Source organism: Geodermatophilus sp. URMC 62 (genome assembly GCF_052931475.1).
This window is the reverse complement of record NZ_JBRFHY010000001.1, coordinates 2796270-2909221: the sequence shown is the minus strand read 5'-3', so window position 1 is coordinate 2909221 and position 112952 is coordinate 2796270. Positions and strand designations below refer to the sequence as shown.

Genomic DNA, 112952 nt, shown 5'->3' with positions numbered 1-112952 from the left:
CAGCATGCGCACCGAGACGTTGCCGACCAGCTCCTGGTCGAGGCGGTTCTTGATCAGCCGGGCGGTGAGCTTCTTGCCCGAACGGCCGGAGAGCGGCGCGGTGTTGATGCCGATGGTGATCGAGATCGACGGCTCGTCGACGGTCAGCGGCGGCAGCGGGCGCGGGTCGTTCGGGTCGGCGAGGGTGTCGCCGATCATGATGTCCTCGATGCCGGCGATGGCGACCAGGTCGCCGGGGCCGGCGCTGTCGGCCGGCGTTCGGCTGAGGCCCTCGGTGACCAGCAGCTCGGTGATCTTCACCCGCGCGATCGAGCCGTCGGTCTTGCACCAGGCGACCTGCTGGCCGTTCTTCATCGTGCCGGAGTGGATGCGCAGCAGCGCCAGCCGGCCGAGGTAGGGCGAGGCGTCGAGGTTGGTGACCTGCGCACGCAGCGGCTCCTCGGCGTCGTAGGTCGGCGCCGGGATGGTGTCCAGCAGCGTCTTCACCAGCGGGCCGAGGTCGGGGCTGTCGGGGCTGGTGCCGTCGGCCGGCCGGGTGAGCGAGGCCTGCCCGGTCTTGCCGTTGCTGTAGACGATCGGGAACTCGAGCGCGTCGGTGTCCAGGCCGTTGTCCTCGAGCAGCTCCATGAACAGCTCGTAGGTCTCGTCGACGACCTCGGCGATGCGCGCGTCGGAGCGGTCGGTCTTGTTGACCACGAGGATGACCGGCATCCCCTTGCCCAGCGCCTTGCGCAGCACGAAGCGGGTCTGCGGCAGCGGGCCCTCGGAGGCGTCGACGAGCAGGACGACGCCGTCGACCATCGACAGCCCGCGCTCGACCTCGCCGCCGAAGTCGGCGTGGCCGGGGGTGTCGACGATGTTGACCGTCACCGGGTTGCCGTCCTCGTCGGCCAGCCGGATGGCGGTGTTCTTCGCGAGGATGGTGATGCCGCGCTCACGCTCGAGGTCCATCGAGTCCATGACGCGGTCCTGCGTGGAGTCGTTGTCCGTCCCCTCGCCCTTGGCGCGCCCGAGGGCGCCCGCCTGGCGGAGGAGGGCGTCGACCAGGGTGGTCTTGCCGTGGTCGACGTGGGCGATGATCGCCACGTTGCGCAGGTCGTCGCGGGTGGGCATGCGGGAGGGCACCTCGGGGAGTTCGGGGACGCCGCGGCAGTGCGCGCACGCGGCATCACGAGTAACGGCCGCCGGCCCGGCGACCTTCCCATGCTAGGCGCTCAGCGGCTCCTCCCCCGCCGCGACGGAGACCCGACCACCCGTGACAGCGGCGATCCGTGAGCAGGCTCACGGGCCCGGGCCGGCCGCCGGGGTGGTCAGCGGGTGAGTTCCCCGGGCCGCGGCCGGTCGGCCACCGCGTAGCTCACGCCGGCGGCGGCCAGCGTCACCAGGCCCACCGCCAGCCAGGCCGACAGGCCGACGCCGAGGGCGAGCACGTGCGCGAGGACGAACGCGCCGACGTAGAGGGCGCCCAGCCCGAGCGCGACCGCCCAGCCGCGACGCTGCACCCACAGCCAGCCCGCGCCCAGCCCGCCGGCGAGGAACACCGCACCGCCCAGGGCGCGGATGCCGGTGCCCTGCGCGACGCCGAAGCCGGCCGCCAGCCCGACGGCGACGAGGGCGGCGGAGGACAGCCGGGTGCGGGCACGGGTCAGCGTGGACGTCGTCATGCCCCCAGTGTCCCCGGATCCGCGCGGGCCCTGCGAGGGTGCGGCGGTGACCGCCACCCGCCTCCGGGAACCCGCCGACGCCCCGGTGCTGCTGGAGATCACCCGTGCGGACCGGGAGTTCCTCGCGCCGTGGGAGCCGCAGGGGCACAGGTGGTCGGGTGGATCGCCCTGAGCACCGTCGCCCGCGGGGCGTTCCCGTCGTGCCGCCTCGGCTACTGGGTCCGCTCGGCCGCCGACGGCCGCGGCCGGGCGAGCGCCGCCGTCCGGGAGATGGTGGCGACGGCGTTCGGCGAGCTCGGCCCGCACCGGGTCGAGGCGGCCACCCTCGTGCACGACGCCGCCTCGCGGCGGGTGCTCGAGCGCACCGGGTCCACCCGGTTCGGCCCGGCGCCGGGCTGTCCGCGCATCGCCGGCCGCCGGCAGGACCACGTGCTGTTCCCGCTGCTCGGCCTGGCGGCGCCGTAGCGGTTCCTCGTCAGCAGGTCGCGGCGAACTCCCGCAGCCGCGCGAGGAAGCGCTCGGGCGCCACGAGGTGCAGGTGGTGGCCCAGGGGACGGCCCCGCTCGTCGGTCCAGACCTCGAGGGTCGCGGTGGGCACCCGGTCGGCCAGCCAGGCGGCGTACTCCGGTCCCGGGTCGCGGCCGTGGAGCGCGAGCACAGGCACGGTCATCCCCGCGGCGATGTCCTCGGCGAGCGCGGTCAGCGACTCCGGCGTCCCCTCGAGGTGGAGCGCCCAGGTCGCCAGGACGACGTCCTGCCGGAACCGGCGGCGCGAGGCGAGGGCGGCCGCCGTCTCGTCGTCCATGGCGCCGCGGCCCCACTCGAACACCGCCGCCATGACGGCGTCGAAGCCGATCTGCTCGACCATCGCGACGGCCGTCCGCACGCTCTCCCGCATGCGGGCGAGGGTCAGCGGCAGGTCCACGAGGACGAGCCCGCGGGTGCGGTGCCGCCCGGCGTGGACGCAGGTGACCAGCCCGCCCAGGCTGTGCCCCACCACCAGCGGGAGACCCTGCAGCCCGGTCGCGGCCCAGGCGGCCTGGACGTCGTCGGCCATGTCCGCGAGCCCGTAGCCGTCGCCGTCGGGTGAGTCGCCGTGGCCCCGCAGGTCCACGCGGACGACGGTGGCGGACCCGGCCAGCGTCGGGACCAGTGGATCCCAGAACGACCGGTCCTCGGCGAGGCCGTGCACGAGGAGCAAGGGCGGCCCCTGCCCCTCGACGGTCGTGGCCAGGGGGATGCTCACCCCCGACAGCCTGACCGCACGCCCCCGGACGCGACAGGGCCCCGGACGCGGTGCGCGTCCGGGGCCCTGGGTCGGCCCCCTGCAGGGTCCCGCCGCGAGCGTGCGAGCGGTGGGGGGCAGGGGGTCCTTCCTCAGGCGGTGCGGAGCACGGCCTCGATCTCGAGCTCGACGTCGATCTTGTCGCCGACGACCACGCCGCCGCCGTCCATCGGCATGTCGATGTCGACGCCGTAGGCCTTGCGGGAGATGGAGGTCTTGGCGCTGAAGCCGGCGCGGGTGCCGCCGTAGGCGTCCGGGCCGAAGCCGTTGAGCTCGAGGGCCAGGGTGACCGGCTTGGTGATGCCCTTGATGGTCAGGTCGCCCTCGACGGTCCAGTCGTCACCGTCGGCCACGACGCCGGTGGAGCGGAAGGTCATCACGGTGTGGTTGCCGACGTCGAAGAAGTCCGCCGAGCGGATGTGCGCGTCGCGCTGCTCCTGGCGGGTGTCGATCGAGTCCATGTCGATGGTCGCGGTGACCGACGACTGCGCCGGGTCCGCGGCGGTGACGATCTCGCCGGAGAAGCGCGTGAAGTAGCCGCGGACCTTGCTGACCATCATGTGCCGGACGGAGAAGCCGACGGTCGAGTGGGCGGCGTCGATGTCCCAGGTGCCGGCGAGGTAGCCGGGGATCTGGACGGCGGTGCTGCTGGTCATGGGGACTCCAGGTGGTTGAGCGTTTGACCTTCTGCGCACACAGCTTAGTTGAGGGCTCATCTATTCCGCTAGTACCCTGGGGACATGACGACGGAGGTGTCGCCCGCCGGCGGCGCGGGCCTGTCCGCCGGCGGGACGCGCTGGCTCGACGCCGAGGAGCAGCGGGCCTGGCGGGCCTGGCTCTACAGCACCCAGCTGCTGCACGACCGGCTCGAGCGCGAGCTCACCCGGGCGACCGGCATCCCGCACGCCTACTACGAGATCCTCGTCCAGCTGTCGGAGACGCCGGGCCGGCAGATGCGGATGAGCGAGCTCGCCGACCGCTGCCTGTCCTCCCGCAGCCGGCTCTCCCACGCCGTCTCGCGGCTCGAGGAGCGGGGCTGGGTGCGCCGGCAGGAGTGCGCCGAGGACGGCCGCGGCCTGCTCGCCGTCCTCACCGACGACGGGTTCACCGCGCTGGAGGCCGCCGCGCCGGTGCACGTCGAGGGGGTGCGCACCCACCTGTTCGACCAGCTCTCCCCCGAGCAGGTCGCCGCGGTGCGCGACATCGGCGAGACGCTGCTGCGCCACCTCGACCCCGACTGAGGGACGCCCGTGGCACCAGCGGTGGTAGTCCTCTGCCATGCGCACCACCATCGACGGCGCCGGGCGGCTCGTCGTCCCCGAGGCGCTGCGCGACGCCCTGGGGTTGCGGGCCGGCGACGAGGTCTCCGTCCGGGTCAGGGACGGGCGGCTGGAGATCGAGCCGGCACCGGTGGCCATGCGACTGGAGATCTCCGACGGTGGTGCCCGCGCCGTGCCCGAGGCGGACCTGCCCCCGCTCACCGCCGAGCAGGTGCGCGAGGCGCTCGAGCACACCCGTCGGTGACCGCCGCCGACACGAGCGTCCTGGTCGCCGCCTGCGCGTCCTGGCACGAGTCCCACGCCGTGGCCCGGGAGGTCCTGCCCGACGTCCGGCTGGTGGCGCACTGCCTGGTCGAGACCTGCTCGGTGCCCACCCGGCTCCCCCCGCCGCACCGGGTCCGGCCGGACCTCGCGGCGGAGTTCCTGCAGCACGTCGCCACCGGGACGCCGCTGACCCTCCCGGCCGGGGAGGTCGGCCGCCTGATGCACCTGCTGGCCAGCCAGGGGATCTCCGGCGGCGCGGCCCACGACGCCCTCATCGCCGTGACCGCACGGCACCACGGAGCCGAACTCGTCTCGCTGGACGCCCGGGCGGCAGCGACGTACCGGTCCGTCGGCGCGGCGCACCGGCTGCTCGGCTGAGCCGACCCTGCCGCGTCAGGGCGCCACGTCGTCCGGGGGGTGCGGCCAGTGCGGCACACCGGCGACCTCGCCGTCGCCGAGCGGGGCGGTGAACTCCGGCGCCCGCTTGCCGAGGAAGGCGGCCACGCCCTCGGCGACGTCCGGGCCGGCATAGAGCTCGAGCAGCGCCCGCGTCTCCAGCCGGTGGGCGTCCCACGGCGAGGCCGCGCCGAGCATCGACCACAGCATCTGCCGGGCGGCGGCGACGGCGACCCCCGAGGTGTTGTCGGCGATCTCGCGGGCCAGCGCGTACGCGGTGGGCAGCAGCTCGGCGTCGGGCACCACCCGCGACACCAGCCGCCCGCGCAGCGCCTCGGCGGCGTCGAACACCCGCCCGGTGGCCACCCACTCCACCGCCTGGCTGATGCCGACCACCCGCGGCAGGAACCACGAGGACGCGGCCTCCGGCACGATGCCGCGACGGGTGAAGACGAACCCGAAGCGGGCCGACTCCGCGGCGATCCGCACGTCCATCGGCAGGGTCATCGTCGCGCCGATGCCGACCGCCGGGCCGTTGACCGCGGCGATCACCGGCTTGCGCAGTGCGGCGAAGGGCAGTGCGGCGACGCCGCCCCAGTCCCGCGGGAGGCCGTCGATGCTGCCCCGGCCGGGGGTCCCGCCGTCGGTGGGGACCGGCCGCGCGCGGTCGGCGAAGGAGCCGGACCCCGAGCTCAGGTCGGCGCCGGCGCAGAACGCCCGGCCGGCCCCGGTGACGACGACGACCCGCACCGCGTCGTCGGCGTCGGCGGCCGCCGCGGCCCACGCGAGCTCGGCGGCCATTCCGGGAGTGCAGGCGTTCAGCTTCTCCGGCCGGTGCAGGGTGATCGTGGCGACGCCGTCGGCGACCTCGTACCGCAGCTGCTCGGGGGTCATCCCAGGGCGCCGGCGACGGCGAGCCGGGCGACGGCGTCGAGGTGCTCGGCGGCGTCACCGAGCAGCAGCCGGTCGACCTTGGCGCGGCGCCAGTACAGGTGGGCGTCGTGCTCCCAGGTGAAGCCGATCCCGCCGTGCACCTGCACCACCGTCTCGGCGGCCCGCTCGAACACCTCCGCGGCGTAGGCCTTCGCGGCGGAGGCGGCCAGCGGCAGCTCCGCGGATGCCGAGTCGGCCGCCCAGGCCGCCCACCACACCAGCGAGCGCAGCTGGTCCACGCCCACCCAGGCGTCGACGAGCATGTGCTTGACCGCCTGGTAGGAGCCGATGACCCGCCCGAACGCCTCGCGCTGCTGGGCGTAGTCGACGCCCATGAGCACCGCGCGGTCGGCCGCGCCGAGGTCCTCGGCGGCCATGACCACCGCGCCCACCGCGCGGGCGCGGGCCCACAGCTCGGCGGCGTCCTCGACCAGCACCCGCCGGGAGGTCAGCCGCACCGAGGCCAGGCCGCGGGTGGCGTCCAGCGGCCGGCCGGCCACCGCCTCGCCCTCGCCCACGACGAGCGCGCCGTCGTCGAGGCCGAGGAACAGCGTGGCGTCGGCGGCGTCGACCGACGGCGCGGAGCCAGTGACCGGCCCGTCGAGCACGGCGATCGCGGCCGAGCCGTCGGCGAGCTGCGCGGCGAGGTCGGGCGCGCCCTCCAGCAGCACCGCCGCCCGGGCCGCGGTCACCAGGGACGGCCCGGCCAGCACCGCGCCGCCCTGCTCGGCGACCACGGCCAGGTCGAGCACGCTGCCGCCCGCTCCCCCGGCCGACTCGGGCACGGTGATGCCGAGGAAGCCGATGTCGGCCAGCGCCTTGCGGCCGGGGGCGGGCGCGCCGTCGCCCTCGAGCGCCGCGCGGGCCGCGGACAGCGGCACCGAGCCGGTGTAGAACTCGCGGGCGCCGGCGGCGGCGGCGCGCTGGTCGTCGGAGAGGTCGAAGTTCACCGGCGTCCTCCCGAGAACGGAGCGGTCTTGTCGGTCCGGGGCTCGGGGGGGAGGCCCAGCACCCGCTCGCCGAGGATGTTGCGCAGCACCTGGTCGGTGCCGCCGGCGATGGCGATGCCGGGCACGTAGGCCGCCGCCTTCTGCCAGGTCTCGTCGCCGTCGGCGGTGGCCGCGTAGACCGCGTCGTCGCCGAGCAGCCGGACGCCGGCGTCGGAGACCAGCCGGGCCGCGGCGGTGCCGCCGAGCTTGCCGGCGCTGGCCTCCGGCCCGGGCACGCCGCCCTGCGAGAGCGTGGTGAACCGGCGGTAGCCGGTGTAGCGGGTGGCGAGCGAGGCCACCAGCGCGCGACCCACCGCCTGCCGGGCCAGCAGCTGGCGCTCGGGGTCGAGGGCGGGCAGCCGGTCGCGGGCGTGCGCGGCGAGGGCCTCCGCGGACTGGCCGATGTCGCTGCCGGCGCCGCCGATGGCGACCCGCTCGTTCATCAGCGTCGTCAGCGCCACCCGCCAGCCCTCGCCGGGCTCGCCGAGCCGCTCGGCGTCGGGGATGCGGACGTCGTCGAAGAACACCTCGTTGAACCCGGCGTCCCCGCTCATCTGGCGCAGCGGCCGCACGGTGACGCCGGGGGCGTGCATGTCGACGACGAACATCGTCAGCCCGGCGTGCTTGGGCCTCTCGGGGTCGGTGCGGGTGAGCAGGATGCCGAAGTCGGCGACGTGCGCGAGCGTCGTCCAGACCTTCTGGCCGTTGACCACCCAGTCCTCGCCGTCGCGGACCGCCGAGGTGCGCAGCGCCGCGAGGTCCGAGCCCGACGCCGGCTCGCTGAACAGCTGGCACCACACGTCGTCGGCGCGCAGCAGCCGGGCCAGGTAGCGGGAGCGCTGGTCGTCACTGCCGTGCGCGATGACGGTGGGCCCGCACATGCCGATGCCGATGTGGTTGATCAGCGTGGGCACCCGGGCGCGGGACAGCTCCTGGGCCACGATCGCCTGCTGCACCAGCGTGCCGCCCTGGCCGCCGTACTCCCGCGGCCAGGTGACGCCGACCAGCCCGGCGTCGGCGAGCACCCGCTGGGTGGCGCGCAGTTCGGCCTCCCGCAGCCGCGCGTCGGCCGACTCGCCCGGCCGCACGTGCAGCAGCTCGGCGTCGTGCTCCTGCAGCACGGCGCGCACCTGCGCCCGGTAGGCCGCCTCGTCGGGGGTGTCGTCGAAGTCCACGGGCAGCACCTCTCGTCGTCGGCGGGACCGCCGCAGCGTGACAGCGGTCACCCCGAACGGTCAACGGTGACTGTTGGTGGACGCGTGTCGCGCCTACCCTGCGCCGGGTGACCGCTGCCCGCGCGCGCTCGGCCCGATCGGAGGGCAGCCGGGCGCTGATCCTCGACGCCGCCGTCGCCTGCCTGGTCGAGGACGGCTACGCGGGCGCCTCCACCCTCGCCGTCCAGGCCCGGGCCGGGGTGTCGCGCGGCCGGCTGCTGCACCACTTCCCCTCGCGCGCCGAGCTGCTCGTGGCCGCCGCCGCCCACCTGTCGACGACGCTGCTGGCCGGGGTCGAGCGGCGCGCGGCGGCGCTGATGGCCGACCAGCCGCCCGGGCCCGAGCGGGTCGACCGCGCCATCGACCTGCTGTGGGCGACCTTCCACGAGCCGCCCTTCTGGGCGGCGATGGAGCTGTGGACGGCGGCGCGCACCGACCCGGGGCTGCGCACGGCGCTGCAAGTGGAGGAGCGCCGGCTGCGCGCGGCGATCCGCCGGGTGGCCGACGGGATCTGGGGCCCGGAGGTCGCCGCCGCGCCGCTGTACGCCGAGCTGTGCGAGCTGCTGTTCACCAGCATGCGCGGCGTCGCCTGCGTCTACGCCTTCGCCGACCGCCCGGCGGCCACGGACCCGCACCTGGCGCTGTGGAAGCGACTTGCCACCCGGATGCTCTTCCCCCCGGGCTGACACCGCGTCCGGTCCGGTCAGGGTTGACCGCCGCTTCGGGCGCCCAGCAGCATGACGCGGGTCACACCCCGACCGAGGAGGACCCGTGAGCGCCCCGATCCCCACCCTGCAGGGCCGTGGCATGACGGCGGCCGACCAGCTCGCCCGCTGGGCCCGCCGGACGCCGGACGCCTGGGCGCTGCGCTTCGAGGGCGGCGGGCGCACCTACGCCGAGGTCGACGAGCGGGTCACCCGGCTGGCCCGCGTCCTGGCCGACCGCGGCGTCGGCACGGGCGACCGCGTGGCGGTGCTGGGCCTGAACTCGATGGAGGTGTGGGAGGCCTACCTGGCCGGTGTGCGGCTGGGCGCCGTCGTCGTCCCGGTGAACTTCCGGCTGGTCGCCGACGAGGTCGCCTACGTGCTCGCCGACTCCGGCGCCACCGCGCTCGTCGTCGACGCCGGCCTGGCCGAGGTGGCCGGCAAGGCCCGCGAGCAGGCCCCGGGGCTGCAGACGGTGCTCACCATCGGTGGGGACCTCGAGGAGGCGGTCGCCGCGGCGTCGGCCGGGCCGCTCGACGTCGAGGTCGACGAGGGCTCCCCCGCGTTCATCATGTACACCTCGGGCACGACCGGCCGCCCCAAGGGTGCCGTGCTCACCCACCACAACCTGCTCATGCACGTGTTCAGCCAGGTCACCCACCTCGGCTGGAACCCCGACGACCGGGTGGGCGTGCCGGGTGCGCCGCTGTTCCACATCGCCGGCCTGGCCGGCGGCCTGCCGCCGCTGCTGCTCGGCGGCACCCACGTGATCCTCCGGTCCGGCGGCTTCGACCCGGTGGCCACGCTCGACCTCATCGAGCGGGAGCGCGTGAGCAGCATCTTCCTGGTGCCGGCGATGTGGGCCGCGGTGGTCGCCGTGCCCGGCATCGCCGACCGCGACCTGTCCTCGCTGCGGCGGATCTCCTGGGGCGCGGCCCCGGCGTCGACGACGCTGCTGCGGACGATGATCGACACGTTCCCGCAGGCCGAGGTGGTCACCGCGTTCGGGCAGACCGAGTGCAGCCCGGTGACCTGCTTCCTGCGCGGCGAGGACTCGGTGCGCAAGATCGGCTCGATCGGGACGCCGATGCTCAACGTCGAGGTCCGCGTGGTCGACGAGGCGATGAACGACGTGCCGCGGGGCGAGGTGGGCGAGATCGTCTACCGCAGCCCGATGGTGATGAAGGAGTACTGGAACAGGCCCGAGGCGACGGCGGAGGCCTTCGCCGGCGGCTGGTTCCACTCCGGCGACCTGGTGCGGCAGGACGAGGACGGCTACTACTACGTCGTCGACCGCAAGAAGGACATGATCATCACCGGCGGCGAGAACGTGTACTGCGCCGAGGTGGAGGACGTGCTGGCCGCGCACCCGAAGGTGGCCGAAGTCGCGCTGATCGGCGTCCCGGACGCGCGCTACGGGGAGGCGCCGCTGGCCGTCGTCGCCCCGCGGGACCTGGCCGACCCGCCGACGCCGGAGGAGCTCACCGCGTGGTGCCGGGAGCGGCTGGCCCGCTACAAGAACCCACGGGAGTACTCGATCGTCGATGCGCTGCCGCGCAACCCCAGCGGGAAGGTGCTCAAGACCCGGCTGCGCGAGGAGCACTCGGCCGGCTCCCTGGTCGCCGAACCGGTGGTGTGACCCCGGCCTCCCTGCAGGGGCCCGCCGCGAGCCTGCGAGGGGCGGGGGCAGGGAGGTCCTTTCTCAGACGCTGCAGCCGTCGGGGCCGCAGACCTCGCCGCCGCTGATCACCGGGATGAGCGGGGTGCGCTCGGCCCAGGCCCGCTCGAGCACCTGCAGCAGGTCGTCGGCCGGCTGCGCGCCGTTGACGCCGTACTTCCGGTCGACGACGAAGAACGGGACGCCGCTGATCCCCAGCGCCTGCGCCTCGGCCTCGTCGGCCCGGACCGCGCCCGCGTAGCGCTCGTCCGTCAGCGCCGCGCGCACCTCGTCGGCGTCCAGCCCCGCCTCGGCGGCGAGCCGGACGAGCGTCTCGCGGTCGCCGACCGCCTCGCCCTCGCTGAAGTACGCGGTCAGCAGCCGCTCCTCCACCGCGTCCTGCACCCCGCGCTCGGCGGCCAGGTGGATCACCTGGTGGGCGGCGAAGGTGTTCGCGCGCACCGCGCGGTCGAACCGGAAGTCCAGCCCCTCGGCTGCGGCCTGCTGGGTCATGGAGTCGGTCATCTGCTGCGCGGCCGGGACCGAGGTGCCGTACTTCTCCGCCAGTCGCTCGGCGTACTCGGTGGACGACACCGGCTCGCCGGCGGGGGCCGAGGGCGCACCCGGGTCGAGCTCGAACGCCTTCCACTCCACCTCGACGGCGTCACGGTGCGGGAAGCGGGCCAGGGCGGCCTCGAAGCGGCGCTTGCCGATGTGGCACCAGGGACAGACGACGTCGGACCAGATCTCCACCTTCACGTGCGACGCCAACGCCCCGGTGGCCGCCCGCTCTTCCCGACGGCCACGGCGCCGGGACCACGTCCGGGGCCGGATCGGGAGTCGCGGCGCCGTGGTCGCCGGGGCTCAGGCGGCCGCCTGCTCCTCGTCCAGGAACAGGTCGCGGGAGACGACACCGGTGTCGGGGTTGTCGGTGAACAGCCCGTCGATGCCGGTCTCCCAGAACGTCAGCTGCTCGTCGATGGCCCGGCCGTAGTCGTCGGGCGCCGTGCCCTCCTGCAGCTCCGTGGGCAGGAAGGTGTTCTCGTTGCGGAACGTGTAGGGGTGCACGAGCAGGTCCGCGGCGTGCGCGTCGGCCACGAAGGACGTCGGCTCCCCGAGGGTGCCGTCGGCCTCGCGCGGGATGATCTGCGCCTTCTCCGGACCCACCCCGTCGGCGTACTCCCCGACGCCGGCCAGCCCCGCGGCGGTGGACAGGTCGGCGTAGGTCCGCGGGTCACCGGCAGCCACCAGGTCGGCGGGCGCACCGGTCGCCGAGAGCAGCTGGACCAGCGGCACGTCGACCACCTGGTCGAGCTCGCGCAGGTTCGTCGTCTCGAACGACTGGATGAACACCGGCGAGCGACGCTGGTCCAGCCCCGCCTCGTCGAGCGCGGCCAGCAGCGGCTCCTCCAGCGACAGCCCGATGCCGTCGAAGTACGTCGGGTGCTTGGTCTCGATGTAGACGCCGATCTCGCGGCCCAGCTCGCGGCTGAGCTCCGCGCGCAGCTCGAGCACCTCGTCGAGCGTCGGCACCTGGTAGAGCCCGTCGTAGAGCGTGTTCTCCTCGCGGACGTCGGGCAGCCGCTCGACCGCCCGCAGGGTCCGCAGCTCGGCGAGGGTGAAGTCCTCGGTGAACCAGCCGGTCAGCTCGACGCCGTCGATCGTCTTCGTCGTCCGCCGGTCGGCGAACTCGGGGTGCTCGGCGACGTCGGTCGTCCCGGAGATCTCGTTCTCGTGGCGGGTGACCAGCACGCCGTCGGAGGTGCTCACCACGTCGGGCTCGATGTAGTCCGCGCCCATCCGGGCGGCCAGCTCGTAGGAGGCCAGCGTGTGCTCGGGCCGGTACCCCGACGCGCCCCGGTGGCCGATGACCAGCAGCTCGCCGGCGCCGGTCTCGTCGTCCACCTCCGGCGGTGGGGCGGCCGTGGCCGGGCCGGTCAGGAACAGCGGGACGGCGAGGACCGCGGCGCTCAGCACGGCGGTCCGGCGGTGGGCACGGGACATGGGTGCACTCCCCCGGGCTCGGACGGCGACCGTCGCCGCCGGCCCGGCGACCATCCCAGCCCGGCGGCGCGGACGCGAGCGGGACCGTCGCGCCCTGAAGGCCGCGGCCACCGGCGTGTCCGGGGGCCGGCGACGGGGGTGCCGCGCCGGTCGCTCACCCGGTCCACCTGCTCGACAGTGGCCTGTGAGCTGAGCCACGCTGTCCGGGACCGTTCCGGACGGAAGGACGCGCATGACCGCCACGCAGCCCGCACCCACCCCCACGGAGGGCCCGGCCGCCGCCAGCTGGCCGCCCGGGCTGCCGCGCTCGCTGGAGTACCCCCTGGTCCCGGTGGGGTCGATCCTGCGCGCGGCGGTGCGCCGCTGGGGAATGCGGACGGCGTTCGTCGACCACGACGTCGAGCTGACCTTCACCGAGCTCGGGCAGCGCGCGGCCGCCGTCGCCAACTGGCTGGCCGAGCACGGCGTCGGCCGCGGCGACGTCGTCGCGGTGCACATCCCCAACTGCCGCCAGTACCCGGCGGTCTACTACGGCGTGGTGATGGCCGGCGCCGTCTTCTCCCCCACCAACCCGCTGCTGCCCGCGGCCGACCTCGCCGCCCAGCTCACCGACGCCGGCGCGACGGTGCTCGTCACCTGGGACCAGGCCCTGCCGCTCGTCCGGACCGCGCTGGCGGCCAGCCCGGTGCGGACCGTCGTCGTCACCGGGGAGGCACACACCCTCGACTTCGCGTCCCGGCTCGAGGGCCTGGAGAGCAGCGACGTCGACCTCGCCGACCTGCTCGCCGCCGACCCGACCGACCGGCACCTCGACGCCGCCGTCGACCCCGCCGCCGACCTCGCGCACCTGGCCTACACCGGCGGCACCACCGGGGTGAGCAAGGGCGTGGAGCTGCCGCACCGCGCCGTCGTCACCAACGTGCTGCAGTCGGCGTGCTGGACGTCGGGCTCGCTGCCCGAGCTCGACGAGGCCGGCGACGTCACCGTCCGCCAGGTCCTCGGCGAGGACGAGTACCCCGTCCGCCTGGGCCAGGGCAGGCTGATCAACCTGACGCCGTGGTTCCACGCCATGGGCGCGATCGGCTACCTCAACGGCATGGTCATGGGCGGCACGACGACCGTCGTCCACATGCGGTTCGACCCGGTGACGTACGTGGCGGACGCCGTCCGCCACCGGGTGACCTCGATCGGCGGCGCGCCGCCGGTGTTCGTGGCGCTGCTGCAGGTGCCCGGCATCGAGGACGCCGACCTCTCCTCCGTGCGCGGGGTGTCCAGCGGCGCCGCGCCCCTGCCGGTGCCCCTGATCGAGCGGCTGCAGGCGCTGCTGCCCGGCGCGGTCATCGGCGAGGGCTACGGGCTGACCGAGGTCACCATGCAGGCCACCGGCAACCCCTCGTTCCGCTCGGGCACCCGCAAGGCCGGCACGGTGGGCGTGCCGGTGTTCGACACCGAGATCAGCATCCGCCCGCTCGGCGGCGGCGACCCGCTGCCCGTGGGCGAGCGCGGCGAGGTGTGCATCCGCGGGCCCCAGGTCATGCGCGGCTACGCGCACCGGCCCGAGGCCACGGCGGAGAGCATCGACGCCGACGGCTGGTTCCACACCGGCGACGTCGGCACCCTCGACGAGGACGGCTACCTGGCGATCGTCGACCGCACCAAGGACATGCTGCTCTACAAGGGCTACAACGTCTTCCCGCGCGAGCTCGAGGAGGTCCTCTTCGGCGTGCCCGGCGTGGCCGGCGCGGCGGTCGTCGGCCGGCCCGACGAGAGCGCCGGGGAGCTGCCGGTGGCCTACGTCGTCCGCAGGGCCGACGACGCCGGGACGGCGCTGACCGCCGAGTCGGTCATGGCCGCGGTCAACGACCGGGTGACGCACTACAAGCGGCTGCGCGACGTCGTCTTCATCGACGCCATCCCGGTGTCGGCGGCCGGCAAGGTGCTCAAGCGGGAGCTGGCCGCCCGCGAGCGGGCGGCCGCCGGCGCCTGACCCGATCGGGGGCGGTGGGCACCGGCCTGCCGGTGCCCACCGCCCCCGGTCGCTAGGGTCCGCGGGGTGAGCGGCGGACACACGGCGGAGGACCCGCACACCGGGGTGCAGATCGCCCACGAGGAACAGTCGCCGGTCCGCCAGGTCTGGCAGCGGGTCGTGCTCGCGGCGTTCCTCCTGGCGCTGACGGTCTTCATCGTCTGGCTCGACCGCGACTCCTACCGCGACGGCGACGAGGTCGGCATCACGCTGCTCGACGCCGTCTACTACTCCACGGTCACGCTCTCGACCACCGGGTACGGCGACATCACGCCGGTCACCGAGTCGGCCCGGCTGGTGAACATCCTGTTCATCACGCCCCTGCGCATCATGTTCCTGATCGTGCTCATCGGGACCACGCTCGAGGCGCTGACCGCGCGCTCGCGCGAGGAGTTCCGCATCCGACGCTGGAGGTCCCGCGTGCGCCAGCACGTCATCGTGTGCGGCTACGGCACCAAGGGGCGCAGCGCCGTCCGGTCGCTGCGGGCCACCGGCACCCCGCTGGAGAGCATCGTCATCGTCGACGCCGAGCAGCGGGCGATCGACGAGGCGAACTCGATCGGCCTCACCGGCATCGTGGGCGACGCCGGGCGCACCGACGTGCTGCGCCGGGCCTCGGTCGAGCGGGCGCGCGCGGTGATCGTGGCCGCCAACCGCGACGACGCCGCCGTGCTCATCACCCTCACCGTCCGCCAGCTCAACCCCAGCGTGCCGATCACCACCAGCGTCCGCGAGGAGGAGAACGCCAGCCTGCTGCGGCAGTCCGGCGCCGACACCGTCATCACCACGTCGGCGACGTCAGGGCGGCTGCTGGGCCTGTCCACCGACAGCCCGCGGGTGGTGTCCGTCGTCGAGGACCTGCTCACCGGCGGCCAGGGGCTCGACCTCTCCCAGCGCACCGTGACCTCCGGCGAGGTGGGGCTGGGCCCGCGCGACCTGCGCGACGTCGTCCTGTCGGTGACCCGGGGCGGGCGCACGCTGCGGTTCGACGACCCGCTGATCGGCACGCTGCAGAGCGAGGACGTGCTGGTGGTCGTGCGCTCGCACGGCCCCTGAGCCGCCGGGGCCGTGCGGCCGCCGCGCCTCGCGGCAGCGGTCAGACCATCAGCTCGAGTTCGGCCAGGGTGTCGGCCAGCCGGCCGTCCTGGAGCACGAGGTCGACGGCGGTGGTGTGCCAGCCGGCCACCAGGAGCAGCGGCCAGGGCTGCTCGTCGTCGGCCGAGGCGGTCGCCGCGACCAGGCCGGCCTGCGCCACGGCGCGGCACGCGATGGGGTTCATGGGTCTCTCCTGTCGTCCGTGCACGGGGGATCGGCACGGACGGCGCGGACCTGGAGCGCTGCGCCGGACCCCACCCCTCGGGAGGAGGAGGCGCGGCGGCGGTACCAGGACAGCGGCCAGTCGTCCTCGTCGGCGGCGACGACGAGCCGGGTGACGCCCTCGGCCACGAGCACCCGGCGGAGGGCCTCGAAGAGCGCATCACCGTTCCCGCGCCCGCGGGAGCCGGGGAGGACGTCGACCTCCTGCAACCGCGCCGTGCCCGGATCCCCGGGCAGCCGGAACGCCCCCGCCGCCGCGACCAGGTGCCCGCTGCCCGGCGCGAGCCACAGCCCCAGTGCGGCAACCCGCTCGCGGGTCCGGGCCACCAGCGCCCGGGCGGCGGGCTCGTCCGGGCCGAACGCCGCCTCGACGGCGACCCGCGCGTCGGCGTAACGCGCCCAGTCCGCGTCGGTGGCGCGAGGTCCAGGGCCCGGCCGGCCAGCGGCGCGGCGGCGTCCCGCACGAGCAGCACCCGGGCCGCACCGGGTGCCTCGCCGTCGGCCAGCACGGGCACGCCTGGCCGCAGCAGCCGCTCGGAGGCGACCGCGACGTCGGCCGGGCTCAGCGGCGGCCGCGCCAGGCCGGCGCCCGGGCTCAGCGGCGGCCACGCCACGCCGGCGCCAGGGACCGGGTCGTCAGCCCCGTGCCGCCCGGACGGCCTCGACCAGCGGGGTCACCGGGCGGCCGAGCAGGGCGGCGAGGTCGGCGTCCCCGGTGTCGAGCTCGCCGCGGGCGATGGAGGTGTCGATGGCGGCGACGAACCCGGCGGTGCCGGCGTCGAGGCCGGCCGCCTGCAGGGCGGCGACGAGCTGCTCGGCCGGCACGTCGCGGTAGCGGACGGTCGTGCCGGTGACCTCGCTGACGGCAGCGGCGAGGTCGGCGAGCGTGACTCCGGGACCGCCGAGCTCGCGGACGACCGTGCCCTCGTCGTCGGCGAGGAGGGCGGCGGCGGCCGCGACGGCGTAGTCGGCGCGCGGCGCGATCGACACCCGCCCCTCCCCCGCGGCGCCCAGGATCTCGCCGGTGGCCAGGTAGGTGTCGAGCTGGGACGTGTAGTTCTCGACGTACCAGCTGTTGCGGAGCACGGTGGCCGGGACGCCGGCCCCGCGCAGCGCCTCCTCGGTGCCGCGGTGCTCCTCGGCCAGCGGGTTGGTCGAGGTGTCGGCGTGGGCGATGCTCGTGTAGACGATCCGCTGCACGCCGGCCACGGCCGCCGCCTCGATCACCGCCCGGTGCTGGGCCACCCGCTGTCCGGGCTCGCTGCCGGAGATCAGCAGCAGCCGGTCGACGCCGGCCAGGGCCGGGGGCAGGGTCTCGGGACGGGAGTAGTCGCCCTCGCGGACCTGCACGCCGCGGGCCGCCAGACCGTCGGCGGCCTCGGGACGGCGGGCGACGGCGACGACGTCGCCCGCGGCGACCCCGCGCTCGAGCAGCTCCTCGACGGCGCGGCGGCCGAGGTGTCCGGTGGCGCCGGTGACGGCGTAGGTGGTCATGCGGGGGCTCCTCGGTCGGGCGGACGCTGGCGCCGGGCACCAACCGGGACGCCCGTGGAGTCATTCCGGCGGCGCCCGGACGGGTCGGCGGGCAGGCGGCTCCCGGCGGGAGTCGCCTGCCCGCGGGTCAGACGCGGGCGTCGAGGAGCTCGCCGAGGTTGCGGTCGACCTCGGCCAGGTAGGTCTGCTCGAAGCCGAAGAGCCCGAAGTGGCCGGCGATGCTCGGCAGCACCCGCAGTTCGCTGCCCGGGACGAGCGCCTGCTCGGCCGCGCAGTCGCGGACGGGGAAGAACATGTCCTCGTCGATCGGCATGACGAAGGTCTTGGCGGTGATGCGGCCCAGCGCCGCGGCGAGGTCACCGCCGGTGTGCCGGGCGACGTCGCCGTGCTGCCACTTCCAGCCCATGACCAGCAGCGCGTTGGGGTCCATGGCGCAGAACGTGGCCTGCACGAACCGCTCCTGGAACTCCTCGAACGTCGACCAGGTGACGTCGGGCAGCTCCACGCCGCGCCAGAACTCCGTCTTCCAGAACTCCGTCGACAGGCCCACGACCGCCCAGATGTCGGCGTGCCGGCGCAGCCCGTCGGCGACCTCGGTGTGCGATCGGTACTCGCCGCCGTTCCACCCGGGGTCCGACGTGACCGCGTCCATGAGCGTCTGGGTGTACAGGAAGTCGTGCGGGGTGTTCTGCGCGGTGCCGGCGATCGGGGCGGCGCGCAGCACCTGGTCGGGGTAGCGGACCGCCCACTCGTAGGTCTGCTGCGCTCCCATCGACCCGCCGACGACGAGCGCCCAGCGCTCGATGCCGAACAGCTCCGCGGCCAGCTGCTGCTGCGCGCGGACGTCGTCGCCGATGCGGACGTGCGGGAAGCGCGACATGCCGATCCCGTCATCGGTGTTGTGCGGCGAGGTCGACAGCCTGCTGCCGATCTGGTTGACCACGACGATGAACCAGCGCGTCGGGTCCAGCGCCCGGCCGGGGCCGATGTAGACCTGCTCCCAGGTGGCGTGCGTGCCGCTGAACCAGGTGGGGATGAGGACCGCGTTGTCCTTGGCCTCGTTCAGCTCGCCGTAGGTGGCGTAGGCCAGCCGCAGGTCGGGGATCCGCCCGCCCTCCTCGAGGTCGAACCCGCCCAGGGAGTGCAGCTGGTAGGCGCCCTGCACCTCGGGCGTGTAGAAGGCGTTCTCGATCACGGCGGCTCCCTCTCCTCGGGCGGGGTGACGGCCGTCACTCTGACGGACCGGCACGCACCCGGCCAGCTCAGCGGGACCTCCGGCAGGCGCCGCCGGACCGGCACCCCGACCGCTCGCACCACGCCGCACGCACGGGAGGTGACGGGCGCAGGAGCACGACCGGGGCGGTACGCGGCGGTGGCCGGGGTAGGACCGGGTTCCGGACCCGACCGAGGCAGGTGTGCAGCGGAGCAACGACAGAGCGCCGTCGACCACCCCCGCAGCGACGACACGAAGGGGCGCGACCGGCACGACGGGGACTCCACCGACGCGGTGAGCGAACTGGTGGGCACGCAGGACGCACAGGACGCGCAGGGGCAGGGCGCGGCCCCCGACGCGCCGGGCGGCTCGGTCCCGGCCACCCCGCCCGTCGGCGGCTGACCGCACGGGCCACCGGCGGCCCCGCGCGGACGGCGTCCGCGCGGGGCTCCCCCGCACCCGGTGGGCGCCAGGTGCCCGGCGGGGCTAGCGTCTGCCTCCCGTACCGACGACCTCGACCGTCGCGCGCTGCTGCGGCGGCCAGCGGAGAGGCAGGAACGACGATGTTCACCGTCACCTTCGTGCTCAACGAGAAGCCCGGCATGGACCGCGCGGAGGCGCTGCGCTACTGGCGCGAGACGCACGGCCCGATCGCCGCGAAGGTGCCGGGTGTGCGCCGCTACGTGCAGCAGCACGCCGTGGCCGCGCCCGAGGGCGAGCCGCCGTTCCTCGGGGTGGCCAGCATGTACTTCGACGACCAGGAGGCCTTCGCCGCCGCGGGGACCTCCGCGGAGTTCGCCGCCGCCATCGAGGACGTCGACAACTTCGCCGACCCGCAGCTGACGACGGCCTTCACCGAGGACGTCGTGGTCGTCGGCTGACCGCCGGTACCGCGGACGCACGAGAGCCCGGGAGGACGACGTCCTCCCGGGCTCTCGTCGGGGTGGGGTCGTCGCGCCTGGTCGGTGGCCACGTCGGAGCCGACGTGGCCACCGACGGCGTCGGCCGCTGCACCCGCGGACCCATGTCCCGAGGTCTGCTCGGCTCGACCTGCGTGCGCCCCTCCCCGAGGGACACGGACGCAGCGGCCTCCCGCCCACTGCGGCTCCCGGTCCGAACTGCGGTGACGTCCCGGTGACGGTTCCCGCGGCAACATCGCGGGGCGCGGCGCCACGGATCGGTCGGATGGCAGAGGGGGCGGTGATGACCTACGACGCCGGCCCTGGCCCCTCCGGGGACGTCCGGTGGGGCGACCTCGTCCCGGTGCGGGTGGGCGGACTGTGGCTGCAGCTGCCCGCCGCGCTCGTCCCGGGGGGCGGTAGGGCGTTCGACGGGCCGGCGGCGGTGTTCGAGGGTCCCGGTGTGACCGTCGTGGTCGACGTGGGCCCGTTCGCGGACCGGCTCGACGGGCACGCGGGCAAGCCGGCCTTCCACGAGGCGCTGGTCGACGTGGCCGGCGCACGCGGGCGCCGCGTCACCTTCCGCACCCCGGACGCCGGGACCTCCACGAGCGCACTGCACGTGGACGCCCCCCGTCCCTTCACCGTCGCCGTCATCACCGAGCCGTCGGTGCCCGATGCCGTCGCCGCAGGAGTCCTGGCGAGCGTGCAGCTCGCCTGACCGACCGAGAGGAGTCCCCGTGACCAGTTATGCCCCGGACATGCGAGAGACCATCGCCGCCCTGCCCACCGTGGGGGTGCACGACAGCGTCGGGAAGTTCGACACGGTCAAGACCTTCCTCGCCCGCTTCGGTTACATGGAGCGTGCGCCTCGAGCGAGCGAGGCCGGGGCGGACGACCTCGACGACGTCACCTCGCTGGCGCTGGCGACTTACCAGGCGCGGCACGGCCTGCCGGCGACGGGCGTCTTCGACGAGCAGACCCGGGAGATGATGAGCCGCGTCCGCTGCGGCTTCCCCGATGTCATCGGTAACGATGTCGCCTTCTCCACCACCTGCGCGTGGAACCGCGACGCGTTGACCTACGCCTTCGCCTCGGGGACCGGAGACGTCGCCGGTGACACCGAGCGCGACGCGGTGCGGAGGGCCTTCGCCACCTGGGCAGCGGCCACCCAGTTCACCTTCCGAGAGGTGGGGACGGGGGACAGCCCGGACATCCGGATCGCGTGGACCCCGGCCAACTGCGGCGACACGGACATGACCGGCGGCGTGCTCGCGCACGCGGACTACCCGCCCGGCTGCGGCTTCTACGGCAACGCGCTGCCCCGGCCGCTGCACTTCGACGACCAGGAGAACACATGGCGCGACGGTGCCGCCGCTGGCGAGTTCGATGTCGAGACCGTCGCCCTGCACGAGATCGGGCACATCCTCGGCCTCTCGCACTCCACCGTCGCCGGCTCGGTCATGTGGCCGACCATCGCCGCCAACAGCACCGTGCGGGTCCTCGCGCCCGACGACATCGAGGGCATCCGGCGGCTCTACCCGATCCGGGGTCCGGTCTTCGTCCGGCACAGCGGCCTGTGCCTGGACATCGCGGGCATCTCCACGGCCAACGGCGCGGAGGCCACCCAGTGGGAGTACTGGGGCGGGCAGAACCAGGTCTTCCGGATCGAGTGGGTCGAGGCGGGCCACTACCGGCTGATCGCCACGCACAGCGGTCGGGTGATCGACGTCAAGGGCTTCGCCACCGGGAACGGCGCGCAGATCCACCAGTGGGACTGGTGGGGCGGTGACAACCAGAAGTTCCGGCTCGACCCGGTCGGGCACGGCTACTACCGGGTGGTCGCCAAGCACAGCGGCCGAGTCCTGGACGTCAGCGGCATCTCGGCGAACAACGGCGCCCGCGTCGTCCAGTGGGACTGGTGGGGCGGTCAGAACCAGCAGTGGCGGCTCGGTCCCGCCCCGATCGTCGCCCGGCACTCCGGCAAGGCGCTCGACGTCAACGGTGGCTCGGTCGCCAACGGAGCGAAGATCATCCAGTGGCCGTACTGGGGCGGGGGGAACCAGCGGTTGCGGCTCGACCCGGTTGGTGACGGCTTCTACCGAATCGTCGTCGAGAGCTCGGGCAAGTGCCTGGACGTGGCCGGCATCTCCACGGCCAACGGCGCCCAGATCGTCCAGTGGGAGTACTGGGGCGGGGACAATCAGAAGTTCAAGCCGGAGCCCACCGGCGCCGGATACTACCGGCTGCGCGCCAAGCACAGCGGCAAGGTCCTCGACGTCTCCGGGGGCTCGACGGCGAACGGTGCACAGATCATCCAGTGGGACTGGTGGGGCGGTCAGAACCAGCAGTGGCGGCTCTAGTCGTCGTGGACTCGGCGTTGTGTCATCGCCGTCCCGGCGGCGGCGACACAACGCCGAACGGCGGATCCGTTCCTGGGTCCGGACCTCCCCCGGGTACAGCGGCGTCCTGGCGATAATCGGTGTGGAGACCGGACCACGGGGTGTACCGGGCGCTGCCCTCGGCGGCGGCCGAGGTGCCGGGCGAGCGACGTTGCACTCCCCGGTCAGCCGCCGCGCAGATGCGACGAACCGCCCTGGACCTCACGGTCCGGGGCGGTTCGTCCTCCTGCGAAGGACTCCCCACGGTCCACGAAGACCTCAGGGAGGGAGGGTGGAGGTGGCGGGAATCGAACCCGCGTCCTGCGACGCATACCCAGGGCTTCTCCGAGCGCAGTCCGCTGTGTCTCTGCTCGGCCCCACCGATCCCGCGAACAAGTCGGTGTGACGGGCCCAGTCGCTGTGCGGTGTCCCGCGCGCGCCCGCGACCGGCACGCACGGTGAGTCATCTAGCTGATGCCAGGATCCGGGCCGATGACGAACCCGGGCTGACAGACGGACCTACGCTGCGTCAGGCAGCGAGGGCCACGTCGCGCTGACTGAGGTCGGCGCTTGTGTGGTTTCCGACGCGTGGTTAACGAGCTCATCGTCGGCTTCCTCGGCTCGCTTCCCCTGGTCACCCGACCGCAGTCGAGACCATTCACCCCCTGTGCAGTTGTGCACCCATCCTAACCGGCACCACCAGCGCGTTGTTCCCCCGGCGCCCCGACCGGTCGCCACACGCACCCGCGGGCGCGGCTAGATCCAGTCGCGGCGCTTGAAGACGGCGTACAGCGTCAGGCTCACGCCCAGCATCAGCACCAGCGCGAACGGGTAGCCGAGGTGCCACGACAGCTCGGGCATGTCCTGGAAGTTCATCCCGTACACCGTGCCCACCAGCGTGGGCGCGAAGAGGATGGCCGCCCACGCGGAGATCTTCTTGACCTCCTCGCCCTGCGCGATCGAGGCCTCGGTGAGCTCGCGGATCTCCTCGTTCTGCCGCTGCGCCACCAGGGTCGCGTTGACGGTGAGGATGTCGCGCAGCTGCTGCCGGAACCCCTCCACCCGCTCGTTGACCTGGACGACGTGGTCGGCCACGTCGCGCAGGTAGCTGCGCAGCTCCTCGTCGACGCCGTACTTGTCGAACCCGGCGGTGATCGCGGCCAGGATGCCGGTCAGCGGTCGCGCGGCCCGCTGGAACTCCAGCACCTCCTGCGACAGCTCGTAGATGCGCCGGGAGACGCCGGGGTCGCCGCGGAACACCTCGGTCTCGATCTCGTCGATGTCGGTGGCCAGCCCGGCGACGACCGGTGCGTACCCGTCGACGACGGCGTCGAGGATCGCGTACAGCACCGCCTCGCTGCCCTTCTCGAGCAGGTCCGGCTCGCTCTCCAGCCGCCGCCGGACCCGCGAGAGGTCCGGCGACTCGCTGTGCCGCACGGTGATGGCGAAGTTCCGGCCGAGGAACAGGTGCAGCTCCCCGAACTCGACCTCCTCGGCCGCGTCCAGGTACCGGGCGGCCTTGAGGACGACGAACAGCGTGCTGCCGTAGCGCTCGAACTTCGGCCGCTGGTGGGCCTTGATGGCGTCCTCGACGGCGAGCTCGGGCAGGTCGTACTGCTCGGCCAGCTCCCCCAGCTCGGCCGGCTCGGGACGGTAGAGGCCCAGCCACACCAGGCGGTCGGGGTCCTCGGCCAGCCACTCGTGGCTCTCGGCCGGCGAGTCCGGCGTGGCCACCCGGCGGCCGGTCGAGTAGACGGCGTTGTCGACGACCGGCGACGGGCGCTCCTCGCGCGCCGGCTCGGCCGGCGCGACGACGACGGTGCGGGCGGTCGCCGGGCGGGGACGGCGCCCGAGGGTGGACAGGGCGCTCAGGGGCGCGAGGCGACGGTCGGCCATGACGGGCTCCGGGGGACGCTGGACGGCGAGGACTCAGCGGAGGTCCTCACCGCGCAGCCCACCGGCGCACGCGGCGACCGGGGCTCAGGCGGGGAGGACCTCGGGACTGGGACTGGGCGGTTCGCTGCGCACGCGCTCGCTCTCCCTCCCCGTCGGCGGCGGCCGGCATTCCGCGGGCCGTCGTCCATCGTGACACGCGCCGGCCCGGTGCCGCCGCACTCCCTCGGGTGAGGTGCCCCTCGGCCGGGTCGTGGTCGGCACCCGCCCTCCGGAGGGGACCGGCTCAGCCGGGGACCTCTCCCGTCGACGGCGGGACGTCCAGGGCGACGAGGAACCGCGACACCATCGCGTAGCCGCCGACCAGCACGGCGAGCTCCACGACCTGCCGGTCGTCGAGGTGCTCCCGCAGCGCGGTGAAGACGGCGTCGGGGACGGCGACGCTGCGGGTCGAGGCGTCGGTGAAGCGCAGGACGGCGGCCTGCACCGGCGACCAGACCGGCTCGGCGAGCGCGTCGTCGGCGCGCAGCACCCGCAGGTGCAGGTCGGTGAGCCCGGCGCGGCGGGCGATGGGCGCGTGCGACGTCCACTCGAACTCGGCGGCGTCGAGGACGGCGACCCGCAGCACCACCAGCTCGCGCAGGTCGTCGGGCAGCGTCGTCCCGCCGCGCAGCGCGCCGAGCAGCGCGTTCCAGCCCTCGGCCACCGGCGGGCTGTGCAGCAGCAGCCGGTCGAGGGTGGTCAGGACGCCCCGCCGGCGGGCGCGCAGCAGGTCGGCGGTCGGGCCCTCGTCCGGGGCCTCGGGCAGGCGGGTCACCGGCCGGCGAAGACCCCGGCCGGGTAGGCGCCGGCCGCCACGACCGTGCCCGACAGCTGCTTGCCCAGCTCGACCACGCGGGCGGTGCGCTCAGGACCCAGGTGCAGCCACGGGGTGGTCGAGAGCGCGTCGGTCTCGGCCTCGAGGTCGGCCCGCAGCCGCTGCCCGGCCTCGGTGAGGGTGCGGTCGGCGACCAGGCCGCGCTCGGCCAGCCGCGCCCAGCCGGCGGCCCACTCCTCGTCGGTCCACCCGCGCAGGGTCTGCGCGACCGGCTCGAGGAAGGCCCGGCCGGTGGCGACGTGGGTCTGCAGCGCCTCCATCCCCGACAGCTCGTGCCGCACGAGGACGGCGACGTGCGCGTCGCCGCGCCACTCCCGCAGCAGGGTGGCGCCGTGCCACAGCCGGCCGACCGGGTCCTCGGGCCAGGGCAGGTCGGCGTGGCCGGCGTAGAGCGGGCGGCCCTCGGCGGTGAGCACGGTGCACGCCTCGGCGAGCAGGTCGCCCAGCTCGGCGACCTCCGGTGCGGCCGCGGCCTCCTCGCCGCCGAGGAGCCGGGTCAGCGAGGCGCGCGCGGCGGCCAGCCGGGCGGTCACGACCTGCTCGGGAGAGGCCAGGGTCCACGCCCGCGGGACGTGCCGGGCCACGATCGCCGGCGAGAAGTTGGCGAAGGTCGCCGTCACCACGCCCGGGCCGACGGCGCCCATGGGCGCCGACCGGCCGGCGAAGTAGACCATCCGCCCCGGCCGCAGCCCGGCGGCGGTCAGGTGCTGCTCGGTCTCCGACACGAAGTACACGTGGTTGTGCAGCGGCTCGACGGCGCGGTGCGCGCGGCCGACGACGGCGGGGTCGAGGGACGCGGGCGGATCGGCGCTGACCATGCCGGCGACCCTAGCGAGGCGCCCTGTCGGGCCGGCGTCGCGACCGGGATGCGGTGCCCGACCGACCGTCGCCGCCACGCCGTCGCCGGTGTCGCCGCGCGCACGGGCGTTGCGGCCCGGCGGCGTCCGTCGGGAGCATGCGGGTCGCACGGGGGTCGAGCCCAGGAGGTCGAGATGCCCCGGTACCTCTTCATCGCCAACTACACACCGCAGGGGTCGAAGGCCGTGCTGGCCTCGGGCGGCACGGCCCGGCGCGCGGCCATCGAGAAGATGTGCGCCGACGCCGGCGGCCGGTTGGAGACCTTCGACTTCGCCTTCGGCACCGACGACGTCTACACGATCGTGGACCTCCCCGACGCCCGGACCGCGGCCGCGGTCGCGCTCACCGTCAACGCCAGCGCGGCGGCCCACGTCCGCACCGTCGTCCTGATGACCCCCGAGGAGGTCGACGCCGCGGGTCAGGTGCAGCCGCACTACCAGCCACCGGGCGCGTAGCCGGTCGCGCGGCCGGCCGAGCCGCACGACGAGGGCAGGACGGGTGACCCCCTGGATCGGCGTCCCCGCGCGTCCTCGTGCGGCTCGGTGCGGCCGCCGAGCCGTCGGGCGCCGGCCTCCCCGGCGAGGGCACGGGAGCGCCGGCAGCGGTGAGCCTCTCAGGCGGCCACCCCGAACAGCCGGGCGCCGTTGTGCCAGAGCACCGAGCGCAGCCAGTCGTCGCCGAGGTCGAGGCCGGCCAGCGCCGCGAGCTGCTCGGCGTAGGGGTACGGGATCGACGGGAAGTCGCTGCCGAGCAGCACCTTGTCGCGCAGCGCGGCCAGCCGCGGCCGGTCGGCGGGGTCGAAGGGCATCAGCCGCTCGGTGAAGGCGGTGGCGAACATCGTGGTGTCCAGGTGCACCCGCTCGTGCCGCTCGGCCAGGTCGAGGAACTCCCGGTACTCCGGCATGCCGAGGTGGGCGATGACCAGCTGCAGCCGCGGGTGGCGCTCGAGCAGGCCGCTCATCGGCGCCGGGCCGGTGTGCTCGCCGCGCAGCGGACCGGACCCGCAGTGGATGACCACCGGCGTCCCGGTCTCCTCCAGCCGCGCCCACACCGGCTCGAGCAGCGCGTCGCGCGGGTCGAAGGCGCCCACCTGCACGTGCACCTTGAACACCCGCACGCCGCGGTCGAGCGCCTCGGCGACGTAGTGCGGCGCCTCCGGCTCGGGGAAGAACGTGGCCGAGGACAGCACCTGCGGGTGGGCGGCGGCGAAGTCGTGCGACCAGTCGTTGAGCCAGGCGGCCATCCCCGCCTTGTGGGGATAGGGCAGCGTCGGGAAGGCCCGGACGCCGAGCCGGCCGAGGACGGCGAGCCGCTCGTCCTCGGGCAGCGGGTACTGCACGGGCCACTCGGTGCCGTAGTGGGTGTGCGCCGCCTCGAAGTACGACCACACCTTCGCCTGCACGCGCGGCGGGAGGAAGTGCACGTGCACGTCGACCAGGCCGGGCAGCCCCAGCTCGCGCCAGAACCGGGGGACGTCGGCGTCGTCGGCCGGCGGCGGGACGCTCACGAGCGCAGCGTGACGACGACCTTGCCGCGCACGTGCCCGCCGGCGACCAGGTCCTGCGCCTCGGCGGTGCGCTCCAGCGGGAACGCCTTGGCGATCGCGACGCGCAGCTGGCCGGCGTCGGCCATGCGGCCGAGCTCCTCGAGGTCGTGCCGCTCGGGGCGGACGAACACGTAGCGCCCGCCCGTGTCGTTGACCGACGGGTCGACGACGCTGGCGATCCGGGCGACGTCGCGCACCTGAGCCGGCGCGTCGGCGAGCGCGTCGCCGCCGGCGAGGTCGAGGACGGCGTCGACCGGCTCGGACAGCTGCCCGCTGATCGGCCCGGCGGAGTGGTCGAGGACCTCGGCGCCGGCGTCGCGGAGGAAGCCGTGGTTGCGCGGGCTGGCGGTACCGATGACGTGTGCGCCGAGCGCGACGGCGATCTGCACGGCGAAGAACCCGACGCCGCCGCTGGCGCGGTGGACGAGCACGCGGTCGCCCTCGCCGACGTCGAGCGCCTCGGTGAGCGCCTGGTAGGCGGTCAGCCCGGCCAGCGGCAGTGCGCCGGCCTCGGCGAAGGACAGCGACGCCGGCTTGCGCGCCACGCAGCGCTGCGGCGCGGGCACCAGCTCGGCGGCGGTCCCCCACTGGACGTCGTCACGGCGCAGGTAGCCGAACACCTCGTCACCGGGCGCGAGGTCGTGGACCGCCGGCCCGACCGCCTCGACGGTGCCGGCCAGGTCCCAGCCCGGGACGATCGGGAAGTGGTGCGGGAAGGACCCGGCCAGGTGCCCCTCGCGGATCCCGACGTCGACCGGGTTGACCCCGGCGGCGTGCGCGCGCACGAGCACCGTGTCCGGCCCCACCGGCGGCTCGGGCAGGTCCTCGCGCAGCGTCAGGACGTCGGAGCCGCCGAAGCGGTCGTACGCGATCCCCCTCACCGACGTCCCTTCACGTACCGGCCGAAGGCCTTCTGGATCTCCCGGCGCGAGTCGCGCTCGGCGAGGTCCTGCCGCTTGTCGTAGGACTTCTTGCCCTTGGCCAGCGCGAGCGTGGCCTTGACCTTGCCGTCCTTGAAGTAGATGTCGAGGGGCACGAGCGTCAGGCCGCCCTCGCGGGTCTTGCCGATCAGCTTGTCGATCTCCTCGCGGTGCATGAGCACCTTGCGCTTGCGCCGCGGGGCGTGGTTGGTCCAGGTGCCCTGCGTGTACTCGGGGATGTGCACGTGCTGCAGCCACACCTCGCCGCCGTCGACGGTGGCGAAGCCGTCGACCAATGAGGCGCGCCCGGCGCGCAGGCTCTTCACCTCGGTGCCGGTGAGCACCAGGCCGACCTCGTAGGTGTCGAGGATCGAGTAGTCGTGCCGCGCCTTCTTGTTCTGGGCGATGAGCTTGCGCCCTGTCTCACGCGGCATGTCGTCAGGTTAACCGCGGGCGCCGCGGTGCTCCTCCCGGTCGCGCGGTCAGGACGCCGCGACCTCGCGGCGGAGCTGGGCGTAGGTGGGCGCCTGCACCGGCAGGAACGCCGCCTCCCGGACCCGGCGGGCGGTGGCGCTGCCGGCGCGGTAACCGCCGGCGCCGGTGACGGCCACCTCCAGCCGGACGGCGTCCGCGGCGACCTGCAGGCCGGCCAGCCGCAGCCGGGCCAGGCCCCCGGGCCCGAGCCCGACCCGGTCGGCGGCGAGGTCCTCCACCCGCCGGCCGACGTCGTCGCGGGCGGCGACCAACTCCTCGTGCTCGGTGCGCAGGACCCCGCCCGCGTGCCGGGCGGCCGCGGCCAGGGCGGCGTCGGCCACCCCCAGGGTGAGCGACGTCTGCAGCAGCAACTTGGTCGGCCGGCACATCGCGACGAAGGAGGTGAGGTCCTCGCTGAGCACCTGGTCGGCGGACACGGCGACCCCGTCGAGGTGCAGCCCGCCGGTGCCGGTGCCGTTGAGGCCGAGCAGCCGGTGCGGCTCGGTGGGCGTGACGCCGTCGTCGGTGCGCCGGAACTGCGCGACCAGCCGGCCCTCGTCGGGCGCCTGCACGGGGACGACGACGACCGCGTCGTCGAAGAGGTTCGACGCCCAGCCGACCGTCCCGGACAGCCGCCAGCCGCTGCCGTCCGGCCGCGCCGACACGGGCAGCTCCGAGGCGCCGGTGGGGTCGGCGACCGCCGGGGCGAGCGCGGTCGCCCCGGTCACCTCCCCGCCCCGCAGCTGCCGCACCAGGCCGGCCATCGACGGCGGCGGCGGGCAGAAGCGCAGGTACTCGATCACCATCCGCTGCGACCAGACGGAGAACGCCGTGGCCAGGGACAGCGCCGCCACCTCGCGGACCAGCCGCACCGAGGCCACCAACGCCGCGGTGGGGTCGTCGTCCTCGGCGCCGAGCGCCCCGACGGCACCCAGCCGGCGCAGCGCCGGCCGCACGTCGGCCCGGCCCGCGTCCACGTCCTCCGCACCGGCCGCCGCGTGCTCGCGCACCCCGGCGACGTCGACCGTCGTCATGCCGCCCTCCCCTGTCCGCTCCGGCCCGGTACTACCCACCGCGAGCCGCGGGACGCACGGGCCTCGGGGCGCACGGGCCTCGGGGGCCGCCGCGTCAGAGCCGGACGTAGAGGCGCAGCGTCACGTAGGCGGCGACGGCGGCCAGGCCCACGCCGGCCGCGGCGATGATCGGACTGATGGTGGCGATCGCGCTCCAGTCGACCGGCGGGATGATCCCGGCCTTGATCGGCCCGGCGAGCGTCTTGTCGACGAAGAGCACCTTGGTGAGCACCAGCCCGCCGACGGCGAGCAGCGCGCCGATGAGACCGGCCAGCGCCGCCTCGAGGATGAACGGCAGCTGCGTGTACCAGCGCGAGGCCCCCACCAGACGCATGATGTTGGTCTCGTTGCGCCGGTTGAACGCCGCCAGCTGGATGGTGTTGGAGATCAGCAGCAACGCCGCCAGCGCCTGCACCACCGCGACGGCGATGGTCGCGTTGCGGGCGCCGTTGAGCAGGCTGAACAGCCGGTCGAGGAAGTCGCCCTCGTCGCGCACCTGGTCGACGCCGTTCTGCCCGTTGGGGAACGCCGCCGCGACGACCGCGTAGCGCTCGGGGTTGACCAGCTCGACGCGGAAGCTCTCCGGCAGCGCGTCCGGCGGGGTGTTCTCGACCAGCTCGGGCTGCTGGCTGAACTGCTGCCGGAAGCGCTCGTAGGCCTCCTCCTTGGACTCGTAGATGTAGCTGGCCACCTCCGGGGAGTCGGCCAGCTGCGCCTCGATGGCGCTGCGCTGCTCGTCGGTGACGTCGTCGGCCAGGAAGATGGAGACCTGCACCTTGTCGTAGTAGATCTCCTTCATGTCGGAGATCATCCCGGCGATGAGCAGGCCGGTGCCCATGAGACCGAGCGAGATGGCCGTGGTCAGGATCATCGCGACCGTCATGGTCAGGTTGCGACGCAGCCCGGTGGCCACCTCGGAGAGGACGAAGTTGACGCGCATGGGTTCCCTTGCGTGAGGTGCAGGTCGAAGAGGGGCGTTACCGGCCGACGCCGTAGACGCCGCGCGACTGGTCGCGGGTGATCTGGCCGCCGTTGAGCTCGATCACGCGGCGGCGCATCGAGTCGACGATGTGGTAGTCGTGCGTCGCCATGATCACCGTGGTGCCGGTGCGGTTGATCCGCTCCAGCAGCAGCATGATGCCCTCGCTGGTCTCCGGGTCGAGGTTGCCGGTGGGCTCGTCGGCGAGCAGGACCAGCGGCCGGTTGACGAACGCGCGGGCGATCGCGACCCGCTGCTGCTCACCACCGGAGAGCTCGTGCGGCAGCCGGTTGGCCTTGCCGTCGAGGCCGACCATCTCCAGCACCTCGGGGACGACGCGCTTGATGGTGCGGTGCGGCTTGTTGATGACCTCGAGCGCGAAGGCGACGTTCTCCGCCACGGTCCGGTTGCGCAGCAGCCGGAAGTCCTGGAAGACGCAGCCCATCGAGCGGCGCAGCTTGGGCACCTGCCACTTGCTCATGCCGTTGAGCGTCTTGCCGTTGACGACGACCGTGCCGCGCGTGGGGTCGTCCTCCTTGAGCAGCAGCCGCAGGAAGGTCGACTTGCCCGAGCCGGACGAGCCGATGAGGAAGACGAACTCGCCCTTGTCGATCTCGGTCGACACGTCATCGAGGGCCGGCCGGTTGCTGGCCGGGTAGAGCTTGGTGACGTGTTGCAATTCGATCACGAGGCGCCACGGTACCTGCCCGCGGCCGCAGGATGACCGGTTCGCCACAGACGCGCAGGCCGGGTCGCGCGGCGGCTGACCGGCCGTCACTCGCACCCCACGAGGACGCCGGCGGACGTCGTCGCCGGCCGTCAGCCGGCGGCCACGGACTCCTGCTGACGGCGCCAGCGGATGCCGGCCTCGATGAAGCCGTCGATGTCACCGTCGAGGACCGCGCCGGTGTTGCCGGTCTCCTGCTCGGTGCGCAGGTCCTTGACCATCTGGTAGGGGTGCAGGACGTAGGAGCGCATCTGGTTGCCCCAGCTGCTGCCCTCCCCGCGCAGCGCGTCCATCTCGGCCCGCTGCTCCTCCTGCCGCTTGGCCAGCAGCCGCGCCTGCAGCACGCGCATGGCCGCGGCGCGGTTCTGGATCTGGCTCTTCTCGTTCTGGCAGGAGACGACGATGCCGGTGGGCAGGTGGGTGATCCGCACCGCGGAGTCGGTGGTGTTGACGCTCTGCCCGCCGGGGCCGGAGGACCGGAAGACGTCGATGCGGATCTCGTTCTCCGGGATGTCGACGTGGTCGGTCTGCTCGACGACCGGCAGCACCTCCACCCCGGCGAACGACGTCTGCCGGCGGCCCTGGTTGTCGAACGGCGAGATGCGCACCAGCCGGTGGGTGCCCTGCTCGACCGACAGCGTGCCGTAGGCGTAGGGCTGCTTGACCGCGAAGGTGGCCGACTTGATGCCGGCCTCCTCGGCGTAGCTGATGTCGTAGACCTCGACGGGGTAGCGGTGCCGCTCGGCATAGCGCAGGTACATCCGCATGAGCATCTCGGCGAAGTCGGCCGCGTCGACGCCGCCGGCCTCCGACCGGATGGTGACCAGCGCCTCGCGCGAGTCGTACTCGCCGTTGAGCAGGGTGCGGACCTCGAGCTCGTCGATCTCCTTGCGCAGCGCGGTCAGCTCCCGCTCGGCCTCGGCGGTGACGGCCTCGTCGCTCTCCTCGGCGGCCATCTCGTGCAGCAGGCCGACGTCGTCGAGCCGGCGGCGCAGCTCCTCGACCCGGCGCAGGTCGCCCTGCAGGTAGGACAGCTTGGAGGTGAGCGCCTGGGCGGCCTCGACGTCGTTCCAGAGGTCCGGCGCGGCGGCCTGCTCCTCGAGCTCGGCGACCTCCCGGCGGAGTCGGTCGACGTCGAGGACGGCCTCGATCGACGTCAGGGTCGTGTCGAGCTCGTCCAGGACGACGGCGAAGTCAGCGGCCACGTCGATCCAGGGTAGTGCGCTCGGTGCGGGGTAGGCCCACGGCATGAGCGAACCGCGGCGCGAGCGGACCCGCGAGGAGTACGCGCGCGGTCTGCCCGACCACCACGACCCGACCGCCGGCATCCTCGGCGCCGCCCCGGCGCAGTCCGCGCTGACGCTGCGGCTGGTGCTGGCCGCCTTCGGCCTCGTCGTCTGCGTCGTCTCCGGCGTCCTGTGGCTGCGCACCGACCTGCCCACCTGGCCGGCGGTGGTGCTGTTCGTCCTCGGCGCGGTGACGCTGGTCGACCTGGTCGTGGTGGCCCGGCGCAAGCTCCGCGGCGAGCCGGGCTGAGGAAGGACCCCCTGCCCCCGGGCCGCGCGAGCTCGGCACGGGACCCTGCGGGGGGCCGCTCCAGCACGTCACCACCGTCTGAGAGGAGCACGCCTGTGCGTGCCGTCGTGTACACCGAGTACGGGGATCCCGACGTGCTGGGCGTCGGCGAGGTCGAGGAGCCGCACGCCGGGCGGGGGCAGGTCCGCGTCGCCGTGCGCGCGGCGAGCGTCAACCCGATCGACTGGAAGGTCGTGTCCGGCGCCATGTCCGGCGGGGGCAGGCCGGACGGCCCGACCGTCCCCGGCTCCGACGCCGCAGGCGTGGTCGACGAGGTCGGTGAGGGGGTCACCGGGGTGCAGGTCGGCGACCCGGTGTTCGGCCTGGGCTCGGGCACCGCCGCGGAGCGCGCCGTCCTCAGGGCGTGGGCACCCAAGCCGCCCGACGTCTCGTTCGAGACCGCCGCCGGGCTGGGCGTGGCCGGGGAGACCGCCGTCCGGGTGCTCGACCTGCTCGGCCTGGCCGAGGGCCGGACCGTCGTCGTCGACGGCGCCAGCGGCGGGGTCGGCATCGCGACCGTGCAGGTGGCCGTCAGCCGCGGTCTGCAGGTGATCGGCACGTCGAGCTCGGCCAACGCCGACTTCGTCCGCTCGCTGGGCGCGCTGCACACCCCCTACGGCGAGGGGCTCGCCGACCGGGTGCACGAGATCGCGCCCGACGGGGTCGACGGCGCGGTCGACACCGCCGGCAGGGGCTCGGTGCGCGACCTCGTCGCGCTGACCGGCGACCCCGGCAGGGTCGTCACCATCGCCGACTTCGGTGCCGCGGAGCTGGGCGTGCAGGTCACCTCCGGCGGCGGTGGTGGTGCGGCCCGGCTGGCCGAGGTGGGGGCGCTGGTGGTGCAGGGCCGCCTGCAGATGCCGGTCGAGGCGGTGTACCCGCTCGAGCAGGTGGCCGAGGCCTACCGGCGCAGCCGCGAGGGGCACGTGCGCGGCAAGCTCGTCCTCTCCGTCTGACTACGGCTCGCGGGTCTGGTCGACCACCCAGCGCAGGTAGTCGGCGTTGCCGCCGCTCACCGGCAGGGCGAGCACACAGGGGACGTCGTAGGGGTGCAGCTCGGCGGTGCGGGCGACGACCGCCGGCACCAGGGACCGGCGGGTGTGCAGGGCGACGCGGGCCTCGGGGTCGTCGTGCACCCGCCCCTCCCACCGGTACACCGACCGGATCGCGGCGAGCTGCTGGCCGCAGGCGGCCAGCCGCTCCTCGACCAGCGTCCGCGTGTACCCGGCCAGCCAGCCGGCGTCCGGACCGGTGACGACCACCTCGACCACGTCCTCGGGCTCCACGCCGGTCATCGTGCGGGTGCGTGGCGCCGTCCGCGCGGGTAGGGGCCGCCCATGAACGACGACCTGACCCTCGACATCGACGGTGACCGCTACGTGGTCCGCAAGGGCGACACCGGGCTGCAGGTGGGCCGCCGCAACGGCGACGACGTCGCCTGGCTCGACGACGTCGACCCCGGGCTGCTGACCGAGGACGCGCGCGCCGCCCTGGCCGAGGGCGACACCTCCAACGAGGCGCTGCGGCTGGCGATCGGCGGCATCGTGCAGGGCGAGGTGAAGCGCGGCGGCTGACCACCGCGGGCCGGGCCGGGCTCGCCGTGCGGTCCCCGCCGGGAGGGACCTCCGACCCCTCCGGGCCGTGTCCGGCCGTCCTAGCGTGGGCGGCGGGTGCCGAGCCGCCGGCGCCCGGCCGCCGGCCCCGTCGGCCGGTCTCCCCAGGGAGTCGCCATGAGCGCGCCCGTCGACCAACCGCACCGCCCGGCGGCAGGAGCGCCGCCGGCTCCCGAAGTGCCGGACTCCCCCGCCGCCCTGACACCCACGGCGCCCGAGCAGGAGCCCGGGCACGCCGCGGCCGACCCCGAGCGGCGCGGACTCGAGGAGCGCGGCTGGCTGCTGTTCGCCGTCGTGGTGGCGTTCCTGGTCCTCGCCTTCGCCGGCATGATCGTGCTGACCGCCCTCGGCGGGGGGACGACCTACGTCCGCTGAGGTGTCAGCCGGTGGCTCGACCCGTGCCGCGGGTGCGTCCTCCTGGAGCTCGCGGGACAGCTGCAGCCCGTGGTCCGCGCTCGCCTCGGTCGTCTCGTGGTCCGGCACGTCGAGCGCGGACCCGTCGTCCTCCCCCGCTCCCGCACCGACCGGGACCGGGCGGACCGACACGGCGGGTCCGTGCGACGTCGTGCTCTGCCCACACCTGTGGGCAGAGCACGACGGGCCGCGGCGGAGCCACCGGCCGCCGTCCGCGCCGTCCGCTCACGGCCCTCGGGGCGCTCCCCGCGTCGCAGGCCCTTCTGGCCCGGCCCGCTCGTCCCTACCCTCCGTGCGGTGGGCCCAGACCGCACCGAGGACGGCGACCTCCCGGGTCGGCCGCTCCCCGCGCGGCTCGACCCCCGCACCGGCCGTTCCCGCCGGGACGCCGCCGGGGCCGCCGGCAGCCGGACCGGACGCCGCACCGGACCGGCCGTCGTCGCCGCCCGGGCCGTGGCCGCCGTCCTGTCGCTGGTGCTGCTGGCCGGCAGCGGCTGGGGCTGGTACCTCGGGCGGGTCGCGCAGGCGACGGTCAACCGCACCGACGCCCTCCCCACCGAGGGCAACGCCGAGGCGGGCGACGTCCCCGAGGCGATGAACCTGCTGCTGGTCGGCAACGACAGCCGCGCCGACCTGAGCGACGAACAGCTCGCCGAGCTCGACGCCGGCACCGACTCCGGGATCAACACCGACACGATGATCCTGGCGCACGTCCCGGCCGACGGGTCGCAGGCCTCGTTCGTCTCGTTCCCGCGGGACTCCTACGTGGAGATCCCCGGCCACGGCAGGGACAAGCTCAACGCCGCCTACGCACACGGCTGGTCGGGGGCGCCCGACTCCGCGACCGACGAGGAGAGGCGGGCCGCGGGCGCGCAACTGCTCGTGCAGACGATCAGTCAGCTCACCGGCCTGCAGATCGACCACTACGCCGAGGTCGACCTGCTGGGCTTCTTCCAGCTCAGCAGCGTCGTCGGCGGTGTGGAGGTCAACCTCTGCGAGGCCGTCGACGACTCCGCCTACTCCGGCGCGGTCTTCCCCGCCGGGGAGCAGACGATCGAGGGCGCCGACGCGCTGCGCTTCGTGCGGCAGCGCCACGGCCTGCCCCGCGGCGACCTCGACCGGATCGTCCGCCAGCAGGTGTTCCTCGCCGGCGTGCTGCGCAAGATGCTCTCCCAGCACGTGCTGTTCGACCTGGGCACGCAGCGCCGGCTGGTCCAGGCGGCCTCCCGGTCGCTCACCGTCGACCGCGACCTCGACCTGCTCGACCTCGCCCGGCAGGTGCAGGCGGTCACCCCCGACAGCATCCGGTTCGAGACCGTGCCGATCGCCGACGCCGCCGCCGAGGACGAGCAGGGCCGCTCCATCGTGGAGCTGGCCGACGAGGACACGCTGCACGACTTCTTCGCGCACCTGTCCGCCGAGCCGGAGACACCGCCCGAGGACTCTCCTGAGGCCCCCGATGCGCCGGCGGCGCCGGACACGGTCGCGCCCTCCGAGGTGCCGGTGCAGGTCGACAACGGCTCGGGGATCTCCGGCGCGGCCGCCGCGGCCGCCGCCGACCTGGAGGACGCCGGCTTCCCGGTCCGCGGCTTCGGCAACGCCGACCGCAGCGACTACGACCGGACGACCATCCGGCACGCCCCCGGCGACGAGGCGCTGGCCGCCACGCTCGCCGCGCAGGTCCCCGGCGCCGTCGTCGAGGTGGACGACGAGGCCACCACCGGGACCGTCGACCTGGTCCTCGGCGCGGACTTCGCCGGCATCGGCCAGGCGGTGACGCCGGTGACGTCGGCCGCCGAGGGCCCGGCGGAGCCGGGGCGGACCGCCGCCGACACCGGCTGCATCAACTGAGGCGACCGGCCACGGTCAGCGGTCGACGTAGCGGTCGGTCTCGACCACGAACTGCCCGGTCGCGGTGTTGGCGTCGACGAACTCCGGCAGCAGCGGGATCCGCACGGTCACCGTCGCGCAGACCGAGAACTCCTCCCCCGGCAGCAGGCTCGGCGCGTACGCACCCGCGGCGTCGCAGCCGGCGTCCGCCGGCGCGTAGGCCACCCGCACGTCCGTGGCCTCGACCGACTGGTCCTCCACCGCCAGCTGCGCCGCCCGCTGCGCCCGCGCCAGGCCGGTGGCGACGTCGGGCGCGGTGGCCAGCGCCCGCCCGGCCTCCCGCGCGGCCGCCGTCGAGGCGAACACCCCGCGCTGCACCGCCGAGAAACCGGCCACCACGTAGACCAGCGGCACGAACACCACCAGCGCCACGAACACGAACTCCACCAGCGCCGACCCGCGCTCACCGCCGCCCAGCCGCGCCCGCAGCCACCTCACGGCGCCTCCTCCACCGCCCGGCCGGTCACCTGCAGCGGCAGCACGTCGCCCAGCCCGGCCAGCAGCGTGGGCACCGCCCCGCGGCAGCGCACGGTCACCAGCACCAGCCCGGAGCCGTCGACCTCCTCCGCGGCGGTGCACGCCAGCCCCTCGGCGGTCCGCACCGACGTCGCCCGGGCCACCACCGCCAGCGTCCGGCCGGTCGCCTCCGACGCCGGCACGTCGGCGTTGGCCGCGTACCGCGCACCCTCCTGCGCGCCGGCGGTCACCACGTTGCGCACGTGCACGTAGACGGCCACCTGCAGCACCGCCAGGAGCAGCACCACGACCAGCACCGACACCAGCACGAACTCGACGACGGCGCTCCCCCGCTCGCCGTCGTCAGGTGCGGGGGCGGAACGGCCCCGTCCCGGGTCCCACCCCGAGCGGAGCGAGGGATGGGGAGGACGGGGTCCTCCCTCAGCCGCCATTCGTGACCGACGCCAGCGCGTTGGTCACCGCCGCCACGATCGCCTCGCGGAACGGGACGAGGATGGCCAGCACCAGCGCCGCCGTCATCACCGTGATCATCACCCAGCCGGGGACGTCGCCCCGCTCGGGATCGCCGCTCCGCAGCCGGGCGGCCAGCACCGCCACGACCGTCACCAGCCAGGCCCAGGCCCGCATCCGTCGTCCTCCTCCGTGGTCCACGGCGCTCACCGCGCCAGCGAGACGATGCTGATCAGCCCCGGGAACAGGGCGAACAGGACGGTGACCGGCAGCACCAGGAAGACCACCGGCACCATCATCTGGATCTCCTTGCGGCCGCCGGCCTCCAGCAGCCGGCGCTTGCCGGCCTCCCGGACGTCGGCGGCCTGGGCCCGCAGCACCTCGGCCAGCGGGGTGCCGCGCTCGATGGCCACGAGCAGGCCGTCGACGAAGCGGGCCAGCGCGTCGACCGACGTCCGGTCGGCCACCTGCTGCAGCGCCTCGGTCAGCGGCACACCCGCCCGCGCCCGGCCCAGCGCCGAGCCGAGCTCACGGGCCAGCTCACCGCCCGAGAGCCGGGTGACCCGGGCGATCGCCGCGGTCGGGCTCTCCCCCGCCGTCACCGCCAGTGCCAGCAGCTCGGCCACCACCGGGAACTCCGCGAGCAGGAGCTCCTCCCGTCGGCGCACCTGCTGCGTCAGCCACCAGTCGCGGCCCAGCACGCCGCCGAGCACCCCGGCCAGGCACAGCAGCGCGACCGACAGCACGTTGACGCCGCCGGCCGCCAGCGACCCGACCGCGGTCAGCAGCGCCGCACCGAGCAGTCCCAGGCCGCCCCAGACGACCTGCTCGACCCGCACGTCCTCGACCGTCTGGTCACTGCCCAGGGCGTCGAGCCGGCGGCGGACGGCGGCGCGGCCGCCGAGCACCCGGTCGACCAGCCGGGCGCCGTCGGCGACCACGGGGCCGAACACGCGGCGCGCGGCGGTGAGCAGACCGGGCTCGGTCGCGGTCCCGAGCAGCCGGGACGGCGGCGGGGTGTCGTGCACGTAGGGCGCCAGCCGGTCGACCAGCCGCACCGAGCGGAACGGCGGCGCGAACGTGACGGCGAGCAGCAGCCCGGCGGCCGCGGCACCGCCCAGGAGCATCCCCAGCAGCGGAGGGCTCACTGGAGCACCCGCGCGTCCTGCGGCAGCCGGCCGATCCGCAGCATCAGCCGGTAGGCCACCAGGCAGACCGCGCCGCCGCCGAGCAGCAGGCCGGTGCCCAGCGGGGAGTCGTAGGCGGCCAGCGTCGCCGACTGGGTGGCCAGCAGCAGGAGGACGACCCACGGCGCGCCGACGGCCAGCCGCGCGGCCTGCACCACCCAGCCCTGCCGGGTCTCGAGCTCGGCACGGGCGCGGGCGTCCTCGCGCAGGAAGCCGGCCAGCGTCCGCAGCACCCGGCCGAGGTCGCTGCCGCCGACCTCCCGGGCCACCCGCAGCGTCTCCACGATGCGGTCGCCCACCGGGTCGGCGAGGTCGGTCTTGAGCCGGTCGAGGCTCTCGCCGAAGCGGCCGCTGGAGCGGTGGTCGGCGGCGAAGCGGAGGAACGGCGGCCGCAGCACCTCGGGGCCGCGGGTCCCCAGTGCCGAGAGGGCCTCGGGCAGCGACAGCCCGGCGCGGACGGCGGAGGCGAGGTTGTCGACCACCTCCGGCCACACCTCCCGCAGGTCGGCGCGGCGGCGGGCGGCCAGCCGGCGCACCTGCACGTGCGGCAGGACGAACCCGAACACGCCGAAGGCCAGGCTGACGGTGACCGTGCCGGTGGTCAGCAGGACGACGACCGTCGCCAGTGCCCCGAGGCCCACCTGCAGGGCGACCAGCTGGGCCGGGTTGATGCCGGTCAGGCCCGCCGCGGCGAGCAGCCGGGCGCGGCGTCCGGGCGGGCGCGGTCCCGTCCTCGGCTGCGGGGCCCGCGACCCGCTGCGCCACACCAGCAGCAGTCCCACCCCGAGCAGCAGCCCGAGCAGCGCGCCGGTCAGGTCCACGCCGGCGCCTCGAGGAGGGCGGCCAGGTCGAAGCCGGCGGCGGCGAAGCGCTCGGGGTGCGGCGGGAAGCCCTCGGCCCGGACCAACCGCCCGTCGCGGGTGGTGAAGACGTCGGCCAGCTCGACCACGCCGTCCTCCGCGCGGCCCGGGATCGCGACGATCTCGCGCACCCGGCGCTGCCCGGAGGGCTCGGTGGCGACGTGCACGACCAGGTCGACGCTGGCCGCGACGGTCGGGACGACGAACGCGTGGCCGATGTTGTCGCCGGCCAGCAGCGGCAGCGTGCACATCTTCACCACCGCCTCGCGGGCGCTGTTGGCGTGCAGCGTGCACATGCCGGGCAGGCCGGTACAAACTAACTGCGGTACTGTCCGGTCGTGCCTCGTGCCGTCCTCTACTGCCGCATCTCCGAGTCTGACGACGTCTCTACCTCGATCGCGGGCCAGGAGGCGGACCTACGCGAGCGAGCCGAGCGCGATGGCTGGGCCGTCGTCGAGGTGCTCAAGGACGACGGCATCTCCGGCGGCATCTCTCGCGCGAAAGCCGACCGGGCGCTGGAGATGCTCCGCACCGGCGAGGCCGACATCCTCGCCGTCTGGAAGGCGGACCGCTGGAGCCGCCAGGGGCTCCGTGCCGTCGCTGACCTCGATGACGTCCTCACCGAGCGCCCTACGACCCGCTTCGTGGCGCACATGGATGGCCTCGACTCCCATGATGCCAGCTTCGACGCCATCTTCGGGATCCTTGCCGTGATGGCCCGCATCGAGCGCAAGAACACGCGGGTGCGAGTGACAGCTTCGATTGCCCGCCTTCGCCGAGACGGCCGCTTCGCTGGGGGCAACGTGCCCTACGGCTACCGACCTGCGAACAACCCTGAGGGTTTCGGCCGGGTTCTCGTCCTACACGAGACAGAGGCCGCAGTCGTCCAGGAGGCCGCCGCGCGTGTCCTCACCGGCGAGAGCGTCTACTCCGTAGTCCGGGAGCTGAACGCCCGCGGGGTCCCGACGCGGCGCCGGACCACCTGGAGCGTCCAGGCTCTCCGGCAGGTCATCACCTCGGACGCCATCGTCGGCCGCGTGAAGCACAAGGGGAAGCTGCTCACCGGGGACGACGGCCTGCCGGTCCAGGTCTGGCCGCCCGTGCTCGACCTGGAGACATGGCACCAGATCCGCAACCTTCTCGGGGTGGGCCTGCCGACGGCGCAGCGTCCTCCGCGGCGCCGAAAGGCGCGGGCACGGCTGCTCTCCGGCATCGTCACCTGCGCCCTGTGTAGCGCCCCGCTTTATCTTCGTGCCAACGGTGCGGGGCACGCGGCCTACGGCTGCTCGGCGAAGTCCAACGGCCGCCCGTGCGACGGCGTGAGCATTTCGGCCAACGTCCTGGAGGAGTACGTCACCGAAGACTTCCTCAGCAAGTTCGGCGACTTCGAGGTCGTGGAGCAGGTCGTCGAGGAACCCTCCGAGGACCTGGCCCTCGCCGACGTCGAGCGAGCCATTCACGAGACCCTCGCCGAGATGGGCGAGGACGACGCGGACATGGTGGAACTAGGCACCCGCCTCGCTCGCCTCAAGGGACGGCGGACTGAGCTGAGCACCGCCCCGCGTGAGCGGGTGGTCCGCCTTGTGCCGACCGGCCGGACCTACTCCGAAGCGTGGGAACAGGGCACCCAGGACGACCGCCGCGAAATGCTGGCCACCTCCATCGCCGTCCTGTCTATCCGCAAGGGCACTCGGGGTCGTCGCGGCATCGACCCCTCCCGGGTCCTGCTGATCGCCAAGCCGCCGTATCCCGCAGACGGCGGGGATGCCCCGCTACGGAAGTGGGCCCCGGTCGTAACCGTCGAGGAATAACCCTAACGAGCTGGTGCGGCGCCGCGCGCGACCAGGTCCCCCGCGCAGTATCCCAGCGGCCCAGGACGCCCTGGGTGTGCCGGCTGGGGCCGGAAGTCGGGGCGGTGGCGGACGGCCGCTGAGCCGGTCGGGGCTTGCTCAATAACGGGCGAGTAACGATGCCGACCGAACTGAGCACCGATGGGCCCACTCGCCAACCTATACCAACGAGGGGGAAGAAGTTCGCCCGCAGGTGAGCAGGGCCAAGGCACTTCGACAACCTCACGGGTAGAGGGACACCAACCGCTGGCTCAAGATTTTCAAGTTCTGCCTAGACTGCGAGCACGATCATGCGCTTTCGACAACGTAATGAGGTTTTCTCACCAGGAATGAGGTCTTCTCAACCGATTTGCGCGGAAGAGCTTTGCTGAACGCTGAATGAGCAGGTCAGTGGCTGGACGACGACGTCGCTGCACAGGGGCGTGGGGTCCGGCAGAGGATGGCGTCGACCAAGAACGACCCTCATCCGCACGGACCCCACGTGATCACTTACTCTGCCACGCTCGACGTGCCCGAGGCCACCGCCGTCCTGCTCACCGACCTGCTGATCGCCGAACGCCGCCGCCGCGGCACCGGCATAGGCGCCCGCGCCGCCTCCGCCCGCGACCAGGCCATCTTGGTGCTGCGCTGGTTCCGCCAGGACGCCGACATGCCCACCCTGGCCCGCGACACCGGCGTCTCGGTCGCCACCGGCTACCGCTACCTGCACGAGGGCATCGACGTGCTCGCCGACCAAGCCCCCGACCTGCACCGAGTGCTCGAGGCCGGAAGTGCCGCCGGCTGGAGCCACGTCGTCCTCGACGGCACGCTCATCCGCACCGACCGCTGCCGGACCACCAACCCCGAGTCCGGTCACGACCTGTGGTACTCCGGCAAGCACCGCGCTCACGGCGGCAACGTGCAGGTCGTCTGCGACCCGGACGGTTTCCCGGTGGCCGTCTCCCCCGTCGAGCCGGGCTCGATGCACGACCTCGCCGCCGCCCGGGCCACCGGGTTCCTCGGTGCGCTGCACGCCGCGGCCGCGCTGCTGGGCCTGCCCGCCCTGGCCGACAAGGGCTATGACGGCGCGGGCGTCGGCATCCATACGCCGGCCAAGGGTGCCCACCTGGCACCCAGCACCGCGACCCGCAACCGACTGCTGACCCGGCTGCGCGCCGAGGGTGAGCGCGGCATCGCACTGCTCAAGAACCGGTGGAAAGCACTGCGCCGGATTCGGCTGTGCCCGCAGCGGATCGGTGCGGTCGTCGCCGCCGCACTCATCCTGACCAACGCCGAGCGACCAAACCGTTGAGAACACCTCAATCTGCACCAGCTTGAAGGGTGCGGTCGGCGCCGCTGGTCAGGGCTGCGGCGAGTCGTTGGCGACGTCGATCACGGCTGCTCGGCGCGGGTCCCGCCACGTGGCACTTGGCACCTCCGCTGGCACATGCGCCTGACCTGCAGTGATGCCTTCCCTGGCCGTCCGCGGACCGCGAATCCTGGTGAGAAAACCTCAATAAGTGGAAAGTCAAGAAACTTGTGCGGGGGCGAGCACAGTTGCCCCGCTTCGACAACCTTATCTACGCGAGGGAAGGCCAACGGCCTTGCCCAGTTCCACCACGCCAGGAAAGGAGCAGCCCCATGATGCACTCACGTATCACCGACTGTGCCCACTGCGCGGCTCCCATAGATTTGAACGGCCGTATCGGTCGTCCTCCCCGGTACTGCGATCAGTCGTGCCGCCGCGCGGGCTACGCCGCCTCCGAGCGCGACCGCCGGGAAGCACGGAAGCTCGAGATCGCCCGCCTGCGGGCGCTCATCTCCAAGTATGAGGCCGTACTCGCGGCCTGATAGACCGCCCCCAACCACCGCGTCTTTCTCCTGCGCGGTGGACGGCCTACCGGACGACCCGCCGGTAGCGGCAGGTCGTCCAGTCCCCGGTGGTGCCCACAGCACCGCCGGGGACCTCCAATCTCCTGGGGCTTGGGCGTCCCAGAGAGTGAAAGGGCCGTGGTCATCGGCCCGCGTGCGGAGGATGCGCCGCCGGTCGCCGACAGACGGCCGGTGGCGCCCCCGCGCAGATGACCTTCTACACCGTTCCGTGCTCCGTCTTTAGTTACGTAGAGCTTGGCGGGGCGGTGTCCCCATATACCTCGGCTGGTCCCCGAGGACGCGCACGGCCTTCTTTCTGACGGTCGTGGTGGCGGTTGCAGGCGGCGGCCCGGCTTCGGCCGGGTCGCCGTTCCCGCATCCCCACTCTGCGCGTCCGCAATCGACTCTCTGCACCGACACCACTGAGGCGACTGACCCTCGCCGCGACCAGAAAGTAGCGCCATGTCCGCCACTCCTATCTCTACCGTCCGCTTCGGCCAGGCCGCACGCGCCATGCGGGGCCTCGGCTGGTCCTCGGCACTGCCCCTCCCCTACGAGCAGAAGAAGTCCCCGCCGGTTGGCTACACCGGCGCGGAGGGCAGGCTCCCCACCGACGAGGACTACAACACCTGGGATGCACAGGTCGGCGACTACTACAACATCGCCGTCGTCATGCCCCCGAACGTCGTCGGCATGGACGTGGACGTCCGCGACGGCAAGCGCGGCGACCTGGTCATGGCCGAGGCCACCGAGCGGCTGGGCGACCTGCCGCCCACCTACTCGATCACCGCGCGCGGCGCGGACAGCATCTCGCGGATCTACCTCTACCGGCGCGACCGCACCGACCGGCTCCGCGGCTTCCTGGGCGGGCCAGCAGACGGCGTGGAGATCATCCAACGCACCCACCGCTACATCGTCGGCCCCGGCTCGGTCCACCCGGACGGTGGCACCTACACCGTCTACGACCCCTCCGGCCAGCCGATCGAGGGCCTTCCCGCGGTCGAGGATCTGGCCCTCTTCCCCGACGCCTGGGAGGAGGACCTGGCCCCGACCAACGTCCGGGCCACCTCCGACGAGGTTGCGACCTTCACCGCCGGGCTGGTCGGCGGCGACCACGACGAGGACACCCAGGGGCTCCTCGACGAGTTCGACCGGCGGCTCAACGACGAGGACGGCTGGGGCCGCTTCACCGACTCCGGCAGCAGCCAGGACGCGATGCTGCGGATCACGATGGACCTGGCCATCGCCGGTGCCTGCGGCGTCCCTGGGGTGGCCGCGGCGTTGGCGGCGGCCGAGGACATCTTCGTGACGTACCGCGTTAGCCGCGGCGACAGTCTCCGCGACGCCGCCGGAGCCTGGCGGCGGGCCCTGGCCGGCGCAATCGGCTACGTCCGCGAGAACGGCATCGTCCCGCTGGAGCCGTTCGAGGTTCCGGCCGACATCGCCGGTGCCCACCGGCGGCCGGCCAAGCGTCAGAAGCCGTCCCTGCGGGAACTCATCCTCCGCCGCGGTGACCTGGCCCGGCTGCCGCGGCCGGAGCCGCTGATCGAGGACACCCTGGACCTGCGGACGGTCGCGCTGCTGGCCGGTTACCACGGAACCTACAAGTCCTTTGTGGCCCTGTCCTGGACCGCCTCGGTGGCCACGGGCACGCGGTGGATGGGTCGGTCGGCCCGGCAGGGCCGCGTCCTCTACATCGTTGGCGAGGGCGCCACTGGCATCGACAACCGGTTGGCCGCTTGGGAGGAGGCCAACGGCGTCCGGATCGACGACGACGCCCTGCACACCCTCCCGGTAGCCGTCCAGCTCGCTGACCCCGCAGCTCTCCGTGAGGTGCTGGGGTACGTCGAGGAGGTGGGCTTCTCGCTCGTCGTCATCGACACCGTCGCTCGGGCCGCGGTCGGCCTGGAGGAGAACAGCTCCAAGGACATGGGCGTGTTCGTCCAGGCCGCCGACGATCTCCGCCGGGCCATGGACACCGGCACGGTGCTCCTCGTGCACCACACCGGCAAGGACAAGACCACCGTCCGCGGGTCGTCCGCCGTGGAGGCCGCGATGGACACGGTCTATACGACCGAGGGCGGCGACGGCCTGGTCAAGCTGCGTCGGACCAAGCGCAAGGACGGGCCGATGGAGGACACGCACCAGCTGCTGTTCGAGCAGGTCGGCCCCTCCGGCGTCCTGGTGTCGACCAAGCCGACCGAGGCCCCTGCCGTCGCGCTGGACAAGCGGGCTGGTGCCTACCAGGCGTTGCACGCGACGTTCGGCTACATCGGCAGCTTCACCGGCACCAAGGCCGAGGAGACGCTCCGCGACCGACTGGGCGTGGGGCGGACCGCGGCGCGGGAGCGCATCGCCGAGCTGGCCCGGGACAACTTCATCAAGGTTGAGAAGGTCGGCCGGTCGCACGTCTACCACTTACAGAACGACGACGCCGTCAAGCAGTGGGGCACCGTGGTCCTCCACACCGAGGACCGTGCGGAGAACTGTGTGGTCGACGAGCAGAAGCCTGAGCGTCCGCCGGCACCGGGGGTCATCGTCCGGGAAGACGACGGCACCACTTACGTCGTCGAGGCCAACGGCACTCGCCGCGAGGCCACCGAGGACGAGGTCGCGGAGGCCGCACGTACGGCGGTGCAGCGGCTCCTGGAGAGCTGACCGCCGGGGCTTACGAGTTACGGAACCGTCCGGGTACGTATCCGGACGAACCTGAGCGGACGAACCCCGGACGCATCTGACTGTCCGGGGTTCGTCCGGCTTGCGTCCGGCTTATCTCCGCTTAATCCGGCTTGTGTCCGGCTTGTGTCCGGGTTCCATCCGCCCTCCGGTCCAAGTCCAGGTTCGTCCGTCCGCCCACTCCCCCCTAGGGGGGCGGACGAACCGGACGGACGGACGAATCAGGCGGATGAACGAATCAACGCCGAGACCCATCTACCTCATAGCCGCCGCGACCCGGTGGCACCTCAACTCTGCAACCGCCATGGAGACCACCATGCTTATCGACTCCACCAGCGACCCCACTCCCCCTCCCGTGCTCCGCATCGTGCGGGACAACCGCGGCGTCCCCCATGTCGACGACCCGGTCACTGGCCGCCGGGAAGCCACCGAGGACGAAGTCGCGGAAGCGGCCCGCGCGGCGGTCGCGGCGGGCAAGGGCAAATCCCTAATGCCCCAGCCGCCCGCTCCGCCGGTCCGCTGGGATACCTACGGCCGCAGTTACCGCGACCGCTACGGCCGCCGCCGTTACGGCAGCACCCGGCGTTACCCCGTCGCGGTGCCGTGGGACACACCGCCGCCGTACACCCGGCTTCCCGCCGGCTACTACGCCGTCGAGCTGGACGGGTGGCTGCGGTTCTTCCGCGTCAAGCCCTCCAGGCACATCCTCGCCCAGCGCGCCGGCGAACTCCACGCCCTCGCCACCGCCGAGCAGGCCCGCGTCGCCTCCGTGATCGCTCAGGACATCCCAGGTGCTCTGGCCGCCTACGGCCGCGAGATCGGCCGCTGTGGCCGTTGCGGCTCCGAGCTGACCAACGCCGAGTCCCGCGCCCGGGGCCTTGGCCCCGACTGTGCCGCGCTGCTCGACGGTGAGGTCACCGAGTGACCACCGCCCGCCCCATTCCAACCCGCACAGGTGAGCGCTACCTCACCACCCCGAAGGAGAACCCCATGTCCGTCTTCCACCTCCCCTCCCCTTCCCACGAGCCGACCCTCGACGAGCGCATGGAGCGCCTCGCCGACACCGTCGAAACGCACGGCCAGGCCCTGCGCCGAATCGAACGCGGCATCCTGCTGCTCCTCGACGACGCGGCCACCATCCGCGCCAGGATCGACGCCGCTGCCCGCGAACGCCGCGAGGAGGAGCGGCACGAGGAGCTGCTCCAGCGCCTCACCGCGCTCGACAGGGCCGTCTTCCGCGCCGAGGACGCGGCCACCTGGGCCGGGATGAACGCCACGGAGGAGGGCAAGCAGACCCGCGCGAACGTCGAGGAGGCCGCGGAGGCGGTCCGCGGGTGGATCGCCGAGGTGCTGGACGTCGTCGATCCGCTGGACGGCGGTCCCAACGACGACGAGCACGGACCTCTCACGCTCGTTTGATCTCCCCCGGCGCGTGCTGGCGCGCCGGGGTTTTGAGCGCCCGCTGGAGGGCGGCTCTTGGATGGTCCCGAGAGCCGCCCTCCAGCGCTGTGCGGGCGCCCACTGCTCCACCCGTCACCGCGGACCATCGCGGCGACGTTCCCCCGCCGGACCATCGGCGGTCTTCCCGCGCCAGGCCATTTGGCGCACCCACACCCCCTAGATCGGAGCACCTCCCATGTCTTCCCTGTCCGCCATCCAGTTCGGCATCGATGAGAAGGCGGCCCGTGTCGTGCAGAAGCACCCGCGACTGGCCGCCATGTTGCCCGCCGAGGTCGACGAGCTGGTGACCGGTTTCCTCAGCGCCAAGGCGCTGGCCGCGGCGGTCTCGGACCTCCAGGTCGAGTCGGTGGACCTCACCGATGAGCTGGACGCCAGCCTCCGCGCCGGGGAGGTCCCGGACGCCGCCGAGCTGGTCGACCGCTACGCGACCGCGAAGCGGAAGGCTGACGAGCTGCGCGCGGTCCGCGCCGAGCTTGCGGCGCTGCCGGTCCGGTTCGTGTCCGACATCGTCCGCATGATCAACGAAGAGGTCCGCGTCATGCCCGACGTGCTGGCCGAGGAGCTGGACGAGCTGCTCGACCGCGCGGCCGAGGTCGTGGCCCAGCTCGACGGGATCGACTCCGCCGAGGCCGCGGTCGATGCCGAGAAGGCCGCCGAGTGGCGCCAGCTCAAGACCCACGCCGCGGAGCTGGCCGAGTTGAGGTCGGCGCAGATCGCGCTGGCTCGGCTGGAGGACCCGCTCAACTTGACCCCCGGGTCGGCCGGCCTCGCCCTGCTGCTGTTCGGCGGGATCGAGCGGGTCGTGCCCGACCTCGCCCGGCGCCTCACCAGCCAGGTCCGCAACGCGATCACCGGCGACGCGATCACCACGCTCCCCTTCCCGCTGTTTGATCTTGGCTCGCCGCTACACCTCCTCGCCGTGCTCAGGAACAGGAACCTGCTCCAGCCCCACGTCGCTCGCCCCGAGGAAATCGCTGAGCGACTCGCCGCGGTGCACGGCGCCTCTGAGCCTGCCGCCGTGCAGCCCGACCGCACCCGTTCCGCTCAGCTCGGCGGTGAGCACGAGGCCATGCGCGACATGTCCCGCCGTGCGCGGAACGCGACCATCGCCACGCCGAAGGTCTTGCAGCCTTGGGACTGAATCCCGCGTAACACCCCGGGGGTGCTTCTCGGCCCCGCGAAGTACCCCCGGGGGTCCTGTCCGCCGGCCATCCCGACGCCCATGCCCCCACCTGCGGGCATGGGCCCCGGGGGCAGTGAGGCCCCCACCCTTCGAGGCCCCCACCCTTCGAGGCCCCCACCCTTCGAGGCCCCCACCCTTCGAGGCCCCCACCCTTCGAGGCCCCCACCCTTCGAGGCCCCCACCCTTCGAGGCCCCCGCGTCTCACCCGCCCCGTTCGTACCCGCCCCGTGCATCTACCCGCCCGCACACGCGCGGTGGCTGGGCCTGCTGGCCTGGTGCCGGGCCTGGTGCTGGCGTGGCTGGGCCCCTGGCGTGCTGGCCGGCGGCGTGGCTGTGGCCATTCGTCAGGAGTTCCTGTTGCCAAGAGCCAAGCACATCTGCGCGGTTAACGGTTGCACTTCACCGAGCACGACAACGCGATGCGATGCGCATCAACGCGAGCACGATCGTGCACGAGGAACCACCACGGAACAGGGCTATGGCTGGGACTACCAGAAGGCCCGAGCAGAAGCCTTGCGTGGTGCAACGCATTGTGCTGTGTGCGGTCAGCCCTTCACGCCGGAGAATCCCGCAACGGGCGGACATCGTCGGGCACTCCGAAGTGGTGGCTCGCATGTTGAAGGCATCGAAGCGCAGTGTCGTCGATGTAACTATGGCTGGCGGCGCACAGGGCTCTGATTGCCCCTGCCGCTCGGCGTCTCGGGGATTTCCGCGCACCAGTCTCTATCGCCACCAGCGTCCCGCTGTCGGCCTCGGAGTTCTCGCCGGTGTCCGTGGACCTCGGACGAATCTGCGCCGCTCAGCGGCGAGCTGACGGGCCCCCTACCCCCAGGGGGACGCCTCCCGCCCGGGGGTGGCTGCCTGGGCGGTGGGGAGGGCGCTCGGAAGTCAGTCACTACCGGTGATCTCCGGTAAGACGTCGGAGAGGCGGTCGACCTCGATCTCGACGGTGAACCACTTGGTCGCCGAGGCCCGGAACCGGATGCGCGAGGCCGACAGCCGGTGCGCGAACACAAACACGAGCAGAACCAGCAGCAGCAGTCCGCTCATCGCCATCAGCCCAGCGACCACATCGACCTCCCAAACGACATGGCTCAGCCGAGCCATGAGGCTTGGGAGCTATTCGAAGCGGTCCTCGACCAACCAGGTCCCGCACTCCCGTGAAGCGGGCTAATAGTAGGCCCCCGCGGGGCCAACGTCCACCCAGGAGCAGCACCTTGCCACGACCACCCGACCCCGCCGCCCTGCGCCGCGACCGCAAGGACGACGCCGCTTGGCTGACGCTCTCGCACCGCGACCCGGACGCGGCTGTTCCTGACTTCCCGCTCGACGCACCGACGCCGCGCGAACTGCACTGGTGGGACCTTCACTGGCGGATGCCGCAGGCCACCGAGTGGGAACGCCGCGGCGAAGAGGTCACCCTCGCGTTGTTCGTCCGCGTCCTGGCTCAGGCCGAGCGCCCGAACGCGCCGGTGACCATCCACCGCCCGCTCAAGCAACTCCGCGACGAGCTAGGGCTCAGTGTCGACGGCCTTCGGCGTCGCCGGTGGTTCCTACCGGCCGACCCGGCCGCCTCCAGCGCCCGGCCAGCGTCAATCACGCCGATCAACGGCAGTGCCGGCCGCACCCGTTCATCCGCGAGGGACCGGTTTCGGCAGATCAACGCCGGCCCGGCCACCGACGACACGCCGCCCTTCTGACCGTGAAGCGCGCCGACTCCTACCGGCGGGCCAAGCAGGTCCGCGCACGTCGCTTGGCCGCGGCCGAGGCGGCTACCGCCCCGCCCGCACCGCGCCGGCCACGGCCGCCGTTGACCCCACCCGCCACACCCGACCTCACCGAGGAGACCCACGAATGACCACCATCCACGCCGCCATCGACGCCGCTGAGGCCCGCCTCGCCGAGGCCCAGGCCGATATCACCCGCCTCCGCGCCCAGCTCGCCGAGGAGCAGCCGCGCAAACCGGGCTGGGCCGACGGTGTCGCCGAAGCACGGCGTCGGCACCGTGCGAGGTTCGCGGCCACCGAGGCCGCCGGCAACGCTGCCGAGCCCCCGACCCAGGACGACGACACCGACATCACCACGGTAGCCGGTGCTCGCGCCGAAGCCCGGCGTCGGGCTGCCCGCCGTGGTGGCGGGACCGCAGCCTGAGCCGCGACGACCGGCTCTCTGGCCAGCGAGTCGCGGATGTGCAGTCCGCGAGCAACGCTGTCTAGGCGGCCAGCGCGGAACGCCGGCAGCTGGCCGCGAAGCTCGCAGCCCGGGACGCTGCCGCCGACGCCGCCCGTGCCGCTGCGCAGGAGCGCGCTGAGGCCGTCCGGGCCGCCGAGCAGGCCGCCGAACGTGAGGCCGCCATCGCCGCGCCCGCGGCGCATCTGTCACCGCGGCCGATGGTGTGGCCGCTGCACGCCGTCGGATCGCGGCCCGCCAGGCGGGTGGCTCGCGGTGACCTGCACCGACTGCGCTTTTCCCAACGACATTGGCGTCCGGTGCGCCGATTGCGCCCGCCTGCTCGCCGCCCACCGGGACGAGCTGGCCGCCGCGCTTCTGGCTTAGATCGGACCGTCCGCGGGCGACTTGCGGCTCCGGAGACAGGCTCGCCTCCGCGACTACGCCGCCCGGTGACGGTGAGCGCGGCCGTGTCCGGCTCGGCGGCCAGCGGCGGGCAAGAAGGTGCCGGTCCGCATCGACGGGGCCGGCGGCACCCATCATCTGCTCGCCTCGATGACCCGCCGTCGGATGTCCTACGCGGTCGGCTTCTCCCAGCCCAGTAACCGCCCCGCCATCCAGGCCAAGCTGTCCGCCATCCCCGACGATGTCTGGATATCGGCCTATCACGCCGACGGCCAGGCCCGCCCAGGAGCCTGGGCCGCCGAGGTGACCGGGCTGTTTAACCTCACCAGTTGGCCGCCGGGGATGCGGCTGATTGTGCGCAAGGAACGCCCGCATCCCGACGCCCAGCTGCGGGTCACCGACGTCGACGGCATGCGGATCACCGCCTTCGTCACCAACCAGGGCCGCGTCGAAGTCAGAGTTGTAGGCCCTGACCTGCGGGTATATCTAGCAGCGCGGGAGGCAAGGATGCTGAAGCGCCTCGCTGCCTCTTGATCGGTCGCGTCGAGCCAGGCCCCGAGAGGCGTTACCTCCACCAAAAGTGGTGCGGGCGCTTGCCCGGCCGGAACCCAGCGCGTTCCGCCATGTCCGCGACGCGGTGGAAGTGCTGCCCGACTCGTTCCGGCACATGGGCGTCGCTGCCGAAGGAGACCCCCGTGCCGCCCTCCTGGCTCCACCAGCTCAATACTGCGGGCTCAGGCACCGGGCTCAACGTGTTAATCTCGAGCACGCGTCCGCTTTGTGCGAGTGCACGAAAGACGGCGCGATATTCACCCTCGAAGTCGGACTCGCGGTACCTCGCGCCTGCCGGTAGGTATCGTCGGGGGTAGTCCATGTGGGCGAGCACTTGAAAGGGAACGGAACTATCGATGAGCTCGAGCAGCTCATCGAAGTAGATGGCCATGACCTCGTCGACTGCCAGGGAGTCGAACAGGTGCTCTACCGGGAGCAGCCGACCCTCGTGCGGGACGACATGGACTGAGCCGAGAACGCGCTGGAAGTCCGCCGAACCGAGCGCGCGCTCGACACTGGCCGAGAAGCGGTGGGGCTCACCCATCTCGACACCCGAGAGGATCAGAAGGTCGGGGTAGCGAGCGCGACACGCCTCGAGGCACCGCAAGTACCCAGTGATGTCGAGATCCCGGGTGTACTCCGGGTAGCACAGCGTCAGTGCTTCGGATGCAGCAGCGTCCCCTCGGGTCCAGGCAGCGAAGTCCAGGTGCTCGGTGAAGGCCACAGCCGGCAAGCCGACCTGCACGGCCCGTTGGCACGCCAGGTCCATCGACGCGGCATCTGTCGTGTCGTAGGACCACTCGGAGTGGACGTGGTTGTCGGTCATCATCATGTCGGCACCCTCAAGTTGCCCAGCCGGACTCTGCCCGGGAGTGCGCCGGTTCAACACGAGTGCCCGTGTCCCGGTGGGATGGCTGCGTTCGAACGCACCCGGGTCGCCACGGCCTGCGGGGCCGGTCCCTGCTCCGGCTCACTCAGCGCGAACTCCAAGAGGACACCAGCGTGGTCCGACGCGGTAAGCGCCTTTCCGTCGATGGAAAGGACCTGCTCCCCGTTTAAAAGCTGTGCGTCGGTCAGTGTCAGGAGTTGCGAAGCTTCGCTGTTTAGCAGGATGTGGTCGATACGCTGCGGAGGCGAGTTGTCGAAGCCGCTCCCCGCTACTAGCGCGTTGTCGGGGTGCCACGTCGTCCACTCTCCCTTGCCCACTGAGCGGTCGGAGCCGAGGATATCAGCGTAACCGAGCTCGAGCATCCGCTCGTAGTTCTCCGCGCTTGCCTCCGGGCCCGCGTTGTAGTCGCCGCAGACGAGGGCTGGACCCCCGCGACCGAGCACAGCCTGGTGGACTTGTCGGAGTTGGCGGTCGCGGAACCGGTTCGCGATTGGGGCCTCCGTACCGAAGCTCCCGCCGGAGGTTGTGTGCAGGTTCGCGACGTGCAGAGCTCGGCCAGCGAGGAGCGGCGGCTCGAGCGTGGCTATCAGGAAGCCGCGCCGTATGACAAGACGCTCGCGTGGCGGGCTGGCGGAAAACTCAGTGAAGGCCGACGCCGAAATCGGGTACCGGGAGAGGAGCAGGAGGCCATGCCCAAGGCCGACCCACGCCTTATTGTCGTGCCTGGCGACGTGGGGGTATAGGTCGCTCAGCGAGCCAAGCAGTGCGGCGACGTGCTCTCGCCGGAAGACTTCTTGCAGGCATACCACGTCGGCGCCACTCGCGCGGATCTTGTGAATGATGGCCGGCAGTCGCTCCTCCCGGTAAGGCACCTCGTTGATGGTGTAGGGCCCGATCTGTCGCACGAGAAGCGCGACGTTGAAGGTCAGAACTCGCATTGCCAACTGTCTGGTCAAGTTTGCATCCTCTGTTCCAGTGTGTTGTGGTGATGGTTTGTATGAGAGCGCTAGCGGCCGCAAATGAAGTTCGATTATGGGGCGGAGCCTGCATTCGTGCTCAGCCGCACGGTCTCGTATGTCAGGCGTTCAATCGGGACGTCCGCGTCTTCTCGGAACAGACGTATTTGGCGGGCGAGCTCGCGACGCACACGCGACACTTTCGACGAGATCTGCCCACTCGCTGCGCGCTGCAGCGGTCTGTTTCGGTAACGCACGTACTGCACGCCCTTCTGCACAAAAACCTCGAACGAGTTGGGATGATAGCCCCGACCGGTCGCGAGAACGGCAGACGGTCTGACCGTCCATTTGTAGGTAGTCTCGCCCTCGACGTAGTCGAGCCCCGCCTCGAGCCAGAGGTAGCGCGTCTGGTTCGTCCCCAGGTCGACAAGTTGGGCCTTCCGGTAGGCCCTCACCGTCCAAAAGGGTGTCCTGCCCACATTTTTTATCGACAGCGTCAGCAGGGCGGGATTCGTGTAGTCATCGCCCTCGACGTCGAGCACTATCTTCAGATTATCGGCCTGTTGGACTGCCTGGGCACGCTTGTCCCTAATGAGGAGGGCCATACCCGTGATTAGGGTGCCCGAGGTGCCGATGCTGGCCACCCAGTCAGGCACAGAGCCCCAATTCACGGTCACATCGCCACCGTACCCGTCCAGGGCCGCGTCAAAGTCGAATGTCCGGTCTGACCTGCGGAGAGGGTCGACACTGGCCTCGGTGAGGCCCCTGGGCATTCCCTGTGGCTCCTCGCCTGCAGGATCAGCACTCCGCTTCCGCCCAGGTCAGGGTGCTCCAGCGATGCGGAGTGCCGGACAACACGGTCACGTTGAACCTCTACCTCCGCGCGTCCTTGGTGGCATCTGTACACCTCAGCGGCTTGTTCGACGACTTTGACGCGGCCCTAGGTGTTGATCACGGTGACCGGGCGGTATCAGACCAGGGCCCGTGCGAAGTCGTGAATGCCCCGCTTGCCCTGCTGCTTTTCCCTTCGGTCAGGCTGCGGTGAGGACGTCGGCGGGTCGGTAGCTGAAGTCTGGGTGGGCGGTGGAGATGTTAGTAGCGCGAGGAACCAGATGATGTTGATGGCGGTGTTGCGCAGGGCGGCCATGACCTGGGTCCGTGGCCGGGTCGCACGCTGGAGGAGTCTTCCCTCTCGGTGACGTCGCGGACTCAGTGCAGAGAGTTCTCGATCGTCCAGTAGGAGTGAATCCAGCCGGCCAGCAGCCGCGGGTCGGCGTCGCGGGCCGTCCCGCACGATGAACAGGTAACGGGCCACTTCCGAGGCATGTCTGAGTATCCCCGAGGCCCCGGCGTCTTCCGCGTCGGTCCCGAGCGGGACCAGCCTTGTCGGTTACAGGACTTCGGCACCTCCGGGCACCCCCGCCGTCTCGGTCGGCAGGGCCCTCGGTGACGATGCGTGCGTGAGCCATAACAACGTCTTCGAGCCGCCCTCACCGCCTCGTGATGATCTGCTCAACCTGCTTCGCCGGATCGCGAACCACGACGACGCCCCGCAGAGCCTGCGGGCCGACGCCCACGACCACCTCCAGTACCTGGAGGCCGCGGCGTTCGGCTCCGATCCGGTCAAGGGTCAAGGGCACATGACCGGCGACCTCCCGAACGCCCGCGAGGTCGTTGAGGGGCTGCCGCGGCCTCGGCGGGCGACTGGCTGACCCGGCGGGTTCCGCGGCAAAGAACGCCCCCCAATCTCCAGGCGGAGGTCGGGGGCGTCCTACGTGAGGCCGCCAAGGCGGTCGTCCGCTCTGCTCCGTCAAAGGCCGACGCGACGCGGTGCAAGCAGCCAACTATCGCGGCCCGCTCCCCCCGACGCCGTCGAGCGTGACACGGCAGGGTTCCGTTTTCCGTGTGAGGTACATACAGTCTCTCGGGCTGCCCAAACCAAGGCTTTGCCCAGGCCTTCGATCCCAGGAGCGCACCCTGCGCAAGCACCTCGCCCGTCTCGGCGTTACCGCGACCATCGTGACTGTCGCGGTATCGATCGTCCCGTCCGCGATGGCTGCGCCAGCCGCCGACAAAGAGCTGTGCAAGTCCGGCGGCTTCGCCAGCTACGTCGACCCAACCACGGATCTGCCGTTCGCGAACCAGGGACGGTGCGTGGCACTTGTGAACGGTGGCGGTCTGCTCGTCGCCGTCGAGGAGGAGCCGCCGGTGCTGATCGCTCCGACAGCCAAGGTCACCGTCGCGGCATTCGCCAATGGCGTCTTCGACGTGGCGGTGGAAGCGCAGGGGCAGCCGAACACGACCTACGCCCTGGATCTCCAGGCTGGCGCCGTCCAGGAGACTCGCTCAGTCACCACCAGCGCCGAGGGCCTGGCCTACACCACGGTCGGTGTCGCCCCGGAGACCCTTCTGGAGGTGCGCCACAACGGAGTGGTCATCGGCTCGGTCATCACGCCGGCCGCGCCGGTTGAGGAGCCTCCGGTGGAGGAGGGCTTGAGGGCTTCCGTGGCGGCCACGCCCGCTCGCCCGGGCTACTTCACGTTCAGTGCCGCCGGGCTCTCCCCCAACGGTGGCATGCGGCTCTTGCTGACGTTCCCCGGCGGTCAGACTGTCTCCCAGCCCGGCGTTGCCGACGCTAACGGCAACTGGACGAGCAACCCGACCAGCCTTTCCTGCTCCGCCATTCCTACCTACACTGTGCAGGACTACACCACCGGCACTGCCACCCCCGTCGCCCCCGCCTTGACCCCGACCGACTGCTGACCCTCTGACCCTCGGCCTTACCCTCGTCCCTCTCAACGAGGGCAAGGCTTATGCCTGCTCGAGTGACGTTTGCGGGGACATTGGGCGGCGTGACCGAGAACCCTGCCGACGCCTACCGTGCAGCCACTGACTCCCCCTTCCGGGCCGTTGAGCCGTTACCGGGAGAGGCGTCGCAGCCTGCTCGCCTTCGCCCGCAATGTTCATCGTCGTGAAGATACCAACGACTACCGAAGTTACTCATTAGAGGCAGGCCGCTTATGAGCCCCTGAGGGGCCGACCGAAGGTTCAGATTGCCATTGGAGTCGAACGCTTATTGGCTCAGAAGAATTAGTACGACTGCACCCGCCAAGAGCGCCACTGCCGCCATCTGCGCCCAGATTCCCCACTGAAGACTTCTAGCTTTGCTATTCGTCTTCTCCTGCGAATCTCGCAATGCCACCATTGCCGCTTCCGCCAGCCTGCGATCAACGACATCGGCCGAGCTTCGCCAAACCGAGGGATCCTCAACAAGCCTGGAGAGGTCCTGCGGATCAATGCGCTTGTACTCGATGAGCCGGTTGACGAGGATGCCTTGCAGGACCGCAAATAGGAAGAAGGCCAGCGCTGCCAAGATCAGGACCAGGGGCACCAACTCCAACTCAAAGTCAGTAGCCTTAGTCACTAGTGCCGCAAAGCCGAGCAGGAGCGTCACTAGTGCCGCAGATGACGTCACAACGGCCAGTCCACGCTGCTCCACGGAGGCCTTCCTTGAAGCCTCAAAGGAGAGCTCACTCTCAATCGCGGCGGCAATATGGCTGCCAGCGCGAGCAAAGTCAGCGTCCGTCATCACTACGCTGGCCGGTCTTCCCAAGATCATCGGGTTCGTCTCTTTCGAGTGACCCAATGGGACTGGAGGCTTCTGCTTCGGGTGGCTCGATCAAATGCACTTCAACCTTCGCGATGTCCAGACCTTTGACGAGTCTCGTGGGGTCCAGAAGTTCCGTAAAGTCTTCCGCGGGGGCTGCCGGAACACCCGTTATGGCGAGGCTTGCTATCTCCATGGCCTTAACTGCGCGGCGCTTTGCCTGCATGGACAGGCTAGATGCGGAGTTCTGCCGCTCCCCCGCCTGCAGACTTCGGGAGGATCGACGCAACCAAAGATATGTGAGAGCTATCCCGGAACTGAAGCTCACGCCGACTAACGCTCGATCCCGCTTGCTGAAGCAAGGGAAGACGGTCATCGTCGACCTGCGAGTGCGCTGATTGCTCATAACGTCCCCAGGCGCTTGGCTCGGTGGATCAAGGGTAGTGCGGTCGCCCCTCGGAGCCAAGGGCTCCACACCTAGGCGGAACTACCGCTCGTATGCAGCTCCGGTAGGCCGCTGTTGAGCGCGATGAGCAGGTCGAGGCACTCCTCCTGCCGGACCTCGCCGACGACGATCCGCGAGGGCCGCATCCGCAGCGCCTCCTTGACCAGCCGACGCAGCGGGATCTCCCCGGCGCCCTCGAGGTTGGGCTGGCGGGTCTGCATCGCGACGACGTCCGGGAGGGGTACGCGGAGCTCGAAGACCTCCTCGGCGGTGACGACGCGCTCGCGTGCGGGGATCGCCGCGCACAGGCAGTTGAGCAGCGTCGTCTTGCCGGCCTGGGTGCCGCCGGAGACGAGCACGTTGAGGCCGGAGGCGACGGCGGCTTCGAGGAAGCGCGCGGCCTGCACCGTCAGCGTCCCGGTGGTCACCAGCTCGTCGAGGCTGTGCGCCTGCAGCACGAACTTGCGGATGTTGACCGCCATGTGCCGGCGGGTGATGTCGGGGATGACCACGTGCAGCCGCGATCCGTCGGGCAGCATCGCGTCGACGAACGGCGTGGACATGTCGATCCGCCGGCCGGAGGTGCGCAGCATCCGCTCCACCAGGTCGGCCAGCTGCCCGGCGCTGAGGATGGTCGTGGTCAGTTCGCTGCGGCCGCGGCGCGCCACGAACACCCGGCCGGGCTCGTTGACCCACTGCCAGGTGCCGTAGCGCTCAGGTACGTCCCGCCACGGGCACCCGGTGCGGGTGCGGAACCGGATGCCGTTGATCAGCTGCCGCAACGTCCAGCGACGAGGTCGGCCCATCCGCGACCTGCCGTGGGCAGTGCCGCCAGGATCAGCCACTGCTCATCGGTTAGGTCGTGGCGGGCACCGGCCGGTAGGGTGCCCGCCACGAGGTCTCCGTGGTGAGGGTCTTCTTGGTCGTTGATCCCTCTACCGGAGACCTCGCCTACTTTCCGGCACCAACACGCCCGCTCGGCGCGCCGAGCGACTTCTCAAACACGGCCTAGTCGAGGTGTCGGAGCCTGTCCGGGACGCCTCGGCCGGATCCGCTGGCAAGATCCCCGGCAGGGAGGAGCCGCCATGCCGACCACCGCCCCCGTCTGGGTCCTTGACGAGGATGAGGCGCTTGAACTGCTGGCCTACCTGGTCACCGCCGCCCGCACGCAAGTGGAGGAGGCGGCGGAGTACGGCCCGATGCGGCTGCTCACCGCCGCTCGCCGGCTCGCCGAACAGATCACGCCGCGCTCCTCGACAGCAACCGCCGCCTTCGTCCACGACGACCTCGACCAGGTCCCCGAGCTCGCCGTGCCCCGCACCGGACGAGAGGACTACGTCGCGCGCCTCGACGAGCTGTGTCGATCACTCGCCGCCCACCTGACCGCCCGGTGGGCACCGGACCCAGCGGGGCCGGCGTGACCGGCATCGGCGCGGACGCGGAACGCGGCGCGGCGGTGCTCGCGGCGATCCGCAGCCGCCGGGTGGTGCGTGCGATGACGGCGGAGCCGGTCGAGCGCCAAGCACTGGAGACCATCCTCGACGCCGCCCGCTGGGCACCCACCGCCGGCAACCGGCATCTGCAGCGCTTCGTCGCCACCGACGACCCCGCGACGCTGCGGGTGTTGCGCGCGGTCTCGCCGGGGATGCTTCAGCACCCGACCGCCGCCATCACCATCTGCACCGACCACGCTCTGGCGGCCAGCTACGGCTTTCCGTCGGAGGCGCCCGGCCCCCGCATCGACGTCGGCATGGCGGCGGCGACCCTGATGCTGGCCGCCCACGCGATCGGCATCGGGGCCGGACCCGTGACTTCGTTCAGTCGCGCCGCGGTTGCCGTCGCCCTCCGCCTGCCCGACCCCTGGGTCCCGGAGCTTGTCGTGTGCCTGGGCCACCCGCGGCCCGGCGGCCCGGCACCGATCGGTGGCCGGCCGCACCTGACCTGGCGCGACCTCACCACATGGGTTCCGCCCGACCGCCGCCCCGGCGCGGACGCGCCCGAGCCCCCACGGAGCAACCCATAACGGCGTCCACCGTCGAACGACAGCTGGCCGACCGACTTGCGGAGCTCAGCGGCGACAACGTGTTCGGGGCGCCGGTCGACCACAGATGGACCGGGATCAACTGGAATCAGCTGCCCACCAGCTTGATCGACTGCTCTGGGGTGACCTGCTAGCGGCGGATGCGGGAGCGGCACGCGTGGGGAATTTTTGCTGGGGCGTCGGTCGGAGCACGTGTGCGGCTTTGACAGTTATTCGGCTCAGAATCTGCTGCGCGGCGGCGTCGAGTGGAACACTGGCCGCCCGTCTCCCTCAGGGGTCGGCTTTCACGCTGGGTGGCGTCGAGCCCAGAGGGAGGGTCTCGTGATGATGCGTAGGAACAGGCACGGAATCCCAGGGGGTCAGCGCGTCCTCGCGGTGGGGTCGGTCCTGACCGCGGTTGCGCTCGGCCTGTCGACGGTGGCGGCCGCTGCACCGGCGACCCCGGTCACCACCCCCCACACGGCGTCGGCGGCAGCCATCGAGGACGTCGTGCAGAGCGCGATGGCCGGCGGTCACCTCCGCGCGGTCATCGTCAAGGTCACCCGCGGTCAGCAGGTCATCATCGAGCAGGCGTTCGGCACGTCAATGGAGGGCGTACCGGCGACCACCGACATGCACTTCCGCAACGGTGCGGTCGCCTTCGCCTACCTGGGCACCTTGCTGATGCAGTTCGTGGACGAGCACAAGGTGACCCTCGACGACACGATCGACCGTTGGATGCCGGAGTTGCCCGAGGCCGACCAGGTCACGCTGAAGATGCTGGCGAACCAGACGACGGGCTATCCCGACTACGAGACCGATCCGGCGTGGGAGGCCGCCTGGAGCGCCGACCCGTTCCACATCTGGACCGTCGAGGAGCGGCTGGCCTATGCGTTCGCCCGCCCGCTGCAGTTCGCGCCCGGATCGAACTGGAGCTACTCACACACCAACTTCATGATCCTCGGCGAGATCCTGGCCCGGATCGGCGGACAGCCGCTGGACATGCTGCTGAGCGAGAAGGTGCTCGGCCCGATGGGCCTGACTGGGACCACGCAGACCGTAACCTCGGACATCCCCAGCCCGGTCCTGCACACCTACAGCTCCGAGCGCCGGGCAGCACTCGGTATCTCGCCGACGACCTCGTTCTACGAGGAGTCGACGTTCTGGAACACCCAATGGGGCACCCCGATCGGAGCCAACCAAACGACGACGATCGACGACCTGGCCACGACCGCGGTCGCGGTCGGCACCGGCTCGCTGCTCTCGCAGTCCAGCTACGAGGCCGTGACCGCGCCGAACCTACTGGGCTTTGGCCATTCGGACCCGGTCTGCGCGCCGGTCTGCTTCACCCAGGTCGAGGGGTACAATTTCGGTCTCGGCGTGGTGCGCTCCGGCTCCTGGATCCTGCAAAACCCGCAGCTGGCGGGCTTTAGCGCGACGGAGGCGTACCTCCCCTCTGAGGGGATCGCCATCGCGGTGGCCGTCACGTATCTGCCCGCCGCGTTCGACGCGCAGGGGAACTACCCGAACGCCGCGGACAGCCTCTTCCGGTCGATCGGGGCCGTGGTGGCACCGGACGACCCGCCTCCGGTTCCGAACGGGTGACCCGGGCTGCTGGCCGGCTTCCTCGCCAGTACCGGGCTCGACCTCGGATCCTTCCGCAACGCCAACCCTTGATGATCTTTAGCACGGCATCGTGGATCGAGAGGCACACAAAGGCTCGAAATTTCCGCGCAATGGGAGGACCCTTACCGGCCACGGACCGTCGGTTGTCCAGTACTTGAGCCGAACGGAGGGCATAATGAGGTTTTCTCACCAGGATTCGCCGATCGGGGACAGGTCAGAGAGCCATCGCCGCAGGTCAGGCGCATGTGCCAGCGGAGTACCGAGTACCGCCTGGCAGGAGCACACGCCAAGGAGCCGTGATTGACTCCGCCAACGACTCCCCACAGCCCTGACCAGCGGCGACAACCACACCCTCCAACTGGGCCCGGATTCCTGGTGAGAAAACCTCACTGCGCCGGTCGCCGATTGACCGTCGATGCCCGCACCATCACCCTGCTGCATGCGGCCATCCGCGGCCCGCTCGAGCGCGGCGACTCGCGGCTAAAGACGCAACGCTCAAGCGGGTGCGCCGGGTCAGCCTCTGCCCCTGGTCCATCGGCGCGATTATCGCCGCCTCGTTTCCCTCCATCAAAGCACGGCCGTATCACATGATCACCGGACGGATCGAGCCGCTACTGGGAATGGCGCATCGGGCTTGTTACAGCGGGCTCAGTGTGACGATGCCTTCGTCATCGCAGTAGTTGAGCAGTTGGTCGAGGAAGTGGTCCTCCTCTCGAGGAGGGAAGAGGTAATCCGGAGAGTAGCAAGAGTCGATGCCTTGCTCGAGCTTGACAACCAAAGAGACATACCTCGCGTACTTGTTTCGGTGCATCAGGGACGCTCCGCCCAGCATGCCGCACTTCTGCCGTAATGGGCGCAACAGTCCGTAGTGCTCAGCGAGGCTCTTGGATGGCACAAAAGGATCCAGCCCGGTATGCAGCAGGAATACGTAGATGGCCGGAGCCGCATTATGCTCTTCGTTGTGAACCCGCTGCCACTCACCTTCAATGACGCGATGCTGTGCGAAGAAGAGAGCGACATCGACGTCCACTGTGATATCAAGTATGTTGGACGGTAGCCCATAGTGCTGAAGAAAGAACGATCTTTGGAGGGCTCGGTAGTACGGCAAGTAATACCGTGTTGTTGTCTCACCTCCGACAGACCTTCCACTTTCCCACTCGACTGCGCCCCGCCCAAGGCCGAGCAAGGCGGGAGCGTCCGTCGGCGTGGGCGTCCAATCTGAGATTCCAAGGCGGCGAGTTACAAAATGAGTCACGTGCACTAGTTCGGCGCAGAAGTCGGCGTATTGTGCCAGGTCACTGACTTTACCCTCATACCCCCTGTACAAGCTCGGCACCAGAGAAGCTCGAGCCTTGCATCGCCACGGCGTGAGTACCGCGTCGTTCGCTGGTAAGGCGGGAATCGCATACTGCCCTGGCTGGCCGCGGAACCACAGCTCGAATTCAGGGTTAGCCGTTAGCCACTCACCTAGTATCGTCAGAAGGTCAGAAAGTTCCTTGCGAGTACGGATAGTTACCTCGGGTGGCTGAGCGAGATTTGGAACAAATAGGCGGTGAAGTGCCTGCTTGCCCCGTGACGCACCTACCGAGCGCAGGAGGTCCGTCGGGTTGAGTGCCAGGTGAGGATAGGCGGCCACGTAGGCGAGAGCCTCTCTAAGGTCGAGGTCCAGCGCCTCCGGCCCGGCAGACCCAGCGAAAAGTAGCATCCCGTAGTCAAGATCCACTAGAGCGTGGATTCCAGGCTGCATTGATAGGAGGTTCGGCACCTGCGCCTGATTTAAGACGCCTGGATCAAGGGGGGCAAAGCCGGAGTAGTAGAGACGGCTGGCAAATCCTGCATCTAATTGTAGATCAAGATTAGCCTTCATCCACTCGCCGCGGTCCAGGGCTGTGGTCGGGGATATCCAAGGCCCCACTGTGCTGATGGTGGGTAAGCCCGGAGCCTCCTCTTCCAACCGTCTGATTCTGGCCATAACCGATGGCATGTCCGCGTTGCAGCCGGAGTGCTCACGGGGGAACCACAAAAGATACATATAAGCTACAAAGGCCCGCTCATTCCTGTCGAGTGATGGCCATAAGTCGTCCAATTCCATGCGAGTAACCTGATGCAGTTCCGGTTCACCCCCCCGAAGCCTCTGCAGTTTGATCGCAAAGCTCTCTTTCCCTTGGACGAATGCATCGATGATGTCAATGTCCGGCAATGGAGCGCTCGCCGAGCCTTGTCCTGACTCTGGTGTCGACGGTGAGTCAGAGTCCATTTGAAGCTCCCTCGGAGGAATTCCATACCATAATTTGCACCCATCCGCAAGCTACCGCCTGGCACGTCGTAGAGCAAGGAGAAACTATCAGCTGCACGACGACCCCTTCTGGCGCTGCTCCGGGCATAAGCCGGCTGTGGCGGTCCCAGGTTGACCGTCTGGTAGCGCGATGTGCTTGTCGCAGCCGGCCGTCCTCCTAATTAACTATTCGGCCAGTGCTCCGTAACAGAGCTGGCTTGTGTCTTGCGACGTCGTGGGTCGGTGGCCTTGGCCTTGGCGATGACGGTGTCGGGGTCCTTGGTCCAGGTGAAGGGTTCGCAGCGGTCATTCCAGGCGTCGATGAAGCGCTGGATGGCGACGATCAGGTCGGCGACGGTCGGGAAGTTGCCGCGGTGCAGTGCCGGGCGGGTGGCCCGGGCGACACGATGAAGAATGGGCGGGAATTGGTCATGACGGCGCCGCTGACGGCAGGCGTCGGTCACGCTGCGGTTAGCGCTCGATGACGGCCGCGGGGTCCGAATGTTCTGAACCTGACCGACCCCGAGCTGCCCTCCCCTCCGGGGTTCAGACCGAGGGGGAGGGGAGAGGGGTCCCCGGGTAGGGGCGTGAGGGGTGAACCACGCTCAAGAGGCGGACGATGAGGTTTCCTCACCAGGAATCCGCACCAGCTCGAAGGGTGCGGTCGGCGCCGCTGGTCGGGGCTGCGGCCAGCCGTTGGCGACGTCAATCACGGCTGCTCGGCGCGGGTCCCGCCACGTGGCACTTCCGGTGGCGCATGCGCCTGACCGGCATTGATGCCTTCCCTGGCCGTCCGCGTACGGCTGATCCTGGTGAGAAAACCTCAATGTGAATCGCGATGCTTTGGCCATCCTCCGGCAGTTCGCCAAGGGCGCCTATACGAACCGACCGACAGGTCCTAACTATGACCAGCACTGGAACGTGGCTGCAACACCTCCGGACGAGCAGGTCACGCAAACCATCCCTGCGACGGCGGTCCGGCACACCCCGTTCGGCAAAATCAAACAGCAGGTTAACTTACGAGTAGGTACAGAGGCCGTCTACGTCGACACATCTCGCGTAGAGGCGGTCGGGCCAGTCGCCCGCATAGCTGAACGAGCGCTCAAACATGCAGACCTGCTCGCTCCACAGACCGTGCCGATTTCACAGGTCGCCAACCCGACTCAACCTTTCACCGTCCCGGGTGCTGTAGGCGACTTGGAAATTCGACCGCGCCCACAGGCCTTCGTCGGCCGCCCCTCGGAACTTCCGCCTAGCGAGCAGGTTGTCAACTTGTGGCGCCTGTTGCGTGGGCGGTGAGATGCGAGTCGAACATTAACCGCAGGCGTCAGTTGGGCGGTGCAGCTTAGTGCGCCGAGTAGTCGCTTAGAACCGCCTCTCGGTCAGTGAGCCATTCCCGGTAGCGGACGGCTGACTTGTCGGGGAGGACACGCCGAGCGGGAGCAGATGACCGCAAGGAGCGCAGGACCTTGGTAGGAGGACGTCTTCTCACGGATTCAGGTTTTCTCACCAGCTTTGACTGGCTGATTGGCATTGGTGCAGGTCGCCGCACGCTTCATCAAGAGGACGCGGGCTCTCGGGGTGAAGATCGTCTCGCCAAAGGTCGATCCCCGTCTTCCCCGGGAGCCCGCCGTGCCTCATCGTGCCCGCTTGGACGTGCCCGGACCTGTCTTGCGGGCGGTCACCGGCTGGATCGCCCGGCACCGTGCACGTCTAACGATCATTAACGGCGGGAGTTCGTAGCCTGCTGACAGCCGCCACGGCGCGCGCTATGCCCGAGCCATGAGGTACGCCCAGGGTGGCGGGCTGACCGCCGAGGAGTGCGCCCGGCGGGAGCAGGTGCGGCTGGAGGCCGCGGAGTGGATCGAGGAGGGCGCCACCGACCGGGAGGTGGCCGCCCGGTTTCGGGTGACCCGGGTGTCGGCCAATCGGTGGCGCCGGGCGCTGGCCGCGGCGGCCGCTCGGCGTTGGCCTCCCAGGGCCCCGGCGGGGCCCGCTGCCGGCTCAGCCCCGCCCAACTGAATGAGCTGACCGACCTGCTGGACGTCGGCCCGGCCGTGTGGGGTTGGGCGGATCAGTGCTGGACGCTGCCGCGCATCGCCGCGGTCGTGCACGAGCGCTTCGGCGTGGACTGTACCGATCAATGCGATCCGAGCAGGACAGATCCCGCGGCGGCGCAGGTAGCGGCGGACCCGCCGGTTGTCATAGCCCTTATCGCCGTGCAGCTTCAGCGGCCGGCGCCGCGGGTGGCCCCGGCCGCCGCGGCGGATCGCCGGCATCGTGTCGAACATCGGCTCGACGAGCTTGCTGTCGTGCCGGTTGGCGCCGGTGACTAGCACGTTGAGCGGTAGTCCGTGCGCGTCGACGAGCAGGTGGTACTTGCTGCCGGCCTTGCCCCGGTCGGTGGAGTTGGGGCCGGTCAGCTCACCACCCCTTTGGCCCGGACACTGACCGATTCGAGGCACAGCCGACTGACGACCCCATCGACACCGGACATTACGCAGAGTCTGCTGGCCCTCGCGGAGTGGCACTCATCCGCCCGCGATGGTCGACTCGTCGCCGTGGCCGATGTGGGTTCGGTGCTGACCCTGATCTCCCCGCGGGCGCGGGCAGCCTGGAAAGAGCTCGTCGACGTGCTCGCCGCGGCCGGTCCGGCGCCGTGCGCGGTCGGCAATCCGGAGGCCTGGTGGCCCACCCGCGGTGAAAGCACGGACGCTGTGGTCGGCTGCCGCATGTGCCCAGCCCGGGCCCAGTGCCTGGCCTACGCAGTGGCCGCCGACGAGCCCAGCGGCATCTGGGGTGGGCTGCTACCGGGCGAGCGGCGGCAACTGACCCGGCCCCATGCTGTCGGCTGAAGCAGCGCCGGGCCTTGCCGTCTGGGGATTGGTGAGGCCTGGTGCGTGGGGTAGCAGTTGGTTCAGCCCGGGCCGGCACCGACTCGCCAGCTGTTCCAGGGTGATCGGGTCGTCGCACTCATCGCGCAGCATGAGCAGCACGTGTGCCATGGCGTCGGGCTGGGTGGGGTCGACGACGATCCGGAGTACATCGTCGCCGAGGTCGGGCAGAAGCGTGCACACCGCCGAGCCGGGCAGGTCGCGCAAGAGAAGCAGGACCTCGCCGTCACACAGCTCGAGGTCGCCACCACTAATGTTGATCATAGGCTCTTTGCCTTGGGCTAGCCCGGGGCTTTCGTGCCGGTCCGTGATGGTTTGGCCCGAGACATAGGAAGGTGCTCCGGAGCTGGGAAGATGTGGCTTGTCTAGGGTCGCAACTTCGCAGGAACCGGAGCAGCTTGCTAGTGAAAAGACTACCGGGTCCTACCCGGCCCCAACAGTGGACGGCGCTGGGTCGAGTGTCGTGCGCATGGGGCAGCACGGTCCTGCTGCGGACCGCGCAGGCGGTCGGGCTCACGACCGCGCTGACCGAGGCGTTGGCGCCGTGGCGGAAGCAGATGGCCCGGTACTACCCGGGGAAGACCGCCGCTGACCTGGCGGTGTCGCTGGCCGTCGGCGGGGATTGTCTGGCCGAGGTGGCCCAGTTGCGCGTGGCGCCGAAGGTGTTCGGGCTGGTGGCCTCGGACCCGACGGTGTCCCGGCTGATCGACACCCTGGCCGCCGACGCCCCGCCACGCTCACAGCAACCATGCTCCCGACCACGCGGTCGACGCGGCCCAACCGAGGGTGATGGACCTGGGCGCCACCCTGGTCGGCGCTCATTCGGCGGACTCAACTCGACGGGGCGCACCGTAGGAGAGGTCAAGCTGGCACCTCCGATGCGCCTTCGACAGCGTCGCTGCCCGCCGGTTCGGCGTCGAGCGCTTCGCGGTTGAAGATCATCATCTTGGCGAAGTAGATGCCGCCAGCCAAGATGAGGCCCACAACGATCAGGTTGGGAACGAAAGCATCGCCGGGTGTGACGAGTACGAACAGCGCACATGCCACCCAGATCAGCGCTGCGACGGAGACCGGCAGTTCAAAGCGTCCCAGGTTGAATCCGCCCTCCTTGCGCTCGAGCCGTTTGCGCACCACAAGGTAGAGGACCACGATCGAGCCATAAATGAGCGCAGGCAGGATCGTTGAACCGATGATTAGCTGCAGCAATGCTGCACCGGGCAGAGCGATCATCAGGACCATCCCAATGCCCAGGATCAGAATCGTCGCAAACACCGGGGTTTGGGTTCGAGGGCTGACCCGTCGCATCAATCTGCATGCCGGAAAACGCCCATCCCGCGCCATGGCGAACGCTTGCCGCGAGCACGCGGCCATCACTACCATTCCGGCACCGAAGATCGCAAAGGTGATGCCGACCAGCAGTAATCGCTCCATGACCGGTCCCAGCTGAGAGCGGATGATCGCGGCGACCGGCGAGCCACTCCTGCTTACCGCCGGGATATCCTTGATCGCGACGGTGAGCGCGATCAGGAACAACAGCCCCGCCACTCCTGCGGCGACCACTGAGGACACAATCGCGCGGGGGACACTCCGAAACGGATCCTTGGCTTCTTCGGCCAGGTTTGCTGCGGAGTCGAAGCCGACAAGCGTGGTCAGTCCCATGAGCATTCCCGCCATCAACCCGCCGCCGATCGCGAAGTAGCCGCTGGCACCCGCGTTGATCCCCTGCGAGGTCACATTCTCGATGTTTCCGCTACCCGTGAACACCACGACCGCCGCCAGCGCGATCACCAAGACCGCCACGATGCTGATCTCAACGGCCACAGCAGCGGAGGTGATCATGCCGAGCAGTCGCGTCGAGGCGATCACCAGTGTGGCCTGAACAACCAGGATCACCACCGTGATGACCCTCGCCGTATCCTCGTTCTCCTGCATCCCTACTAGTGGCATGAACGCTTGACTCGCCAGCGCGCTGTCCATCGCTACCACCGCGATCGCGAGATACCAGAACGTAAGCCACCCGAACAACCAGCCGACCTTCGGGTTGGCCAGCCGCGAGGCCCACTGGTACGAGGACCCGCTGAGCGCGATGCGGGCCGCGAACTGGGCGACCACGAGCGCGACTAAGGTCTGCCCAACGGCCGCGATGACCCAGAGCCAGATTCCGACCGGTCCCGCGGTCGTAAGTAGCTCGTCGTACGTGGCGAAGACCCCGACTGCCACTGAGATGAACGCGAACGAAATCGCGAACACCTGAAAAGACCCGAGTGTTCGCTTCAGCTCCGGCTGGGAGCCGGAATGACCTGAAATACCGTCCGCAGACGGATTGGTTCTTAAAGGATTCCCCACCTTGGGCCTCACATCACTTCGATGGCATCCCGTGCCAGGTGGTCGGAACGTCGCCGGAGCCTATCGCTACTGCTCGGCTTGGACCGGTACTCCAGCCCGCTTTTCTCGCGCGAGTGGCGCTAGGGTGGGGTGTCAGATGACGAAAAGCACTCCTGACCTGCGACGTTGCGGATTCCTGAGGTCCGAAAGGATCATTAACGGCGGGGATTGCAGGAAGAGTCCGAGGTCGAGCCCGTTGCTGGCGAAAAGGCTGGCCAGGGGTCCGGGGCGGTCCTGCATCCGCTTCAGCCCGATCTGCACCAGCCCGGTCAGCTCGGCGGTAGTGTGCTTGGTCCGGTTGGCCAGCGACCACTTCAGATGCGACCACACCGGCTGGCCGCCGGGGATGCGGCTGATCGTCCGGAAAAAACGTCCGCACCCCGGCGCGCAGCTGCGGATCACCGACATCGACGGGCTGCGCGTGACCGCGTTCGTCACCAACACCACCCGGGGCAGCTGGCCGATCTGGAGCTGCGGCACCGCCGCCGGGCACGCAGCGAGGACCGCATTCGCTGCGCGAAGGACACCGGGCTGGCCAATCTGCCGCTGCACGACTTCGCCCAGAACCACATCTGGTGCGCAATCGTCGCGCTGGCCTGCGAGCTGACCGCCTGGCTACAGACCCTCCCCCGACCGAGCGCGACGGATACCAGCGGGCCCAACGCTGGAAGCCCAAGCGGCGCCTGCGGTTGTTCTCCCCGCACGAGCCGCCCGGACCGGTCGCCGCCGCATGCTGCACCTGGCCGCGGCCGCGCCGTTCACCGCCCTCGCGCTGGCCGCGCTCGAGGCGCTGACCCGACTGACCGCGCCACCACCAGTCGCCTCCGGCTGACCATCGGCTCCTCGCCCCGACGACTCAGAACAGGCCGGCTCGTGGAACCGGCGCCCACCCCGAGCGACCGCGGGCGAACCGTCACACCCAAATGCCAGCCTCAGGCCCACGCGGGACGAGAACCCCGACGATCACCAAGGCGGTCATGGTCGTGAAAGATCCGGGTTAGCGGAGCTTGGAGAGCAGACGGCGGCGAACACAGGCTCTCCTGCGCCGACGAACCCGGTCTGCTGTCCTGGTGCTCGTCAGCCCGCTCGGCTGAACCGGCCCCGCATTGGCGGCCGCTTCCCAACCGGACTTCTGCACCCCTGCTGCTATGGATCACGGCGATGTAGCGGGACTCCGTAGAAGTGACTTGTACTACCTCGGATGCGGTGGACCACGGGCTGCAGCAACGAGCGGTAGCTTCATGATGGTGACGCGTAACTCCATCGACCAGGCCCGGGGCATCCTCATGGAGCGGTTTCAGATGACCGCCGAGCATGCCTTCGCGCTCTTGACCCGGGCCTCCCGGGAGGCCAACGTCGAACTGCGCGACCTGGCCCTGCGGCTGATCGACGCCGGCGACACCGCCGCCCGGTAGCTGCGGGGGGCCACAAGTAGGCGGCCCGACGGCCACCCTTCTGGACCGTCAGGCCTGGGCGACGTGAAGAGCTCATATTTCACGCACACCCTGCTAATTCCCCTACCCGGGGTGATCGACCTCACACGCTGTCATGGTCAGCGACTCCCACCTCGCTACGTCTTGCTACTCCATTCATGATCGACAGGACACGTCTCGGCGCTTCCCAGCGCCCGTGGCCGTGCATCGACGACCCGCTGGCCGAGCCGAGTCAGCGCACTGGCAGGTAACGGGATCACCGGTAGGTGATCAACGGGGATTGCTGGAAAGCTGACCACGGGCTTCGAGGGATGCCCCTCGACTGACATGGACCCGAACTATCGACGCGGGGGCTGCAACAGGTGTTCACTCTTCTTCTCATCATGATCGCGGCTGTTGTCCTCCTGGGGGCTGGCTTCCTGCTCGGGATGTTCTGCCTCAGCGACGAGCGTGCTCGGTTGATCGCGTTGCGCGAGGAGGTCCACCAGAAGTCCCTGACCATGCAGAAGCGGATGCACAGTCAGGGTGCGGATCTGCCGTTGGGCGATGAGTTACCGCTCAGCGGACGCCGCTCCAGCTAGAGATCATCAACGGCGGAGTTACAGAAACGATCCGAACCCCAGAAGGAGTGCGACCACGAGGGTGGGAAACGAACCGCACTGGCCCCCACGACGACGCGTACGGCGCCGAGGGGAGCGGCTGGCTGTCCTGGCCACCGAGGAGCGCAACCGGCCTGTCGTCTACGACGGGTAGGCGGCCTCGGCGGAGACCGTCAACCCGGCGTGAGGCCGACGCTGAAGCTGGTAGCGGTAGTCGCGCGGCAGACTCACCCGGGCCGCGGCGGCCTGGCAGCGCGGCGGAACGCCCTGCGTGCAGCCGCAACGACGAGGGCACGAGCGGAGCCTGACATGCCGGACTTTCAGCGCTTGCCTGAACGACTGGGCACGCAGGCTAGGAAGTGGCAGTGCCCACGCCTACACCCGATCCTCCGAGCAGGACGCGCAGGTCTCGGCGACCAGGTCCCCGGCGCAGTCCAGCGCCGCGGACAGCCGCGGAGCGGTAGTTCCCAGCTCGCCGAGGATGGCCGCGGCCCGGTGCGGGAACCGCTCGGGCGCGGTGGGCAGCCGGCCGGCCGCGGCGACGGCGCCCTTCTCGTTGATCAACCACCGTCCGGCCCGGGCGTGGATGGCGTGTGCGCACAGGCCGACGGCGCGGAAGATGCACCCGGCCACGTAGGCGGTGTCCTCGCGGCCAACGGCCTTGCGGGCGATCTCCACCGAGAAGGACGCCTCCCACAGCGTCTTGGTCACCACCGTCGTGGCCAGGGCCGGCGGGTAGCGGCCGGCGGCGTGGTGCAGACCGGTGAGCTCACCGGAGGGGTCAGCCAGGACCAGACCCAGTGCGATCTCACCGGCGTAGGCAAACTCGGGCCAGCCCAGCGGGTGCCCGATCTGGGCATGCAGCGCGAAGTGCCCGCTGCTCGCGCCCTCCCAGGACCTGCGGACGCGGTCGACGTCCCGGTAGATCCAATCGACGGGGGTGTCCCCGATGTGCAGCCAGGCGCCGCCATCGACCCACGGTCCCCACTCGCCGGGCCGGGTCACCGCTGCCTGCGGGCCGGCCACCTCGCGCGCGAGGGCGCCCAGCCCACCGACGTCCAGCGGAGGCCGGTAGTAGACCCCCAGATCGACGTCGGAGGCGGGGGTATGGGTACCGCGAGCCCGGCTGCCGCCGAGCAGGACGCCGACCACACCGTCGAGGGCAGTCAACCGGCCAGCGATGTCCCCGAGCTCCTGCTCGTCGAGCATGCCGGCAGCATGATGCATGCCACGGCGCGTGGCCGTCGCCGGCTCCTCCACTTCACCTGCCGCGACTGACCGCAGATCAGCGCGTGTACGGAGACCTCACCGTGGAAGTTACGGGCTCTACGGGCAGCCCCTGCAGCAGATCCGGCCCCGACCACGCTGCTGGTCGGCCTTGCTGACCACTACCCCGGCTCGACCTCGGACCGGCCTGCAACTCCCGCAGCAAATTTATGTAGTCCTTCGTCACTGCGTGCACTGTGGCCATTGGGAGGCGAAGGAGGGCGGCCGCAAGGGACCCTCGGACGCCCAGGCCGAGGGCGCACCTCCCCAACCGCGCGGGTGATCGTTGAGCGGGACATACCGAACCAGCAGGCCAGCACGTCGTGGGTGACCCCGTGGCGCAGATGCACCAGGGTGGCCAGCAGCCGGTCAACGAACACCTGCCGGTGCCGGGCACCGGCTCCGACCACCCGCCGGCGCGGCCGATTGGCCAGGCGTGCGTCCCGGCGCGACTGCCAGCGCGGTCCCACTTCGGCGACCAGCTCGGCCAGGACCTTTGGGGACAGTCCGGTCACCCGGCGATCGGCGACAGCGGCGGCACAGGGAGAGTGCTCGACACACCACAACCCAGCCCGTCCTGCACACAGCACGGTCAAGTCGTCAGGCTAACCATGCACGAGGTCGTAAGAAGTAGGTGGTCCGCCCCGCCGAGACCTCAGCCCGTGTGCTAGCCGCTCTTTGATGCAGACCTCCTCGACCTCGGGGTCGTCGAGGTGCCGCTGCAGCGGGCCGAAGCCGGCCACCCGGTCGAGCACGTCGCGCACGACCGCGTCGGCGTCGCCGAGCGGCGGCAGCGCACCGGTCAGCGACCGCTCGGAGTAGTCGGCGACCACGTCGCGGACCAGCACGCGCACCGGCGCGGGGTCGGTGAACGGGTCGAGCCCGCGGCGCCGGATGAGCTCGCGCACCTCGCCGTCGACGACGTCGAGCGCGCTCGTTCCAGTCGGCACCGCACCCCCGTCTCACCGCCCGACCCCGTTCGGGACGACGGGACTGTAGGGGGGCGGGAGCGCTCCGCGGGACCACCGTCAGCCGATCTGTGGATACCGCGCGCGACCACGTGCGCCGTCCACCCCATCGGATGACTCCGCGCCCCGCCCCCGTGGGCGGACGAGACACCCACCGCGACGACACCCGCACCTGTCCGCGGACGGCGATGGTCCGGGCGACCCGTGCGGTGCCCGCCGCGCCCTTGATCAGGAGGCACGGCGACGACGGGGCGGCACCGCGCCGACCGGCCCGACCACCGGGAGCACCGTCAGCACACCACGAGGAGCACCGGGGCCAGCACGGAACCGACGACGGCGCTGTCCCGCTCATCGTCGTCGGGCGCCCGACTGCAGGTCCGGAGAGTGCACGGTGGGGGTGTCCGTGGGCGCGGACGAGCCCGGCCCGTCACGGCGACTCGGTCGATCCCCAGCAGGTCTGCACGTCACCCCGTCGGTGGGGTGGACGCCTCGTTCACCTGCGTCGTAGCGGTCGCTGTGGTGGCCTGGTCGGTCGGATCCTGGGTGGCCTGCGTCGTCGGCGCAGTCGACGGCGGCTCCGGTGCCTCCGTGGTCGGCGGAGCCGTGGTGGGCACCTCCGGCGCCTGCGTGGTCGGCGGGGCGGGCGCCTCGCTGGTCGGCGGGGCGGGTACCGACGTCGTGGGTGGCGGGGGCGACGTCGTGGGTGGCGGGGGCGACGCCGTGGACGACGGCGGAGGTGCCTGCGTGGTCGTGTTCGCAGGCGGCGGGGCCGTCTGGTCGGTCGTCGGCGGCGGGGGTGCCGGCGTGGTCGTCCGGTCCGACGGCGGCTGGGTCCCCGGCGCCGTCGTCGTGGGTGGCAGCGAGGAGGGACCGGGCGGGGTGCTGACCGACGATCCCGAGGTCTGCCCGGAGGGGGAGGCGCTCGGGGTGCTCCCGGAGGTCGGGCCGGTGCCGGTCGGGTGAGCCGGAGCGGTCGTCGGCCCGGTGGGCGTCGGCGCCGTGGTCGTCGGTCCGGTGCTCGATCCCCCCGCAGGAGGGGTCGACGACGGACCGGACGTGCCCTCCACCGACAGGTCCTTGGCCGCCTCGGTCTGGGCCGGTGAGGCGGGATGGTCCTGCTCACCCAGCGTCGCCCGGGGCCGGACGACCACCGCGTCGTCGTCCGGGACTTGGTCGCCGTCCTGCACCACGAGGACGAACTCCACGACGGGCGCCGGTGCCGGTTCGATCACCGTCACGCGGTCGGGCGCGAAGCCCGGCCACGGTGCCTCGCCTGCCTCGTAGCTGGATGCGGGCTGGCCGTCCGGCGGTCCCAGGGGGTTGCCGCAGGCGCACCTCACCTGCGGTGCCCCGCGCTCGTCGACGAGCACGGCCGTCCCGGCCTGCAGGATGGACTGGACGGGAACGGCACGGCCGTCCCGGTAGTCGTGGTTCGTGACGGCAGTGTCGGTACGGAGGGTCACGGGCGTGAGCCGCTCGAGGTAGGTACGGATCTCGCCGGGTTCGATCCCCTGGGCCCTCGCCCACGCGCGTCCCGGACCGGGGTGGGTCTCGAGATACGTCGCCATCGCCACGGGATCGCAGGCGTTGCTCCCGGTACCGCCGTAGATGCCCGGGGTGTTCCCGGACACGGTTCCCCGCGGCGGCAGCACCGGGGGCTGTCCCGGGTCGGCGCTGTCGGGAGGCGGCGTGAAGGGGCCGGGACCGGGTGAGGGAGCGGGCTCGGCCCGGACGATGGCGGTGCCGGACGAGCCGACCAGGAGCACGGTCGTCACCACGGCGGTGAGAGCGAGCAGGAGGACGACCGCGCCGACCAGCAGGCCGGGAGGTGCTCCGGCACCCGCGAGTCGGCGTGGTGGCGGAGCCTCGCGCCAGGCCCTGGCGCCGCGAGCACCACGTCGGGTGCGGTCTCCCGAGTGCACACCGGGGTCGGGGAGCGGCGCCCCTGCAGGCCCGACCTCACGAGCGGCCGGTGCCGCCGGGACGTGCTCGGTCGTGTCCGCGGGGCGGGGCGGGACCGCGTGGGGCACCTCCTTCGGCGGAGGGGGTGGCAGCACGCTGGGGGCAGGTCGGGTGTCCACGGGCTCCGCGTCGGGTGGAGCCGACGGTGAGCCGTTGCGCTGGGCGCGCCGCGCCGCGGCCTTCGCCACCCAGTCGTGCTCGGCGACCACGATCCGCCGACGGCCGGACAGGACGGACTCGAGATCCGTCTCGGACCTCCAGGCGGGGTCGCAGCACGCGCGCAGCCGTTCCGCGACGCGGTCCACCTCGGGGTCCTCGAGGGCGGCGAGCTGCCTCCAGGCGGCGGTGTCGAACGGGGCGGCGAAGTCCTCCCGGCTGAAGATCAGGTTGTCCTCGTTGTAGAGCTCCCAGGGCCGTGGGCTGCGCGAGAGCGCCAGCAGCGACAGGTAGATGACCAGGGCGGGGAACGTGTCCATCCACGGTCCCCACTGGTCCCGCGTCCGCTGGTAGTTGCGGTGACCGCTCTCCTGGGGCGGCTTCTTGCCCTCGAACGAGGGGATCCACGCGCAGTCGAAGTCGACCAGCCGCAGGGTCCCGAGTTCGTCGACGAGGACGTTGCCGTGCTGGAGGTCGCCGTGCGCGAACCACGCCGTCTGCATCCGCCCGACGAGGTCGCGCCACAGCGCGGCGAGCGCTGCGATGGCCGAGAGGTTGCTGGTCTGGACGAGGTGGTCGGCGTACCGGTCGAGGGTGCGGCCCTCCACCCACTGCATCCGGATCATCGGGTACCACTGCTCGCGGATCCGGATGGCCCGGTCCACCCACTGCGCCGTCGCGACGTCGGGCCCGAGTCCGGCGTCCTGGAGGTGCCGCCCGAGCGCCGTGTACCGCCCCTTGCTCGATGCGTCCTCCCGGATGAAGAAGCGCAGCGCCTGGTCCTCGCCGGACACCTGGGCCTTGAAGACGACCGCGGTGCTCCCCGAGGCGGGCATCGGCACGCCGAGCAACGGGTGGACGGCGAACCGGGCCTCCTGCAGGTCCTCGTCGGCGAAGGAGGAGTCGGGGTGCTGGACGGCCCGCACGTAGTCGTCGGCGCTGGGGTAGTCGATCACAGGCACACCATCACGTGATCCGGGGCGGAGTCGGCGACGAGCACCCTCATCAGGGTCACGTCGTCGTTCCTCATGTCGCGGGCCGCCCTGCTGTCGGCGACGAACCGGGCGAAGGTGTCGGGGTGCCCGATGCGGGACAGGAAGCCCCAGACGCGGTCGTCCCCCTCGTGCCCACGGGCGCGGACGATCCACTCGGCGAGCGCGTCGGTGACGAGGAAGAGGTGGTCGCCCGCCTCGAGCTGGTGCTCGGCGAACCTGAGCCGCTCCGTCATCACCGGGAGGGCGGCCGGATCGGTGTGGACACCATCGGGATCGAGCCCGAAGTCACCGGCACCGAGGGGCGGGAACTGGACGAGGAGGCGGCGCCGGCGGACGTGGAAGAGGACGGCGTCGCCGAGCGCGACGGCCTTCCACGAGGGTGCGGGCCCGTCGAGGTCCCCGAGCTCGCAACCGAGCAGGGTGGCGAACGACCCCTGGGCGAACTTGCGCTCCTCGAAGATGCTGGCGAACGCGGGCGGGGCGGCTGCGACCCAGGCCTGCTGGACAGTCGCGAACCAGCGCAGCATGTCCGCGGGGGCCAGCTCCGGAGCGGCCCCGTCACGGTCGACGAACGCGGTGACGAGGTGCTCGACCCACCGGACGGAGTCGTAGGCCTCGGTGGCACCGTCGGCGACCACGAACCGGGGATCGCGGCCGGAGCGTGCGTCGCCGGGGTCTACGGCGGCGCCGTCCTCCCACTCGTGGGGAGCACTGCCGTCCTTCTCCATCCAGAAGGTCACCACCCGGGCGCTCAACACGGCCGGCCCTCAGCGTCCCGGGATCTCGGCGGCACGGGTCCCGATCTCGAGGAACTTCACCAGTGCCTCCAGATCGGCGTTGAAGCACATCGCCCGGGCACCGGACTGGACCGGTACCCCGGCAGCCTTCGCGTGGCGGACCATGGGCGCCGGCAGGACGCTGCTCATCTCGAACAGCTGCGGCCCCGGGTCGGGGAAGGCGTGTCCGCTCGTCGGGAAGAAGGCCGGGTCCCCCTCGGAGGACAGGAACACGTTGAACAGCAGGGTGGGTCCGTCGACCGTCTCGACCGTGGTCAGCCGCTCGGCCCACTCGGTGAGGTCGGCTCCGTCGTAGGGGCTGTCGGTGACCAGGCCGTCGGTGATGTTGATGACGATGGGGGGGAACGAGTCCGGGTGGGCCTCGACCCACTCGAAGACGTGTTCCCCGGCGACCGCGATCGCCTCGCACATCGGAGTCCGGTAACCGAACACCGGCTCCACCCAGATCGGCACCCTGGTGACCGCGGCCATGGTGTCCACCGACGGCTCCTCGAGGATCGCGAGCGGCGCGTTCGCCAGATCGGACAGCGGGACGATGCCCCGGCCGGTCAGCGTGCCTCCGAACGCGGACTCGACGCCCTCCCCGCCGGCCACCGGTGATGCCCCGTAGCCGAGCACGAGGACGTGGAAGTAGTCGCGGACGGCCCCGCCGACCTCCTTGGTCGACTTGATGCACAGGTCGAGCAGCAGGCGGTTGATCGCCCTGGCCGCACCGTCGGCGAGCGTCATGCCGGAGTTCCGCCACTGCGCGCCCATCGACTCGGACCGGTCGAGCAGCACGACGATGCAGCCCGGGTTCTGCCGCGAGAACGTCTGGTCGTACATCGGTGTCCTCCGGTCATGTTCCAGCGGTGCCGGGTGCACCGGTCCGCATCCCGGCCGGGGACCGACGAGGGTCCACCCGGCCTGCCGGCCACGGCTGGTCCGGTCGCCAGTCCCAGCCGACCCCACAGGTCCGGCACTGGAACCCGTATCCGGGCGGAACGGCCTGCACGTCGAGCTGGAAGCTCCCGCAGCGCGGGCACTGCGCGATGATCGACGTCTGCACGTACGTCTCCAGATCGGGCGGCGGGGCGGGCTCGGAGGCCGGAGCGGCGCCGGGTGCCTGCGCGGAGGGGCTGCCGCGCCCCCACCACTGGACGCTGGGCACCGGGAGCGCCAGGTGTGCCCGCTCGTCATCCGGCGCACGGGGCTCCGCGTCAGGGGAGCCTGCAGCTGAGCGCTCCGCGGGCGGGTGCGCCTCGGCGGGCGGCTCCCCTGCCGGATCGTCAGGAGCCAAGGCGCCCGTCTGCTGCACGTCGCCGTCTGCGAACCGCGCACGGACCACGGCCGCGGGCTGGTGCACCAGTTCCGCGTGGATCAGGAGGATGCCCGCCACCGCGATGAGCCCCAGGCCACCCAGCAGGATCGGCGCCGTGGGCAGCCACTCCGGATGGACGACGGTGACGCCTGCCGCTCCGCCGACCACGGTCGCGACCACGGTGGCAGCGGGGAGGACGACGCTGGCCGGCGGACGGCCCGAGGGAGAGGTCATCCGCTCCTCCCCGTGAGGAAGGTCAACGTCGCGGGCACGGCACGGGGATCGGACCAACCGCCCTGGCACGCCGTCCGCCCCGGAGCCAGTCCCGTGGCGGCAGCCACCAGGTCCGCCGCGCCCGGCGGGACCGTCACCTCCCACCCGTCCGGGACGGTGATGCAGAGCAAGCGGTCGACGAGCGGCTCGTCGACCGACTGGACGCGGGCCGGCGAGAGCGACGTGGGCGGGCGCACCGGCGCGAAGGTGCGCAGGTCCCCCGGGACCGTCTCCAGTACCGTCCAGAGCACGTGATCCCGCACGGCCGGGTCCGCCGCCGTGACCGAGAAGGTGGGTCTGCCGTCGGTGGCCGCCGTGAACGACGACCGCGCGACCGCGGAGGTCGGCGCCGCAGCCGGGGGCGCGGTCACCGCCAGCCTCGGGGGCCGGTCGACCAGCGCGCTGGTGCCCGCGCCGAGCAGGAAGGCCAGGACCAGGGCGTAGAGCGGGACCAGGTGGGGGTTCGCCACAGCCCGGGCGCGTGCCCGGCCACCGTCACGGGTGGCCGATCTCGCGGATGCGCTCATCTCTCAGCTCGCTGCAGAGGCGGTACAGGCGGTTGGCCAGAGTGATGCGCCTGCGGTCGATGAAGATCAACACGCACAGCCCCTCCCGGATCCAGATCGCCAGGCCGCTCTTCACGAACCGGTAGGTCAGCTTCACCACGACCGGCACGAGGAGCAGTGCGATCGGCAGGACCAGCAACGGGACGATCACCGATCCGTCCAGTTCGAGCGTGTAGTAGAGCGCAGCGGCGAAGGTGACCAGGACCCACGCCGCAGCAGGCAGATACAGCTTCAGCCGTGACGGCTGGAAGATCACGGAGCTGTTGATGTACTCCAGCGAGCCGTCCCGGTAGGTCACGGCACCGAAGAGCCCGACCGTCAGCGAGGCGACGCGCTCGGTCGTGACCGCGGCGAAGCTGTGGGTCCCGATCCCCCACATGCCCATGACGCCCATGTAGCGCGTCTCGACGATCTGCTCCCCGGGTGGGACGAACTGCGCGAAGAGGATCTCCAACGCCCGCGGGTCGTCCACCTTGGCGCGGGCCATCACGCCTTCCGCGAGCGGCGGCGACGCGGTCGTGGCGGACGGCGGTCGTCCCTGGCTCCCGCCGCCCGACCCCGAGGTGGCGACCGAGCCAGCCGTGTACCCGCCCGACGCGGAGGGAGACGCCGTGGTGGGAGGTGCCGCTGTGCGAGGGGGCGCGGTGGCGGCGCCGGAGGTGTGAGCGCCCGACGGTGGGCCGAACTGCGGCCCCGTCCCCGCAGGGGGCGTGGTGTTCCGCGACGAGGACTGTGCGCGCGCGGCGCGGCCGAAGAACTCCGCGCCGGGTCGGGAATCGGTCATGAGCTGCTCCGCAGGTTCGCCGGTCGTCGGGGCCGAGGTCAGTGCGCCCAGGGGCGGAAGGTCGGGCCCCTCCTCGTCAGGTCGTCCAGGGACACGGACCGGATCGACTCGTCCGGTTCGACGCCGGGAACGGGAACCGCGTCCGGGGCAGGGGCCGGGGCCACCGGGATGTCGAGCAGTCCCGCCACCGTGCTCGGGAGCCGACCGAGCTGGGGTCGCAGCGGGCGTGCCGTGGCCTCGAGCCACTGGATCGAGGAGAGGAAGAACTCGAGGGGCCCGGTCAGCGTCGCCGTCCGGTCGATGCGCACGGTCAGCATCGGCTTCCGCTCCCGGGACGCGAGCTCGACCTCGCGGTACACCTCCTGCGACGCGCAGGAGCGGACGGAGAAGACGACGACGAGGAGCCGACTCCGCCGGATCCCGTCGATGATCGCAGGGGCCCACTCGCTGCCGGCCGGGATGTCCCGGGGCGCGACCCAGCACCGAAGCTGCGCCGCTTCGAGCACCCGGACGATCTCCGCTGCCTGGGCCGCATCGGCACTGGCGTGGGAGATGAAGGCCACGGGTGAGGACGACGCCGACTTCTCCCACCACTTGACCCGGGGAGAGGACACCTCGACGACCTCCTACGTGTGCTGACGGTGACGACGTCACCGGTGAGTGACGGGAGAGCGACGGATCGGCACGCGTGACGTCAATGTGATGACGGCGACGCGGCTGTGACCCAGAGGCGTTGGTCCTGAGGACAGGAGCGCGTGGATCCTCGACCCGACACGGCGGTACGGGAACGGACGCCATGTGCACATCGCCTGCCCCGACTCCCCCGCGCATCAGCGCAGGCGGATCTCCGCGACGAGCTGCCCGTGGTCGGACACGACCCGATCGTGACGGTCGTCGCTGAGCTGACCGTCCACCAGGTGGTCGTCGGAGGACCGGAGGTCGACGACCTCCCCGATGCGCTGGGGGTCTCGGTCGTGGAACCCCTGGCGCACCAGGACGTGGTCCGGGTTCTGGTAGCGACCGGTGCACACGTCGCGGAGCGCCTCCTCGTGGAGGACCTCCGGGAGACCGACGACGTCGGCGTCCATCCGGTCCAGCCGGTCCGCGGCCAGGCCGGCCCTCTCGTACTCGGCCTCGGGGTACGGCTCCTCGTCCGGGGAGGAGCGCTCGCCGGGTCGGGCGAGGTCCATCAGGTCGAAGGCGGCGACCTCGACGTCCATCCTCCCGACCTCCTCACACCGTCCGGGGCTCCCACCGGCTGGCCGGCGCGGCGACGCTAGGAGGTGCTCCGTCACGCCGCCGTCACCGTCGTGTCACCGCGCCGGCCGAGATCGCACGCCGGACGACGGGGGTCCGGACGATCCGCACGGCTGCACTGCGCTGCACTGCGAGCAGGTGGCACGGCGACGTCGGGGCGGCACCGCGCCGACCGGCCCGACGACGTCGGGCTCGATCGGCGTCCGGGTCGGGAACGGATGCGGCCGCGCCCCAGTGACCGGCTGGTCAGCCACCGCCGCCGGCTGCGCTGCCCGGTCGACGTCCCGGAGCGGGCCCGACGGTCAAGCAGGCGGCGGGCCGGTGATCGCCACGCCGTAGCCGTCGAGGACCTGCCCGAGCCGCTCGACCGCTTGGGCGGGCGGGGGGCCGGGCACGGGCGGCAACTCGGCGGCGGGGTCGCTCGGCGTGCCGTCGGCGACGAAGAACTGCTCGAACCCGGCCGGCGTGACGAGCAGGAGGAACCGCGCAGTGGTGCTGCGGACGCGGTAAGCGTGCTCGCTGCCTGCCGGCAGGTGCAGCGTGTCCCCGGCCGCGACGACGGTGTGGTCGCCGTCCGACCAGCCGTCGAGCTCCCCGTCGAGCACGACGAACGTCTCACCCTCCCGGCTGTGCCGGTGCAGGGGCGTGGCCGCTCCCCGGCGCCCGACGTGCTCGATCACCGCCAGATGGCCCGCGGTGTCCCCGCCGGTGAGGCGCATGCGGAGACGCAGACCCAGGTGGTCGTAGGCGTTGCCCTCGTCGGTGCGGACGAGTCGGGTCATGGGTACCTCCTGGGTGCGGGACGATCACCGGAAGACGGCCACTGCCGCGGGCGGCAGGGTGAGCCGGACGGCGCTGCGCCCGGCCGTGGACACCACGTCGAGGACGGCCGGGACCCCCGGGTCGCTGCCGTGGCGGCGGCGGAGCGTGGAGCCGGCGGGGTGCAGGCCCGCGTCAACGGTCACCCACGCCGTCCGGGCGCCGGCGGCGTCGGTGTTGACGGCACAGAGCACCTCGCGCTCCCCCAGCAGCCGGGACCAGGCCACCACGCTTAGGACCGGACCGCCGAAGCCCGTCGGGAGGCCGAAGTCCGTCCCGTTGCCGGAGATCTCCCGGAGGTACTGGCGGCCGCGCCGCAGCGCGGGCTCCTCGCGGCGGACCCGCAGGAGCGCGGCGAGCTCGCGGTAGAGAGGCTGGTCCTCGTCGAAGACGTGCCGGTCGCGGCTCCGGAAGGCGCCGAACTCCCCGCCGAACATCGCCTCCCGGATGTACCGGTCGGGAGCGTCCCGACCGTCGCCCCGGCCGTCGAGCAGCTGCTCGCTGCCGTAGTAGACGCACGGGATGCCGAGGGTGAGGACGTTCACCGCCAGCACGGACAGCGCGAGCCGGCCCTTCTGCGGATCCGCGCAGAGCCGTGCCTTCGCGTTGCCCTTGCGGACCTGGTCGTGGTCGTCGTAGGAGGTGACCACCGTGTTGCGCAGCCAGGTGTGGCTGCCCTTGCCGATCAGCTCGCTGTTGCGGAACAGGTCGAAGTAGGCGGCGGGGGCACCGGCCCCCGTGCCCGCGTCCTCGAGCTTGCCCTGCAGGTCGGCCAGGCCGAGTGCGGCGTCCAGGCCGGTGCTCTCCATCGTCTCCACGGCGAACCCCCGGCTGCCGGTGATCTCCCCGACGAGGAGGAAGCGGTCCTTCCCGATCGACTCGGCGAACTCGTGCACCGCGGAGGTGAACCAGCGCGTCGCGCCGACGTCCATGTGCTTGACGGTGTCCACGCGGAACCCGTCGAGGTCGGCGTAGGCGATCCACCAGCAGTAGGCCCGTGTCAGCGCGGCCAGTGCCGGTGGTGCCGTGTACTGGTCTGGCGGGCCGCCGGCCTGGGTGATGTCCTTGAGCCCGGAGAAGTCACCCTCGCGGTACTCGGGGTCGTGGTCCCAGTTCGAGATCTGGCCGAGGCGCGACCAGGTCTCCGGCGGGTGGAGTTCCTCGGGGAACACCGCGCCGTCGGGCCACAGCGCCGCCGCCTCCTGCGGGCTGAACGGCCGGGTCCCGCCGGCGCCGTCCCGCCACCCCTGCACGGGGTAGGGGCGGCCGTCCCAGCGCGGCACCACGGTCCCGGGCGGGTCGTCCGGATCGGTCGACGGGTAGCGCGCCGGGTCGGACAGGTCGTAGGCGAAGACGTCGCCGGCGTGGTTGAGCACCACGTCGAGGAGCACGCGCAGTCCGGCGTCGTGCGCGGCGCGGACCAGGTCGCGGACCCCCTCGTCCGTCCCGAAGCGCGGCTCGACGGTCAGGAAGTCCTGGGTGGCGTAGCCGTGGTAGTTCGCCGTCGCCCCGGGCGGCGTCAAGGCCTGCTTGAGGACCGGACTGATCCACAGCGCGGTCACCCCCATCCGCCGGAGGTACCCGAGCTTGCTGCGGACGCCGTCCAGCGTGCCGCCCACCCACCCGGTGCCGGCGGCGCGCCACCTGGCCGCGTCAGCGTCGTCGCGCACGGCACTGCCGTCGTCGGCCGGCGTGTACCGCGGGGTCGCTCCGGGGACCGGGTCGCCGGCCAGGTCGCGGTACTGGTCCTCCTCCCCGTCGGAGAAGCGGTCGACGAGCAGGAAGTAGAGGACCTCGTCCTCCCACGCCGACGGGGAGGCCGACACCGGGGCGGGGGGCGTCAGGTCGAGGTCGGCGGCGCGGCGGCCGGGCATGGGACCTCCGGACACGAGGTGGTGCGGTGCCGGGGGGCGCCGGCCCGGGTGCACCGACCCGATGGTCGGCGGGGTCGAACGCTCCCCGGCGGCCGTCACGGTTGCGTCACCACGCCGTCACCGCGACCCGGTACGACTGCGCCAGGGGCTGTCCCAGGGGCCCACTGTCGTCGGTCCCGCCCTGAGGACGAGTGCTCCGCGGAGCAGCCGTCCGACGGGTGGGGTCCGGACCAGTCGTGCTCTGCCCACACCTGTGGGCAGAGCACGAGCGACCGGAGAGGAACTGCCGGCCGCCGCCGGCGCGGTGCGCGCACCGCTCGTCGGAGCAGGCGACGCCCCGCCGCGCTACGTCACCCGGCGCGGCGGACGGTGAGGTGCGGCGGCCGGGCCAGCGTCTGGGCCACCACGCAGTACCGCTCGGTCAGCTCCCCCAGCCGGGCCAGGGCGGCGTCGTCGGCGTCGGTGCAGCTCGCGCAGCTGAGCGGCGTCCGTGCCGGCCTCCTGGTCGTCCCGGGACCTGCGTGCTCACGACCAGCCGCCCGTCCCGCGACCGGGCCCACCCCCCCGGCCGGCCGGGGACGCCGCACGAGCGCGCGTGACGGCGCCCGCGCCGGTCGAGCGCCCACCCGATGACCCCGCGTGGGCGATCAGCGCCGCCACCAGCTCCTCCGCACCCGGGCGGGGGGCACCGGGGTCGCCCGGCGCCCCGAGCAGCTGCTCGAGCGGCGCACCGGCGGGCCCTGCCCGGTCGTCGACGAGTCCCCGGGCGACCAGGGCGGCGACCAGCGTCTCGACGTCGTCGAACACCTCCCGCCTGCCGGTGCGGGAGGCCAGCACCCACCGGTCCCCGAACACGGAGAGCCCGGCGCGGGGCCCGGCGCGGTGCCGGAGCTCCCGCAGGACGGCGGACCTCCCCCCGTGCAGGTTGAGGTGAGCGGTGGTCCTCGAGACCGCGCGGCCTCCGGGACAGCCGGCACACACGGGCGCTCCCTCCGCTGGGGCCTACGGCATCACGTCGCCGCTGTTGGGGCCCAGCGTCTGCCCGGTGTAGAGGTCGCCGCCGGGTGAGGAGGCCAGCAGCAGCGCCGTGGGCGCGACCTCGGAGGCCTGGCCGAAGCGGCCGATGGGCAGCTCGGCCTGCTTGGCGGCCTTCCACTCCTCGGACAACCCCTCGATCAGAGGCGTGACGATGGGGCCCGGGGCGATGGCGTTGACGAGGATGCCGTGCTCGGCCAGCTCCAGGGCCAGGGCCTTGGTCATGCCGATCACCCCGGCCTTGGCCGCGACGTAGTGCGTCAGGCCGGTGCCGCCCTTGATGCCCAGCTGCGAGGCGATGTTGATGATGCGCCCGCCGCCGCGCTGCACCATGTGCGGCGCCGCCCAGCGGACGGCCAGGAACACGGCCTTGAGGTCGACGGCGAGGACGCGGTCGAACGTCTCCTCGCTCATCTCCAGCAGCGGCGTCTCGTCGAGGATGCCGGCGGAGTTGACGAGGACGTCGATCCCGCCGAGCTCGTCCACGATCCGGTCCATCGCCGCCCGGACGGCCGCGCCGTCGGTGACGTCCACGGCCAGCGCCGTGGCCCGGTGACCGGAGCTCCGGCACTGCTCGGCGACGGCCGTCGCCTTCGGTTCGTCCCGGTCCAGCACGGCCACGTCGGCGCCCTCCTCGGCGAAGAGGACGGCGATGGCCGCGCCGATCCCGCCGCCACCGCCGATGACGACGGCGACCCTGCCCGTGAGTTGCCCGTCCATGTCGTCCTCTCCCGCGCTCAGCTGGGCCAGCGGACGGTCAGGCCGCCGTCGACGATCAGCTGCTGACCCGTGACGTAGGCCGAGTCGTCGCTGGTCAGGAACCGGATGGCGCGGGCGGCCTCGTCGACGTCGCCCACGCGGCCCCACGGGATGAGGGAGCCGGCGGCGTCGAGGCCCTCCCGGCCCAGCGAGTTGACCGCGTCGAGGGACTGCGGGCTCTCGATCAGTCCCGGGATGACGGTGTTGACCCGGATCTTCCGGGGTGCGAGCTCCACGGCCAGCGACCGGCACAGGCCGAGCAGGCCGGCCTTCGCGGCCGCGTAGTGGGAGTGCTCCTCCCACCCGTAGACGCCGCCGGCGATCGAGGAGGTCGCGACCATCGCCCCGCCCCGGGTCATCCGCGTGCTGCAGGAGCGGAAGACGCGCAGGACCCCGGAGAGGTCGACGGCCATCATGTCGTCCCACGCCTCGTCGGTCATGTCCGCCAGGGCCGCCCGGCGCAGGATGCCGGCCGCGGCCACCGCGATGTCGAGCCGGTCGTGCTCGTCGAGCGCGGTCTGGGCGAGTGCCTCGGTGTCGGCGAAGCTGCGCACGTCCATGGGCACGGCCGTGCAGCGCCCACCGACGGCCTCCACGGCGCGGACGGTGTCGGTCGCGTCGTGGGGGTCCGAGGGCAGGTAGCCGACCACGCTGTGCGCACCGGCCCGGGCGTAGGCGACCGCCAGGGCCCGGCCGATCCCGCTGCCGCCGCCGGAGACGACGGCGACCTTCCCCTCGAGCCCGTCGTCGCGGTTCACGCGAACACCGTCGACTTCTGGTGGGCGTCGTGGATCGTGCGGGTCCCCGCCATGCACAGCGCCGAGACGAGCAGGCCGCCGGTGCCGGTGATGATGGCGGCCACGCCGGTGTCCACGCCCGCGGTCAGCAGGATGGTGAGCAGGCCCGAGCCGGCGATGCCGCCCAGCGGCGCCATCACGTGGGCCACGTTCGCGCCCATGCCGCGCACCTGGGGCGGGAAGGACTCGCCCATGTAGAACAGCAGCGCCGCGTAGGGGCCGGTGAGGAAGAACAGCGTCATCGCGTAAAGCGGGATGATGAACGCCGCGTTGCCCGGGCCCAGCAGCATCACCAGGCTGACCAGGCCCCCGGCGATCCAGCCGAGGACCACGGTCCACTTGCGGCCCATCTTGTCGCCCAGCCACCCGTGGAAGACGTAGCCCACGAAGCCCACCGCGTTGGAGAGCACCAGGATGATGAGGGCGTTGTCGAAGGACACGTCCTTGGCCTCGACCAGGATCGTGGTGCCCAGGACGGAGAAGACCTGGATCGAGAACCAGTTGAAGAACCACGCCAGGGACAGGCAGGTCGTGTGCCGGCGCAGCTCCGGTGTGAAGACGTCCTTGACGCCGGTGGCGTGGTGGGCGGCCTCCTCCAGGTCGTGCTCGGCGGCGAGGGCGTGGGCGCCGGCGGTGTCACCGGTGGCGCGGCGCCGCCTGACCTCCTGCATGGCGGCGAAGGTCGGCGACTCGGGCAGGCGGGTCGCGAGGACCACGACGATGATCGACAGGACCGCGGCGACGACGAAGGACCAGCGCCAACCGATGAGCGGCAGGGTCAGCGCCGACAGGCCGGCGGAGACGAGCGCGCCGACCGGCCAGCCGCCCTGGACGAGTGAGTACATGAGGCCCTTGCTCTTGGCCTCCTTGTAGATCTCGTTGAGGTAGACGGCGTTGACGACCTCCTCCGACATGGAGAAGCCGGAGAAGGACCGGATGATGATCAGGCTGACGGCCCCGACCGCGGCACCGGTGAGCCCGGACGCCACCGCACCGCCGAGCATGAGCACGATCAGGGCCCGCTTGCGGCCCATCTTGTCGATGATCGTGCCCACGGCGAGGGCGATGATGAAGACGCCGATCGTGGCGTAGGTGTTGATCGCGGCGGACTCGGCGACCGACCAGCCGAACTCCTCGGCGATCACGGGCAGGAGGGTGCCGAAGAGGGTGAAGTCGTAGACGGACGCCACCCAGGCGATGAAGCAGACGACCGACACCTGCCGGATGGTGCGGGCGGTGATCTGGACGTTCCAGGGCTCGACCCGGGGGGACGTCGCGGTGGGGCGCGAAGCGGACATGGCTGTGCTCCTCTGCAGCGGCAGGTCAACCGGCCTTGCGCGGACTGCGGGCGGCGAAGTCGCGGGCGACGTCCTCCATGGAGGCGAACTCGACGCCGTCGTGGCCCTGGATGTGGTCGAGGAGGCGCTCGAGCATGAGCAGGTTCTGCGGGTGCCCGGAGACGTCGGGGTGGATGGTGATGGGGAAGACGGCGTAGTCCATCTCCCGGTGGACCCAGTCGAACTGGTCCCGCCACAGCTGCTCGATGTCGCGCGGGCTGACGAAGCCGTGGCTGTTCGGGCTGGACTTGATGAACATCATCGGCGGCAGGTCGTCGAGGTACCACGACGCCGGGATCTCGATGAGGTCGGTCTCCTCGCCGCGCACGAGCGGTTTCATCCAGTCCCGGGCGGACGCCGCCTCGTAGTCGATCTTCGTCCAGGTGTCGCCGACCCGCACGTAGTAGGGCGTGTGGTCGTCGTGCATCAGGGAGTGGTCGTAGAGGAACCCGCGCTCCAGCAGGATCTCGTTGGTGACCGCCGAGAACTCCCACCACGGCGCCACGTAGCCCACCGGCCGCTTGCCGGAGCGCCGCTCGATGAGGTCGGTGCAGTAGTCGAGGATCTCGGTCTCCTGCTGGCGGGTCATCGCGATCGGGTTCTCGTGGCTGTAGCCGTGCACCCCGATCTCGTGGCCGGCGGCGACGACCTCGTCGAACTGCTGCGGGAACGTCTCCACGGAGTGGCCGGGCCAGAACCAGGTGACCGGCATCTCCCGCCGCTGGGCGAGCTGGAGCAGGCGGGGCACACCGATCTCGCCGGCGAACAGGCCGCGGGAGATGTCGCCCGGTGAGTCCTCCCCGCCGTAGGAGCCCAGCCAGCCGCCGACGGCGTCGACGTCGATCCCGACGGAAACGTAGATCCTCTTGGGCACGGTGCCTCCTTCATGGGTGGGTGAGACGGACGTCGTCGGCGTGGGCGTCGTCGCAGTGGGCTCGGAACGCCGCGGGCAGGTCGGCGGCCGGGGTGCCGTGGGAGAGCAGGAGCGCGGCGAGGATGCGCGCCTGGAAGGGGTTGAGGTCCCCGGAGGGGACGGCTCCGGCCGCGACCAGGTCGGTGCCGCCGCCGTTGCCGTAGCGCGGGACGACCGGACCCCACGGCGTCCGGGTGCCGAGGACCACCGCGCACCCGCTCCCGACGGCCTGCGCGACGGTCTCCGCGAAGCCGGGGCCGGCGTTGCCCACACCGGTGCCGGCCAGCACGACCGCCTGGGCGCCGGACCGCACGGCGAAGTGCAGGAGGTCCGGCGTGGCGCCCGGGTACACGGTGACGACCTCCACCCGGGTGGTGTCGAACGCGGCCGTCGGCGGGGGCAGCGGCGGGTGACGCCGGGGGGTCGCCGTGACGACGAGCCGGCTGCCCACCACGTGGGCGACCTCCGCACCGCCCTGGAACGGGTTGCTGGCGGTGGTGTGCGCCTTGCGGGCGCCGCGGGCGGAGCGCACCGTCCCGTTGAAGGAGATCAGCACGCCGCTGCCGTGCAGTTCCGGCGACGCCGCGGCCAGCACCGCCTCCTCGACGTTGCGGGGACCGTCGGGCGCCGGGCTGTCGGCCGGCTGCTGGGCCCCGGTGAACACCACGGTCTTCGGCGAGCGGTGCACCAGGTCCAGCAGGAACGCCGTCTCCTCCAGGGTGTCGGTGCCGTGGGTGACCACCACGCCGTCGACGTCCGGGTCCAGCAGCGCCTCCTGCGCCGCCTCGGCGATCAGCCGCAGGTCGCCGAGGCCGAGCCGGTAGCTGTTGGTCCTGAGGACGTCCCTGGCCGAGACCCGCAGCTGCCCGTACTCGCCGGAGGCCAGGTCGGACGCCGCGTCGGTGGCCACGGACCCGGCGTCCCCGCTGCCGCGCGACGCGATGGTCCCGCCCGTGCCGAGCAGTTGGACGTGCGCCACGTCCGCCTCCTCCCCGTCGAGCGGTCCGCCCCGAGTGGCGAAAGACCCTTCGGCGGACGAATGCCGCACAATGCATTTGCGAAAGGTGTGCACGTGCAGGTTGGGCGGTCGCACTTTCGTGCGCAACACGGAAAGGAGAAATGACCCTGCGTCACAGTCCTGGAACGGGGAGGAATGGCGATCGTGGCCACCGCACGCGAGTCGCCGCGGCCGGTGACGGAGCCGATCGGCTCCCGCCGGGACCTGGTCCGGGACGAGCCGCAGGTCGCGGGCGACCGGGATGTCCCGCCGAGTGGTGGCTGCCACGGGAGCCTGCTTTCATGACAACCCCGTCACGGGGCGACGACGCGGCCACTGCCCCGTGGACGACGCTGCCGGCCTCGCGACGACGGCCCGTTCCTCCCCGTCGGGCCCTCTCCCGAGATGAGGAGACGATGATCCCCAGCATCAACTCCGACATCGGCGAGTCGTTCGGTATCCACTCCTTCGGGAACGACGAGCGCCTGCTGCCGCTGATCGACACCGCCAACGTGGCCTGCGGGTTCCACGCCGGCGACCCGGTCGGCATCCACGAGGTCGTCGCGCGAGCGGGAGCGGCCGGGGTCTCCGTGGGGGCGCACCCCGGGCTGCCCGACCCGGTCGGGTTCGGCCGCCGGGAGATGAAGCTCCTCCCGGAGGAGGTCCGGGACATCGTCCTGTACCAGGTCGGGGCGCTGTCGGGCTTCCTCGCCGCCGAGGGGCTCGTCCTGGACCACGTCAAGCCGCACGGCTCGCTCTACGGCATGGTGGCCCGCGACGAGCAGCTCATGGACGCCGTGTGCGACGTCGCGGTCCAGTACGGCGTCCCGGTCTACGGGATGGCCGGGACCGCCCACGAGACGGTCGCCGAGCGCCGCGGCGTGGACTTCGTCTCCGAGTTCTACGTGGACCTGGGGTACCGCGCCGACGGGTCCCTGATCATCCTGCGCCGGCCGTCGGCGACCCCGCCGGAGGTCGCCGCCGCGCGGGCGCGCCTGGCTCTGTCGGAGGGGGTCGCCGAGGCCGACACCGGCGAGCGCGTCCCCGTCCGCGTGCAGAGCATCTGCGTGCACTCCGACACCCCGAACGCCGTGGACGTGGCCACCTCGGTGCGCCAGGTCCTCGACAGCACGACCACCGGCCCCACCGCGAGCGAGAGGACCCGATGATGGCCGAGCACACGGTCCTGTCCCCCCTGCCAGGGGTCTTCTACCGCAGTCCGTCACCCGCCGAGCCGCCGTTCGTGGAGATCGGGTCCGCGGTCACCGCCGACCAGACGATCGGACTGGTCGAGATCATGAAGCAGTTCGCCGAGGTCAAGGCCGGGGTGGACGGGAGCCTCACCGGCTTCACCGTGGAGAACCAGGCGACGGTCGGCCCCGGGGATCCGATCGCGACCATCGACGCGGGCTGACCGGTGCGCAAGCTCCTCGTCGCCAACCGCGGCGAGATCGCCATCCGGGTCATCCGGGCCGCCCGGGAGCTGGGCATCCCCACCGTCGCGGTCTGCAGCGAGCCCGACGTGGAGGCCCTGCACGCCCGCGCCGCCGACGAGAAGGTGGTGATCGGACCGGCCGCGGCGGCGCGGAGCTACCTGGACGTCGACGCCGTCCTGGGCGCCGCGGCGGAGGTGGGCGCGGACGCCGTCCACCCGGGCTACGGCTTCCTCTCCGAGCGGGCCGAGTTCGCCGAGCGCCTCGAGCAGGCCGGGATCACCTTCGTCGGGCCGTCGGCCGAGGCGATCCGCCTCATGGGGGACAAGGCGCTGGCCCGCTCCACGGCCGCCTCCGCCGGGGTCCCGACCGTGCCCGGCTCCGACGGCGCGGTCGCGGACGTGGCCGACGCCCTCGACGTCGCGGCCGGGATCGGCTACCCGGTCGCGGTCAAGGCCGCCGCCGGTGGCGGCGGCCGGGGGATCCGGATCGTGGGGACGCCGGAGGAGCTCCGGTCGGCGGTGCCGACGGCCCAGGCCGAGGCCACCGCGGCCTTCGGGCACGGCGAGGTCTACCTCGAGCGGTTCGTCGAGCACGCGCACCATGTGGAGGTGCAGGTGTTCGGCGACGGCTCCCGGTTCCTGCACCTGGGTGAGCGCGAGTGCTCGCTGCAGCGCCGCAGGCAGAAGATCCTCGAGGAGGCCCCCTCACCGAGCATCTCCGAGGCGGTGCGGGAGGCGATGACCGCCGCGGCGGTCCGGCTCGCCGCCGAGGTCTCCTACCGCGGCGCCGGCACCGTGGAGTTCCTCTACGACCCGGACCACTCCGACTTCTTCTTCATCGAGATGAACACCCGCATCCAGGTCGAGCACCCGATCACCGAGATGGTCACCGGCCGCGACCTGGTGCGCGAGCAGCTCCGCGTCGCGGCCGGGGACCCGCTGTCCTTCACGCAGGAGGACGTGGAGTTCCGCGGGCACTCCATCGAGATGCGGCTGAACGCCGAGGACCCCGCGCTGCAGTTCCTGCCGAGTCCGGGAGCGCTCGAGGTGATGCGGATGCCGGCGGGCCCGTTCGTGCGCGTCGACTCCGGCTACGAGCAGGGCACCGCGGTCAGCCCCTACTACGACTCGCTGCTGGCCAAGGTCGTCGTCTGGGACGAGGACCGTCCGCGGGCGCTCGCGCGCGCCCGCAGGGCGCTCGACGAGGTGCACGTCGTCGGGGTGCAGACGACCGCACCGTTCCTGCGCCGGGTCCTCGACCTCCCGGAGGTGGTCGAGGGCCGCTACCACTCCACCTTCCTGGAGGCCTGGATGGCCGACGGCGCTCCGACCCGGGGGACGGCATGAGCGCGACCGACGCGTCCGATGCCACGACCGCGAGCCGCTACTCGTGGGGCGGCGACGAGCACCTCGTCGTGCAGGTGTCGGAGGAGATGAGCCTCGAGGCCAACTCCACCGTGGTGGCGGTGACCGACCTCCTGCGGCAGCGCCGGCTCGACGGGGTCATCGACATCTGCCCGGCGAACGCCTCCTTCCTCATCCGGTTCGACCCCGACGTCCTGGCTCCGGCCGACCTCGAGGCCGCGGTCCGCGGGGCGGAGGCGGAGGTGGCGGACGCGCCGTCCCTGACGCTGGAGACGCGGGTCGTAGAGGTGCCGGTCTGGTACGCCGACCCCTGGACCACCGAGACCGGTGGGCGGTTCCGCGACCGGCACCAGCGGCCCCAGGGCACCGACCTGGAGTTCGCCGCGGCGGAGAACGGGCTGTCCTCGGTGCAGGAGTTCATCGACCGGCACTCGGGCGCCCCGTGGATCACCTCGATGGTCGGGTTCGTCGCCGGCCTGCCGTTCCTGTTCCAGATGGTGTCGCGGGACCGGCAGCTGCAGGTGCCCAAGTACCTCCGGCCCCGGACCGACACGCCACCGCTCACCGTGGGGCACGGCGGGTGCTTCGCCTGCATCTACTCCGTCCGCGGCGCCGGGGGCTACCAGATGTTCGGTGTCACGCCGGCGCCGATCTTCGACCCCGCCCAGACGCTGCCGGACTTCGCCGACTTCATGGTGTTCTTCCGCCCCGGCGACATCGTGAAGTTCCGGCCGGTCGACGAGGACGAGTACCACCGGATCCGCGAGGAGGTGTCGGCCGGCCGCTTCCGGTTCCGGCAGCAACCCTTCCGCTTCAGCCTCGACGAGTTCCACGCCGACCCCGACGCGTACAACCGCACGGTCCTGGAGGTCCTCGATGGCGATTGAGGTCGTCGCGCCCGGCCTGGGCTGCACCGTGCAGGACCAGGGCCGACTCGGCCACTACGACGTCGGGATCCCGCCGTCCGGGGCCCTCGACCTGTTCTCCGCGCTCGCCGCCAACCTCCTGGTGGGCAACGACGAGGGGGCGGGCGTCCTCGAGGCGGCGTACATGGGACCGCAGCTGCGCTTCACGGCCCCGGCCGTCGTCGCCGTCACCGGCGCCACCATGCCGGTCACGGTCGGCGGGCAGCCGGTGCCCCAGTGGGAGTCCGTCGACGTCGCGGCCGGTGACCTCCTGGAGTTCGGGATCCTGCAGCAGGGGGCCCGGGTCTACGTCGCCGTCGCCGGTGGCGTCGACGTGCCCGTGGTCCTCGGCAGCCGGTCGACCTACGCGCTCGGCGGCTTCGGCGGCTTCGCCGGGCGCGCGGTGCAGGCGGGGGACGTGCTGCAGGTGGGGGCGGGGTCCGGCCGCGCCGGTCGGCAGGTCCCCGAGCACCTGCGCCCCGCGCTGGCCCGGGACCAGGAGCTGCGCACGGTGCTGGGTCTCTACGACCACCGGCTGACCGACCGGGGCCTGGCCACGCTCCTGGAGACGACCTGGACGCTGACGCCGGTGGCCGACCGCATCGGCTTCCGCTACAGCGGTGGCGAGCTGGAGTGGCGACCGCGGGAGCAGCCCTTCGGGGCGGGGTCGGACCCGTCGAACATCGTGGACGCCGGGTACCCGCTGGGGTCCATCCAGGTACCGGGCGGCGTGGAACCGATCATCCTGCACCGCGACGCCGTCTCGGGCGGCGGTTACGCCATGGTCGGCACGGTGGTCAGCGCCGACCTCGACACGGTCGCCCAGTCCTCCCCCGGGACGCGGACCCGGTTCCGTCCGGTGTCGCTCGCCGAGGCGCTGGAGGCGCGCGCCGACCGCCGTCGGAGGGTGGAGGACCTGCGGGCCGCACTGGGATGAGCGACGGCCGACGCGACCGTCGGCCGCCCACCCCTCACCGCCCCGCCCTCCGACACGGCCCGCTGGCTGACCGGACCGGACCGGGCGCTGGACCCGGAGCGGTACTTCATCGTCGTGCCCAGCCACTTCGGCGCCGCGGTGTCGTCCTCGCCCAGCAACACCCCGCCGCCCTTCGACAGGGGGCGGTTCCCGCATGTCACCACCTACGACAACGTCGTGGCCCAGCACCGCCTGCTGACCGAGCGGTTCGGGGTGGAGCGTGTCCGCCTGGTGAGCAGCTGGTCCATGGGGGCCTGCCAGACCTACGCCTGGGGCGCCCTGCACCCGGAGATGGTCACCGCGATCGCCCCGATCTCCGGGTCGGCGCGGACGGCCAACTTCAACAAGGTCTTCCTCGCCGGCAACATCCGCGCGGTCACCTCGGACCCGGACTGGAACGACGGCTTCTACGGCGACAAGCTGCCGATCCGGGGCGTCAAGGCCATGGCCGCTCTCTACGCCGGGTGGGGCTTCTCCGAGGCGTTCTACCGCCAGGAGGTGTTCCGCTCGTTCGGCGCCAGCACGGTGGAGGAGTTCATCGACTACTTCTGGGACGCCTTCTTCATCAAGTGCGACGCCAACGACCTCCTCGCGCAGATGTGGACGTGGTGGCACAACGACCTGGGCGACCACCCGACCTTCGGCGGCGACTTCGAGGCCGCGCTGGGTGCCATCCGCGCCCGGACGATCATCCTCAACGCCGAGACCGACTCGTACTCCCTCCGGTGGACAGCGGGTACGAGGCACGCCACATCCCCGGAGCGGAGTCCCGCCCCATCCCGACGATCTGGGGACACCTGGCCCCGTTCAACCCGGAGGACCAGCAGTTCATCGACGCCGCGCTCCGGGAGCTGCTCGAGGACTGACGCCGGCCCGGCCCCGCACGCCGGGCCGGGCGGGGTGGGGTCCGTGCGCCGTCGTGCTCTGCCCACACCCGTGGGCAGAGCACGACCGACCGTGGACGGCCTGTCGGCCGCCGTCCGCGCGGTCTGCTCGGGGCCGCGGGCCCCGGCGACTCCTCCTCCCCACCGGTCACGGCCGCCGGGTCGTGGCCTCGGGGTTGACGAACAGACCGGGCAGCAGCATGTGGATGGCCCCGACGAGCACGTTGTCCCCGGAGGACAGCGCCGCGGCCGACCCCGTCACCCGGGCGCGCAGCCGGGCGCCCTCCGCGGCGGCGTGGAAGACCTCCGCGACGTCGTGCCAGGTGTACTCCGGGCGCAGCTGCAGACCGAAGCGGCGGGCGAGCCGCTCGTAGGTGACCGCCCAGTAGGCGATCCACTGCTCGTGCTGGGCCTTGAGGAAGGTCTGCACCAGCGGGTGGTTGGGGAGGGCCACCCAGACGACCGTCCGGAGGCTCCAGAGCTGGTCGCCCAGGGTCACGACCATCACCCGCTCGACCAGCCGGCGGACGAGCTCGGCGAAGGGAAGGTCGGCAGGGAGTCCCTGCGCGGCCACGGACACGTCGTGGATGGCGTGCTCGACCAGGGCCGGCCGCATCAGGTAGGCGATGAGGTCCTCGGTGTAGCGGCTCTTGTACCGCCAGCGGTCCCGGAACATCCCGACGGTCAGCATCCTGGGGTGCTCCCGGTGGGCGTCCTCGTGCTCCGCGCGCTCGACCAGCCGGGCCTGGGACAGCCCGGCGAACAGGCGGGTGCCGGCGTCGTGGTCGTCCATCAGGTCGGGGCCCCGGTGGTCGAGCAGGTCGTCGCAGAGCAGCAGCAGCCCGACGTCGAGGAAGGCGCGCGTCTCCGGGCTGTTCGCGATCTTCGCGCGCGTGACCGGGCGGGCATCGGCCGCCACGTTGGTCAACACCGCCGACAGGTCGTCCTCGGGCATCGGCTTCCCCCGGGTGCCACAGGAGCTGGACCTCCAGCCTAGGACCTCCAGCGCTGGAGGTGTTGCGATCGGGCCCCGGGGGGTGCACGCCCGGCCCGGTGTCCCCGTGTGCGCCCGCCGTCCCTGATGGGCTTGGACCTGCCGTGCCGGCCCGCTCGACAGTCGTCCCACCAGCGAACGGCCGCCACGGAGGACCGACATGTCCGCACTCCAGGACCGCCCCGACACGCTCTCCCCGGACGGGTACGGGCAGCCCGACCTGGCCACGCTCGTCGAGGCCGCCCGGCGCGGCGAGCCCAGCGCCTGGCAGGGGCTCGTGCAGCGGTTCGGCCCGCTCGTCCGCGCGATCACCAGCCGCTACCGGCTCGGCGAGCACGACGCCGAGGACGTCGCCCAGGTGATCTGGTTGCGCCTGGTGGAGCACCTGCACCAGCTGCGCGAGCCGCGCGCGCTGCCCGGCTGGATCGCGACGACGGCACGCCACGAGAGCCTCCGCCTGGCCCGTGGCCGCGAGCGGACGCTGCCGGTCGACCCGCTGGACGACGCGGCGCAGGCCTTCCCCGGGCAGGACCCCGACGTCGACGCCGACCTGCTGCAGGCCGAGCAGGTCGAGGCGGTGCGGGAGGGTCTCGCCGACCTGCCGGCGGCGCAGCGGGACCTGCTGCTGCTCCTCGCCGCCGACCCCCCGCTCAGCTACCGGGAGATCAGCGCCCGGCTGGGGATGCCGGTCGGCAGCATCGGCCCGACCCGGGCCCGCACCCTGGCCCGCCTGGAGGCGACGCCGTCGCTGCGCCGCTACCTGGGGTCGGGCCGGCGGCGCGGCGTCCGCCGGCCGTGCGCGGCGTGAGGGTCCCGAGGCCGGCGGGTCAGCCCCACGGGGCGAAGGCCGCCTTGCCGGTCCCGACGAGCCCCGCGAGCTGCGGGCAGTGGCGCCGCACGACGTCGGCCAGGCTCCCGCGCTCGACCCAGTCCATCCCGAGCGGGGTGTACACCTCCGGCCGGAAGTCCACGGTGAGGAACCGGTCGCTCTGCAGCCGGCGGGAGGCCATGAGCAGGAACACGCGGAACGCCGTGTCGCTGAACCCGAACCCGGTCGGCGGCTCCTCGGCGAGGAGGCCGACCACGGTGTCGACCTCGTCGACCGACCGGTACAGCCGCCGCATCGCGGCGAGGGTCTCCGGATCGGTCGTGAGGTCCTCGAAGCGGCGGACCCGCGGCACGTGCAACCCGGCCCGGAAGTCGTTGTAGCGCGGCACTCCCCGCCGACGGGTGCGCACGACGTCGACGACCGCGAGGTCGACGACCTCGCCGTCCCGCTCGACGTGCCGCAGCGCCTCCGGGAAGTTGTGCAGCGTGACCGCGCCCGGGTGGGCGATGCCCAGCGAGTACAGGGCCTTCGCCAGGCCGATGGCGCGGAGCCTCTCCTCCGTCCGCTCCCCCGAGATGTCGCCGAAGCGGGCCTCCTCGGTCTCGCCCGTGACGGGGTCGACGAAGACATAGTCGTCGGGGATGAGCGGGTGCATCCGGTACACCGTCACGAACTCCTCGGTGAGGGAGAACGGGACGCCGGAGTGGTCGGGCCGGGTGCGCGGGATGCCGTCGACGGCGTGCGGGTCCAGCAGCCGGATGCCGAGCCGGGTGAGCCACTGGTCCGGCGCGCCCCGCCAGTTGATCGACATCGCCGTGTCCAGGGTCTGCGTGCCGAGGATCGCCGGCGTCCACTCGACGGTGTGGATCTTCGCGATCAGCGCGGAGACGACCAGCCGCGCGGTCTGGTACGTCCGCTCGTCGTCGAGGTCCGGGTACTCCCGCTGGAGGGCGTCGCACACCGCGTTGTGCTCGCGGGCGAAGAGGGTCTGCAGCGCGCTCAGGCCCAGCCACCAGCTCTCCGCGAACCCGGCCGACGCCGTCCCGCGGTCGTCGGTGGGCAGGTGGCCCTCCACCAGGCGCAGCCGCGCGCCCCTCCCGCCGTCCTCCCGGAGGCGGCGCGCCGTCGCGTCGTCGCTGCCGTAGACCTCGGAGCCGTCCCACCAGTGCGAGACGCGGTTGCCGGGGCCGTCGTCGTCGGCGATCCGCATGACCCGCTCGACGGGGCCGCCCGGGGTGTTGCGCCACTCACGCCCCTCGGGGAGGGGGAGGTCGATGCTGCGCTCCCCCACCGGGGCGCGGCGGTGCTGCACCCAGTCGTGCACCTGGAACTGGATCCACGCCGCGGCGAGGACGTTGAGCGACCGGGCGGGGATGAACCGCTCGCGGGCCAGGAGCTCGTCGGCGACCCGGACGGGGTCGGGGAGGTCGGCCTGGCGGACGTCGACCGGCATGTTGCGGCCGAACCACGCGCCGGTGGCGCCCATGCGGGGGGAGGACAGGTCGTTCCAGCTGCCGTCGGTGGTGCGGTGCGCGACCGCGTCGAGGGGCGGCTCCGCTCCTGGCGCGCGCACCTCGACCCGGGCCGGCAGCTCGGTGTCGACGAGGTTGTCGCGGCGCAGCCGGCGGCGCATGACCGCCAGGTCCAGCAGGGCCAACTGCGACGGCAGCCGGTGCCAGGGGCGCACCCGGTCGACGACGGCGAACAGCCGGCCGGCCAGCCCGTTGAGCAGCACCGCCCGCCGCGGTTCCTCGGTCACGAACCGGCGGTGCGCGCGGTGGGCGCTGCTGGCCTCGTAGGCCGCCCGCCGCGCCCGGTTGAGGTTGCCGAGCGGCCGGAACTCGTCGGTGGTGTTCCAGGGGTTGAAGGCCAGCCGGTCGACCCGGTGCTCGACGAGGCGGGCCCGTGCGGTGTCGAGGTCCTGGCGGGGCAGGACCAGGCGGGCCACGGACACGAAGTCCCCGGTCCACGCCCGGGACGTGTCCTCGACCGGCGTCCGCTCCTCGGAGACGTAGCGCTGCACCTGCAGGTCGAACTCCACGTCGCCGGCCGCGAGCCGGCGCACGACGTCGGTGCGCAGCCGGTCGGGACCGGTGCTCGCCGGGACGGCCGGGGCGCCCACCGGGTGCAGGCGGTAGCGGACGGGGCCGGCGTCGCCCCAGAGGATCGCGCCGCGGCTGTGGTAGTCCTCGTGGGCGAGGCTGTCGGCCGGGCGCGCGGAGGCGGCGAGGTTCCGGATGATCCGGACGGTCGCCCGGAGGCCGACCCGGCGGGGCAGCCGCAGCACCAGGGACAGCAGCTTCGACGCCTTCGACGTCCGTCCCGCCACGGCCGCGGCCATCGCGACGAACTCGCGGGCATCGGCCGCCGGGGACACCGGCCAGTTGGTCATCAGCAGGTCGTGCACCGTGTCCCCGCCGGCGTGCACCCGCAGGGCGACACCGCGCATGTCCTCGGCCGTGTCGGGCTGCGGCGCCCCGTTCGCGTTGGAGAACCGGACGGTGACGGGGAGCTCGGCGCCGGGCCGGAAGCAGCCCTGCCGCAGGTCCTGGGGCAGGTCCTGCCGGACCCGCAGGCAGGCGTTCTCCACGGCCAGCAGGGTCTTGGCGTGGAAGGCGCGGTCCACGGTGGCCGCGCCCCTGGCCCTGCGGTTCCTCTCCTGCACCAGCATGAGCTCCCGGGCGAGCTCCTCGAAGACGAGGAGCTCGGCCTGCTCGCTGCCGCCGTCGTAGCGCTCGTACTCCTGGTGTCCCACCAGCGTCTCCCCCTGGGTCGGCGAGCCGTGACCCGCGACCGGGCCACTCCTCGAGGAGGCGGGCGGGGCCGGGCTGATACACCGCGGTCCGCAGCCCTCGCCCGCCCGACCGCCTCCCCGCGTCACCGTGGCGCGGCCCGGGAGCGGCCACCAGGGTCGGAGGCCGGTGGTCGAGCGGGTCCGCGGAGGCGGTCAGACGACGCCGAGGGTGAGCGCGGCCAGCCACCGGTCCCCGTCCGGCGCCGTCCGCAGCAGCGCCGCGTCGGTGTAGAAGGCGTCGGTGTCGTTCCGCGTGTCCCGGCCGGGGTGCCGGCGGTAGGGGTCGGCGCCCCCGTGCACGGCGTCGGTGACCGCGTCGTCGAAGAAGAGCTGGGTGGTGAGCACCGTGCTCCGGTCGAGGTGGACCTTGAGGTGCAGGTGCACGGTGCGGGTCGGGTACCAGCCGGGGTAGACGGTGGCGAAGGTGACGACGCCGTCCGGGCCGGTGACCTGGGTGCCGCGGAGGAACGCGGTGCCCTCCGTGGCGGCCGCCTGCGCGTCGCCGTACTCGTCCGTGCCGCCGGGGGACCCGCCCTGCCCCGGCTCGGCGCCGGCGAAGCCGGAGTACACGCCGAGCGCGTCGCACTGCCACAGGTCGACGACCGCCCCGGGCACCGGCGCGCACGCGGGCAGCCGGATCACCCGGAAGGCCAGGTCCAGCGGCACCCCCGGCCGGCCGTCGCGGACGTCGCTGCGGACGGCGTGCGCGTCGAACCACGTGGGCCCGGCGATGGTGTCGGGCGTCAGGACGCAGGCCGCCTCGTCGCTGAGCAGGTCGACGGCGGACGGCGCCGGAGGCGCGGGCGGTGTCGTCGCGGGCGGCGCGGACGACGGCGAGCCGCTCGGCGTGGCGCCCGGGGCCCCGGTGCCGGAGCCGGTGCCGGTGCACGCGTCCAGCAGTGCGGCGAGGGTCAGCACGCCCCCGGCACCCAGCAGCCGCCGGCGGTCGAGGCCTCCGCTCACCGGGATGGCCCGAGGGTCCGTGGGACAGCCACGACGGGCGAGGCTACCGTCGCCGGGCGGGGAGGGGCGGCCGGTCCGGTCGCCCGGGGGAGCAGGAGGACTCGTGACCGTGCGGAACGCCGGAGCGGCGCTGGGCGCCGCACTGCTGCTGCTCGCCAGCGGCTGCTCGTCGGGGACCGCGGACGATCCCGCGGGCCACCACGCAGACCACGCCGCGGCCGGGTCGTCCTCCGCGTCGTCCTCCGCGTCGTCCCCCGCGGCGGCTCCCTCGACGACCGCCGAGCCGACCCCGGTGGTGGCCGACCAGATGCCGGGCATGCCCCCGGTCGTGGACGCCGCGAACGTCTACTCCGAGACCGCCGCCGGGATGCTCGCCCCGGCCGCGCAGGCCGCCCGGCCGATGGTCTACGTGCCGCACAACAGCGGCGAGGTGTGGGAGATCGACCCGGCCACCCTCGAGGTCGTCAGGACGTTCCCGGCGGGGCTGGAGGTGCAGCACGTCGTCCCGTCGTGGGACATGCAGACCCTCTACGCCACCGACGACGTCGGGAACACGATCACCCCGATCGACCCGGTCACCGGCGAGAACGGTCCCCGCATCCCGGTCGACGACCCGTACAACATGTACTTCACGCCCGACGGCGCCGCGGCGATCTCCGTGGCCGAGGCGCGCCGGTCGCTGGTGTTCTACGACCCGCACACGTGGGTGGAGCAGGGCCGGCTGGAGATCCCCGACTGCGCCGGGATCGACCACGCCGACTTCACCCCCGACGGGCGGACGGCGGTGTTCAGCTGCGAGTTCGCCGGCCGCGTCGCCGTCGTCGACGTCCCCTCCCGCACCGTCCTCCGGCTGATCGACATGCCGACGATGAACCACCACATGGGCCCGCAGGACGTGAAGCTCTCCCCCGACGGCAGCCGGTTCTACGTCGCCGACTCCGACCAGGGCGGGCTGTGGGTGCTCGACGGCGCGGCCACCCGGGTCATCGACGAGATCCCGACCGGGCCCGGGGCGCACGGCCTCTACCCGAGCCGGGACGCCACGCAGCTCTACGTGACCAACCGGCAGGACGACAGCGTCTCGGTGCTCGACGCGAACACCGGCGCCCCCATCACGAAGTGGACGATCCCCGGCCCGTCGAGCCCCGACATGGGCGGGGTGACCGCCGACGGCAGCCAGCTGTGGCTCTCCGGGCGGTACAACGCGGAGGTGTACGTCCTGTCCACCGCCGACGGGCACCTGCTGGCCCGGATCCCGGTCGCCGACAGCCCGCACGGGCTCTGCGTGTGGCCGCAGCCGGGGCGCTACTCGCTGGGCCACACCGGCGTGACGCGCTGACTCGTCGCGCGGGACCCGGTCCTCACGTGGGCAGCTCCCGGTCGCACAGCGCGCCCACGACCGGGCCGAGGAAGGCGGCGTAGCCGGTGGTCAGGTGGTTGTCGTCGCGGAGGACGAGCTGGTCGCCCACCACCAGCGGGCACTCGGCCGCCGTGCAGAACAGGTCGGTGAGGTCGGCGTACCGCCCGTCGGCGGCCTGCACCACCTGCGCCTCCGCCGCGATCCCCGCCGCGTCGCTCGCCGTCGCCCGGTCGGGTGTGCAGGCGGCGGCGTCGTCCAGGTGCGCCGACAGGCAGGTCGGCACCACCGTGTGCGGGTCGGGGACCGGGCCCAGCACGAGCACCCGCGCGCCGGTCGAGCGCAGCTCGGCCACCATCCGGCCCAGCGCGTCCAGCCACGCCGCGTCGTAGGCGGTGAACCCGAAGTCCGCGCCGTAGCGACGGGTCGCGGCGAGCACCACCAGGGACGGGGGCGCGGCCCGCAGCCCGGCGACCACCTGCTCGCGCCACTGCACGCACTCGGTGTAGGGGCGGCCCAGGTAGGGGCTGGTGATCGGCAGGTCCAGCAGGGGGCAGGTCACCTTGCTCGCCACCTGCAGCCGCCAGCCCCGCTGCTCGGCCACGGGTTGCAGCGCCGGCACCCACTGGGCGGCGTGCGAGTCCCCCACCAGCGCCACCGACACCGGCGAGGCCGGGTCGCCGAACTCGCAGCTGTGCTGCTCGGCGGCCCGCCAGCTGAGGACGCACCCGTCGGTGAACACCTCCGGGACGTCGGCCCGGGCCTCGGTCAGCGGCGGGGTCAGGTTGGACGGCACGGCGTGCAGCCCGGCGGACGCGGCGACGGCGGCCTGCACCTGCGCGGTCAGGTCGGCGACGCGCGCCTCCGCCGGGTCCACGACCGGCGTCGCGGCGGCCGGGTCGGGAACCGGGGCGGCGGACTGCCCCGGCACGTCGAGCGTCGCCGCCGCCACCGCGGCACCGCGCCCCACCGGCGCCGGGACGACGGCCGTGAGCGCCAGCGCGCCCGCCACCCCCGCCGCCGTCAGCCCGCCGCCGAGCAGCAGGCTGCGGCCGGGCGAGTCCCGCAGCGGCCGGGCGAAGCGGACGCGGTCCTCCACCAGGTGCAGCGTCAGGCCCGCGAGCAGCAGGGCCACCCCCGCCGCGGCCAGCCGGCCGCCGAGGCCCAGGTCCCCCACCAGGTACGGCGCGAGGACGAGCACCGGCCAGTGCCACAGGTACCACGAGTAGGACCAGCGGCCCAGGCCCCGCAGCAGCCCGGCCGACAGCAGCCCCCCGACGCCCCACCGCGGCGCCCGGACACCGGCGCCGAGCACCAGCACCGTCCCGGCGACGGGCAGCAGCGCCGCCGTCCCGGGGAACGGCGTGCCCTCGTCCAGCGTCACGGCACTGCCGACGACCAGGGCCAGGCCGGCCCACCCCGCCGGCACGGCGAGCGCGACCGGCGGCCGCCGCCACACCGGCAGGGTCAGGGCGACCAGCCCGCCCAGGCCGAGCTCCCACTCCCGCGACGGCAGGGAGAAGTAGGCCCACGGGGGCGCGGACCACGTCCACAGCAGGGAGACGGCGGAGGACGCCACGGTGAGCAGGCCCAGCACGACGACCAGCGGCGTCGCCGTCCACGTGCCGGCCGGTCGGCCCCGGGTCCCGCGCCAGGCCAGCCGGCCGGTACCGACCAGCAGGGCCGGCCAGAGCAGGTAGAACTGCTCCTCGACGCCCAGTGACCAGTAGTGCTGGAACGGCGAGGGCGGTGTGTCGGCCGCGAGGTAGTCGGTCCCCCGGACCGCCAGCCGGTTGTTGAGCCCGTACACCGCGGCGGCGACGGCGTCGCCGAGGGCGGTGCGGGCCTGCAGCGGCGGGAGCAGCCACGCCGCCGCGGCGGCGGTGGTCAGCAGCACGGTGACGCCGGCCGGCAGCAGGCGGCGGGCACGGGCGCCGGTGAAGCGGGCGAGGCCCACCGTCCCGGTGACGGCGAGCTCCCGCCACAGCACGCCGGTGATGAGGAAGCCGGACACGACGAGGAACACGTCGACGCCCACGTAGCCGCCGCCCAGCCCCGGCACGCCGGCGTGGAAGAGCACCACGGCCAGGACGGCGACCGCGCGCAACCCCTCGACGTCGGCCCGGAACCCGGCTCCCGCGCGGTGCCCGTCGGGCGGCGGGACCGGGCTCGGGGCGACTGCCGGCGACGGCGCCCGCCGCCCACCCGGCCCGGGAGCGTCGGGAGGCGTCGGCGGCATGGTGGTCCCCGGGTCGCGGTGCGCCCCGTCTCGACGCCCCGACCACGATGCCACCCCGGCCGCGGCCCGCGCCCGGCGCGGGGCGTGTCCGTGCCGGCGCACGACGACGTGCGCCGGCGCCGCACCCCGGCCGGGAGGGTGCGGCGCCGGCGCAGACGCTCGGGCCGGTCGGGACCTACGGCAGGGGCACCTGCACGCCGGCGGCCCGGCGGGAGGCGGCCTGCTCGAGCAGCAGCGCCTCGGCGTCGGTGCGCTCCAGCGGCCTGGCGAACAGGTAGCCCTGCGCCGAGTCGCAGTTGCCCTCGGCCAGCAGCCGCGCCTGGTGCTCGTGCTCCACGCCCTCGGCCAGCACCTCCAGGCCGAGCGTGCGGCCCAGGTCGATGGTGCCGCGCACGATCGCCGGCATCGGCTCGCCCTCGGCCATCGTGCTCACGAACGAGCGGTCGATCTTGAGCACGTCCACGGTGAACTGCCGCAGGTGCGCCAGCGAGGAGTAGCCGGTGCCGAAGTCGTCGAGCGCGAGCCGCACGCCCAGCGCCCGCAGCGCGGCCAGGCAGGCCGCCGCGTGCTCCGGGTCGCCGACGAGCGCGGTCTCGGTCACCTCGACCACCAGCGCGCCGGCGGGCAGGCCGCTCTCGGCGAGCGCGGCGGCGATGGACCCGACCAGGTCCGGTGAGGTCAGCTGCCCGGCCGACACGTTGACCGCCATCGTCATCGCGCCCGCGCCGGGGTGCGCGGACCGCCAGGCGGCCGCCGTCGCGCAGGCCTCGCGCAGCACCCACGCGCCGATCTCGTCGATGAGGCCCGCGGACTCCGCCGCCGGCACGAACCGGTCGGGGCCCACCGCGCCCAGCCGCGGCGAGTTCCAGCGCAGCAGCGCCTCGAAGCCGGTCACCCGCCGGTCGGCCAGGTCGATCACCGGCTGGTAGACCAGCCGGAACTGGCCGGCGGCCAGCGCGCCGCGCAGCTCCTGCTCCAGCTCGCGGGCGGCCTGGGCCGCCGCGCGCATGCCGGGGTCGAACAGCTCCACCCGGTTGCGGCCGCCCGTCCGGGCCGCCTGCAGCGCCAGGTCGGCGTCGGCGATCAGCGACCCGCTGGTCACGTCGCCGCGGCCGACGGCGACGCCGACGGCGGCGGTCACGGTCACCGTCCCCTCGTCGAGCTCGACCGGCTGGGCCAGCACCTCGAGCAGGCGGGTGGCGGTCACCACGGCCTGGTCGTCGTCCCCGCCGACCTGCTCGACCAGCACGGCGAACTCGTCACCGCCCAGCCGGGCCACGGTGTCGTCGGCGCGGACGGCGGCGCGCAGCCGGCCGGCGACCTCGAACAGCAGCGCGTCGCCGGCGTCGTGGCCGAGGGTGTCGTTGACCGCCTTGAAGCCGTCGAGGTCCACCGAGACCACCGCGGCCGAGCCGCCGCCGCGCACCGTGCGCAGCAGCGCCTGGCCGACGCGGTCGGTGAACAGCGTGCGGTTGGCCAGGCCGGTCAGCCCGTCGTGCAGGGCGGTGTGGGCCAGCGCGCGGTCGGCGCTGCGCCGGCCGGTCACGTCGGTGAGGACGACGACGACGCCACCGACGTCGGGGTCCTCGGTGAGGTCGACCAGCCGGATGCCGAGCCAGCGGTCCTCGCCCTGACGCCGGGCGGGCACCTCGACGTCGACGACCTGCCCACCGGCGGCCAGCCCCTGCTCGAAGACCTGCACCGCGACGTCGGGGGCGACCCCGGCCGCGCGGACGGCGTCCTGGGTGCTGGTCAGCTCCTCCGGCGTGGTGCCCAGCAGCGCGGCCAGCGGCGCCGGGTCGCTGAGCAGGCGGTGCTCCCGGTCGACCACCACCACGGCGTCGGCGGACCAGGAGGCCAGCTTGGTCGCGCGCCGCTCCCGCGAGCGCACCAGCGCCCGTGCCGCGGCCTCGCCGCGCAGCAGCAGCGACGCCCGCCACGACACCAGCGCCGTGAGGACCAGCATGCTGACGAAGACCGCCCCGATCGCGTCCTGGTGACTGGTGGCGTCGATGACCAGCTCCACGGTCGGCGGCACCATGAGGGCGGCCAGGCAGACCACGAGGCGGCCCAGCCCGGAGGCGCCCTCCCCCGTGTGCCCCGCGCCCAGCGGTGCGGTGAGCCGCTGCCAGGTGGCCGCGGCCAGCAGGAGATTGCCGAGCAGCCAGCCGGAGGCCAGCCACGAGGTGAAGCCGTCGACGTCGACGTCGAGCAGGTGGCCCACGTCGGCGACGAGCCAGCAGGCGCACGCGGCGACCACGGCCGTGCCGGTCCACTCGCCGCGCCGGCACGTGGTCACCAGGCGCCAGGCCAGCCCGATGAGCGCGGCGTCGAGGGCCGGGTAGAGGACCAGCACCACCCGGGCCGACGCCGGCAGCGCGGGGTCGGCGACGGCCGCCGTGACCGAGACCTGCCAGACGACCAGCAGCGCCGCGACGAACACGCAGAGGGCGTCGATCCAGCCGGCCAGCCGCTGCCGGCGCGAGCGCACCCGGCCGGCGGCCAGGAGCCACACGCCGGCGCCCAGGGCGGCGTACCCGGCGAGGTAGACGGCGTCGACGGCGAGGACGTGCCCGGACTGCCCGGTCAGGTGCACGATGACCTGGCGGAGGAGGTCGCCCAGCCCGGCCAGGGTCGCGCCGAGGGCGAGCAGGACCGGCGCCCGGCCCGACCGCGCGCGCAGCGCACCGGCCCAGGCGGCGAGCAGCGAGGCCGCGCCGATGCCGAAGTACAGCGCCCTGCCGGTGACCGTGCCCTGGAAGGCGCCCTGCGCCGCGACCGCGCCGAGCACGAGCAGGGTCAGGACCGCCGCGCGGCGGCCGCCGGCGAACGACTCCCCCACGGGCGCGCGGGGACCGTCTGCTGTCGTCGTCGGGAGCACGCAGACGACATCGGCACCGGACGGCCGGGTCTGGATCCCAACGGATCGGCGGTCCCCCCGGCGGGTGAGGTGCGCGGCCGGCGGCCCGGCGGCGGCTCAGCCGGCGGGGCGCAGCACCGCCTGCACCAGGTGCGGGCCGGGCTCGGCCAGCGCCGTGCGGAGCTGGTCGGCGAGCTGCTCGGCGGTCTCGGCGCGGGTGGCGGCCACGCCCATCCCGGTGGCCAGCGCGACGAAGTCCAGCTGCGGTCCGCCGAGGTCGAGCAGCTGCCCGGCCCGCTCCCCGACGCCGGCGGCGCCGACACGGGAGAGCTCCCCCTGCAGGATCGCGTAGGACGCGTTGTCGTAGAGGACGACGGTGACGTCGAGCTGCTCGCGCGCCATCGTCCACAGCGCCTGGATGGTGTACATCGCGCTCCCGTCGGCCTGCAGGACGAGCACGGGCCGGTCGGGACAGGCCACCGCCGCGCCGACCGCCAAGGGCAGACCGTCGCCGATCGCCCCGCCGGTGAGGGCCAGCCAGTCGTGCCGCGGCGCCCCCGCGGTCAGCTTGGTGATCCCGACCCCGGAGGTGATCGCCTCGTCCACCACGACCGCCCGCTCCGGCAGCAGCGCGCCGACCACGGCCGAGACCGCGCGCGGCGTCAGGCGCCCGGTCGGCAGCTCCGGGCGGGAGGTCTCCAGCAGCTGCGGCTCGGCACCGGCGGCCACCTGCCCGGCCAGCTCCTCGAGCGCCGCGACGCCGTCCTCGCCCGGCCGGGACAGCACGTGCACCACGCAGTCCTCGGGCACCGGCGTCCCCGGCAGGTCCGGATAGCCGAAGAAGTGCACCGGGGAGACCGCTCCCGCCAGCACCAGGTGCCGGGTGCCGGCCAGCGCCTTGATCGCCACCTCCGGCGGGTAGGGCAGCTTGCCGACGTCGGGCAGCCCCGCGCCGCGCACCATCCGCGCCGGGAACATCTCGGCCACCAGCCGCGCGCCGGTGCCGGCGGCCACCCGCCCGGCGGCGAGCAGCCCGGCCTCCGACGCGACCACGTCCCCGCCGAGCAGCAGCACGGTGGGCTCACCGGCCTGCACCGCCGCCGCCACGTCGTCGACCACCGACGCGGCCACCCGCGGACGGGGGCTCAGCGACGGGGGTCCGGCGACCGCCGCGCCGTCGGACCACGAGACGTCGGCCGGCAGCACCAGCGTGGCGATCTGGCCGCGCGCGGCCGCGGCGACGGCGTCCGCGGCGTCGGCGGCGACGTCGGCCGGCGTCAGGGACCGGCGCACCCAGCCCGACACCGTGCCGGCCACCGCGTCGATGTCGCTGTCCAGCGGCGCGTCGAGCCGCTTGTGCGAGCGGGTGTGGTCGCCGACCACGTTCACCATCGGCGTGCGGCCGCGGCGGGCGTTGTGCAGGTTGGCCAGCCCGTTGCCCATCCCGGGCCCGAGGTGCAGCAGGGTCGCGGCGGGGCGGCCGGTCATGCGGGCCCAGCCGTCGGCGGCGCCGGTGGCGACGCCCTCGAAGAGGGTGAGCACGCCGCGCATCTCCGGGACGTCGTCGAGCGCGGCGACGAAGTGCATCTCCGACGTGCCCGGGTTGGCGAAGCAGACGTCGACCCCGGCGTCGACGAGCGTGCGGATGAGGGCCTGGGCGCCGTTCACCGGGAGACGTGCACCTCGTTCACCTCGTAGTGCGTCATCACCGCGCCGCCGCTGGCGAACCTGGGCACGTCCCGCGCGGTCGCCTTGCCCTCGTCGGAGGCGAACGCGGCGCCCATCGCCTGCTCGGAGTCGAAGTCGAGCTCGGCGACGAGGTAGGGCGCGGGGTGGGAGGGGTCCATCGACTGCGGCCGCCCGGTGGTCAGCCGGACCAGGCCGGGCATCCGCACCGCGAGCGGGGTGTGCGTGTCGCGGTAGTGGGCGTCGAACTGAGCCGGGTCCTCCGGCTGCCCGTAGCTGACCACCAGCCTGTGCACCATTCCGCCGCACCTCCGCGCTCGTGCCCGGGCACCGCTGCCCGGGACCTCCCCCACCCTGTCAGGGGCGCTGCCGCCCCCGCGACCTCAGAAGGTGAGCACCAGCCGGCCGCGCACCCCGCCGGCGGCCAGCACCCGGTGGGCCTCCGGCGCCTCCTCCGGCGCGAACGTCCGCGCCACGCGCAACGTCAGCGCGCCGGACTCGACCTGCTCGCGCAACCGGTCCAGCGCCGCCGCGTTCTCGGCGTACCGGCGCACCAGGGTGGGCAGCACCTCGACCCGGCCGGAGCCGTCGCCGCGGTACCCGCGCACGGTCGCCACCTTCCCGCCGTCGCGGACCGCGGGCAGCACGAGCGCGTCCTGTACCGAGCCGTCGGCCAGCCCGTCGACGCCGTCGGGGAACTCCGCGCGGATCCGCTCGGCCACGTCGTCACCGCGCCGGACGACGACGTCGGCGCCGAGGTCGCGCACCAGCTGCTCGTCGGCCTCCGACGCGTCGGCGACGACGGTGAGCCCGTCGGTCTTCGCCACCTGGACGACGTAGCCGCCGAAGGCACCTGCCGCGCCGGTGACGGCGAGCACCGAGCCGGCCGGCAGCGCCATCAGGTCGAGCGCCAGCCGCGCGGTGAGGCCGTTCATCGGCAGGGTGCACGCGGCGACGGCGTCGGCCCCGGCCGGCACCGGCGACACCGAGGCGGCCGGCAGCACGAGGTCCTCGCGGTAGCCGCCGTGCGCCCCGGTGGGGACGACGACGCCCATGACCGCGTCGCCCACGGCCACCCGGTCCACGCCCTCGCCGACCTCGACCACCTCGCCGGCGGCGTCCATCCCCGGCACCCAGGGCGGCGTCTTCACGGGGTCGCGGCCGGCGTAGTCACCCTGGCGCAGGTGGGTGTCGGTCGGGTTGACCGCCGCGGCGCGCACCCGGACCCGCACCCGGCCCGGGCCCAGCGGCTCGTCGGGCACGTCGACGACGGACAGGGCCTCGGGCCCACCGAACTCGGTCACTCCCACCGCACGCACCCGCCCGACAGTAGTGACCGGCCACTCACAGCCGACGTGCAGCGCTCCCACCAGGGCACCCCAGCCGCGGGGCCGACCGTGGCGCCCATGCCACCGCTCCTGCTCGGCGCGCACGACCGCGCCGCTGACCACGACCGCGGGCGTCCGGTCCTCGACGTCGTCGTCCCGGTGCACGACGAGGAGACCGACCTCGAGCCGTGCCTGCGCCGCCTGCACGCCCACCTGACCGAGTCCCTGCCCTACCCGTTCCGGATCACCGTGGCGGAGAACGCCAGCACCGACACCACCCTGCAGGTCGCCCACCGGGTCGCCGCGGAGCTGCCCGGCGTCGAGGTGCTCGCCCTGCCCGAGGCCGGGCGCGGGCGCGCGCTGCGCACCGCCTGGCTGCGCTCGGACGCGCCCGTGCTCGTGTACACCGACGTCGACCTGTCCACCGACCTCGCCGCCCTGCTGCCCCTGGTCGCGCCGCTGATCAGCGGGCACTCCGACCTGGCCATCGGCACCCGGCTGTCGCGCTCCTCGCGGGTCGTGCGCGGGCTCAAGCGCGAGGTCGTCTCCCGCGGCTACAACCTGCTGCTGCGGCGCACGCTGGCCACGTCGCTGTCGGACGCGCAGTGCGGCTTCAAGGCCATCCGCGCCGACGTCGCCGCCGAGCTGCTGCCGCTGGTCGAGGACACCGGCTGGTTCTTCGACACCGAGCTGCTCGTGCTCGCCGAGCGGGCGGGGCTGCGCGTCCACGAGGTGCCCGTCGACTGGGTCGACGACCCCGACAGCCGGGTCGACATCCTGCGGACGGCGCGCGCCGACGTCGCCGGGATCGTGCGGATGCTGCGCGCGCTGTCCACCGGGCGGCTGCCGCTGGACCGGCTGCGGGCCACCATCGGCCGCGGGCCGCTGCCCGACCCGCTGCCCGGCGTCCCCGGCTCGCTGGCCGCCCAGCTGGTGCGCTTCGCCGCCGTCGGCGTCCTCTCGACCGCGGCCTACCTGGCGCTGTTCGTCCTGCTGCGCGGCGTCGTGCCGGCCCAGGCGGCCAACCTGGTCGCCCTGCTGGTGACCGCGGTGGCCAACACCGCCGCCAACCGCCGGGTCACCTTCGGCATCCGCGGCGGCGTCGGCGCCGGCCGCCACCAGGCGCAGGGCCTGGTCGTCCTCGCCCTGGCGCTCGCGCTCACCAGCGGCTCGCTCGGGCTGCTGCACGCGCTGGTCGCCGTCCCGTCGCGCGCCGTCGAGCTCACCGTGCTCGTCGGCGCCAACGCCGCCGCCACGCTGCTGCGCTTCGTCCTGCTGCGCGGCTGGGTGTTCCGCACCTCCCCCACGTCCCGCAGCTCCCGCGCCCCCGGCCCGGCGACCGGCCCGGACGCCGTCGTGCCCGCCCCCGAGATGGAGACCGCCCGATGACCGCCACCGTGCCGCCACCCGCGGCGCCCGCCGCTCCCCCGGTTCCGCCGGCCGCCCCGTCCCGTCCCGGGCGCACCGGCCGGCTGCTGCGCGGGCCGGCCGCCGACCCGCGCTGGGTCCGCCCGGCCCTGCTCGCCCTGCTGGGCGCCACCGGCGTCCTCTACCTGTGGGACCTGGCCGCGTCGGGCTGGGCCAACGCCTTCTACGCGGCGGCCGCGCAGGCCGGGTCGCAGAGCTGGGAGGCGTTCTTCTACGGCTCCTCCGACGCGGCCAACTCGATCACCGTGGACAAGCCGCCGGCCTCGCTGTGGGTGATGGCGCTGTCGGTGCGGCTGTTCGGGCTCAGCTCGTGGTCGCTGCTGGTGCCGCAGGCGCTGATGGGCGTGGCCACCGTCGGGCTGCTGTACCTGGCCGTGCGCCGGGTGGCCGGCCCTGGCCCCGGCCTGCTGGCCGGTGCGGCGCTGGCGCTGACCCCGGTGGCGGCGCTGATGTTCCGCTTCGACAACCCCGACGCCCTGCTGGTGCTGCTGCTGACCGCGGCCGCGTCCGTGCTCACCCGGTCGCTGGAGCGGGCCTGCACCCGCGGCCTGGTCGGCGTCGGCGTCCTGATCGGGTTCGCCTTCCTCACCAAGACGCTGCAGGCGGTGCTGGTCGTGCCCGGGTTCGCGCTGGTCTGGCTGGTCTGCGCGCCCACGACGCTGCGCCGCCGGGTGCTGCAGCTGCTCGGCGCCGGGGCGGCGATGGTGGTCGCCGGTGGCTGGTGGGTCGCCGTCGTCGAGCTGGTGCCCGCCTCGATGCGGCCCTACGTCGGCGGCTCGCAGACCAACTCGGTGTGGGAGCTCATCTGGGGCTACAACGGCCTGGGCCGGCTGACCGGCGAGGAGACCGGCAGCGTCGGCGGCGCGCCGGGCGGCGGCTGGGGCGAGACCGGGCTGGGCCGGCTGTTCACCGCCGAGATCGGCGGCCAGGTCGCCTGGCTGCTGCCGGCCGCGGTGGTCCTGCTGGCCGCCGGGCTGGTCGCCGTGGGCCGGGCCCCGCGCACCGACCCGCGGCGGGCCGCGCTGCTCACCTGGGGCACCTGGCTGGGCGTCACCGGGCTGACCTTCAGCCTGATGGCCGGCATCTTCCACGCCTACTACACCGTGGCCCTGGCCCCGGCGATCGCCGCGCTGGTCGCGATCGGCGGCGCGCTGCTGTGGCGACGGCGGGCGCGGGCCTGGGCGCGGGTGGTGCTGGCGGTCGCGCTGGCCGGCACGGTGCTGTGGGCCTGGGTGCTGCTGGGCC

The 112952-nt window shown here is 72.6% G+C and carries 114 protein-coding genes, 1 other RNA gene and 4 pseudogenes (2 of these 119 cut by a window edge); 49 read left to right on the top strand and 70 right to left on the bottom strand.

All coding sequences use genetic code 11. From position 1 onward, the window contains the following. Nucleotides 1–1113 carry the 5' portion of a translational GTPase TypA gene (gene typA, locus ACU616_RS14160; RefSeq protein ID WP_446759091.1) on the bottom strand. It extends 777 nt beyond the left edge of the window, so only the first 1113 of its 1890 coding nucleotides appear in the window; it begins with the start codon at nt 1111–1113; its stop codon lies beyond the left edge, outside the window. A gap of 197 nt (nt 1114–1310) precedes the next feature. Further along, nucleotides 1311–1664 (bottom strand): hypothetical protein, encoded by a 354-nt coding sequence (locus ACU616_RS14155; protein ID WP_446759090.1) that lies wholly within the window; start codon nt 1662–1664, stop codon nt 1311–1313. Nucleotides 1665–1710: 46 nt separating this feature from the next. Here ACU616_RS14155 and ACU616_RS14150 point away from each other — a divergent pair, with 46 nt between their 5' ends. Continuing rightward, nucleotides 1711–1836 (top strand): hypothetical protein, encoded by a 126-nt coding sequence (locus tag ACU616_RS14150; protein ID WP_446759089.1) that lies wholly within the window; start codon nt 1711–1713, stop codon nt 1834–1836. Next, nucleotides 1815–2129 (top strand): GNAT family N-acetyltransferase, encoded by a 315-nt coding sequence (locus tag ACU616_RS14145; RefSeq protein WP_446759088.1) that lies wholly within the window; start codon nt 1815–1817, stop codon nt 2127–2129. The genes ACU616_RS14150 and ACU616_RS14145 overlap by 22 nt, the downstream gene beginning before the upstream one ends. A 10-nt stretch (nt 2130–2139) precedes the next feature. Here the strand turns inward: ACU616_RS14145 and ACU616_RS14140 are convergent, their stop codons facing one another. Beyond that, on the bottom strand, nt 2140–2910 hold the full coding sequence (locus tag ACU616_RS14140; protein ID WP_446759087.1) for an alpha/beta fold hydrolase: 771 nt from the start codon (nt 2908–2910) through the stop codon (nt 2140–2142). A gap of 131 nt (nt 2911–3041) precedes the next feature. Beyond that, nucleotides 3042–3605, bottom strand: a complete 564-nt coding sequence (locus tag ACU616_RS14135) for a YceI family protein (RefSeq protein WP_446759086.1) — start codon at nt 3603–3605, stop codon at nt 3042–3044. An 84-nt stretch (nt 3606–3689) separates the two neighbouring features. Here ACU616_RS14135 and ACU616_RS14130 point away from each other — a divergent pair, with 84 nt between their 5' ends. Genes ACU616_RS14130 through ACU616_RS14120 form a run of 3 tightly spaced genes read left to right on the top strand, consistent with a single transcriptional unit; the run spans nt 3690 to nt 4871 of the window. Continuing rightward, a complete protein-coding gene (locus tag ACU616_RS14130) occupies nt 3690–4190 on the top strand; it encodes a MarR family winged helix-turn-helix transcriptional regulator (protein ID WP_446759085.1) in 501 nt (166 codons plus the stop codon). 37 nt (nt 4191–4227) lie between these two features. After that, a complete protein-coding gene (locus tag ACU616_RS14125) occupies nt 4228–4473 on the top strand; it encodes an AbrB/MazE/SpoVT family DNA-binding domain-containing protein (protein ID WP_446759084.1) in 246 nt (81 codons plus the stop codon). Further along, nucleotides 4470–4871: a PIN domain-containing protein gene (locus ACU616_RS14120; RefSeq protein ID WP_446759083.1), complete on the top strand. Its 402-nt coding sequence runs from the start codon at nt 4470–4472 to the stop codon at nt 4869–4871. The genes ACU616_RS14125 and ACU616_RS14120 overlap by 4 nt, the downstream gene beginning before the upstream one ends. A gap of 15 nt (nt 4872–4886) precedes the next feature. On the opposite strand, the gene ACU616_RS14115 is transcribed toward ACU616_RS14120, so the two are convergent. The 3 genes from ACU616_RS14115 to ACU616_RS14105 are packed head-to-tail and all read right to left on the bottom strand — an operon-like array spanning nt 4887 to nt 7986. Continuing rightward, nucleotides 4887–5783, bottom strand: coding sequence for an enoyl-CoA hydratase-related protein (locus ACU616_RS14115; RefSeq protein WP_446759082.1), 897 nt, complete (start codon nt 5781–5783; stop codon nt 4887–4889). After that, nucleotides 5780–6772 carry an acyl-CoA dehydrogenase family protein gene (locus tag ACU616_RS14110; protein ID WP_446759081.1) on the bottom strand — a complete coding sequence of 331 codons (993 nt, stop codon included), beginning with the start codon at nt 6770–6772 and terminating at the stop codon, nt 5780–5782. The genes ACU616_RS14115 and ACU616_RS14110 overlap by 4 nt, the downstream gene beginning before the upstream one ends. Beyond that, on the bottom strand, nt 6769–7986 hold the full coding sequence (locus ACU616_RS14105) for an acyl-CoA dehydrogenase family protein (RefSeq protein WP_446759080.1): 1218 nt from the start codon (nt 7984–7986) through the stop codon (nt 6769–6771). Before ACU616_RS14105 ends, ACU616_RS14110 begins: the two co-directional genes overlap by 4 nt. Before the next feature lie 107 nt (nt 7987–8093). Between ACU616_RS14105 and ACU616_RS14100 the strand changes: the two genes are divergently transcribed. Together ACU616_RS14100 and ACU616_RS14095 are read left to right on the top strand one after the other, a co-directional pair. Next, nucleotides 8094–8711 carry a TetR/AcrR family transcriptional regulator gene (locus ACU616_RS14100; RefSeq protein ID WP_446759079.1) on the top strand — a complete coding sequence of 206 codons (618 nt, stop codon included), beginning with the start codon at nt 8094–8096 and terminating at the stop codon, nt 8709–8711. Nucleotides 8712–8796: 85 nt separating this feature from the next. After that, nucleotides 8797–10368, top strand: a complete 1572-nt coding sequence (locus tag ACU616_RS14095) for a long-chain-fatty-acid--CoA ligase (protein WP_446759078.1) — start codon at nt 8797–8799, stop codon at nt 10366–10368. A gap of 63 nt (nt 10369–10431) precedes the next feature. Here the strand turns inward: ACU616_RS14095 and ACU616_RS14090 are convergent, their stop codons facing one another. After that, nucleotides 10432–11145 carry a DsbA family oxidoreductase gene (locus ACU616_RS14090; RefSeq protein ID WP_446759077.1) on the bottom strand — a complete coding sequence of 238 codons (714 nt, stop codon included), beginning with the start codon at nt 11143–11145 and terminating at the stop codon, nt 10432–10434. 105 nt (nt 11146–11250) lie between these two features. Next, nucleotides 11251–12390 (bottom strand): glycerophosphodiester phosphodiesterase, encoded by a 1140-nt coding sequence (locus ACU616_RS14085; protein WP_446759076.1) that lies wholly within the window; start codon nt 12388–12390, stop codon nt 11251–11253. A gap of 232 nt (nt 12391–12622) precedes the next feature. Between ACU616_RS14085 and ACU616_RS14080 the strand changes: the two genes are divergently transcribed. After that, complete coding sequence (locus tag ACU616_RS14080) at nt 12623–14377, top strand: class I adenylate-forming enzyme family protein (RefSeq protein WP_446759075.1); 1755 nt, start codon at nt 12623–12625, stop codon at nt 14375–14377. 66 nt (nt 14378–14443) lie between these two features. Then, nucleotides 14444–15472, top strand: coding sequence for a potassium channel family protein (locus tag ACU616_RS14075; protein ID WP_446759074.1), 1029 nt, complete (start codon nt 14444–14446; stop codon nt 15470–15472). 40 nt (nt 15473–15512) lie between these two features. Here the strand turns inward: ACU616_RS14075 and ACU616_RS14070 are convergent, their stop codons facing one another. The 4 genes from ACU616_RS14070 to ACU616_RS14055 form a co-directional block, all read right to left on the bottom strand. Further along, the gene (locus ACU616_RS14070; RefSeq protein WP_446759073.1) at nt 15513–15695 is read right to left on the bottom strand and encodes a hypothetical protein; all 183 of its coding nucleotides are present in this window, start codon (nt 15693–15695) and stop codon (nt 15513–15515) included. Beyond that, nucleotides 15692–16060, bottom strand: coding sequence for a GNAT family N-acetyltransferase (locus ACU616_RS14065; RefSeq protein ID WP_446759072.1), 369 nt, complete (start codon nt 16058–16060; stop codon nt 15692–15694). Before ACU616_RS14065 ends, ACU616_RS14070 begins: the two co-directional genes overlap by 4 nt. A 309-nt stretch (nt 16061–16369) precedes the next feature. Continuing rightward, nucleotides 16370–17227, bottom strand: a complete 858-nt coding sequence (locus ACU616_RS14060) for an NAD(P)H-binding protein (protein WP_446759071.1) — start codon at nt 17225–17227, stop codon at nt 16370–16372. Between the two features lie 127 nt (nt 17228–17354). After that, nucleotides 17355–18422, bottom strand: coding sequence for an alpha/beta fold hydrolase (locus ACU616_RS14055; RefSeq protein ID WP_446759070.1), 1068 nt, complete (start codon nt 18420–18422; stop codon nt 17355–17357). Between the two features lie 581 nt (nt 18423–19003). Between ACU616_RS14055 and ACU616_RS14050 the strand changes: the two genes are divergently transcribed. The 3 genes from ACU616_RS14050 (at nt 19004) to ACU616_RS14040 (ending at nt 21702) form a co-directional block, all read left to right on the top strand. Next, complete coding sequence (locus tag ACU616_RS14050) at nt 19004–19321, top strand: EthD family reductase (RefSeq protein WP_446759069.1); 318 nt, start codon at nt 19004–19006, stop codon at nt 19319–19321. 304 nt (nt 19322–19625) lie between these two features. Continuing rightward, nucleotides 19626–20060, top strand: coding sequence for a hypothetical protein (locus ACU616_RS14045; protein WP_446759068.1), 435 nt, complete (start codon nt 19626–19628; stop codon nt 20058–20060). 19 nt (nt 20061–20079) lie between these two features. Beyond that, a complete protein-coding gene (locus ACU616_RS14040) occupies nt 20080–21702 on the top strand; it encodes an RICIN domain-containing protein (RefSeq protein ID WP_446759067.1) in 1623 nt (540 codons plus the stop codon). A 308-nt stretch (nt 21703–22010) separates the two neighbouring features. Here the strand turns inward: ACU616_RS14040 and ssrA are convergent. The 4 genes from ssrA to ACU616_RS14020 all read right to left on the bottom strand — a co-directional run bounded on the left by ssrA (nt 22011) and on the right by ACU616_RS14020 (nt 25308). After that, nucleotides 22011–22386: a transfer-messenger RNA gene (ssrA, locus tag ACU616_RS14035) on the bottom strand. A gap of 90 nt (nt 22387–22476) precedes the next feature. Further along, a complete protein-coding gene (locus ACU616_RS14030) occupies nt 22477–23616 on the bottom strand; it encodes a magnesium and cobalt transport protein CorA (RefSeq protein WP_446759066.1) in 1140 nt (379 codons plus the stop codon). A 283-nt stretch (nt 23617–23899) separates the two neighbouring features. After that, a complete protein-coding gene (locus ACU616_RS14025; RefSeq protein WP_446759065.1) occupies nt 23900–24430 on the bottom strand; it encodes a carboxymuconolactone decarboxylase family protein in 531 nt (176 codons plus the stop codon). Beyond that, the gene (locus tag ACU616_RS14020; RefSeq protein WP_446759064.1) at nt 24427–25308 is read right to left on the bottom strand and encodes an SCO6745 family protein; all 882 of its coding nucleotides are present in this window, start codon (nt 25306–25308) and stop codon (nt 24427–24429) included. Before ACU616_RS14020 ends, ACU616_RS14025 begins: the two co-directional genes overlap by 4 nt. Nucleotides 25309–25482: 174 nt before the next feature. Between ACU616_RS14020 and ACU616_RS14015 the strand changes: the two genes are divergently transcribed. Continuing rightward, nucleotides 25483–25803: a GYD domain-containing protein gene (locus tag ACU616_RS14015; RefSeq protein WP_446759063.1), complete on the top strand. Its 321-nt coding sequence runs from the start codon at nt 25483–25485 to the stop codon at nt 25801–25803. A 158-nt stretch (nt 25804–25961) separates the two neighbouring features. Here ACU616_RS14015 and ACU616_RS14010 read toward each other — a convergent pair whose 3' ends face one another. From ACU616_RS14010 to prfB, 7 genes are all read right to left on the bottom strand, one after another. Continuing rightward, a complete protein-coding gene (locus ACU616_RS14010; protein ID WP_446759062.1) occupies nt 25962–26855 on the bottom strand; it encodes an amidohydrolase family protein in 894 nt (297 codons plus the stop codon). After that, on the bottom strand, nt 26852–27775 hold the full coding sequence (locus ACU616_RS14005) for an NADP-dependent oxidoreductase (protein ID WP_446759061.1): 924 nt from the start codon (nt 27773–27775) through the stop codon (nt 26852–26854). Before ACU616_RS14005 ends, ACU616_RS14010 begins: the two co-directional genes overlap by 4 nt. Further along, a complete protein-coding gene (smpB, locus tag ACU616_RS14000; RefSeq protein WP_446759060.1) occupies nt 27772–28248 on the bottom strand; it encodes an SsrA-binding protein SmpB in 477 nt (158 codons plus the stop codon). Before smpB ends, ACU616_RS14005 begins: the two co-directional genes overlap by 4 nt. 48 nt (nt 28249–28296) lie before the next feature. Beyond that, complete coding sequence (locus ACU616_RS13995; protein ID WP_446759059.1) at nt 28297–29322, bottom strand: hypothetical protein; 1026 nt, start codon at nt 29320–29322, stop codon at nt 28297–28299. Between the two features lie 94 nt (nt 29323–29416). Then, entirely contained in the window at nt 29417–30301 is an 885-nt protein-coding gene (ftsX, locus tag ACU616_RS13990; RefSeq protein ID WP_446759058.1) for a permease-like cell division protein FtsX, read from the bottom strand. Between the two features lie 37 nt (nt 30302–30338). Next, nucleotides 30339–31028, bottom strand: coding sequence for a cell division ATP-binding protein FtsE (gene ftsE / locus ACU616_RS13985; RefSeq protein WP_446759057.1), 690 nt, complete (start codon nt 31026–31028; stop codon nt 30339–30341). A gap of 131 nt (nt 31029–31159) precedes the next feature. Next, nucleotides 31160–32272 carry a peptide chain release factor 2 gene (prfB, locus tag ACU616_RS13980; RefSeq protein WP_446759056.1) on the bottom strand — a complete coding sequence of 371 codons (1113 nt, stop codon included), beginning with the start codon at nt 32270–32272 and terminating at the stop codon, nt 31160–31162. A gap of 43 nt (nt 32273–32315) precedes the next feature. Here prfB and ACU616_RS13975 point away from each other — a divergent pair, with 43 nt between their 5' ends. Both ACU616_RS13975 and ACU616_RS13970 read left to right on the top strand, forming a co-directional pair. Then, on the top strand, nt 32316–32603 hold the full coding sequence (locus tag ACU616_RS13975; protein ID WP_446759055.1) for a DUF6343 family protein: 288 nt from the start codon (nt 32316–32318) through the stop codon (nt 32601–32603). 95 nt (nt 32604–32698) lie between these two features. Continuing rightward, complete coding sequence (locus ACU616_RS13970; RefSeq protein ID WP_446759054.1) at nt 32699–33598, top strand: NADP-dependent oxidoreductase; 900 nt, start codon at nt 32699–32701, stop codon at nt 33596–33598. Here the strand turns inward: ACU616_RS13970 and cutA are convergent, their stop codons facing one another. After that, complete coding sequence (cutA, locus tag ACU616_RS13965; RefSeq protein WP_446759053.1) at nt 33599–33928, bottom strand: divalent-cation tolerance protein CutA; 330 nt, start codon at nt 33926–33928, stop codon at nt 33599–33601. Between the two features lie 51 nt (nt 33929–33979). Here cutA and ACU616_RS13960 point away from each other — a divergent pair, with 51 nt between their 5' ends. The 3 genes from ACU616_RS13960 (at nt 33980) to ACU616_RS13950 (ending at nt 36520) form a co-directional block, all read left to right on the top strand. Continuing rightward, complete coding sequence (locus ACU616_RS13960; protein WP_446759052.1) at nt 33980–34216, top strand: hypothetical protein; 237 nt, start codon at nt 33980–33982, stop codon at nt 34214–34216. Between the two features lie 156 nt (nt 34217–34372). Further along, nucleotides 34373–34630, top strand: a complete 258-nt coding sequence (locus ACU616_RS13955; protein ID WP_446759051.1) for a hypothetical protein — start codon at nt 34373–34375, stop codon at nt 34628–34630. Between the two features lie 336 nt (nt 34631–34966). Then, a complete protein-coding gene (locus ACU616_RS13950) occupies nt 34967–36520 on the top strand; it encodes an LCP family protein (RefSeq protein ID WP_446759050.1) in 1554 nt (517 codons plus the stop codon). Between the two features lie 15 nt (nt 36521–36535). Here ACU616_RS13950 and ACU616_RS13945 read toward each other — a convergent pair whose 3' ends face one another. Genes ACU616_RS13945 through ACU616_RS13920 form a run of 6 tightly spaced genes read right to left on the bottom strand, consistent with a single transcriptional unit; the run spans nt 36536 to nt 39829 of the window. After that, nucleotides 36536–36997, bottom strand: a complete 462-nt coding sequence (locus ACU616_RS13945) for a hypothetical protein (protein ID WP_446759049.1) — start codon at nt 36995–36997, stop codon at nt 36536–36538. Further along, on the bottom strand, nt 36994–37467 hold the full coding sequence (locus ACU616_RS13940) for a TadE/TadG family type IV pilus assembly protein (protein ID WP_446759048.1): 474 nt from the start codon (nt 37465–37467) through the stop codon (nt 36994–36996). The genes ACU616_RS13945 and ACU616_RS13940 overlap by 4 nt, the downstream gene beginning before the upstream one ends. Then, nucleotides 37457–37663 (bottom strand): hypothetical protein, encoded by a 207-nt coding sequence (locus tag ACU616_RS13935; protein WP_446759047.1) that lies wholly within the window; start codon nt 37661–37663, stop codon nt 37457–37459. The genes ACU616_RS13940 and ACU616_RS13935 overlap by 11 nt, the downstream gene beginning before the upstream one ends. Before the next feature lie 29 nt (nt 37664–37692). Next, entirely contained in the window at nt 37693–38634 is a 942-nt protein-coding gene (locus ACU616_RS13930; RefSeq protein ID WP_446759046.1) for a type II secretion system F family protein, read from the bottom strand. After that, nucleotides 38631–39494 (bottom strand): type II secretion system F family protein, encoded by an 864-nt coding sequence (locus ACU616_RS13925; RefSeq protein WP_446759045.1) that lies wholly within the window; start codon nt 39492–39494, stop codon nt 38631–38633. The genes ACU616_RS13930 and ACU616_RS13925 overlap by 4 nt, the downstream gene beginning before the upstream one ends. Then, nucleotides 39485–39829 carry a hypothetical protein gene (locus tag ACU616_RS13920; RefSeq protein WP_446759044.1) on the bottom strand — a complete coding sequence of 115 codons (345 nt, stop codon included), beginning with the start codon at nt 39827–39829 and terminating at the stop codon, nt 39485–39487. Before ACU616_RS13920 ends, ACU616_RS13925 begins: the two co-directional genes overlap by 10 nt. A 42-nt stretch (nt 39830–39871) precedes the next feature. Between ACU616_RS13920 and ACU616_RS13915 the strand changes: the two genes are divergently transcribed. The 6 genes from ACU616_RS13915 to ACU616_RS13890 all read left to right on the top strand — a co-directional run bounded on the left by ACU616_RS13915 (nt 39872) and on the right by ACU616_RS13890 (nt 48512). Further along, nucleotides 39872–41344 (top strand): recombinase family protein, encoded by a 1473-nt coding sequence (locus tag ACU616_RS13915; RefSeq protein ID WP_446759043.1) that lies wholly within the window; start codon nt 39872–39874, stop codon nt 41342–41344. Between the two features lie 520 nt (nt 41345–41864). Further along, nucleotides 41865–42674, top strand: coding sequence for an IS5 family transposase (locus ACU616_RS13910; protein ID WP_446758835.1), 810 nt, complete (start codon nt 41865–41867; stop codon nt 42672–42674). A gap of 1022 nt (nt 42675–43696) precedes the next feature. Beyond that, complete coding sequence (locus ACU616_RS13905) at nt 43697–45892, top strand: AAA family ATPase (protein ID WP_446759042.1); 2196 nt, start codon at nt 43697–43699, stop codon at nt 45890–45892. A gap of 334 nt (nt 45893–46226) precedes the next feature. Then, the gene (locus ACU616_RS13900; protein WP_446759041.1) at nt 46227–46835 is read left to right on the top strand and encodes a DUF6011 domain-containing protein; all 609 of its coding nucleotides are present in this window, start codon (nt 46227–46229) and stop codon (nt 46833–46835) included. A 65-nt stretch (nt 46836–46900) separates the two neighbouring features. Continuing rightward, nucleotides 46901–47329 (top strand): hypothetical protein, encoded by a 429-nt coding sequence (locus ACU616_RS13895; RefSeq protein WP_446759040.1) that lies wholly within the window; start codon nt 46901–46903, stop codon nt 47327–47329. 217 nt (nt 47330–47546) lie between these two features. Beyond that, on the top strand, nt 47547–48512 hold the full coding sequence (locus ACU616_RS13890) for a hypothetical protein (protein ID WP_446759039.1): 966 nt from the start codon (nt 47547–47549) through the stop codon (nt 48510–48512). A 930-nt stretch (nt 48513–49442) separates the two neighbouring features. Here ACU616_RS13890 and ACU616_RS13885 read toward each other — a convergent pair. Further along, nucleotides 49443–49625 carry a hypothetical protein gene (locus ACU616_RS13885; protein ID WP_446759038.1) on the bottom strand — a complete coding sequence of 61 codons (183 nt, stop codon included), beginning with the start codon at nt 49623–49625 and terminating at the stop codon, nt 49443–49445. A gap of 146 nt (nt 49626–49771) precedes the next feature. On the opposite strand from ACU616_RS13885, the gene ACU616_RS13880 reads away from it, so the two are divergent. The 3 genes and pseudogenes from ACU616_RS13880 to ACU616_RS13870 all read left to right on the top strand — a co-directional run. Beyond that, on the top strand, nt 49772–50254 hold the full coding sequence (locus ACU616_RS13880) for a hypothetical protein (protein ID WP_446759037.1): 483 nt from the start codon (nt 49772–49774) through the stop codon (nt 50252–50254). 154 nt (nt 50255–50408) lie between these two features. Further along, entirely contained in the window at nt 50409–50705 is a 297-nt protein-coding gene (locus tag ACU616_RS13875; RefSeq protein ID WP_446759036.1) for a hypothetical protein, read from the top strand. A gap of 690 nt (nt 50706–51395) precedes the next feature. Continuing rightward, nucleotides 51396–51567 (top strand): annotated as a pseudogene (locus ACU616_RS13870) (IS1380 family transposase); the annotation flags it as partial. Between the two features lie 126 nt (nt 51568–51693). On the opposite strand, the gene ACU616_RS13865 reads toward ACU616_RS13870, so the two are convergent. The 4 genes from ACU616_RS13865 to ACU616_RS13850 all read right to left on the bottom strand — a co-directional run bounded on the left by ACU616_RS13865 (nt 51694) and on the right by ACU616_RS13850 (nt 54672). Then, nucleotides 51694–52512, bottom strand: coding sequence for a PHP domain-containing protein (locus tag ACU616_RS13865; protein WP_446759035.1), 819 nt, complete (start codon nt 52510–52512; stop codon nt 51694–51696). A 50-nt stretch (nt 52513–52562) separates the two neighbouring features. Further along, complete coding sequence (locus ACU616_RS13860) at nt 52563–53525, bottom strand: endonuclease/exonuclease/phosphatase family protein (protein WP_446759034.1); 963 nt, start codon at nt 53523–53525, stop codon at nt 52563–52565. Between the two features lie 74 nt (nt 53526–53599). Then, entirely contained in the window at nt 53600–54169 is a 570-nt protein-coding gene (locus ACU616_RS13855; protein ID WP_446759033.1) for a hypothetical protein, read from the bottom strand. Nucleotides 54170–54495: 326 nt separating this feature from the next. Beyond that, complete coding sequence (locus ACU616_RS13850; protein WP_446759032.1) at nt 54496–54672, bottom strand: hypothetical protein; 177 nt, start codon at nt 54670–54672, stop codon at nt 54496–54498. Between the two features lie 313 nt (nt 54673–54985). On the opposite strand from ACU616_RS13850, the gene ACU616_RS13845 reads away from it, so the two are divergent. Both ACU616_RS13845 and ACU616_RS13840 read left to right on the top strand, forming a co-directional pair. Next, a complete protein-coding gene (locus tag ACU616_RS13845; protein WP_446759031.1) occupies nt 54986–55237 on the top strand; it encodes a hypothetical protein in 252 nt (83 codons plus the stop codon). 307 nt (nt 55238–55544) lie between these two features. Continuing rightward, a complete protein-coding gene (locus ACU616_RS13840) occupies nt 55545–56288 on the top strand; it encodes a hypothetical protein (RefSeq protein WP_446759030.1) in 744 nt (247 codons plus the stop codon). A gap of 310 nt (nt 56289–56598) precedes the next feature. On the opposite strand, the gene ACU616_RS13835 is transcribed toward ACU616_RS13840, so the two are convergent. Next, nucleotides 56599–57114 carry a hypothetical protein gene (locus tag ACU616_RS13835; protein WP_446759029.1) on the bottom strand — a complete coding sequence of 172 codons (516 nt, stop codon included), beginning with the start codon at nt 57112–57114 and terminating at the stop codon, nt 56599–56601. A gap of 495 nt (nt 57115–57609) precedes the next feature. Continuing rightward, on the bottom strand, nt 57610–58383 hold the full coding sequence (locus ACU616_RS13830) for an ATPase, T2SS/T4P/T4SS family (RefSeq protein WP_446759028.1): 774 nt from the start codon (nt 58381–58383) through the stop codon (nt 57610–57612). A gap of 279 nt (nt 58384–58662) precedes the next feature. On the opposite strand from ACU616_RS13830, the gene ACU616_RS13825 reads away from it, so the two are divergent. The 3 genes from ACU616_RS13825 (at nt 58663) to ACU616_RS13815 (ending at nt 61202) form a co-directional block, all read left to right on the top strand. Continuing rightward, entirely contained in the window at nt 58663–58998 is a 336-nt protein-coding gene (locus ACU616_RS13825) for a DUF6092 family protein (RefSeq protein ID WP_446759027.1), read from the top strand. Next, nucleotides 58995–59600 carry a nitroreductase family protein gene (locus ACU616_RS13820; RefSeq protein ID WP_446759026.1) on the top strand — a complete coding sequence of 202 codons (606 nt, stop codon included), beginning with the start codon at nt 58995–58997 and terminating at the stop codon, nt 59598–59600. Before ACU616_RS13825 ends, ACU616_RS13820 begins: the two co-directional genes overlap by 4 nt. Before the next feature lie 393 nt (nt 59601–59993). Continuing rightward, the gene (locus tag ACU616_RS13815) at nt 59994–61202 is read left to right on the top strand and encodes a serine hydrolase domain-containing protein (protein ID WP_446759025.1); all 1209 of its coding nucleotides are present in this window, start codon (nt 59994–59996) and stop codon (nt 61200–61202) included. Between the two features lie 658 nt (nt 61203–61860). Here the strand turns inward: ACU616_RS13815 and ACU616_RS13810 are convergent. Continuing rightward, a complete protein-coding gene (locus ACU616_RS13810) occupies nt 61861–63480 on the bottom strand; it encodes an FRG domain-containing protein (RefSeq protein ID WP_446759024.1) in 1620 nt (539 codons plus the stop codon). A gap of 200 nt (nt 63481–63680) precedes the next feature. Continuing rightward, nucleotides 63681–63962: a hypothetical protein gene (locus ACU616_RS13805; RefSeq protein WP_446759023.1), complete on the bottom strand. Its 282-nt coding sequence runs from the start codon at nt 63960–63962 to the stop codon at nt 63681–63683. A gap of 1318 nt (nt 63963–65280) precedes the next feature. Here ACU616_RS13805 and ACU616_RS13800 point away from each other — a divergent pair. Then, nucleotides 65281–65520 (top strand): helix-turn-helix domain-containing protein, encoded by a 240-nt coding sequence (locus tag ACU616_RS13800; RefSeq protein WP_446761482.1) that lies wholly within the window; start codon nt 65281–65283, stop codon nt 65518–65520. A 113-nt stretch (nt 65521–65633) separates the two neighbouring features. On the opposite strand, the pseudogene ACU616_RS13795 reads toward ACU616_RS13800, so the two are convergent. Continuing rightward, nucleotides 65634–65971, bottom strand: a pseudogene (locus ACU616_RS13795) (transposase); the annotation flags it as partial. 88 nt (nt 65972–66059) lie between these two features. Here ACU616_RS13795 and ACU616_RS13790 point away from each other — a divergent pair. Next, a complete protein-coding gene (locus ACU616_RS13790) occupies nt 66060–66353 on the top strand; it encodes a WhiB family transcriptional regulator (protein WP_446759022.1) in 294 nt (97 codons plus the stop codon). Here ACU616_RS13790 and ACU616_RS13785 read toward each other — a convergent pair. Next, a complete protein-coding gene (locus ACU616_RS13785; protein ID WP_446759021.1) occupies nt 66306–66656 on the bottom strand; it encodes a hypothetical protein in 351 nt (116 codons plus the stop codon). The two genes, ACU616_RS13790 and ACU616_RS13785, sit on opposite strands and share 48 nt — an antisense overlap. A gap of 71 nt (nt 66657–66727) precedes the next feature. On the opposite strand from ACU616_RS13785, the gene ACU616_RS13780 reads away from it, so the two are divergent. Continuing rightward, nucleotides 66728–67327 carry a transposase gene (locus ACU616_RS13780; protein ID WP_446759020.1) on the top strand — a complete coding sequence of 200 codons (600 nt, stop codon included), beginning with the start codon at nt 66728–66730 and terminating at the stop codon, nt 67325–67327. Here ACU616_RS13780 and ACU616_RS13775 read toward each other — a convergent pair. After that, nucleotides 67254–68738 (bottom strand): APC family permease, encoded by a 1485-nt coding sequence (locus ACU616_RS13775; protein WP_446761481.1) that lies wholly within the window; start codon nt 68736–68738, stop codon nt 67254–67256. The genes ACU616_RS13780 and ACU616_RS13775 overlap by 74 nt on opposite strands. Before the next feature lie 367 nt (nt 68739–69105). Here ACU616_RS13775 and ACU616_RS13770 point away from each other — a divergent pair. The 3 genes and pseudogenes from ACU616_RS13770 to ACU616_RS13760 all read left to right on the top strand — a co-directional run. Beyond that, nucleotides 69106–69609 (top strand): annotated as a pseudogene (locus tag ACU616_RS13770) (transposase); the annotation flags it as partial. Between the two features lie 415 nt (nt 69610–70024). Then, nucleotides 70025–70192: an ANTAR domain-containing protein gene (locus ACU616_RS13765; protein WP_446759019.1), complete on the top strand. Its 168-nt coding sequence runs from the start codon at nt 70025–70027 to the stop codon at nt 70190–70192. 401 nt (nt 70193–70593) lie between these two features. Then, nucleotides 70594–70791: a hypothetical protein gene (locus ACU616_RS13760; RefSeq protein ID WP_446759018.1), complete on the top strand. Its 198-nt coding sequence runs from the start codon at nt 70594–70596 to the stop codon at nt 70789–70791. 393 nt (nt 70792–71184) lie between these two features. Here ACU616_RS13760 and ACU616_RS13755 read toward each other — a convergent pair whose 3' ends face one another. The 19 genes from ACU616_RS13755 to ACU616_RS13665 form a co-directional block, all read right to left on the bottom strand. Continuing rightward, nucleotides 71185–72018 carry a nucleotidyltransferase domain-containing protein gene (locus ACU616_RS13755; RefSeq protein WP_446759017.1) on the bottom strand — a complete coding sequence of 278 codons (834 nt, stop codon included), beginning with the start codon at nt 72016–72018 and terminating at the stop codon, nt 71185–71187. A gap of 179 nt (nt 72019–72197) precedes the next feature. Further along, nucleotides 72198–72395 carry a hypothetical protein gene (locus ACU616_RS13750; protein ID WP_446761480.1) on the bottom strand — a complete coding sequence of 66 codons (198 nt, stop codon included), beginning with the start codon at nt 72393–72395 and terminating at the stop codon, nt 72198–72200. A gap of 285 nt (nt 72396–72680) precedes the next feature. After that, nucleotides 72681–73025: a hypothetical protein gene (locus tag ACU616_RS13745; RefSeq protein ID WP_446759016.1), complete on the bottom strand. Its 345-nt coding sequence runs from the start codon at nt 73023–73025 to the stop codon at nt 72681–72683. A gap of 482 nt (nt 73026–73507) precedes the next feature. After that, entirely contained in the window at nt 73508–76117 is a 2610-nt protein-coding gene (locus ACU616_RS13740; protein WP_446759015.1) for a DUF6777 domain-containing protein, read from the bottom strand. Next, a complete protein-coding gene (locus ACU616_RS13735; protein ID WP_446759014.1) occupies nt 76114–76914 on the bottom strand; it encodes a hypothetical protein in 801 nt (266 codons plus the stop codon). The genes ACU616_RS13740 and ACU616_RS13735 overlap by 4 nt, the downstream gene beginning before the upstream one ends. 9 nt (nt 76915–76923) lie before the next feature. Beyond that, a complete protein-coding gene (locus tag ACU616_RS13730) occupies nt 76924–77778 on the bottom strand; it encodes a hypothetical protein (RefSeq protein ID WP_446759013.1) in 855 nt (284 codons plus the stop codon). Nucleotides 77779–77791: 13 nt separating this feature from the next. Next, on the bottom strand, nt 77792–78433 hold the full coding sequence (locus ACU616_RS13725; protein ID WP_446759012.1) for a hypothetical protein: 642 nt from the start codon (nt 78431–78433) through the stop codon (nt 77792–77794). A 50-nt stretch (nt 78434–78483) separates the two neighbouring features. Next, on the bottom strand, nt 78484–78996 hold the full coding sequence (locus tag ACU616_RS13720; protein ID WP_446759011.1) for a hypothetical protein: 513 nt from the start codon (nt 78994–78996) through the stop codon (nt 78484–78486). Nucleotides 78997–79021: 25 nt separating this feature from the next. Next, a complete protein-coding gene (locus ACU616_RS13715; protein ID WP_446759010.1) occupies nt 79022–79876 on the bottom strand; it encodes a hypothetical protein in 855 nt (284 codons plus the stop codon). 38 nt (nt 79877–79914) lie between these two features. Next, nucleotides 79915–80490 carry a toll/interleukin-1 receptor domain-containing protein gene (locus ACU616_RS13710; RefSeq protein WP_446759009.1) on the bottom strand — a complete coding sequence of 192 codons (576 nt, stop codon included), beginning with the start codon at nt 80488–80490 and terminating at the stop codon, nt 79915–79917. 216 nt (nt 80491–80706) lie between these two features. Next, entirely contained in the window at nt 80707–81096 is a 390-nt protein-coding gene (locus tag ACU616_RS13705; RefSeq protein ID WP_446759008.1) for a hypothetical protein, read from the bottom strand. Between the two features lie 339 nt (nt 81097–81435). Further along, nucleotides 81436–81915, bottom strand: a complete 480-nt coding sequence (locus ACU616_RS13700; RefSeq protein ID WP_446759007.1) for a cupin domain-containing protein — start codon at nt 81913–81915, stop codon at nt 81436–81438. A gap of 24 nt (nt 81916–81939) precedes the next feature. Then, the gene (locus tag ACU616_RS13695; RefSeq protein WP_446759006.1) at nt 81940–83826 is read right to left on the bottom strand and encodes an alpha-amylase family glycosyl hydrolase; all 1887 of its coding nucleotides are present in this window, start codon (nt 83824–83826) and stop codon (nt 81940–81942) included. A 525-nt stretch (nt 83827–84351) separates the two neighbouring features. Further along, nucleotides 84352–84663: a hypothetical protein gene (locus ACU616_RS13690; RefSeq protein ID WP_446759005.1), complete on the bottom strand. Its 312-nt coding sequence runs from the start codon at nt 84661–84663 to the stop codon at nt 84352–84354. 165 nt (nt 84664–84828) lie between these two features. Further along, the gene (locus ACU616_RS13685; protein WP_446759004.1) at nt 84829–85581 is read right to left on the bottom strand and encodes an SDR family NAD(P)-dependent oxidoreductase; all 753 of its coding nucleotides are present in this window, start codon (nt 85579–85581) and stop codon (nt 84829–84831) included. Between the two features lie 17 nt (nt 85582–85598). Further along, entirely contained in the window at nt 85599–86378 is a 780-nt protein-coding gene (locus ACU616_RS13680) for an SDR family NAD(P)-dependent oxidoreductase (RefSeq protein ID WP_446759003.1), read from the bottom strand. Next, nucleotides 86375–87715: an MFS transporter gene (locus ACU616_RS13675; RefSeq protein WP_446759002.1), complete on the bottom strand. Its 1341-nt coding sequence runs from the start codon at nt 87713–87715 to the stop codon at nt 86375–86377. The genes ACU616_RS13680 and ACU616_RS13675 overlap by 4 nt, the downstream gene beginning before the upstream one ends. A 25-nt stretch (nt 87716–87740) precedes the next feature. Beyond that, nucleotides 87741–88628, bottom strand: coding sequence for a polysaccharide deacetylase family protein (locus ACU616_RS13670; protein ID WP_446759001.1), 888 nt, complete (start codon nt 88626–88628; stop codon nt 87741–87743). A 10-nt stretch (nt 88629–88638) separates the two neighbouring features. Beyond that, nucleotides 88639–89646 (bottom strand): asparaginase, encoded by a 1008-nt coding sequence (locus ACU616_RS13665; RefSeq protein WP_446759000.1) that lies wholly within the window; start codon nt 89644–89646, stop codon nt 88639–88641. A gap of 434 nt (nt 89647–90080) precedes the next feature. Here ACU616_RS13665 and pxpA point away from each other — a divergent pair, with 434 nt between their 5' ends. The 7 genes and pseudogenes from pxpA (at nt 90081) to ACU616_RS13630 (ending at nt 95211) form a co-directional block, all read left to right on the top strand. Continuing rightward, nucleotides 90081–90833 (top strand): 5-oxoprolinase subunit PxpA, encoded by a 753-nt coding sequence (gene pxpA / locus ACU616_RS13660; RefSeq protein WP_446758999.1) that lies wholly within the window; start codon nt 90081–90083, stop codon nt 90831–90833. Next, nucleotides 90833–91078 carry an acetyl-CoA carboxylase gene (locus tag ACU616_RS13655; protein ID WP_446758998.1) on the top strand — a complete coding sequence of 82 codons (246 nt, stop codon included), beginning with the start codon at nt 90833–90835 and terminating at the stop codon, nt 91076–91078. The genes pxpA and ACU616_RS13655 overlap by 1 nt, the downstream gene beginning before the upstream one ends. Before the next feature lie 3 nt (nt 91079–91081). After that, the gene (locus ACU616_RS13650; protein ID WP_446758997.1) at nt 91082–92446 is read left to right on the top strand and encodes an acetyl-CoA carboxylase biotin carboxylase subunit; all 1365 of its coding nucleotides are present in this window, start codon (nt 91082–91084) and stop codon (nt 92444–92446) included. Further along, the gene (locus ACU616_RS13645; protein ID WP_446758996.1) at nt 92443–93351 is read left to right on the top strand and encodes a 5-oxoprolinase subunit B family protein; all 909 of its coding nucleotides are present in this window, start codon (nt 92443–92445) and stop codon (nt 93349–93351) included. Before ACU616_RS13650 ends, ACU616_RS13645 begins: the two co-directional genes overlap by 4 nt. Next, nucleotides 93341–94306, top strand: a complete 966-nt coding sequence (locus tag ACU616_RS13640; protein ID WP_446758995.1) for a 5-oxoprolinase subunit C family protein — start codon at nt 93341–93343, stop codon at nt 94304–94306. Before ACU616_RS13645 ends, ACU616_RS13640 begins: the two co-directional genes overlap by 11 nt. Before the next feature lie 66 nt (nt 94307–94372). Beyond that, a pseudogene (locus tag ACU616_RS13635) lies at nt 94373–94789 on the top strand (alpha/beta fold hydrolase); the annotation flags it as partial. A 281-nt stretch (nt 94790–95070) separates the two neighbouring features. After that, nucleotides 95071–95211: a hypothetical protein gene (locus ACU616_RS13630; protein ID WP_446758994.1), complete on the top strand. Its 141-nt coding sequence runs from the start codon at nt 95071–95073 to the stop codon at nt 95209–95211. 166 nt (nt 95212–95377) lie between these two features. On the opposite strand, the gene ACU616_RS13625 is transcribed toward ACU616_RS13630, so the two are convergent. Next, a complete protein-coding gene (locus tag ACU616_RS13625; protein WP_446758993.1) occupies nt 95378–96184 on the bottom strand; it encodes a hypothetical protein in 807 nt (268 codons plus the stop codon). Between the two features lie 199 nt (nt 96185–96383). On the opposite strand from ACU616_RS13625, the gene ACU616_RS13620 reads away from it, so the two are divergent. Then, a complete protein-coding gene (locus tag ACU616_RS13620) occupies nt 96384–97031 on the top strand; it encodes an RNA polymerase sigma factor (protein ID WP_446758992.1) in 648 nt (215 codons plus the stop codon). A 19-nt stretch (nt 97032–97050) separates the two neighbouring features. Here ACU616_RS13620 and ACU616_RS13615 read toward each other — a convergent pair whose 3' ends face one another. Beyond that, complete coding sequence (locus tag ACU616_RS13615; RefSeq protein ID WP_446758991.1) at nt 97051–99807, bottom strand: peroxidase family protein; 2757 nt, start codon at nt 99805–99807, stop codon at nt 97051–97053. 192 nt (nt 99808–99999) lie between these two features. Then, on the bottom strand, nt 100000–100809 hold the full coding sequence (locus ACU616_RS13610; RefSeq protein ID WP_446758990.1) for a dioxygenase family protein: 810 nt from the start codon (nt 100807–100809) through the stop codon (nt 100000–100002). Nucleotides 100810–100912: 103 nt separating this feature from the next. Between ACU616_RS13610 and ACU616_RS13605 the strand changes: the two genes are divergently transcribed. Then, nucleotides 100913–102148 carry a YncE family protein gene (locus ACU616_RS13605; RefSeq protein ID WP_446758989.1) on the top strand — a complete coding sequence of 412 codons (1236 nt, stop codon included), beginning with the start codon at nt 100913–100915 and terminating at the stop codon, nt 102146–102148. Between the two features lie 22 nt (nt 102149–102170). Here ACU616_RS13605 and ACU616_RS13600 read toward each other — a convergent pair whose 3' ends face one another. The 5 genes from ACU616_RS13600 to ACU616_RS13580 all read right to left on the bottom strand — a co-directional run bounded on the left by ACU616_RS13600 (nt 102171) and on the right by ACU616_RS13580 (nt 110270). Further along, a complete protein-coding gene (locus tag ACU616_RS13600; RefSeq protein WP_446758988.1) occupies nt 102171–104405 on the bottom strand; it encodes an acyltransferase family protein in 2235 nt (744 codons plus the stop codon). Between the two features lie 175 nt (nt 104406–104580). Further along, nucleotides 104581–107247: an EAL domain-containing protein gene (locus ACU616_RS13595; protein WP_446758987.1), complete on the bottom strand. Its 2667-nt coding sequence runs from the start codon at nt 107245–107247 to the stop codon at nt 104581–104583. Between the two features lie 135 nt (nt 107248–107382). Beyond that, nucleotides 107383–108933, bottom strand: coding sequence for an acetolactate synthase large subunit (locus ACU616_RS13590; protein WP_446758986.1), 1551 nt, complete (start codon nt 108931–108933; stop codon nt 107383–107385). Further along, the gene (locus tag ACU616_RS13585; protein WP_446758985.1) at nt 108930–109250 is read right to left on the bottom strand and encodes an EthD family reductase; all 321 of its coding nucleotides are present in this window, start codon (nt 109248–109250) and stop codon (nt 108930–108932) included. The genes ACU616_RS13590 and ACU616_RS13585 overlap by 4 nt, the downstream gene beginning before the upstream one ends. 84 nt (nt 109251–109334) lie before the next feature. After that, on the bottom strand, nt 109335–110270 hold the full coding sequence (locus ACU616_RS13580; RefSeq protein WP_446758984.1) for an NADP-dependent oxidoreductase: 936 nt from the start codon (nt 110268–110270) through the stop codon (nt 109335–109337). A gap of 87 nt (nt 110271–110357) precedes the next feature. Between ACU616_RS13580 and ACU616_RS13575 the strand changes: the two genes are divergently transcribed. Both ACU616_RS13575 and ACU616_RS13570 read left to right on the top strand, forming a co-directional pair. Then, nucleotides 110358–111668: a glycosyltransferase gene (locus ACU616_RS13575; protein WP_446758983.1), complete on the top strand. Its 1311-nt coding sequence runs from the start codon at nt 110358–110360 to the stop codon at nt 111666–111668. Then, nucleotides 111665–112952: the 5' portion of an ArnT family glycosyltransferase gene (locus tag ACU616_RS13570; RefSeq protein WP_446758982.1), read on the top strand. Its footprint extends 785 nt past the window's final position; the window shows 1288 of its 2073 coding nt (coding positions 1–1288); it begins with the start codon at nt 111665–111667; its stop codon lies beyond the right edge, outside the window. Before ACU616_RS13575 ends, ACU616_RS13570 begins: the two co-directional genes overlap by 4 nt.

What these genes read in the sequence shown, in the direction of transcription:
- ACU616_RS13895 (WP_446759040.1), top strand. Translation starts at nt 46,901, where the DNA reads ATGTCCGTCTTCCACCTCCCCTCCCCTTCCCACGAGCCGACCCTCGAC.
- ACU616_RS13760 (WP_446759018.1), top strand. Translation starts at nt 70,594, where the DNA reads ATGATCGCGGCTGTTGTCCTCCTGGGGGCTGGCTTCCTGCTCGGGATG.
- ACU616_RS13900 (WP_446759041.1), top strand. Translation starts at nt 46,227, where the DNA reads ATGCTTATCGACTCCACCAGCGACCCCACTCCCCCTCCCGTGCTCCGC.
- ACU616_RS13640 (WP_446758995.1), top strand. Translation starts at nt 93,341, where the DNA reads ATGGCGATTGAGGTCGTCGCGCCCGGCCTGGGCTGCACCGTGCAGGAC.
- ACU616_RS13700 (WP_446759007.1), bottom strand. Translation starts at nt 81,915, where the DNA reads ATGACCCGACTCGTCCGCACCGACGAGGGCAACGCCTACGACCACCTG.
- ftsX (WP_446759058.1), bottom strand. Translation starts at nt 30,301, where the DNA reads ATGCGCGTCAACTTCGTCCTCTCCGAGGTGGCCACCGGGCTGCGTCGC.
- ACU616_RS13935 (WP_446759047.1), bottom strand. Translation starts at nt 37,663, where the DNA reads ATGCGGGCCTGGGCCTGGCTGGTGACGGTCGTGGCGGTGCTGGCCGCC.
- ACU616_RS13960 (WP_446759052.1), top strand. Translation starts at nt 33,980, where the DNA reads ATGAACGACGACCTGACCCTCGACATCGACGGTGACCGCTACGTGGTC.
- ACU616_RS14115 (WP_446759082.1), bottom strand. Translation starts at nt 5,783, where the DNA reads ATGACCCCCGAGCAGCTGCGGTACGAGGTCGCCGACGGCGTCGCCACG.
- ACU616_RS13890 (WP_446759039.1), top strand. Translation starts at nt 47,547, where the DNA reads ATGTCTTCCCTGTCCGCCATCCAGTTCGGCATCGATGAGAAGGCGGCC.
- ACU616_RS13785 (WP_446759021.1), bottom strand. Translation starts at nt 66,656, where the DNA reads ATGATCAACATTAGTGGTGGCGACCTCGAGCTGTGTGACGGCGAGGTC.
- ACU616_RS13620 (WP_446758992.1), top strand. Translation starts at nt 96,384, where the DNA reads ATGTCCGCACTCCAGGACCGCCCCGACACGCTCTCCCCGGACGGGTAC.
- ACU616_RS13850 (WP_446759032.1), bottom strand. Translation starts at nt 54,672, where the DNA reads ATGGCCGCCCTGCGCAACACCGCCATCAACATCATCTGGTTCCTCGCG.
- ACU616_RS13830 (WP_446759028.1), bottom strand. Translation starts at nt 58,383, where the DNA reads ATGGGCCGACCTCGTCGCTGGACGTTGCGGCAGCTGATCAACGGCATC.
- ACU616_RS14050 (WP_446759069.1), top strand. Translation starts at nt 19,004, where the DNA reads ATGTTCACCGTCACCTTCGTGCTCAACGAGAAGCCCGGCATGGACCGC.
- ACU616_RS14080 (WP_446759075.1), top strand. Translation starts at nt 12,623, where the DNA reads ATGACCGCCACGCAGCCCGCACCCACCCCCACGGAGGGCCCGGCCGCC.
- ACU616_RS13920 (WP_446759044.1), bottom strand. Translation starts at nt 39,829, where the DNA reads ATGTGCACGCTGCACGCCAACAGCGCCCGCGAGGCGGTGGTGAAGATG.
- ACU616_RS13695 (WP_446759006.1), bottom strand. Translation starts at nt 83,826, where the DNA reads ATGCCCGGCCGCCGCGCCGCCGACCTCGACCTGACGCCCCCCGCCCCG.
- ACU616_RS13575 (WP_446758983.1), top strand. Translation starts at nt 110,358, where the DNA reads ATGCCACCGCTCCTGCTCGGCGCGCACGACCGCGCCGCTGACCACGAC.
- pxpA (WP_446758999.1), top strand. Translation starts at nt 90,081, where the DNA reads ATGATCCCCAGCATCAACTCCGACATCGGCGAGTCGTTCGGTATCCAC.
- ACU616_RS13685 (WP_446759004.1), bottom strand. Translation starts at nt 85,581, where the DNA reads ATGGACGGGCAACTCACGGGCAGGGTCGCCGTCGTCATCGGCGGTGGC.
- ACU616_RS14135 (WP_446759086.1), bottom strand. Translation starts at nt 3,605, where the DNA reads ATGACCAGCAGCACCGCCGTCCAGATCCCCGGCTACCTCGCCGGCACC.
- ACU616_RS13995 (WP_446759059.1), bottom strand. Translation starts at nt 29,322, where the DNA reads ATGACGACGGTCGACGTCGCCGGGGTGCGCGAGCACGCGGCGGCCGGT.
- ACU616_RS13645 (WP_446758996.1), top strand. Translation starts at nt 92,443, where the DNA reads ATGAGCGCGACCGACGCGTCCGATGCCACGACCGCGAGCCGCTACTCG.
- ACU616_RS13625 (WP_446758993.1), bottom strand. Translation starts at nt 96,184, where the DNA reads ATGCCCGAGGACGACCTGTCGGCGGTGTTGACCAACGTGGCGGCCGAT.
- ACU616_RS13835 (WP_446759029.1), bottom strand. Translation starts at nt 57,114, where the DNA reads ATGACGGACGCTGACTTTGCTCGCGCTGGCAGCCATATTGCCGCCGCG.
- ACU616_RS13875 (WP_446759036.1), top strand. Translation starts at nt 50,409, where the DNA reads ATGACCACCATCCACGCCGCCATCGACGCCGCTGAGGCCCGCCTCGCC.
- ACU616_RS14155 (WP_446759090.1), bottom strand. Translation starts at nt 1,664, where the DNA reads ATGACGACGTCCACGCTGACCCGTGCCCGCACCCGGCTGTCCTCCGCC.
- smpB (WP_446759060.1), bottom strand. Translation starts at nt 28,248, where the DNA reads ATGCCGCGTGAGACAGGGCGCAAGCTCATCGCCCAGAACAAGAAGGCG.
- ACU616_RS13675 (WP_446759002.1), bottom strand. Translation starts at nt 87,715, where the DNA reads ATGTCCGCTTCGCGCCCCACCGCGACGTCCCCCCGGGTCGAGCCCTGG.
- ACU616_RS13755 (WP_446759017.1), bottom strand. Translation starts at nt 72,018, where the DNA reads ATGCTCGACGAGCAGGAGCTCGGGGACATCGCTGGCCGGTTGACTGCC.
- ACU616_RS13655 (WP_446758998.1), top strand. Translation starts at nt 90,833, where the DNA reads ATGGCCGAGCACACGGTCCTGTCCCCCCTGCCAGGGGTCTTCTACCGC.
- ACU616_RS13865 (WP_446759035.1), bottom strand. Translation starts at nt 52,512, where the DNA reads ATGATGATGACCGACAACCACGTCCACTCCGAGTGGTCCTACGACACG.
- ACU616_RS13955 (WP_446759051.1), top strand. Translation starts at nt 34,373, where the DNA reads ATGAGCGCGCCCGTCGACCAACCGCACCGCCCGGCGGCAGGAGCGCCG.
- ACU616_RS14015 (WP_446759063.1), top strand. Translation starts at nt 25,483, where the DNA reads ATGCCCCGGTACCTCTTCATCGCCAACTACACACCGCAGGGGTCGAAG.
- ACU616_RS13705 (WP_446759008.1), bottom strand. Translation starts at nt 81,096, where the DNA reads ATGGACGTCGAGGTCGCCGCCTTCGACCTGATGGACCTCGCCCGACCC.
- ACU616_RS13905 (WP_446759042.1), top strand. Translation starts at nt 43,697, where the DNA reads ATGTCCGCCACTCCTATCTCTACCGTCCGCTTCGGCCAGGCCGCACGC.
- ACU616_RS13825 (WP_446759027.1), top strand. Translation starts at nt 58,663, where the DNA reads ATGCCGACCACCGCCCCCGTCTGGGTCCTTGACGAGGATGAGGCGCTT.
- ACU616_RS14125 (WP_446759084.1), top strand. Translation starts at nt 4,228, where the DNA reads ATGCGCACCACCATCGACGGCGCCGGGCGGCTCGTCGTCCCCGAGGCG.
- ACU616_RS14045 (WP_446759068.1), top strand. Translation starts at nt 19,626, where the DNA reads ATGGCAGAGGGGGCGGTGATGACCTACGACGCCGGCCCTGGCCCCTCC.
- ACU616_RS13715 (WP_446759010.1), bottom strand. Translation starts at nt 79,876, where the DNA reads ATGACCGATTCCCGACCCGGCGCGGAGTTCTTCGGCCGCGCCGCGCGC.
- ACU616_RS14020 (WP_446759064.1), bottom strand. Translation starts at nt 25,308, where the DNA reads ATGGTCAGCGCCGATCCGCCCGCGTCCCTCGACCCCGCCGTCGTCGGC.
- ACU616_RS13600 (WP_446758988.1), bottom strand. Translation starts at nt 104,405, where the DNA reads ATGCCGCCGACGCCTCCCGACGCTCCCGGGCCGGGTGGGCGGCGGGCG.
- ACU616_RS14130 (WP_446759085.1), top strand. Translation starts at nt 3,690, where the DNA reads ATGACGACGGAGGTGTCGCCCGCCGGCGGCGCGGGCCTGTCCGCCGGC.
- ACU616_RS13810 (WP_446759024.1), bottom strand. Translation starts at nt 63,480, where the DNA reads ATGGACTCTGACTCACCGTCGACACCAGAGTCAGGACAAGGCTCGGCG.
- ACU616_RS13975 (WP_446759055.1), top strand. Translation starts at nt 32,316, where the DNA reads ATGAGCGAACCGCGGCGCGAGCGGACCCGCGAGGAGTACGCGCGCGGT.
- ACU616_RS14070 (WP_446759073.1), bottom strand. Translation starts at nt 15,695, where the DNA reads ATGAACCCCATCGCGTGCCGCGCCGTGGCGCAGGCCGGCCTGGTCGCG.
- ACU616_RS14030 (WP_446759066.1), bottom strand. Translation starts at nt 23,616, where the DNA reads ATGGCCGACCGTCGCCTCGCGCCCCTGAGCGCCCTGTCCACCCTCGGG.
- ACU616_RS14060 (WP_446759071.1), bottom strand. Translation starts at nt 17,227, where the DNA reads ATGACCACCTACGCCGTCACCGGCGCCACCGGACACCTCGGCCGCCGC.
- ACU616_RS13730 (WP_446759013.1), bottom strand. Translation starts at nt 77,778, where the DNA reads ATGTACGACCAGACGTTCTCGCGGCAGAACCCGGGCTGCATCGTCGTG.
- ACU616_RS13585 (WP_446758985.1), bottom strand. Translation starts at nt 109,250, where the DNA reads ATGGTGCACAGGCTGGTGGTCAGCTACGGGCAGCCGGAGGACCCGGCT.
- ACU616_RS13940 (WP_446759048.1), bottom strand. Translation starts at nt 37,467, where the DNA reads ATGGCGGCTGAGGGAGGACCCCGTCCTCCCCATCCCTCGCTCCGCTCG.
- ACU616_RS14085 (WP_446759076.1), bottom strand. Translation starts at nt 12,390, where the DNA reads ATGTCCCGTGCCCACCGCCGGACCGCCGTGCTGAGCGCCGCGGTCCTC.
- ACU616_RS13800 (WP_446761482.1), top strand. Translation starts at nt 65,281, where the DNA reads ATGAGGTACGCCCAGGGTGGCGGGCTGACCGCCGAGGAGTGCGCCCGG.